The sequence below is a fragment of the Nocardia sp. NPDC050413 genome (assembly GCF_040655475.1).
GTDB classification, from domain to species: Bacteria; Actinomycetota; Actinomycetes; order Mycobacteriales; family Mycobacteriaceae; genus Nocardia; species Nocardia coubleae.
Window position 1 is genome coordinate 1 of sequence record NZ_JBFAJZ010000004.1, and the last position, 113,851, is coordinate 113,851.

A 113,851-nucleotide genomic window follows, 5' to 3' on the forward strand; every position below is an offset into this window, starting at 1 on the left:
CGACGATCAGGTGCCGTTGCGTAGGCGACGAAGGAGCAAGCAACGGCGCCTGATCGTCGGGACTTGCGGGGCCGCCGACTCGAGCGCGCCAGCGCTCCAACCAACACTGAACAAAATTTCATGTTGGCCGCGACCGTGTGTGATCCTGTCCGGCGCGCAGAGCACATCGGCTACGTTGTCGATGCTTCACCCGAGGCTCTGCGCGTTGTACAGGAGTTGAGTCAATGGCGACGACCATCGAATATCTGCGGACCGAACCGGACTTGCCTCCGGTCGGTGTCGTCGATCGCACGCCGATCACGCCCGCGAAGAAGGCTGTGTTCGCGGGGATCGGCGTGCTCGGCGCCGGCGCGTGGACCTATCTCGCGATAGCGCGCGGAGAATCCGTGAACGCGGTGTGGATCGTGATCGCGGCGGTGTGTACCTACGTCATCGCGTACCGGTTCTATGCCCGGTTCATCGAATGGAAGGTGACCAAGCCGCGCGACGACGTGGCCACCCCGGCCGAGATCTACGACAACGGCAAAGACTTCATGCCGATGGACCGGCGGGTGCTCTACGGTCACCACTTCGCCGCCATCGCCGGTGCCGGTCCGCTCGTCGGTCCGGTTCTCGCAGCTCAGATGGGTTATCTGCCGGGCACCATCTGGATCGTCGTCGGTGTGGTGTTCGCCGGTGCGGTGCAGGACTACCTGGTGCTGTGGGCCTCGACGCGCAGGCGTGGTCGCAGCCTGGGCCAGATGGCGCGCGACGAGCTCGGCGCCGTCGGTGGTGTCGCGGCGATCGTCGCGATCCTGGCCATCATGACGATCCTGCTCGCGGTGCTGGCGCTGGTCGTGGTGAACGCCCTCGGCGAGAGCCCGTGGGGCGTGTTCTCGATCGCGATGACCATCCCGATCGCGCTGTTCATGGGTGTGTACCTGCGGTACCTGCGTCCGGGCCAGGTCGGCGAGGTGTCCGCGATCGGCATCGTGCTGCTGCTGGCCGCCATCGTCGGCGGTGGCTGGGTGTCGGAAACCGAGTGGGGCGCGGACTGGTTCACCCTGTCGCGTACCACCATCGCCTGGTGTCTGATCGCCTACGGCTTCTTCGCCTCGGTGCTGCCGGTCTGGTTGCTGCTGGCGCCGCGCGACTACCTGTCGACGTTCATGAAGGTCGGCACGATCGTGCTGCTCGCCGCGGGCATTCTCATCACCATGCCGGTGCTGAAGGCGCCCGCGGTGTCGGAATTCGCTTCCAGCGGAACGGGCCCGGCGTTCGCGGGCAGTCTGTTCCCGTTCCTGTTCATCACCATCGCCTGTGGTGCGCTGTCGGGTTTCCACGCGTTGGTGTCCTCGGGGACCACGCCGAAGCTGCTCGCCAAGGAATCCAATGCCCGCATGATCGGGTACGGCGGCATGCTGATGGAGTCGTTCGTCGCGGTGATGGCCATCATCACGGCTTCGATCATCGACCAGCACCTGTACTTCGGCATGAACGCGCCCGGTTCGCTCACCGGTGGCACGCCGGAGACGGCTGCCGCCTACACCAACAAGCTCGGTCTCGACGGTCCGCCCGCGACTCCGGAGCTGTTCGCCGACGCGGCATCGGATGTCGGTGAGCAGACGATCATCTCGCGCACCGGCGGCGCCCCGACGCTGGCGGTCGGCATCTCCGAGGTCTTCCACAAGTTCCTCGGCGGCGAATCGATGAAGGCGTTCTGGTACCACTTCGCGATCATGTTCGAGGCGCTGTTCATCCTCACCACCATCGACGCCGGCACTCGCGTCGCGCGGTTCCTGGTGTCGGACGCGCTCGGCAACTTCGGCGGCGGTTTCAAGAAGTTCCGTGATCCGTCGTGGCGGGTCGGCGCCTGGGTGTGTTCGCTGCTCGTGGTCGCGGGCTGGGGTGGCGTGCTGCTGATGGGTGTCAACGATCCGTTCGGCGGCATCAACGCGCTCTACCCGCTGTTCGGTATCGCCAACCAGCTGCTGGCCGCGATCGCGCTGACGGTGGTGCTCACCATCCTCGTCAAACGCGGGCAGTGGAAGTGGGCGTGGATCCCCGGTATTCCGCTGGTGTGGGACCTCATCGTCACGATGACCGCCTCCTGGCAGAAGATCTTCTCCGCCGATCCCAAGCTCGGTTACTGGAAGCAGCACAGCCTGTGCCAGGCCGCCAAGGACGCGGGCAAGGGCTGTCTGACGGCCAAGACGCCGGAGCAGGTGGAGATCGCGATCCGCAACACCTTCATCCAGGGCACGTTGTCGATCGTGTTCGCGGTGCTCGTGCTCATCGTGACCGTCGTCGGTGCGCTGGTGTGCCTGCGCGCGATCCGCACCGGTGAGGTGACCAGCTCCGAGTCCGAGGAGCAGCCGTCGAAGATCTTCTCCCCCAGCGGTTTCGTGTCGACGAAGGCGGAGAAGGACGTGCAGAAGGAGTGGGACGTGCTCATCGCCGAGGGCAAGGTGACCGCGCCCGGATCGGTGCACGTGTCGTGAGTTCGGCCGGGGATGCGGGCGGGCGGTCCATCGGATCGGCCGCCCGCGCCCTCGCGCTCCGGGTCTGGACGGGCGCGCGCTCGGTGGCCCGGTGGTACAGCGCGATCAACGGCGGCCAGGACTACCAGCGGTATGTCGCCCATCTGCGCCGCAACCACCCGGACCGTCCGGTCCCGTCCGAACGCGACTACTGGCGTGAACGCTATGCCGAAGCCGAGCGGAACCCCACCAACCGCTGCTGCTGAATAGGTGGCCGATTTCCGCTAGCACTGGGCCGGGCGCGCTGTCATTGTGGACAACGTGACCATCACGGCTTTGGACTTCGAGCGCTGCTACCGAGCGGTGTCGACCCGCGACTCCCGTTTCGACGGGCAGTTCTTCACCGCGGTCCGCACCACCGGCATCTACTGCCGTCCCTCGTGCCCGGCGATCACGCCCAAGCGCACCAATGTGTCGTTCCTGCCCACCGCCGCCGCGGCCCAGCAGGCGGGGTACCGGGCGTGCAGGCGCTGTCTCCCCGATGCCGCGCCCGGTTCACCGCTGTGGAACGTGCGCGCCGACCTGGCCGCCCGCGCCATGCGGCTCATCGGCGACGGGGTGATCGAGCGGGGTGGTGTGCCCGAACTCGCCGCCACACTGGGCTATTCACAACGGCAACTGACCCGGGTGCTCACCACCGAGCTGGGCGCGGGACCGCTCGCGCTGGCCAGGGCGCACCGCGCGCACACCGCACGGCTGCTGATCCAGACCACCGAAATGCCCATGTCGGACATCGCGTTCGCGGCGGGCTTCGCCAGCATCCGCCAGTTCAACGACACCGTGCGCGAGGTGTTCGCGGTGAGCCCGACGACCATGCGCACCGAATCGCGCCGCTCGCCGCGCAATGACGTGGAAGCACCGGCCACGCCCGGGCTGCTCACCTTGCGGCTGCCGTATCGCGAACCGCTCGATACCGGGTGGTTGGCCTGGTTCCTGTCCGCGCACACGGTGCCGGGGATGGAGCTGTGGGAGAACGGGGTGTACACGCGCAGCCTGCGCACGCCGCACGGGCACGCGACCATCGGATTGTCGTTCCGACCGGGACATGTGCGGGCGGAGCTGGCCCTGCGAGACATGCGTGACCTGGCGCCGACCGTGGCCCGGGTGCGGCATCTGCTCGATCTGGATGCCGATCCGCTCGGTATCGATGAGACGTTGGGCATCGGCTCGGTCGGCCTCGGGTCGGGAATCGCCGGTTCCGACTTCCTACCGGGCGTCGGCGCGGCTGGTGCGCGTGCCGCTGGTGCAGGCTCTGCGCCTGGCGCCGACGCTGCGCGTGGGGGTGACGCCGGTCTGGACGTCGCACCAGGCGACGGTCACGACGTTCGCGCCGAGTCGGCTGGTGGTCGGGTCGGCGGCCACACAACCCTGTTCACTCCGGGTATCCGGGTGCCTGGTTGTCTCGACGGCCCGGAGCTGTTGTTGCGCACCATGATCGGGCAGCAGATCTCGGTGCGGGCAGCGGCCACCCACACCGCCAGGCTGGTCGAGGCACTCGGTGAGCGGATCGACGGGCCGGTCCCTCTCTTGTTCCCCACGCCGGCGGCCATCGCCGAACACGGCGCCGAGGTGTTGACCGGGCCCGCCCGCCGGATCGCCGCCATCGTGTCGGCGGCGCGGGCGATCGCCGACGGCGAACTGGTACTGCATTCGGGCCGCACCGCCGACGACCTGCGCCGCGACCTGCTCGCCCTCGACGGCGTCGGCCGGTGGACGGCCGACTACGTGATCATGCGCTCGCTCGCCGACCCCGACATCCTGCTCGATACCGACCTGGTCGTCCGCCAGGGCGCCGCCCTCGCGGACATCGACCTCACCGACACCGAACGCTGGGCGCCCTGGCGCTCCTACCTGTCCATGCACCTGTGGAAGACGGCGCTCGTGCAGCGCGGCGCCGTCCCACTGCCCACGTACTCCTGACGGAAAGAGACATCATGACCATCACGCACGCCGACTACGCCACGGTCGGCACCCCGATCGGACCGTTCACCTCCCTCGTCGACGCCGACGGCGCGGTCCTGGCTTCGGGCTGGACCGCCGACGCGACCGGGTTGGCCGGTCTCGTGCACGCGAGTCTGCGACCGGCCGAACTGCGGCAACGGGATTCGTTGGGCGAGGTCACGCGCGCGGTTCTCGACTATCACGCGGGCGATCTCGCGGTGATCGACGCGGTGCCGGTGCGTCAGCAGTCGGGTGAATTCCTCGCGCACGCATGGGAAATCCTGCGCAAGGTGCCCGCGGGTGAGCCGGTCACCTACACCGAGTTCGCGGGGCTGGCCGGTCGGCCCGCGGCCACCCGGGCGGCGGCGAATGCCTGTGCGCGGAATGCGGCCGCGCTGTTCGTGCCGTGTCATCGGGTGCTGCGGATCGGCGGGGCGCTCGGTGGGTTCCGGTGGGGGCTCGAGGCCAAGCGGTGGTTGCTCACGCACGAAGCGTGACGGCGCGCCCGTGCTGCGGCTGGATGCATGTCGCCCAGTGCAAGTACTCCGGCCCTTGTACGGCAATACACCAGTCCAGTATTCGACAATTGGCACTTCCATGAGGGTCCAGTAGCGCGCACCATGGTGCGCATGCTTACTCGCCGCCTGGTCGCCCTGTATGTGGGTCTGTGGTTGTACGGGACGTCCATGGCGGTGATGATCCGCGCCGGGCTCGGGCTCGATCCGTGGGACGTCTTCCATCAGGGCGTCGCCGAGCACGTGCCGTTGAGTTTCGGGATGGTGACCGCGCTGACCGGCGTGGTCGTCCTGCTCGCCTGGATCCCGCTGCGGCAGCGGCCGGGGCTCGGCACCATCAGCAATGTGGTGGTGATCGGGGTGGCGGTCGATGTCGGCCTGTGGATCATCCCGGCCGCGGAACAGCTGTGGTTGCGCGTGCTCGCCATGGTTGTCGCCGTGGTGGTGAATGCCGCCGCGACGGTTCTCTACATCGGCGCCGGAATGGGTCCAGGACCGCGCGATGGACTGATGACTGGCCTGGTCGCCCGGACCGGCTGGTCGGTGTGGACGATCCGCACCGGCATCGAAACATCGGTCCTCGTCACCGGCTGGCTGCTCGGCGGCAGCGTGGGGATCGGCACCGTCGTGTACGCCTTCGGCATCGGACCACTGATCCAGCTGATGATCCCCTACCTCGACGGTCGGCTGCCCGGTTTCGAACCGACGCCCGCGAAGGAGGTGGCTGCGGTCGGGTAGGTCAGGCGACGGTGGTTTTCAGGTGAGAGCCGTTACGGCCGCGTAGGACGTGGAGGCGGGTGGGGATGCGTTGGCGCATTTCGTCGACGTGGCTGACCACGCCGACTACGCGGCCGCCCGCGCGCAGTTCGTCGAGGACGCCCATGACTGCGTCGAGAGTGTCGGCGTCGAGGCTGCCGAAACCCTCGTCGATGAACAGGGTGTCGAGGGTGACGCCGCCTGCTTCGGCGGCGACCACGTCGGCCAGGCCGAGTGCCAAAGCCAGTGAGGCCATGAAGGTTTCGCCGCCGGAGAGGGTTTTCGCCGAACGGATGGAGCCGGTGTAGTCGTCGCGAACGTCGAGTCCGAGTCCGCCGCGCCTGCCGCGCGGTCCGGCCTTGTCCGAGTGGACGAATTCGTAACGGCCACCCGACATCCGGCGCAATCGCACCGAACCCGCCACCGCCACTTCTTCGAGCCGCGCGGCAAGCACGTAGGACCGCAACGACATTCGCCGATTGTTCTCACCGCGCCCGGCCACCACCTCGGCCAACCCGGCAAGCTCGTCGAATTCCCGCTGCTTGGGCGCGATCCGCTCCATCTCACCCCAGAGCTGGGTACTCAGCTGTTCGAGCTGGGCGACACGCTCGGTCGCCGCCGACTGCGCGGCGACCGCCGAAGTGAGCGCATTCTGCGCCAGCGCGAACCGCTGCTCCCATTCGACCGGATCACCCGGAACCCGCTCGGCCACAGCCTGAATCCCCGGCTCGGCCAACACTGCCTCGGCGTGCGCCCGCGCCCGGTCGGCGGCGGTGAGTTCGGCCTCGATCTCCGCCTGCTGCCGGGCTGTCCGAGCAGCCGCTCCGACGACCTGTGCACAGGCGGTGAGCAAGGCGATGTCGTCACGCGGCGCGACCGGCTCGTCGGCCGGCTCTTCGTCGTCCTCCTCGTCGAGGAGGTCGAACAGCGTCGGCGTCACCGTGGCAGCCACGTTTCGGGACGAGCGAGCCGGGGATTCCGGTGTGTCGGTCGAGTGATATGCGGCCGGTTCCTCGGGCGTCGGCGACCCATCTCGCGGGAGGAATCCGGCTGCCGCCGCGAGGTTTTCGACGCGAGTGGCGATGCGGGTGACGGCTGTGCGGGCGGCGGATTCCGCGGTCCGGGCGTCGCGCAGGGCCGTGGCTGCGGTGATGAGGGATTCGAGGCGGGCGGCGCGGGCGTCGACGGAGGTGTCGGCGCCCGCCGCGGTGCGCAGGCGGGCGGTGAGTTCGTCGAGGCGGGTGCGGGTGGTGGCGATATTGGCGGTGACGGTGCCGAGGCGGGCGTCGAGGTCGCGGGACTGCTCGTGCAGGGCCGACTCTTCGCCGCGCAGGGTTTCGAGGCGCGCGGTCAGGGCGGTCGCTTGGTTCGCGGTGTCGGTGGCGTCTTCGAAGCGATGCGTGGCGGTGCGGACAGCGTCGGCGAGGGTGACGGGATCGGCGGCGCCACCGCGCGCGGTGAGCGCTTCGATCTCGCGTTCCAGGGTGGTGATGCGCTGGGCGACTCGGTCGCGTGCGGCCTCGGCGGCCTGCTCGGCGGACACTGCGGCGTCTTCGGCGTCCTTGGACACGGCGTCGTCGGTCGGCTGGGCCGGTTCGGGGTGCTCGGCGGAACCGCAGACCGTGCACGGCGCGCCATCGACCAACGCGCCCGCGAGCTCGGCAGCCATCCCCGCCAGGCGTCGTGAACGCAGGTCGAGCACCTGCTCCCGCGCATCGAGGTGGGCTCGCCGTGCCTCGTCGAGCTCGGCCTGCGCCCGGTCCAGAGCCGGTCGCTTGGTGGTCAATTCGACGGCAGCGGCCGCCGAGTCCTGCCATTTCGACAGGTCGTTGCGCAACCCCGGCAGCGCGGCGGCGGCATCGGTCGCCTCCCGCAACTGCTCCTGGGCCGAGGCGATCATCGCGGGCAGTTCCTCGCGCCGGCGCGCCAGCTCCCCGGCCCGCCGCGTCAACCGTTCGGCTTCCGCCTCGTGCGCCGTGAGATCCCCCGCCAGCTGCCTTGCGGTCACCGCCTCGGCCCGGACCTCCCCGAGAACGCCGATCAGCGCGTTCCACCGACTGACAGCCCCGTCGAGATCTCCCGCGACATCCCGCACCGGACCAGCCGCGACGCCCCCTGATGACGCGTCGCGCACGCCACCGCCGTTCGCACCATGCACGCCACGGCCGTTCGCACCGCTGCGGTGGTCGGTCTCTCCATCGGTATCAGTCGAGCGACCGGAAGCCGTACCCGCATCCCCCGCCGCGTCCGCTCGCGGGTTCTGTCGGGCCTCATCGGGCTCGTCGGTGATCACGGTCAGCAGGTCGAGACCGGGTAGGTCGGCAGCGGCTTCGGCGCGGAGCTGGGTAGCCAGTTCGGTCGCGGCGGCGCGCGTGGCGGTTTCGGCGCGGCGCAGGTCGCGGACGATGGTGCGAGCTTCATCGATAGCCTGGACGACCGGTTCGGCGCGACGAGCCTGGTCTAGTTCGCGTTCCAGGGCCGCGCGGTGGGGGGCGGCAGCGGTGTAGGCCTCGAGTTCGGACCTGGCCGCCCGCATCCGGGCATGGAGTTCGGTGATGCGGCGCTGCTCGTCGGCTTCGGCGCGGGCGGCGTCGGACTCCTTCTGGCGCAGTTCGGTATTCGCGAGGGCCTCGGCCAGTTCGCGGCGGGCCGTGGAGAGCAGATCCTGCGACCAGCTCACCGCGTCGGGCAGCCCGACCGATTCCGCGCCGCCGTACCCGGCCGCCATTCCCACCTTCGTGATGAGCCGGTCGATGCCCTGCCGCAGCACCCCGAGTTCGGCTTCGGCGGTGCGTCTGCGGTCGGCCAGCCACCGCTCGGCCGTGCCGAAACGCTGTGTGTCGAAGAGCTTTTCGAGCAGCTTCTCGCGATCCTCGTTCTCCGCCCGCAGGAACCGGGCGAAATCGCCCTGCGGGAGCAGCACCACCTGGAAGAACTGGTCGGCGCTCATGCCGAGCAGCCGCAGCACCTCGTCGCCGATATCGGTGATGCGCGAGAGGTTCTCGCCGCTGCCGTCGAGCCAGGTGAGTGTGGCCTTGGGCTGGGAGACCCGAGTGCCGGAACCATCGCGCTTTGGTCGTTCGAACTCGGGCACCCGCGTCAGTCGCAGCTTGCGACCGCCGAGGGTCGCCTCGAGGCTCACCTGTGGTGGGGTGAGCCGGTCGGCGTGGTCGGAGTGCAGGCGTTTGCTCTCACCGCGCGCACCTGGCACCTTGCCGTAGAGCGCGAAGGCGATGGCGTCGAGAACCGTGGTCTTGCCCGCGCCGGTGTGCCCGTGCAGCAGGAACAGCCCGTCGGCGCCGAGCTCGTCGAAGTCGACGACCGTGGTGTCGGCGAAGGGGCCGAACGCGGTCATCTCCAGCCGGTGCAGTCTCACGCGGCGTCCCCGGTCACGCCGAGAGCTCCGCCGCCAGTGGTTCCGGGCTCGGCGCATCGGGCTCGCTCACCGCGGCGGCCAGAGCTCGTTCCACCCATGCCAATTCCCCCTCGGTCGGTTCCCCACGCACATCGGACAGGAAACTCGCGGCCACCTCGGTGTCGCGGCGGCCGTGCACTCGCTCGCGATACCGCAACTCCGGATTACCCTCCGGCCGAACCCATTCCACGTGCACGGCATGCGGAAAGCGTTCCCGCAGCTTGCGCATGGGATCGACCGGCCGCGCGGTGTCGGTGAGCGTGGCCGACACATAATGCTCCACCGCGCCGAGATGCTCGTCGGCGGTGAGCAGTTCCTCGAGGGTGCCGGTGAGCCTACTCAGCCCCCGCACCAGCGGCAGATCGTGACGGCGCACCTCGGCCAGCCCGGTCTCGTCCAGGTCGACGATCCACACCGCCTTGCGATGCGAGCTCTCGCCGAACGAATACGGCAGCGGAGAACCGCTGTAGCGCACCGACTCCGACAGTGTCTGCGGCGAATGCAGGTGCCCCAGCGCCACGTAGTCGATGCCGTCGAAGGCCGCCATCGACACCGTCTCCACCCCACCGACCGAGATCGACCGCTCCGACCCGGTGGCCGCCCCGCCGACGACGAACGCGTGCGCGAGCACCACCGACCGAGCCCCCGGCCGCCCCCTCAGATCGGCATTGATCCGCGTCATCACCGCCTGCAGGATCTCCTCGTGCGAGCGCGCCTGCGGCACACCGAGTTCGGCACGGGTGATCTCCGGCTCGAGGTACGGAATCCCGTAGAACACCACCTCACCGTGGCTGTCGGCGAGACGGACGGGTTTGTCGACGTCGGCGACCCGCGTGCACAGATGCAGCCCACCGGCGGCCGCGAAGCTCGCGCCCGCACCGAGCCGGGCAGGCGAATCATGGTTGCCGGAGGTGGCGATGATGGTCGCCCCCGCGGCGCGGATGGCCTCGAAACCGCGATTGCACACCGCGATCGCGTCGGCCCCGGGAATGGAGCGGTCGTAGATGTCGCCGGGAACCACCACCACGTCGACGGATTCGGCGGCGACCAGGTCGGCGACGGCCGTGAGTGCGCGCGCCTGATCCGACAGCAGGTCGACACCGTGGAAGGTGCGCCCGATGTGCCAATCGGAGGTGTGCAGGATCCGCATGCCGCGAACCGTAGGCCAGTGCACCGACAGAATTCAATCGACGCACTACAGCCGTGTCATTTCGCCGACACGGTTGCCCGGGGATTGCGAACTTGTCGGTGCCCTCGGGCAGTATCGCCGCCATGACCGCTTCGATGCTCGTCGCGCTCGTCCTGGTTTTCGCCGCAGGCCTCGGTCTCGGCTGGTTGGGCCATGCGGCCCGCGGCGGGCAACGCGCCGCGGTCGCCGAAGCCCGGCTCGCCGCCGCCGAGGACAACCAGCGGTTGCTCCAACAGTCCTTGCGTGCGGCGAACGAGGATGCCGCACGCAGGCATTCGGCCGCCGTCGGCGCGCTGGTCGACCCGCTGCGCGACGCGGTCGGCGCGCTCGAACAGCAGATCCGGCAGGTGGAGCACCATCGCATCGACGCCTATTCGGGTCTGCGCGAACAGGTCGCGGGGATGCAGCGCACCTCGCATCGACTCTCCGATCAGACCGGGCAACTCGTCGCCGCGCTGCGCGCACCACAGGTACGTGGACGCTGGGGTGAGATCCAGCTCGAACGGGTCGTGGAACTGGCGGGCATGACAAGGCACTGCGATTTCGACACCCAGGTCACCCGGGCGGGTGGCGACGACCGGGGCGCGGTGCGACCCGACCTGGTCGTGCGGCTGGCGGGCGGTAGACACATCGTCGTCGACGCGAAAGTTCCCTTCACCGCCTACCTGGACGCGGCGACCAGCGAGGATCCGGGCGAGCGCACCCGATTACTGACCAGGCACGCCAAGCAACTGCGCGCCCACGTCGACCAGCTGGCCGACAAGGCGTACTGGGCGGCCTTCGACCCGGCGCCGGAGTTCGTTGTGCTGTTCGTCCCCGGTGACCCGTTCCTCGACGCCGCCCTGACCACCGACGCCGAGCTGCTCGAGTACGCGTTCGGCCGGAACGTGATCCTCGCGACGCCCACCACGCTCATCGCCCTGCTGCGCACGGTCGCGTTCAGCTGGCGTCAGGAAGCCCTCTCGCGCGATATGGCAACGGTGCAGCAATTGGGCAAGGAGCTCTACACCCGCATCGGCAAGGTCGCCGAACACCTCGACACCCTCGGCCTGAATCTCGGTAAGGCCGTAGCGGCTTTCAACGCCGCCGTCGGTTCGGTGGAGTCGCGGGTGCTGGTCACCGCGCGCCGGATGCACGATCTCGGCATCGCCGATCAGGAGCTCCCGGCAATCCGGCTCGCCGAGACCCGGCCCCGGGTGGTGGCCTTCGCCGACGCCGAGGATCGCCGCTGAGTTCTCCGTGCCGCGACCGCAACACGGTCGTCATGCGGTTAGTGTCATAGGGTGGCTGCTTCCCAACGTGCGCGACCCCGGGTGCCCGCGCCGCAACGTTCGATCATGCCCTCGGTGCCCGGCATCGCCGCGTGGGCGGCGATCGCGCTCGCCGTCGGCGCGACGACGCTCGGCTTCCTGATCGACGCCCTGGGCGACGAAGACTTCCCGACCACCACGTTCTCGGTGTTCTATGTGCTCGGGTGTGTGCTCGCGGTCTGCGCGGTGCGGGCGCGTGGCCTGTTCGCCACCATGGTGATGCCGCCGCTGCTGCTGTTCGTCGCTGTTCCGGTGGCCTGTCAGCTGCTCGGCGGCCGGAGCACCACGTCCATCAAGGACGTGCTGATGAACCTGGTCATCCCGCTGGTCGAACGCTTCCCGACGATGGCGCTGGCCACCCTGCTCGTCGCCGTGATCGGTGGCGTCCGGATCGCCCTCGCCAAGCGCGCGCCCGCCACGGCGCGACCGGCGACGGAACGTCGAAGCGCCCGCAAGACCACGAGCCGTCGCCCCGAACCGGCGGCCCGGAACCTGGCCGAGGCCGCGCGCAAGCGGCCGCGGCGGACCGGCGTCCTCGACGACCCGGATACCGAGGTCGATCTGTCGAGCCCGGCGCGTCGCCCGGCCCGCGGCGCCGACCCGAAACGCGCGCCGACCGCCGCACGCACCCGCGAACCGCGTACGCCACGCGCGGCAGCCCCACGCGAACCCGAGCCGGCCCGCACGAGCCGCAGGCGCGGCGACGCACCGCCGCACCCGCAGCCGAATGTGCGCTACCGCGATCGCGCCGATTCCGCCCGCACCGAACGGCGCCGCCCCGACAGCCTCTGAACACACGAAAATCCCCGCCGCGATCATAAAAGCGGCGGGGATTTCTCGTTTGTCAGCGACGTGAGGGACGCAGCTCGCGCGGCAGGGAGAACACCAACGTCTCGTTGGCCGTAGTCACCGGCTGCACCTCACCGAAGCCGTGCTCGGCGAGCAGGTCGAGCACACCGGTCACGAGGATCTCCGGTACCGACGCACCCGAGGTGACGCCGACGGTCCGCACGCGGTCGAGCCAGGCCGGGTCGATCTCGCGGGCGTAATCGACCAGATGCGCGGCCCGCGCACCCGCCCCGAGCGCCACCTCCACCAACCGCACCGAGTTCGAGGAGTTGCGCGACCCGACGACGATCACCAGATCGCATTCCGGCGCCATAGCTTTCACCGCGGTCTGGCGGTTGGAGGTGGCGTAGCAGATGTCGTCGCTCGGCGGGTCCTGCAAGGTCGGGAACCGCTGACGCAGCCGCTCGACGGTCTCCATCGTCTCGTCGACCGACAGCGTGGTCTGCGACAGCCAGATCACCTTCGCCGGATCGCGCACCGTCACCCGGTCCACCGAGTCGGGGCCGTCGACGAGCTGCACGTGCTGCGGCGCCTCACCGGCGGTGCCCTCGACTTCCTCGTGCCCCTCGTGCCCGATCAGCAGGATGTCGTAGTCGTCGCGGGCGAAACGCTTGGCCTCCTGGTGCACCTTGGTGACCAGCGGGCAGGTGGCGTCGATGGTGCGCAGGTTGCGTTCGGCGGCGGTCTCGTGCACGGTCGGCGCGACACCGTGCGCGGAGAACACCACGAGCGCGCCCTCGGGCACCTCGTCGGTCTCGTCGACGAAGATCACCCCGCGCTCACGTAAGGTCTCGACCACGTGCCGGTTGTGCACGATCTCCTTGCGCACATAGATCGGCGCGCCGTGCTGTTCCAGGGCCTTCTCGACCGTCTCGACAGCACGATCGACGCCTGCGCAGTACCCGCGCGGCTCGGCCAGCAGCACGCGCTTGGCACCGGCATCCGCCGCGCTCGCCGAGCGCGTGATACCGACGTTCAAGGGGATTGCCGAGGTCATAGTGCACAGCTTACGTGCGTGGCCAGGGGCGGCCGAAGGGGCATAGATCACATCAGGGTGGTCGGGATCTTTGCATCACAGCCGCTTTGGGGCAGGCTGGGACCATGTTTCGACCTCCGTTTCTGGCTCGGGTCGCCGCCGGCGCCGCCGTATACGCCTTAGAAGAGACCCGGCGGCTGCCCGTCGCCGCGGTCCAATTCCCGATCACCGCCATCAGTCGCGTGCTGCAGACGACCATGCACGTGCAGCAGTTCGTCACCAGCCTCGCGCTCAAGGGCGACGCCGTGTTCGAGCGGTTCGGCTCGCCCGCGCAGGAGCAGCCGGAGTGGGCGACCTTCGACGAGGATCTCGCGCCCGCCGCCACGACCAACGGCCACGCCAGCAAGTTCGACCTGTTCGCCGAGGACGCTCCCCGGTCCCAGACCAACGGTCAGGCCGTGCCCGCGTCGCTGCTCGTGCTCGAGACCGAGAACGAGACCGTCGAACCCGCCGCCGAGGAAGCGCCCGAGGAGGTCGAGGCACCCGAGGTCGCCATCCGCTACGACTACCCCTCGATGACGCTGGCCCAGCTGCGCGCCCGCCTGCGCATGCTCAGCGTCGAGGAGCTCGAGCAGCTGCTGGCCTTCGAGCAGCAGACCCGCGCCCGCGCGCCCTTCGTCACCATGCTCACCAACCGCATCGCCACCGTGCAGGCCAAGTAGCGACACTCCACTGCCGAGGCGGCCGCGATCCCACGGGACGCGGCCGCCTTTTCGTTTGTCGGTGCCCTCCCGTAGAACTGACATATGACTCAGGACGGCACCGGCACCGCGGCCGCACCGGCGAATTCGGCGGAGCAGCCGTATCCCGTGCGTTCGGTGGCGATCAAGGTCGCCCAGTGGATCGAGCGTCTCGGCAGTATCTGGGTGGAGGGGCAGGTCACCCAGATCAATCTGCGCCCCGGTACGCGCACCGCTTTCCTCGTCCTGCGTGACGCCTCGGTCGACATGTCGCTGTCGATCACCTGCGACCCGGATCTGTTGCGCCGCCTGCCCGTTCCGCTCACCGAGGGCAGCCGGGTGGTGGTCTACGGCAAGCTGCAGTTCTTCACCGGGCGCGGCACGATCTCGCTGCGCGTCACCGAGATCCGCGCGGTCGGCATCGGCGAGCTGCTGGCCAGGATCGAACGGCTGAAGGCGCTGCTCACCGCGGAGGGCCTGTTCGATCCGCGGCTCAAGCGGCCGCTGCCGTTCCTGCCCGCCTCGGTCGGTCTCATCACCGGGCGGGCGAGCGCGGCCGAGCGCGATGTACTCAGTGTCGCTCAGAACCGTTGGCCCGCAGTACGTTTCGTCATCCGCAATACGGCGGTGCAGGGCCCGAGCGCGGTGCCGCAGATGCTCGAGGCGTTACGCGAGCTCGACGGCGAAGTGGACGTCATCGTGATCGCGCGTGGCGGCGGCAGCACCGAAGACCTGCTGCCCTTCTCCGACGAAGCCCTGTGCCGGGCTGTCGCGGCGGCGCGCACCCCGGTGGTGAGCGCGATCGGTCACGAACCCGACAACCCGCTGCTCGATCTGGTCGCCGACCTGCGCGCGGCCACCCCCACCGACGCCGCCAAACGCATCGTGCCCGACGCCGCCGCCGAACTGGCCGGGGTGCGCGAGATGCGGGCCCGGTCGGCGGCGGCGCTGCGCGGGTGGGTGCAGCGCGAGGCCCATGCCCTGCAGCAACTGCGCTCGCGTCCGGTGCTGGCAGACCCGCTGCGCGAGCTCGGTCACCGCCACGACGAAGTCGAACGATTACGCACCGCCGCGCGCCGCTGCATCGACCACGCGCTGCGCACCGAGGCGACCAGGACCACGCATCTGCGCGAGAAGCTCACCGCGGTCGGCCCGGCCGCCACCCTGGCCCGTGGCTACGCTGTCGTGCAGCGCGTGGCCGGTCCCGAACGCCACGTCGTCCGGGAGATCGACGACGCACCCGCGGGCAGTCAGCTGCGGATCCGCGTCGGCGACGGCGCGATCACCGCCGCCGCGCTCGGCACCACGCGCCTGACCCCGCAATCCACCGACGAGAAGAGGAAGTGACCGTGGCCGACGCCGGTTCCGACAACACCGACACCCTGGCCGAGATCGCGACCTTCGGCTACGAACGCGCCCGCGACGAACTCGTCAACGTGGTGAAGATGCTCGAACAGGGCGGCCTCGACCTCGACGACTCACTGGCCCTGTGGGAGCGCGGGGAAGCCTTGGCCAACCGCTGCGAACAGCATCTCGCAGGCGCCCGCAAGCGCGTGGAAGACGCTCTCTCGCGCGCTGACTTGGACGCCGACGGCTAGGTCAACCTGCCCCCGACCGGATCCGGCCTATTTCGCGAGCGGCTGGGCTGCGGTGACCGCCTGGGCCAGGGTGGTGAACGCGGCCTCGTTGCCCGCGCCGGTGATCAGGATACGGACGGAGCCCATATCGGCGATCCAGGCCGACTCCTCGGTGGGCTCTGTGTAGACGACCCACTTCTGCCCGGCGATGTCCTGGGTTCCGGTGGGATAGCGCGAACCGAGCACGTGCCGCGACAGCGCTTCCTCGGTGGCATTGCTCTGCGAATACCGCATGTAGGTGCCCTGCGGGGTGATGTAGCCGACCGTGCTCACCGGCCCACCACCGGCGATGCTGATGTTCTCGCGGCTGCCGGAGTTCGACACCCAACCCTCCGGCAAGGCCGGTTGACGGATCGGGAACGGCATCGATTTCGCGTCCGAGCGCAGCGCGGCGCCCGCGTCGAAGAACGGGATCTGCCCCTGGGTCGGGCCGTTGGTCGCCACCGTGCACTGGCTGGCCGCACCCGCCAGCACGACCGCGATCAGCACCAACGGAATCAGCGACCAGAACAGATCGCGGTAGTCGTTGAAGATGCGGTGCTTGGTCTGGGCCACGACTACCAGTATCCACTCGGCCCCTGACCTGGCCGCTCAGGGGTCGCGCCGGGAGGTCGTGCACGACCGTGCAGGTTCGTAATGCGACAATTGCCCCCGTATCACCAACGCCAAGGAGGCACTCCGCAATGACGGCATCTTCGCCCGCCCCCAGCCGCCGCGAGGCACCCGACCGGAACCTCGCCCTCGAGCTGGTACGTGTCACCGAGGCAGGAGCGATGGCCGCGGGCCGCTGGGTCGGCCGCGGAGACAAGGAAGGCGGCGACGGTGCGGCCGTCGACGCCATGCGTCAGCTGGTCAGCTCGGTGTCCATGAAGGGCATCGTCGTGATCGGCGAGGGCGAGAAGGACGAAGCGCCGATGCTGTACAACGGCGAAGCGGTCGGTGACGGCACCGGCCCCGACGTCGACTTCGCGGTCGACCCGATCGACGGAACCACCCTGATGTCGAAGGGCTCGCCCGGCGCCATCTCGGTGCTCGCGGTCGCCGAGCGCGGCGCCATGTTCGACCCGTCGGCCGTGTTCTACATGCACAAGATCGCCGTCGGCCCCGACGCCGCCGGCTCGATCGACATCACCGCCCCGATCGGCGAGAACATCCGCCGCGTGGCCAAGGCCAAGCAGTCCTCGGTGTCCGACCTGACCGTGTGCATCCTGGACCGCCCCCGCCACGCCGACATCATCCAGCAGACCCGCGAGGCGGGCGCACGCATCCGGCTGATCTCCGACGGTGACGTCGCCGGTGCCATCGCCGCGGCGCGTCCCGAGTCCGGCGTCGACATCCTGGTCGGCATCGGCGGCACCCCCGAGGGCATCATCGCCGCCGCCGCGCTGCGCTGTCTCGGCGGCGAGCTGCAGGGCATGCTCGCCCCCAAGGACGACGAGGAACGCCAGAAGGCGATCGACGCGGGCCACGACCTGGATCGCGTGCTCTCGACCACCGACCTGGTCTCCGGCGAGAACGTCTTCTTCTGCGCCACCGGCGTCACCGACGGTGACCTGCTGCGCGGTGTCCGCTACTTCGGTGGCGGCGCGTCGACCCAGTCGATCGTGATGCGCTCGAAGTCGGGCACCGTCCGCATGATCGACGCCTACCACCGCCTCACCAAACTGCGCGAATACTCCTCGGTCGACTTCGACGGCGACGACAGCGCCAACCCCCCGCTGCCGTGATGCGGAAAGAGCCCCGGAATTCCCCGGGGCTCTTTCTATTCCTGCCGACAGTGTGGGATTTTGCGCGGGTGTGGGAGCCCCATTCCCGGGGTTCTCGTCCTAGTGTCGAGGTATGGCTGACGACGACGCGCAGTACCGCATCGAGCACGACACCATGGGAGAGGTTCGCGTCCCCGTCGACGCCCTGTGGCGGGCGCAGACGCAGCGGGCGGTGGAGAACTTCCCGATCAGTGGGCGCGGGCTCGAGCGGGCACAGATTCGGGCGCTCGGGCTGCTGAAAGCCGCGTGCGCCCAGGTGAACAAGGATCTCGGGCTGCTGGATCCGGTGAAGGCCGAGGCGATCATCGCGGCGGCGAACGAGATCGCCGACGGCCGTCACGACGACCAGTTCCCGATCGATGTGTTCCAGACCGGTTCGGGTACCAGTTCGAACATGAACGCCAACGAGGTGATCGCGTCGATCGCGGCCCGCAACGGCGTCACCGTGCACCCCAACGACGACGTGAACATGTCGCAGTCGTCCAACGACACCTTCCCCACCGCCACCCATCTGGCCGCCACCGAGGCCGTGATCGCGGAACTCGTTCCCGCACTGGAACATCTGCGTCTCGCGCTGCTCGACAAATCGCAGCAGTGGCACACCGTGGTGAAGTCCGGCCGCACCCACCTGATGGACGCGGTACCGGTGACGCTCGGCCAGGAATTCGGCGGTTACACCCGTCAGATCCAGGCCGGTATCGAACGCATCATGGCAACCCTTCCGCGACTGGGTGAGCTGCCCATCGGCGGCACCGCGGTCGGCACCGGCCTCAACGCGCCCGCAGGCTTCGGCGCGAAGGTCGTCGCGGAACTGGTGCGCGCCACCGAGATCGACGCCCTGCGCGAGGCGCGCGATCACTTCGAGGCCCAGGCCGCCCGCGACGGACTCGTCGAGGCCTCGGGTGCGTTGCGCACCATCGCGGTGAGTCTCACCAAGATCGCCAACGACATCCGCTGGATGGGCTCGGGTCCGCTCACCGGCCTCGGCGAACTGCAGCTCCCCGACCTGCAGCCGGGCAGTTCGATCATGCCGGGCAAGGTGAATCCCGTGCTGCCCGAAGCGGTTACGCAGGTGGCGGTGCAGGTGGTCGGCAACGACGCGGCGATCGCCTTCGGTGGCGCGAGCGGTGCGTTCGAGCTCAATGTCTACATCCCGGTGATGGCGCGCAATCTGCTCGAGTCGATTCGCTTGCTGGCCAATGTCTCCCGGCTGTTCGCCGACAAGTGCGTGGCAGGCCTGGTCGCCAACGAGGAGCATCTGCGCACGCTCGCCGAATCGTCGCCGTCGATCGTCACGCCGCTGAACTCCGCCATCGGCTACGAGGAGGCGGCCGCGGTCGCCAAACAGGCGCTGCGGGAGAAGAAGACGATCCGCCAGACCGTGATCGACCGTGGCCTCACCCCGGACAAGCTCAGCGTCGAGGAACTCGACCAGAAGCTCGACGTGCTCGCCATGACCAACGTCGACCGGAAGGCCTGAGACAGCACGACGGCCGCCACCTTGGAAGGTGGCGGCCGTCGAGTGAACAGATCAGGCCAGGTGCGCCAATTCTGCGCGGGCCTTCTCACCTTCTTCGCCGAGGTCGGTGCGGGTGAAGATGTTCCAGCGCTGCAGCAGCGGCTTGAACACCAGCTCGCCTTCCTTGGCGGGGTCGTAGATGCCCGCTTCGGCCAGCGCTTCGTCGCTGGAGCCGCCGCCGGGCAGGTCGACCTGGGGCACCCGGAAGGCCGCCACCTGGTCGGCGATCGCGCGCACACCCTGATCGGGGACCAGATCCAGCGCGGCGGAGACCAGCTCGGCGAAGAACTCGGCCTGCAGCTCGTCGTCGACGGCCAGCTTCTCGGCCATCGCGGTGACGATCGGGTTCTCACCGAGGGCGGCGGTGTTGCGGTGCCGGATGGCGGCCGCGGCCTCTTCGAAGGCGCAGGTGGCGAGCACGTCGATGAGGTGCAGCGGCGGCCGGTTGAAGCCGGCGGTCATGTGCGCCATCCGCGCCCGCTCCAGCGCTACGGGGTCGACCGCGCGGGTGAGCATCAGGTAGTTGCGGAGCATGATCTCGTGGCGGTTCTCCTCCGCCGTCCACCGGCCGACCCAGCGCCACCACGGCCCGGTGCGCAGGTACTTGCCCAGCTCCCGGTGGTAGGAGGGCAGGTTGTCGGCGACGAGCACGCTCACCGTGAGCGCCAGCTTGGCGGTCTCACTGAGATCGGACTGGTCCGGCGCCCAGTCGGTGCCGCCGAGGAAGGCGAAGTTGCGCCCGTCCGACCACGGCACGAGGTCGTGCGGTTGCCAACCCTCGGCCGCTTCGATGTGCCGGTTCAGGTTCGTTTCCACCACATCGGCGAGCGCGTCCAGCAGTTCGCGGTCGGTCAAAGTTTTCTGCACGCAGCCAACCTAGTACTTCGCCGTCGGGCGCGGGGACCTAAGGGGTGAACCGGCCCCCGCGCCGCGGCGCGATTACTTCGGGGTGACGGTGGTCTGGCCGCCGACCCAGGTGATGGTTCCGCCGGTGAAGTCGCTCTGCTTGCCGCCGGGGATGTCCTTCTCGTCGCTGGTCGGGTAGCCGAGGGTGCCGTTGGCGCCGCCGTTCTCCTCCCAGGCCTCACGGATCTCGCCCCACACGATGTGGGCGCCGGTCTCGGGGCTCCAGTAGACGGTTCCGCCCTCGAAGTCCTGGTACTGGCCGCCGTTGGGGCCCGATTCCTGCGCTTCTTCCGGTGCGCCGAGCGGGCTGGCGGCGCCGCCCGCCGCGACGTACTTCTTGTAGACCTCGCCGGAGACGGTGATGTCGCCGTTGGGGCCGGAGATGGTGGTCGACTCACCCGCGGCGGTCGCGGTGGAGGTGGCGCTTCCGGTGCCCTCCCCGGCCCCGGTGGTGGCCGTCGCCGAGCCGTCGGTGTGATCGGCGTGGTCGGTGGTGGTCTCCGAACCGGCCCCGCCGGGCAGGGTGGTGATCACGCTGGAGACGGCCGAATCGACCTTGTCCTTGTCGTCGTCGCCGCAACCCGCGGCGAGCAGCAGTCCGGTCGCGGCGACCAAGGCGGCGCCTCCGGCGGCGGTACGTCGAGCGAAGTGGTTCATATCCATCCTCTCGCGAGTGGCCCCCCGGGGGCACCGCCCCGGACATGGAGCCTGGCCGACATCCGCAACGGCCCGGCAGAACAGTGTTCGCCGAGCCGTTGCTGGAAAGGTGTCGCCGCGGATAATACCCACAGTTCGCCGATATCAAACGGATTCGGGCCGGTGACGCGGCCCGATTGCCCGATTACGCGTTGGGACCGTACTCCTCGAGCATTTCGGTGACGAGCGCCGCGATCGGCGACCGTTCACTGCGGGTCAACGTGATGTGCGCGAAAAGCGGGTGCCCCTTGAGCTTTTCGATCACCGCGGCCACACCGTCGTGCCTGCCGACGCGCAGATTGTCACGCTGGGCGACATCGTGGGTGAGCACCACCCGCGATCCGGTCCCGAGCCGGCTCAACACGGTGAGCAGCACATTGCGTTCCAGCGACTGCGCCTCGTCGACGATCACGAACGAATCGTGCAGCGACCGGCCACGGATGTGGGTCAGCGGCAGCACTTCGAGCATGTCGCGGCTGAGCACCTCGTCCATCACCTCGCGGCTGGCCAGCCCGTCGAGCGTGTCGAAAACCGCCTGGGCCCAGGGGCCCATCTTCTCGCTCTCCGAACCGGGCAGGTAGCCGAGTTCCTGCCCGCCCACCGCGTACAGCGGACGGAACACCACCACCTTGCGCTGGGTGCGCCGCTCGAGCACCGCCTCGAGCCCGGCGGTCAGCGCGAGCGCCGACTTACCCGTGCCCGCACGGCCACCCATCGACACGATGCCGATGCTCTCGTCGAGCAGCAGGTCCAGGGCGATGCGCTGTTCGGCCGAGCGACCGTGCAACCCGAAGGCCTCGCGTTCGCGCACCAGCTGCACCCGCTTGTCGGCGGTGACCCGTCCGAGCGCGCTGGAGCTGCTGCCGAGCAACCGGATTCCGGTGTGGCAAGGCAGTTCCCGTGCTTCGTCGAGGTCGATCACCGACTCGCTGTAGAGCTGGTCGATCTGGGAGCCCGCGACATCGAGTTCCACCATGCCGCTCCACCCGGAGGTGACCACGTCCTGGGCGTGGTATTCGTCGGCCGCCAAGCCGACCGCGCTGGCCTTCACCCGCAACGGGATGTCCTTGGAGACCAGCACCACGTCCTCCCCCTCGGCGGAGAAGTTCAGCGCGCAGGCCAGGATGCGGGAATCGTTGGTCTCGGAGCGGAATCCGGCGGGCAGCACCGAGGCATCGGTGTGGTTGAGCTCCACCTGCAGGGTGCCGCCATCGGTGCCGATGGGCAGCGGCTGATCGAGCCTGCCGTGCTGCATGCGCAGGTCGTCGAGCATGCGCAGAGCTTCCCTGGCGAACCAGCCGAGCTCGTGGTGGTGCCGTTTGGCCTCCAGCTCGCTGATCACGACCAGCGGCAGGACCACCCGATGTTCCCCGAAGCGGGTCACCGCCCAGGGGTCGGACAGCAGGACAGAGGTGTCTACGACGAAAGTCTTCAGACCGGAACGCGCGGGGCGAGCCCCTTTCTTCGAGGCCGAGGCCGTGTGCATCGCGTGAGCGGAAACGGAGCGTGCAGCAGTCACGGTGGGCTCCTTATGTGTTCGCACGGCACCCGCACGAACGATCTCGCTGGACCGGTCCGTCCTTGTAGGTGGTTTGTCAACCACCACGAGGGCCGGGTGCCGGCCCCCTCGTACTGAGTAGCTCAGTCACGGTCAGGACCTCCCGTACGAATCACACCGACGCGATCCGCATCTTCGACGCTACCGCCGAACCCGCTACGGCGCTGCCGGTCCGGCCCACGTGTCCGTGAATTCGAGGTTAACCAGCATGGTCGCCGCCGTTCGGCGCGTCGAGCGCTACAGTCGTTGCATGGCCGATGACCAGGATCTGGAAAAGCTGTCGTCGAAGGAACTGCACGATCGCGCGGTGAAAACGGCCGTGCGGCGCGGCGATGTGAAGTTCCTGTGGGACCTGCTCAAGGCGATTCCCGCGGCCCAGGCCGAGGCGGGCGATCTGGGTGAGAGCGAGGCCGACATCAAGTACGTGCTGCCGATGCTCGACGACTACATCCATGCCGGCGACGGCAAGATCGCCGAAGTCCTCCGCCCCACCTACCTGGACTATCTACGCAAACACCAGTAGGTCAGCGGCGGGTGAGCGCCTTGGCCATCCCGACGATCGTGCCGCGCAGCACATTGCCCTTGCTGAAGTGGTCGTCCCACAACACGATCCGGCCCGCACGGATCTCGAAGGTGCCGGTGACCCAGAACCCGATGCGCACCGGCCCGAATCGCAGATAATCGGTGCGGTCGGTGAGCACGATGTCGCCGTCGGCGGCGATGTGGTGCATCTCGGCCCAGAACCCGAGCGAGGGCCGGTCCAGCCCGCGCAACACCTGGGCGACCCGCTTCTTGCCCCGGATCGTCGGCAGCGAGGTGTTCTTCCAGACGATCTCCGGATCGAGGAGTTCCAGTGCCTCGTCGACCGCATCGATCTCGAGCGCGGCGAAGAATTCGCGCACCACGGTGACGGCGGGTTCGGGGAGTTCCTCGGTCATGGTGTGAGCCTAGGACTTCGGCGGCTCGTGGACCAGAGCGGCGCGGCGATCGATCAGGGCGGCGATGCCGTCGAGGATCCGGTCGATGCCGAAATCGAGGGCGTTGTCGCGGCCGTCGGCGGCCGCTTCCTCGGCGAAGGCGGCGCGGACCCGCGGGTAGCGCTCGGCGGCAGCGGTCATCATCTGGGTGAACTGGTCGGTGAAGTGGTCCGCCCGCTCGTCTGCCGGAACCTGCTGGGCAAGGCCGCGAGCGTGGCTGTTGAGCAGGACGATGGTGTCGAGCTTCTCCGGGCCGCTGAGCCCGGTGTTCGCCAGTGCGGTCAGCGCCGATTCGGTCCAGGCCATTTCGTTCGGGCCGAAGGGGCGAAGGCCACGGGCGAGGTCGATGGTCCAGGGGTGGGCGCGGTAGCTGTCATGGATGGCGTTGGCCCAGCTTCTCAGCGCTGCTCGCCAATCCTGCTGCACAGCTGAGACTTTCGGCGGTTCGCCGATGGCTTCGTCGAGCATGAGCGCCGTCAGTTGCTCCTTGCCGGGGATGTACCGGTAGAGCGACATCTTGGTGAAGCCGAGGCGCTGCGCCAGGCGCTGCATCGAGAGCGCGGGGAGCCCTTCGGCGTCGGCCAGCGCGATCGCCTCGCCGACGATCCGGTCGAGGGTGAGCGCGGGTTTGGGCCCCCTGTTCGGACGCTGGGCGGTGCCCCACAGCAGCTCGACGGTGGTCGGTGACGGCATCGGCCCTCCTTTCACGCTCAGAATACCGGCGATTTGCGTCCGCCGGAAACAGATCTTGACGAAGAAACCGTGTCCTCCGTACGCTATTTTGTGTCCGCCGGAAACTGATTACGACGGACACTGATCCCGAGGAGGCTTCATGCCCAATCAGACCGTCCTCATCTCCGGCGCGAGCATCGCCGGGCCCGCCCTCGCCTACTGGCTGAATCGGTACGGCTTCGACGTCACCGTTGTGGAGCGCGCCGCCGCGTTGCGGCCCGGTGGTCAGGCCGTCGACTTCAAGGACGGCGTCCATCTGGAGGTGCTGAAGCGGATGGACATCCTCGACGCGGTGCGTGCGCGCCGCACCGGCACCACCGACCTGGTCTTCGTCGACGCCGACGACCGTGAATTGGCGGTCTTGTCAGGCGATTTCACCGGAGGCGCACTCGAGATCCTGCGCGGCGACCTGGCCGCTGTCCTGTACGAACAGACCGGGGACACAGTGGAATACGTCTTCGGCGATACCGTCACCGCGCTGCGTGAGACCGAGTCCGGCGTGCATGTCGAGTTCGAGAGCGCTGCTGCTCGCACGTTCGATCTCGTGGTCGGCGCGGACGGAATCCATTCGCGGGTACGGCGTTTGGCCTTCGGCCCGGAATCGGACTTCGTCACCCACCTCGGCTACTACTACTGCGTGGCAGGGGCGAGTCGCTGGGCCGACACGTCGGCGCCGCGCGAGCGGGCCGAGGGATACGCCCACAACGTGCCCGGGAAACTGGCCGTCGACGGTGGCGCGAAAGCGCAGCAGATGTACATGTTCGCCTCCCCTGAACTCGACTACTCGCGCACCGACACATCGGCCCAACGTCGCATCGTCCGTGCGGCTTTCGCCGATGTGGGCTGGCATGTCCCACGCATGCTGGCCGAACTCGACGAGCTGGACGAGGTCTACCTCGACTCGATCAGCCAGGTCCGGATGAACGGCACCTACACCCGTGGCCGTGTCGCCCTGCTCGGTGACGCCGCCTACGGCAATACCCTGGCCGGCTTCGGCACCGGCCTCGCACTCGTCGGCGCTTACGTCCTCGCCGGTGAACTCGCCTCGACCGCAGGTGATCACGAGGCCGCGTACCGTGCCTACAACCGGATCATGAAGCGCTACGCCAAAATCGCGGGGAACTCCAACACCGGCCCATTTCTGACTCCGAAAACCGCGGTAGGAATCAAGGCCCGCAACTGGTTCCTCGGCTCCCGCTTGTTCGGCTTGATGCTGAAGTACGGCGACAAGGCGGCCAACGACGTAGACCTCGTCGACTACTCCCGATCGGCCCGGAACAGGGCTTGACCTGGAGTGCACTCCAGGTCATAGGCTCGGCGCATGAGCATTCGTCTCGGTTACCAGATGCCCAATTTCAGCAACACCGACTCGATCCGCGAGCTGTTCCCCACGGTCGTCGCGCAAGCGAGGGAAGCGGAGGCGGCCGGCTTCGACGCCGCCTTCGTGATGGACCACTTCTATCAGCTGCCGTTGATCGGCCCGCCCGACGCGCCGATGCTCGAGGCGTACTCCGCGCTCTCCGCACTGGCAACGGCTACCGAACGAATCCAATTGTCCGCCTTGGTAACCGGCAACACCTACCGTAACCCGGCGCTGCTCGCCAAGACGGTGACCACCCTCGACGTGGTCAGCGGTGGACGCGCGGTGCTCGGCATCGGGGCAGGCTGGTTCGAGCTCGAACACCAGCAGTACGGCTTCGAATTCGGCACGTTCACCGAACGTTTCGAGCGCCTCGACGAGGCGTTGCAGATCATCACGCCCATGCTGCGCGGACAGCGACCCACCTTCGACGGCAAGTGGTACCGCACCGAGAACGCGATCAACGAGCCGCGCCTGCGCGACGACCTGCCGATCCTGCTCGGCGGCGGCGGTGAGAAGAAGACCTTCGCCATGGCAGCGCGTTTCGGCGACCACCTCAACATCATCTGCAACGCCTCGGAGTTGCCGCGCAAGGTGGCCGCGTTGCGACAGCGCTGCGCGGAGGTCGATCGCGACCCCGCCACCCTCGAGACCAGTTTCCTCGCGTTCGTCATCGCCGACGAGGACGGCGACCGGGCCCGCAAGATCCAGGCCGACATGATGTCGCAGGTCGGGATCGACGTGGCATCGATGAGCGAGGCGGAGCGCCGCGAGAGCGTCGTCGACCGCCAGTTCGTCGGCACACCGGACGATGTCGCCGAGCAGATCAAGGACCGGGTGCTCGATCAGGGCATCGACGGCGTCATCGTGAACATGGTCGCCAACGGCCACGAGCCGGGCATGGTCGACGCGGTCGGTCGCGCCCTGCTTCCGCTGGTGAAATGAGCCGTCACCAGGCGGCGAACTCGCCTTCGCCACGCTGCCGGATCTGCTGACGACGACGGAAGAAGACCTCTTCGGCGCTCGACTCGGTCAAGGCGTTCGTGATGGTGCCGAGGCGGGTGTCGTAGCGGTTGGTGCGGATGTGACGGTCGATGCCCGCCTGCCATTCCGGTGGCAGGCGCGACCAGATTCCGGCCACCCGCGCCTGGGCCGCGGGCTCGGACTCGGCAAGCAGTTGCAGCAGGGCGGGCCAGTAGGTGGCGTCGGTGGCGTGGGCGGGCAGCGCCGCGATGGAGGCGGGGCTGAGCTCGGCCAGCGTGGCGGCGATTCGGCGGCGGGCCGGTTCGCTGAGCCGGGCAGACAGCGCGAACAGTCCACGCCACGGGTCGGCTTCGGTCCGGCCGTCGAGTGCGCGCACCAAGCGGGTCAGCACGCCGGGGTCGGCCAGTTGTGGATTGGTCGACAATGCCCACAGCGCAACGGGATTCAGGCGCCCGATCAGCGTGAGTAATGCGATCGAGGCGCTGCGATCGACCGCGGTCAGCAGGAAGCGGCCGACTTCGGGCGCGGCGCCGCGCCCGAAGAAGATGTCGCCCAGCTTGGCCGCGACCTCCGGCTCGACCTTGCAGAACAGCGCGAGCATCGCATGGTGCAGCGGGGGCGGACCGGCCAGCACCGTCTGGAGCATGCCGGGCACCCGGCCGCGTGGCCCCGCGAGCAGTTGCCGCACGATCCGGCTGAGCGTGTGCGCGGGGTAGGCGTAGGCGGCGGTGTAGACCAGGCCCGCGTCGTCGAGGACGGTCTCTTCCAGCGCCGCGATCAACGGTTCGTTCACCACGGACAGGAACCGGGCGGCGGTCACATAGTCACGCCGGCGCAGCAATTCGTTGATGATGAGGGTGATCGGCTCCGGCCTGCCGTACCGCATCAACTGCTCGAAGACGTTCGGATCCAGATACGGCGCCCCGTCGGCGGCGTACACGGCGTCGACCATGCACAGCGCCTGCGCGCACTTCTCCGGATAGTGGATGCCGACCGCACCGAGAAACCTGGCCGCGAGCACCGGCGGCACCACCCGCTCGAACAACGCCACCCCGAGACCGACCGGGAAAATCGGCACCACCGGGGTGACCCGGCGAAAGGTGTCCGCGTGCTCGGCGTGCAACGCGTACAGCATCTGCTGCTGGATCGCCGACAGGTGCGCCGCGCCGAGCCGTGTGAGTGGCGCCAGATGCTGCGGCGAAACCCCCAAAGTGCGTGCCAGCACCACCAACTGGGTCTGCGCCTCGAGTTCGGTCTCGATCATCGCTCACCGAAGATGATCCGCCGCGACGCCCCACGCAACGGCGCGGGCATCGCCGACAACGCGGCATCGATAGCCCGATGCAACGCCCGATGCTCGTTCTCCCGAGCCCCCCGAAACAGCCGCAACAACTCCCCGGCCTCGGCCTCCGTGAGCAACTCGAAGGCAGGCACCACCCCACCAACCTCGCGCGCCAACTCAGCTCGACAGTCCATACAACTCGACGATGCCCCATCCCCACCCCGATGTGTACCGTTCGGAACTTTTTCTGTGAGTGGTGACAACAGAACCGACAACCGGTTGTCCGATCAACCTTCCGCGGCAGGAAGGGCTATGGGGGCGACCGGGTATGGTGGTCCGCTGACCAACTCCAGCTATGCAAATTCGCTATGGAACCGACGGTGCTCTAGGCGCGTCCTAACCAGAGACAGATGATGAGGAGGGGATGATGACCGGGTTTCTCGAGGTCGATATCGACGTGCTCAGTAAGACGGTCCAATCGCTGCGCGGCGCCGAGCAGGTGTTGACAGACGTGACGAAAAGCATGGCCAAGGACAGCGGTACCGACCTGGGCACTGCGGCGCTCAACGATGCTGCCGACAGTTTCCAACGACGTTGGCAGTTCGGCATCGAAAGAATCAGTGAATCAGCTCGTATCACAGCCGATGGCGTAGCACAGTGCCTGACTGCCTACCAGGACCTCGACAAGCAGCTCGCGGCCCTACTCGACCTCTATGGCGTAGAAAGCGGTCCGCACACGGCCACCCCCGGGGAGGAGGGGAGGTGAGCCCCCAAAACCCCTATCCGAACCTAGGTTTCGACCCCGCGCCCGGATCGGCGTCCCAAGTGGCGGCGCTCGGCACCAAGGTGAAGACGGCCGCCGACGCGGTCACCGAAATGAGTATCCTCCTCTACCGATTGCGCAACAGCAACGACGATGTATGGAAGGGCGAGGCGGGCAACGCCTTTCGCGAGAACCTGGATACGACGCTCGTCCAAGACCTGACCTACGCCAAGAATTCTCTCGAGCGTGCCACCACGGTGATCCAAACCTGGCACGGCAACCTCGTCAGTTTCCAAGACACCGCTAAAGGACTCGAAACGGAAGCTGCCGCTGCCCGAGCCACTCACACTCGAGCAGTGACGGCGCTGCAACAAGCCAAGTCCAACCCTGACCTCGGTCTGGCAAATCAGAGTTTCACCGACGCGAGCGCCTTGGCTGCCGCGCAGGCTCGTCTCGATGCTGCGACCAGCAAAGTGACGGCTGCTACCACTGCGGTCAACAACGCGCAGAGCGCGATCGACGCGATCATCGCCCGCGCGAAGGATCTGCAAACCACTCACACCTCAGTCTCCGCGACAGCAGCCGGCGAGCTCGACGCGGCTGCAGCCAATTTCGCACCCAGTGAGCCCGACAAGGGCATCTGGGACTCGTTTGTGGACTGGCTGACCGAGAATCAGGAGGTCATTCACGACGCCCTGGCGGCGACTTCGGCAATCAGTGGGATGCTGGCCTTGGTCACGCCACCGCCGTTCAGCATCGCGTTGGGTGCAGTCGCACTGGTCAGCGGGCTCGGAGCGTTGGGGATGAACGCATTGGACCCCGAGGTCAGAGACGCCGTGGGCGACATCGCAGACGGCGATTTCAACAAGGAGGCGATAACAAAGCTCGGCACCACGGTAGGAGTAGACACACTGTCGATTCTTCCCGGCGTCGGCGGCGTCGTGAAGGGGTCGAAAGTGCTCTTCTCCGAAGCCGATACGGCCCTTTCGGTGGCGAATGTGGCAGCGGATTCGGCAGGCGCCTCCTCGAAGTTCAGCCAAGTCATGACCGCATTCGGCGAAGGTGCCCAAAGCCCAGGGTTGACATCGAAAGTGTTGGACTCGCTTGGCTCAGTGGGTTCCAGACTCCCCTCGAACATCGGCGTCGAGACGGCGGGCATCCTTCAGGACATCAGCCAAGCAAGCAGGCACGCGCCCAGTGTCGGAACGACGATCGGCGGAGTCGAGATGGTGTCGAGAGCTGGAAAAGCTGGTCTCGGCCTGACCACAGCAGGTGACTTGATAAGCAGGCTGTACGCCGATGAGTGATCAACCGATATCCATCGAGATCCCCGAGGGTTATACCGCCATACCACTGAGCGATGTAGTCGATAATGCCGAGGTTTTGCGCGATGTCGGCGGCAATGCGGCTCGGCCTCATTTCGGTGGGTTGCTGCCCACTATCGCCACGCTCCTGGAGTCGCTTGTTGCGAACGGCACCCGGTACTTCGGGTTCGGTGCCCATCTTCTCCCGGACGGTCTTCCCCTGTACTCGTGTCTGACCATCTCGGTAACGAACAGTCCTGGAGGCCCTCGTAATCCACGTCTCGTGCTCTCCGATCTGGTTCGAGCCAGAAGCGCAGAAAACAGCCTCGAGCAGGTGGCATTGGTCGAGACCGAATCGCATCCCGTCATGTTCAGCGAGAAGATCGGGCACGTGGTGCCGCTCCGAGCCGGGCAGGAACAGACAACCCCAGCCGTATACCAGCTACAGGCGGTGGTTCCGTCGGACGACGGTACGTCGCTGGTCGCGATCGAGCTCTCCTCGGCAGATGCCGAACGCGCGGTCGCTTGCAGGAAAATGATTGCCGATATGGCCCGGACAGTGGTCTTCCGGACACCGGAAGCGTTCTCCCTGAATTTGTGACAGAAATGCGGGCATCTACATTGACACCAATTCCTGGACCTGCCAGCAAGGTGCCGGCCACACGGGCCGCGCTGATCTCGGTCACCGCCCGTTGGTGGCTGCTGCTTCTTGTTGTCCTCGGCTGTATACCGCTCCTGTGGTGGATGATTCACGCAGGCGGACCCGACAGCGAGTTCGGTCGTGCAGTAGGTGGACTAGTCGTCTTCGGGGCGTTCTTCCTGGTCATCTGTGGTGGTCCGGTGGCGGCCACCGGAGTGTGGATTGCCCACCGCCGACTCCAGATGCTGCGCCTGCCGTGGGTCTGTTGGCCTGTCGAGTACGTGCGTACCGGCAACAGCGAACACCTGAGGTTGCTCGACCAGGACGGTCAGGTAGTACAGACCCATCTCCTGAACAGCTGGACGGCACTGCGCCGCCAGTACTTCGACGAAACGACTACACAGGTGTGGTTCGCCGGTGATCCATTGCGGCGCGGCGTCTTCTCACGTCCCGGCGGCGCCGATCTCAGCTATTGCTGGGCAGTTGCACCGCCGACCAGCCCACGTGCGGCTACCTCACAGGGCGATCTGGACGCACCCACCGCGCCACACCCTCCGATGCTGCGCCGAACTCTCGCTTACGTACTCGATGTCGTACTCCACCTGGCAGCGGCACTCGCACTCACCATACTGACCCACCATTCCTCGTGGAACAACGCCGATTCGAGCGAGCTCGACATTCACGTGGGTGCCGTGTTGCTGTTCTTCCTGCTGATCTCGTTCCTCGACCGCGTTGTCCTGCAAGCGGTAGTGCACACCACTGTCGGCAAAGCGCCGTTCGGGCTGGTCATCATCGATCGGGATACGGGACGGCCTCCCCGAATGCGGTGGCTACTCGCGTGTTGGTTGGTCGGGGGACTCATGCCGTTGCTGGTCGTCGGAAACAGTCCTGTGCCTGAGAAGCCCGCGCGGTATCTACTTCCCGCGGTCCGCCGAAAGGACATATAGGGCACCGCAGAGGCCGAGGACAGGACGCTCGGTCACGATTCTCCTCGATGGCGACATATCAACGTGTCGTTGGAAGGTGGGCGGCGAGAAGTGCGTCGAGCAGGGCTTCCAGGTCCGGCAAGGCGGTGTTCTTCTGCGCCGATACGCTGCGCATCGACGCGCTCGGCGAAATAGCCGCGCGCTTCGGCGAATTGGATCTTGCGCTATTGCCGATCAACGGGTTGCGGATACGACCGGCATTCAACACCCCACCGTGGGGATCCTGAATCCGGGAATCACATTGACGCTGTGACAGGAAAACGCCCTCGCAGACCCGGAGTCTGCGAGGGCGTTCGAGGTGTCCGTGGATCAGCCGAGGAGGCGCCAGTCTTCCAGGCCCTGGTAGAGGGGGACGCTCTGGGCGAGCTTCGAGACGCGACCACGCAGGGTCTCGGTGTCGGAGGTGCCGGCGAGGGCGGCGGCGATGATGTCGGCTACCTCGGTGAACTCGGTGTCGCCGAAGCCGCGGGTGGCCAGGGCGGCGGTGCCGATGCGCAGGCCGGAGGTGACCATCGGGGGGCGCGGGTCGAAGGGGACCGCGTTGCGGTTGACGGTGATGCCGACCTCGTGCAGGAGGTCTTCGGCCTGCTGGCCGTCGAGTTCGGAGTTGCGCAGGTCGACCAGGACCAGGTGCACGTCGGTGCCGCCGGTGAGGACCGAGACGCCCTTGTCCTTGACGTCGGCGCCGGTGAGGCGCTCGGCGAGGATGCGGGCACCGGACAGGGTGCGGACCTGGCGGTCCTTGAACTCATCGGTCGCGGCGATCTTGAAGGCGGCGGCCTTGGCGGCGATCACGTGCATGAGCGGGCCGCCCTGCTGACCGGGGAACACCGCGGAGTTGAGCTTCTTGGCGAATTCCTGCTTGGCCAGAATCAGGCCGGAGCGGGGGCCGCCGAGGGTCTTGTGCACGGTGGAGGACACCACGTCGGCGTACGGCACCGGCGAGGGGTGCAGACCGGCGGCGACCAGGCCGGCGAAGTGCGCCATGTCGACCCACAGGTAGGCGCCGACCTCGTCGGCGATCTCGCGGAACTTCGCGAAGTCCTGGTGACGCGGGTAGGCCGACCAGCCGGCCACGATCACCTTCGGCTTGGCGGCCTTGGCGATGTCGCGGACCTCGTCCATGTCGATGCGGTGGTCTTCCTTGGACACACCGTAGGAGTGGACGTCGTAGAGCTTGCCCGAGAAGTTCAGGCGCATGCCGTGGGTGAGGTGACCGCCGTGCGCGAGGTCGAGGCCGAGCAGGGTCTCGCCGGGGTTCATCAGCGCCATCAGCACCGCGGCGTTGGCCTGCGCGCCGGAATGCGGCTGCACGTTGGCGAACTCGGCGCCGAAGAGTTCCTTGGCACGGTCGCGAGCGAGGGTCTCCACCACGTCGACGGCCTCGCAGCCACCGTAGTAGCGGCGGCCCGGGTAGCCCTCGGCGTACTTGTTGGTGAGCACGGAACCCTGCGCCTGCAGGACCGCGCGCGGCACGAAGTTCTCCGAGGCGATCATCTCGAGGGTGTCGCGCTCGCGGGCGAGCTCGCCCGCCATCGCGGCGGCCAACTCGGGATCGAGCTCACCGAGAGACTGGGTATTCACCGAAGCGGTCGTCTGCGTCACGACCCTCAGTCTATGGGCCGGGTACGCACGCCCCGGCACGGGGATAGCGCAACGGCGCCGCGCCCGCCACCCGGGAGACGCGGCTCACACCGTCCTGACCAGGTTCGATAGCCGTCGAACAGGCTTTTCACCGGTAACGCGCGGCTCGCGGGTGACCGATGACACAGGTATGAACACGCTGCCCGTCACCCCGGCCGTCGCTCCGTCCAACCCGATCGAGGCGCTACTTCTGCACCTGGGCTACCTCATCTGCTCACTGATGAATCCCGGCGGTTGCGCCGTCATCCAGTAGGCGCCGGATCGCCCCCGGCGTGAGCGGCTCGTCGAGCAACCGGCCGAACCGTTCGATGCGGTCCTGCGCGTCGACGACACCGTCGAGCCAGCCGCCGAGCAGGCGGTAGCCCTCCACATAGGTGCTGATGTAGGCGCGCCACAGCGGTGAGGACAGGAACCGCAGCGACTGACGGGCCCGCTCCGGCGTCGCCAGACTCCAGCGCTGCAGGAACTGCGCCACCTCGTCGTGACTGCGGTGCTTGTCGTGCAGCAGCAGCGCCGCGTCCTGGCGCACGCTGAGCAGTTTCGCCGACGCGGCCGAGAACCGTTCGGCGCGTTCGCCGTCGAAACGCAGCCCCAGGTCGGCGTAGATCTCCTGCGCCCACACACCCCAGCCGGGCCCGACGATCGACTGCAGCGCGAGGTCGGCCAGGCCCTCGGCCATCAGGCACTGCGGTGTGTTGACCAGGAACAGCGTCTGCTCGTCCTCGCCCGCCGCGACCAGTCCGGCCTCCTTGCGGCAGTGCTCGGTGTGATGCCCGGGGTAGGACTCGTGGGCGATGAGCGCGGGCAGGTGCGCCATGTGCTGTTTGAGATCGGAGTTGATGGCCACCGTCGAGCGGTAGTTGCCCAGGTAGTAGTTGAAACCGGACCACGGTTTGTCGCCGACCACCTCGTAGGTGACGTGTTCGTGGTCGGGCAGCGGGTACCGCGCGCGGACCCGTTCGCGCAGGGCGCTGGAGAACGCTTCGACGCATTCGGGCAGCCGCTCGGGCGGGATCTCGTCACCGCGCCGGTAGGCGGCGACCCGCTCGGCCAGCGGTCCGTCGCCGCCGAGCACCTCGTCCATCAGCCGGTGCGCCTCGCGGTAGTCGTCGGGGTCGCCCGGAGTGATGTCGACGTCGAAGTACGCGCGCACCTCGTCGACGAAACCGATCTCCTCACCCGCGAACTTGCGCGCCGAACATTCCATCGCCACCAGGTGGGCGTCGAGGAACTCGGTGCGCTGGGGCGAGAGCCCGGCATCGGGCAGGGCGGCGCGCAGGTCGACGGCGCGCCGGACCAGGTCGGCGGGTACGGGCGCGGCGGCGTTGTCGATCTCGCGACGCAGCGCCGGATCGCCGGTGTAGGCGTCGACGAAGCCGGATTCGAGCCGATCGAAAGCCAGTCCGAGCCGCAGGTATTCGGTGACGAACGGATGAGACCCCATGCGCCCGACCTTACGTGGTGAATTCGAAAAGCGGGCCCTACCTCGCGGTTGTTACTAGTTACCGACGGGTAGCCAAACCCCCCGTTGCGCACGGACGACCGACACGGAGCACAATCGCCGCATGCGGTCAGAGTTATCCCGGATCTCACCGAACGGGCAGCCCAGCTGTGCGTGTTTGCCCGAACGGAGCGTCGGGTAAGTGGCACGGATGAGCGAGCCGAGCCCGTACGTGGAGTTCGACCGGAAGCAGTGGCGCACCCTGCGCAAGTCGACTCCCCTGGTCTTGACCGAGGAGGAATTGACCGGACTACGCGGCCTCGGCGAGCAGATCGACCTCGAGGAAGTCGCCGAGGTGTACCTGCCGCTCGCCCGCCTGATCCACCTCCAGGTCGCCGCACGTCAGCGACTGTTCGCCGCCACCGCCACGTTCCTCGGCGAGAAGCACCCCGACAAGCAGGTGCCGTTCGTGATCGGGGTCGCCGGCAGCGTGGCGGTCGGCAAGTCGACCACCGCGCGCGTGCTGCAGGCGCTGCTGTCGCGTTGGGATCACCACCCGCGTGTCGACCTGGTGACCACCGACGGATTCCTCTATCCCACAGCCGAACTCACCCGCCGCGGCATCATGCACCGCAAGGGTTTCCCGGAGAGCTACGACCGGCGCAAACTGCTGCGCTTCGTCACCGAGGTGAAATCGGGCGCCGAAGAGGTGTGCGCGCCGGTGTACTCGCACATCTCCTACGACATCGTGCCCGACGAGAAGCACTGCGTGCGCCAGCCCGACATCCTCATCGTCGAGGGCCTCAACGTGCTGCAGACCGGCCCGCGCCTGATGGTGTCGGACCTGTTCGACTTCTCCATCTACGTCGACGCGCGCATCGAGGACATCGAGAACTGGTACGTGCAGCGCTTTCTGGCCCTGCGCAAGACCGGCTTCGCCGACCCGAACGCCCACTTCCACCACTACGCCGGCTTCAGCGACGAGCAGGCCACCGCGGCCGCGCGCGACATCTGGAACTCCACCAACCGGCCCAACCTGGTCGACAACATCCTGCCGACCCGCCCGCGCGCGACCCTGGTGTTGCGCAAGGACTCCGACCACACCATCAACCGGCTGCGCCTGCGCAAGCTCTAGATCGGCGACCCCAGCGACACCACTTCGGTCGCCAATTCCGAACGCGCACCGCCCTTTTCGACGACGAGCACGCCCTGCGGGGTGTCCCGCGCCGCGAGCGGCTCACCGCCGACCACCTGGATGACGGTCTGCTCGGAGCGGGCGAGCATGTCGATCACCGGTTGCTCGGCGACCGGCGCCCAGCCCTGGGCGGCCGAACGCAAGCGATCGACCGTGCTGGTGGCCCCGGCCACGTCGGCCCACTTGCGCACCGCGACGCTGATGACGTTGTCGCCGCCCCAGCGCGGGTTGTAGACCGTCGAGCACTCGCCGGGGACCGAGGGCAGGTCCGAGACGGCGTTGCTTCGCACGTCGATGGTCGCGACGAAACCGATGCCGCAGGAGGAACTGCGCGCGGTGGTGCCCGCGAGCACGAAGGTGTGCCCGTCGGGTCCGGCGGCGGCCGAGAGCTCGGAGTCGATGCCGGGCACCCGTCCCAGCGGCAGGATGGCATCCGAGCCGATCGCGTAGAGGTGGTTCTTCTCCCACCACAGCCCGCGCGACTCCGACCGTGCCAGCAGCACGTACTCGTCGGTGGCCGCGACCAGGCGGGCGCCGTCCCAGTTGCCACCCGAGAGCGGGCTAGGCGAATCCGGGAGCACGATGTCGCGTTCGGGCTCGGCGGGGGTGGTGCCCGCGAGGTCCTGGCTCATGATCTGGCCGGGCTCGCGCCACCAGCCGACCACCGCGTCACGCAGAGCGACCGCGTCGGTGCAGTCGCATTCGGTGCGCGTCACGGAACCGTTGTCCACGCTCAGCGCGACGAGCGTCTTGGACGCCGTCTCCACCGCGAACGCGAACGCACCGTCGCGGGTGAAGTTCACCGGTGCCGCCGAATAACCGAAATTGCCCGACGCACGCAGTGTTTCGGCGCCGCGAACGACAACCAGCTCACCTTCGGTTCGATACGCGAACACCCCGGAACGATCCGGCTGCTGGTTCGGGGTGATCACCGGCGCGGGCGTGCCCTCGACCCCACACCCGGCTACCAGACCGACCGCACCGAGCGCCGCGATCCACGCACCTGCACGCGCAACTCCCACCGCTGTCCCCTACCTGTGTCGACGGGTCCGTTCCGGGCAGCAGCCTAGCCCGCGCACCACCGGAACCGGGGCGACTCGTCACAACTTCCAGGCCGCGTCCAACCTGGTCGCCACATCGATATTGCGCACCGCGGCGATCTCGGGCTTGCGTATCTCCTCGGACATGTACCGGGCCACGAACCGGCGGATCTCGTGATCGACACTGGCGAGCACCCGCAGCAATTGCCCGCGCTTGGTGGAACTGGCCACGTTCACCCGCACATCACCCGGACGGGGCTCGGCGATGTCGATGACCACCCGCAGCGGGTCGGCCGTGCGTGCCGTCAGATGCAGGTGCACGGTGCCGTCCACCCGGAACCGCGACCGGTCGACCGCGAGATCGACCACCAGATCCACATGCAACGGGATCGTCAGCTCGAAGGAGATGAAGGCGTCGACGAAACGCAGAATGCGCGGCCGGCCGAGCTCCACCTGCGCGGTGACCTTCGCCAACCGGCCCGGCCCCACCCCGATCGGGCCGAAATCGAAAGCGGCACCGGTGAGCTCACCGAACGCGTCCGCGATGCGCTGCTCGGACACGGCGTACTCGAGGAAACGCCTGCCGAACTCCTCATAGCTGATGTAAGACGCCTCATCAGGTTCCACGAACGCGACAGTACGCGAGGACTACGACTCACACCCCGAAGCGACGGTGCCGCGCCGCGTAATCCCGCAGCGCGCGAAGAAAATCGACCCGCCGGAACTCCGGCCAGTACGCCTCGGTGAACCAGATCTCCGAATACGCGCTCTGCCACAACAGGAAACCCGAAAGCCGCTGCTCCCCAGAGGTTCTGATCACCAGATCCGGGTCGGGCTGACCCGAGGTGTACAGATGCTGGCCGATCGCGTCGACCGTGATCGACTGCACCAGATCCTCACCCGACTCCCCCGCCGCGATCTCCTGACGCACCAGCGAGCGCACCGCGTCGGTGATCTCCTGCCGACCCCCGTACCCCACAGCCACATTCACGTGCACACCGTCGCGCCCGCTCGTGCGCTCGGCCGCCACCCGCAGGCGCTTGGCGATCAACTCGGGGAAACCGGCGAGCGAACCGACGATCCGCACACTCCAATTCTGCTCCGGCGCCGACAACTCCTCGACCACATCGGTGATCACCTCGAACAGCGTCTCGAGCTCCTCGGGATCGCGGCGCAGGTTCTCCGTCGACAGCAGGTAGACGGTCACCATCTCGATGCCCTCGGCGGCACACCAGCCGACCAGCTCGGCGATCTTCAGCGCACCGACGCGATGACCGTGGCTGACATCGGTGAACCCGTTCTCACGCGCCCAGCGTCGATTCCCGTCGCACATCACCGCCACGTGGCGGGGGTGCTGCTTGTCGGCCAGCTGCTTGGACAGCCTGGCTTCATAGACGCGGTACGGCAACCCTCGCACCCGACCGAAAAACTCCACGCCCGCACCCTACGCTCACCCGCCTCCCCGCAACTTTTGGCCAGACCAAGGTGCGGGGTGAGGTGGGTACGCGGCAAGCTTTGTGCAGTGGGCGGGTCAGCTCGTTCCCGGCGAGTTACCCATGTTCTTGCGAGATCAGGGGGCGGCTTTCTCGGGATCTTTGAGGTAGGCGCGTAGGAAGGTGTCGGTCGCGGCTTCGGCGACGGTGCGTAGTTCAGTGGTCGGGATCTTGCGTGCGCCCATGTGTGAGCGTGCCTCGAGGGGGCCGGTGAGCAGGGCCAGGTACTGCTCGGCGGCCGTGTCCGGGTCGCAGGCACGCAATCGGCCTGCCAGCGTCAGGCGGGCCAGTCGGTCGGCCAGTGCTTCGCGCAATCGGACCGAGGTGCGCTGCTGCACTTGGAGGGCCAAGTCGGCGAAGTCCTCGGCTTGCGCGTAGGCCAGGCGGTGCAGGGATCGGCCGCGCTCACTCGCGCACACCTGCAGCAGCCGGTATGCCGAGTCGAGGAACGCCTGTCGCGGATCGTCGCCGATGTCGCGCAGGGTGTCCACGGCCGCAAGGGTTTCCGCGCTCACCACATCGGCGGCCGTCAGCAGCGCTTCCCGGAACAGGGTGCCCTTGTCGGTGAGGTGGTTGTACACGGTCGGTTTCGCGACACCGGCCTCGTCGGCGATCTCCTGTACGCAGGTCTGGGCGTACCCGCGCCGCGCGAAGACCGCGAACGCGGCCGCCAGAATCTGCTGCCGCTTGTCGATGCGACCACGCGCCGGTGCTGCCACTCGTCGAGCCTACCGCCACCGATTGACTCACCGGTTCAGTCTTGCGGCCTAACTGATAAGTACTTTAAATTGAACCCATCAGTTCAATTCAGGAGGGTTCATGCTTGTCCACATGCTTCGATTCCGGTTCCGCGACGAGACCACCGAGGAGCAACGCGCCGAAGTGCTCGCCACCATGCGCCGCACCGCTGCCGTCGATTCGGTGAGCTTCGCGACCGTCGGCCGGAACCTCGGCAATCCCGCCGAAGGCCTCACCCATGGCTATTGCGTCGGCATCGCGGACCTCGAGGCCTTGGAGCGCTACATGCACGACCCGGTCCACCTCGCCGGTGATCCACTCATCGCGCCGCACTTCGCCGAACTCGTCATCGGCCCCGACCTGTCCGACGACATGAACCCCGACCTCGGCGCCGAGATCATGGCCATGCACGAGCGCAAGGCTGCGATGTACCCGGAGTGGGCCGAACTGATGGCGACCATTCCCGAGGTCCGCTTCGCCTGATCACGCCCTTCCGCGGACCGCCTCCGATGGGGCAGGCGGGTGGATTCTGTTTGTGTGGTTGTCGGCACCTTCGGCGGTGGTGGGCGGGGGTCTCGCGTACCGTTGAGGCGTAACTTACGGTTCCGTAGGTTTGACTGGGAGGTGGTCGTGGAGGCGGTCGGTAGCGATTCGGGTGTGCCTGTCGCGCTGGTGAAGCCGCGGTTTCGCGGGTGGATTCATACGTGGGCGTTCGGTGTGGCCGTGGTCGCGGTGGCGGCGCTCGCGGTGGCCGGGTTCGCACGCTCGGCCACGGCCGGGTGGGCGACCGTGGTCTACGGGGTCGCGGTGTGCGGGCTGTTCGGCGTGAGCGCGGTGTACCACCGGGTGACCTGGGCGAGCGTGCGGACCCGGGTGCGGATGAAGCGGCTGGACCACTCGATGATCTTCGTGTTCATCGCGGGCAGTTACACCCCGTTCGCGGTGCTCGGCCTTCCCGACAGCACCGGGCGGACCTTGCTGATCGTGGTGTGGGTGGGAGCGCTCGCGGGAGTCGCTCTCAAGGTGCTGTGGCCGACCGCGCCCAGGTGGGTCGGCGTGCCGTTGTATCTGCTGCTCGGCTGGGCCGTGGTGCCGGTCGCGCCGACGCTCCTGCACAACGTGGGGGTGCTGCCGCTGGTACTGCTCGCCATCGGCGGGGTGATCTACAGCGTGGGGGCCGTGCTGTACGCGACGAAGTGGCCCAACCCGTGGCCGGACTTCGGGCACCACGAGTTCTTCCACGCGGCGACCGTCGTCGCGGCGCTGTGCCACTACATCGCGATCTGGCTCGTCGTGCTCGGCTGAGCGGCGTGCGTGCGCGGTGTCCTCGGCCGCGCCTTCTATGCTGGACAGTTGTGTCGATCATTCGCGCGGCTCGCCCCGCCCCGGCCCCGTCACGGGGTGCGGTAGACGGGTGTGCGCGGTGAACCGGCTGGTCCGCTGGCTGCTGCGGTCGCACTGGGGGCTCGCCCTCGTGGTCATCACCGCCAACTTCGTCGGCGTCGGCGCCATCTTTCTCATCTCCTGGGCCGGTGGCGTGTTCAGCCGGGTCGGCGACGACTGGCACGACGCGGCCTGGCTCATCGCCATCTACCCCGCCTTCGGGTTCACCCTCGGCATCGGACTCGCGATCTACGACCGCCGAAAACACCTGCGCTGGCTCGACGAAGGACGCAAACCGACACCGGACGAAGCTCGCCAGCTGATCCGGCTACCAGCCGCGATCACCGTGCGCGCCGTGCTGATCTGGCTACCCGGCATCATCCTCACCGTGTGGCTGGTCGACCGGTTCACCGACTACCACAACACCATCGTGATCGGGGCGGGGTTCATTCTCGGTGCCCTCGAATCGGCGGGCGTGATCTACCTGATCCTGGACCGGCTGATCCGCCCGACCGTACCCATCGTCGCCGCCGTCCTCGGACCGACCGTGCATCCGAGTGCCACGGTGCTGGTGCGCGTGCTGGTCACCTGGGCTGTGTCCGGTGCGCTGCCGGGGCTCATCGTCATCGTGGTGCTCAGCGACCGCACCACGCCCGCGAGCGACCGGGTGCGCGCGGCCTGGATGTTCTCGATCGTCGCCCTCGCCGTCGGGATGCTGGCCACCGCGTTGCTCGCGCGCTCGGTCGCGACCCCGATGCGGGCCATGTACCGGGCGCTGGACCGGATCACCCGCGGGGAACTCGATGTGCGGGTGCCCGTCGGCAGCGCGAGTGAGATCGGGCGGCTCGAACACTCCGTCAACGAACTGGCCACCACCCTGCGCGAACAGGCGCACATGGAGGACATGTTCGGTAAACACGTCGGCTCGACGGTCGCCGAGCGCGCGTTGGCAGGCAGCGCCGACCTCACCGGTGATGTGCGCACGGTGTCGGCGCTGTTCATCGACGTCACCGGTTCGGTGCGTTTGTCGGCCGAGATGGAGCCGGTGGAGTTCGTGCACAAGCTCAACCGGTTGCTGGCCACCGTGGTCGCGGCCACCGAGGACAACGGCGGCCTGGTCAACAAATTCCAGGGCGACGCCGCCCTGTGCATCTTCGGCGCGCCATCGGCGCTGCGTGACAACGCCACCCCGGCCCTGCGTGCCGCCCGCCGCATCCGCGACGAAGTGGTGGCCACCGGGGAACTCGACATCGGTATCGGCGTGGCACGGGGCAAGGTGTTCGCGGGCGACGTCGGCTCCGATACCCGCCTCGAGTTCACCGTCATCGGCGACGCCGTCAACGAGGCGGCCCGGCTCACCACCGTCGCCAAGGAGGTGACGCGGCGGGTGCTGGTCAGCGATGACGTGGTGCAGGCGTCCGCCCCCGCTGAACGCGCTAAATGGAAGCGGCACAAGGATCTTCGCCTGCGCGGCATCCCCGGACGCACCCGGACCTGGACCGATATCCCACCGAACCACTGATCGGCGGCACCTGCCGACCCGGCCGCTCCGACTCGAATCCGCGTGCCCCACAGGTGCGCCCGGCGTAGGTCTCGCCGGCCCGCCGACAAGACCAGGCCGCCCCGACCGAGGCCCTGTCAGGTGCGCAGGGCCAGAGTCAGGTCCGCGGGGTCGGTGACGGGGAGGTCGCAGATCGAGCCGCGGCAGACGTAGGCGGCGGGATGACCGTCGACGAGGGGGCGGTCGGTGAGCAGTGGGGCGGCGTCCGGGGGTGCGGCGAGCACGATCGAGCCGCCCGGCGCGGCCGTGCGCGCGGCGGCGAGCAGTTCCATTGTGGCCGAGGTCTTTTCGGTTGCGGCGATGGCCACCTGGAACGGACCTCGGACGGCGGCCTCGGCGACGGCGAGCCAATGGCCGGCGGTGCGTGGTGCGCGGTCGAGCAGGAGTGCGCCGCGGGCGAGGGTGTGGTCGGCCAGTTCGCGGTAGTGGACGGCGCGGTCGGGGTCGGCGACGGCCGAGGCGGTGAGCAGTGCCTCGGCGAGGGCTGAGGTGCCCGAGGGGGTGGCGCCGTCGATGGGGTCGCGGGGGCGGGTCACCAGGGTTTCGGCGTCGTCGGCGGTGTCGAACCAGCTGCCGGGGCGGTCGGGGTCGGCGAAATGCTCGATCGCCGAGTCGAGGATCACCTGGGCGGCGGCGAGCCAATCGGGTTCGCCGGTGGCCTGGTACAGGGCGAGCAGGCCGGTGGTGAGCCAGGCGTAGTCCTCGAGCACAGCGGGTGGGGCTCCGGCGACACCGTCGAGGGAGGCGCGGCGCAGGCGTCCGTCGACGAGGTGCACGTCGAGCAGGAAACGCGCGCACCGCACGGCCGCCGCCACCCAGGACGGTTCCTCCAGTGCCGCACCGGCTTCCGCGAGCGCGGTGATGGCCATCCCGTTCCAGGCGGTGACGACTTTGTCGTCGCGCGCCGGTTGTGGACGCGCGGTGCGGACCTCGAAGAGCTTGGTGCGCAACCGATCGAAGCGGGCCGACTGTTCGGCGTCTACCGGGTCGCTGTGGCGGGTGAGCACCGAGGTGCCCTGTTCGAAGTTGCCCGCCGTGGTGACTCCGAATGCGTCGGCGGCCCACATGCCGTCGAGTGGGCCGAGTTCGCCGACCAGCTCGGCGGGCGTCCACACATAGGTGGCGCCTTCCACACCCGGACCGCCCGGCTCGAGCTGGGTGTCGGCGTCGAGAGCGGAGGCGAATCCGCCCTCGGCGGTACCGAGATCGGCGAGCAGGAATTCGACCGTCTCGCGGGAAACCCTGTGCGGCAACGATTCCAAGGGGGTCGCCGGTGCGCGTCTGGCCAGGTGGGCGTAGGCGCGCAACAGCAGGGCGTTGTCGTAGAGCATCTTCTCGAAGTGCGGCACAAGCCAATTCGCGTCGACCGCGTATCTGGCGAACCCGCCGCGCAACTGGTCGTAGATACCGCCGCGCGCCATCGCCTCGGCCGCGCGCTCCACCAGGTCGAACACGGCCTGGTCGCCGGTGCGCTCCCAGTGCCGCAGCAGACCCTCGAGCATCGCCGACGGCGGAAACTTCGGTGCCCCACCGAATCCGCCGTGTGCGCGGTCCTCGTCGGCGGCGACAGCGAGGACCGCTTTGTCGAGAAGTTCGGTGGTGAGGGCGATCTCGCCGTCCGGCAGGCCGGTCGCCTGCGCACGCAGAGCCTCGGTGACCTGGTCGGCAGCCTTGTCCACCTCGTCGCGGCGGTTGCGCCACGTCTCGGTGATGGCTGTGAGCAACTGGGTGAACGAGGGCATCCCGCCGCGTGGTTGCTTGGGGTAGTAGGTGCCGCAGTAGAACGGCGCACCGTCGGGGGTGAGGAAGCAGGTCATCGGCCACCCGCCCTGCCCGGTCATGGCGACGGTCGCGGTCATGTACACCGCGTCCAGGTCGGGGCGTTCCTCCCGGTCGACCTTCACGCACACGAAGTCGGCGTTCATCTGCTCGGCCGTCGTCGCGTCCTCGAACGACTCGTGCGCCATCACATGGCACCAGTGACACGACGCGTACCCGACCGAGAGCAGGATCGGCACATCCCGCGCGGCCGCCTCGGCCAGTGCATCGGCATCCCACTCCCGCCAATGCACCGGGTTGTCGGCGTGCTGACGCAGATACGGCGAAGTCGCGCTACCCAACCGGTTCACGCTGCCAGCGTGCCACACACGCGGAGACAGTGCCGACAACCATCAGCGGCGGGTTTCCACCGCGCGAACCGTCATGGTGGCGACGGCGACCAGCACGGCGGCCACCGCGACGAAAACGATCTGCGGCCGGTCCGTCATCGCGTCTCCGGCCAGCAAGTATCCCGCGATATTGATCAGCCAATGCCCGATCGAGGCGACCAGCACACGCTGACCGAAACTCCCTGTGCCCAGATAGCCGAGCACCATCGCGAACGCCATGGTCGCCACGAAGAAGCACCCCGCGACCACCGGCCCGGCCGTGAAGGCCTGGACATGCCACAACGCCCACACCGCCCCCAACCTGGCCATCCGCGATTCGAGCATCGGCTGCATCACCCCGCGCCAGCCGATCTCCTCCCCACCAGCCCCCAGCAACTGCACCACGAGAAACACGACGAAGGGCACGCTACCGACAGCCGCTGCCCCCACGGTGGCCGTCCCCGACACAACCGCCGCCACCATCAGCATCGACCAGTACCCGACACACACCGCGACCATCGCCGCGACATTCCCCGCCACCCGCCGGCCGGAAACCGCAGCCGGGAGCACCGCAGCGACGGTCTTCCGGAACACCAGCCAGGTGGCCAACGCACCGGCCGACGGGGCGAACTGAACCAGCGACAGCACGGCCGGATCTATCCCCGAAAGCGGTTGCACCGCAAGGAAGAACACCGATGCGGCAAGGGTGGTCGCAACGTAAACACCGATCGCACCCCAAACCTTCACCCCACCTGCCGTTCGCTTCATGTCGGCATTGCTCGGGGAGGTGTCGGCGATACGCACGTGACCACCTTGACTGTCCCCACCCAGCCACACATCACACCGCAGTCCGATTCAGTTGTTGTACCGCAGCGCTATTGACAAGTTCCTGCTCCGCCCCAGCACCTCAGAGCGCGACGACCTCGAGCATGCTCTCCAGCCCCTTGAAATCGGAGGCGTTGCGTGTGTAGAGCGGAAGCGAGTTCGCCGACGCGATCGCCGCGATGAGCAGGTCCATCCGCCGGGGACGTGGGTCCCGGTTCGCGGCGATGGTGAGCGCGACCAAAGTTCCGTACCGAGTCGCCGCGGCTTCGTCGAACGGCAACGGGTCGAATTCGACGATCGCGGCGCCGAGGTGCTCCGAGCGCTCGGCCCGGCTCACCGGATCCTCGGCCATCGCGACGCCTTGATTGAGCTCAGCCAGCGTAATGGCGGTGATCTCCGGAGTCTCCGGCAGATTGTTCGGATCGAGCGATCCGAGGTCGAGGTAGGCGCACGTATCGAGAACCCCCGCCGGATGCCTGACGCTCACCGGCCGCTCCAGGGGTCGTCGTCGCCGATCCTGTCCTCGGTGCCGAAGAATTCGTCGGCTTCCCGACGCATCGCGGCATAGTCCACCCGGGGCAGACCACGATGCCGTGCGACCAGTTCTTCCGCGCTGCGGCGCCGACGCCGGCTGACCGGCCGCACCTCGGCGATCTCGACACCGTTTCGGGTGACCACGATGGTCTCGCCCGCCTCCACGGCATCCATGATCGCCGCGGAATTGTTCCGCAGCTCGCGCTGACTGATCTGCCTCATAGGTCAAGTGTAGCCCTGCGTGCTACAGGGGGCTACGGTGTAGAGGCGGTCACGGCCGGCTCGGTAGCGAGCGGTGCTGAGCCTCGAGGCTGCCGAGCAATGCGGACAGCTCGTCGACGACGGGCTCATCCTTCGGATAACGGGGGATCGACGACCGCAACACCGTCACCGCGAGATCCGGTCGTGCGGCAGCCAGATGTTGCTGAGCCAGGAACAGGGCCGCCATACCCGCTGTGGAGTAGTAGCCGGTGGCCTGCAGCGTGTCCTGCGCACGCACCGTATGTTCCAGCGCCGCAGCGGTTTTCCCACGCGCGAACAGCACGTGCGCGATAGCGAGATCCAGACGTGCGGCATGGTCGGAGTCGGTCGCCTCGATCGCCCGCGCCTGCTCCAGCGCCGTCTCCGCCGCGTCTACCGCACCAGCGCGCACGTGGGCTATCACCTCCTTCATCCGAAGGGTTCGCAGCACGCGCGGTGTCTGGGGTGCCTGCGCGCTCAGGTCAGCCGCCGCATGGAAGTCGGTGGCCGCTGCGGCCGGACGGTTGAGCCGCAGGAGGAGGTCGCCCGCCTGGCTGTGCGCGTACAGGGCGGTGTGGTGTCGATCGGCAGCCAGCGCCTCGTCGACGAGGGTGTGATATTCGCTGACGGCGCGATCGAGGCGGCCGAGTTCGCGCAACGAATCAGCCAGGACGCTACGGCCGGTGACCATCGTGACGGCATCACCTAGCGCACCGTTTCGGCGGGCACGATCCGCCCACGCACAGGCGTATTCGCTGTGCCGAAGGGCTTGTTCCCAGTCGCTCAGCGCGGCGCACACTTCGGCAAGCTTCACCCAGTGGGCCCGTTTCGAGGTGTTGAGAATATCGATCGCGTCATATTCGTGTGCGGCAAAGGACAATTCGACGAGGGCCTCCTCGTTGCGCCCAGCACTGTGCAACGTCTCACCGCGCAGCCACCGCAATGCCGCGATCACCAGGCGTCCCGTGTGCGGCGGCAACGCGCTCTGGCATCGGTCGAGACTGTCGAGCAAGGCGGGCCAGTCCTTGGTTTTCCCGAAGAGTGTGCCCAGCTGATTCAGCACCTGCCTGGCCCGGAAATCAGCACCGCCCGCGGCCAGCGCGCAGACCGCGGCGGTGTAGTCGACGGCGATCAGCTTCGCGTCATCACCGCGCCCTTGCCGCATCCACCCGTATTGATAGCGAGCCTCCCCGAGCAGTCGTGGGTCGCCGATCATCTCCGCGCGGCGAACGACTTCCTCGATCAGCGGATAACCGTTGCCATCGCGCTCGAGGGCATACTGGAGAGCGGCCAACGTCACCTCCGCGTGGCCGACCGATTCCGGGTCCGCTTCGGCGCGAAGCCTTTCCAACGGTGCCGACAGCTCCTCCAATGCCTCGGCCCAACGCTTCTCGAACCGCAACCAACCCGCCGCCGCAACCAGGCACAGGTCCCCGCGCACAGGTTCGCCCGCTGCCGCGAAAGCCGCTGCTGCTTCGCGCAGCCGGGGGAGCGTGGTGTCATCATCGGCGCGGCGAGCCTTCAGTTCGAGTACTCCCGCGGCAACTGCCGGGTCTGTCGGCTCCCCGACCAATCCGAGATACTGACCCGCCGCGATGCCGAGTCCTCGGTCGAGCAGCCAGCGCGCGGCGTGTACCGCGACGTCGGGTGGGCACCCGATCGGTGAGACACGGTGCATGACCAGTCGTGCGCCGGGCCGCAACGGCAGGAACTCGAGCAACGGATCGGCGGACAATCTGCGTGTGACCTGCTCGGTCTGCCAGGTCGTGCCGTTGCGCGCGTCGAACGTCGCGGCCAGCGCCAGGGCCTCTGCCCGCAACTCGTTGTGCCGTTCGGACAGCGTCTTCGTCGGATGCTTGCCCGAGCAACCACGGCACGGCACCGCCTCGGGACCGCGGCCGAGCCGGACCAGACGTCCGAGGGCGGCAGCGCAGCTCGTAGCGAATTCCATGCGGCCGTACGGGCGGCTCAACGTCGTGAAGTGGCACATGCGTCGCCGGTATCGCTCGAATGCTTCGGCTTCGTTCCCCGTCAGCGCCAGGAATTCGATGACCTTGCTCGGATACTCGTAACGCCACGGGCCACCGTCGTCGAACCCGCGATCCATCCGCTGGAATACCTCTGCCACCCGCTCCGGGGGAAGTCTGGTCGCCCAGAACGGCAGCATGTGTGCTTCGATCGGCGCGGTCGACTCGGCGAAGGTCAACCGGCCGTCGAGCACCGGCTCGGCGAGTGCGAGGGCGCGGTCGACGGAGGCACGATCCCCGCGATGAACCAGGCGCTCGATCTCGTTCTCGAAGTCCCACATATAGTTCGGTCGCGGCCCACCGGCCAGGTGCCATTGCCGATAGGCGACCTCCTCCGCAGCCCAATCGCCGCGCACATACGCCAACCAGCGCTCGGCCGTGTGCAATCCGGCGAGGCTGTGCCCGTGCGCGGCGAACCGGCGGCGCATATCGGCGTGCAGCCCGGTGATCTGTTCGACGCTGATCTCGGGATACTCCGCCATGGTCGTCACCGTGCGCACATACCACGAGCGCAGTGAGAACTCCTCGTGCGGACCGAAATCCTCCGGGCGGCTGTCGAACTCGGCCAGACACCGCGCGAACAGCGGAAAGCCCTTCTCCCACTGGCCCGAGACGCAGTGCCGATCCGCCAGATCACGTCGTGCGCGGAAGGCCAGCCGGTGGTAACCACCCGCTTCGGCGTGCGCGATGATCTCCGCCAATTCATCCAAGGCTGCTTCGTGCCAACCGGAATCCAGTGTGCGATAGCGGGTTTGGAGCTCGGCTTCGCTGTAGCTCATCGGATCGCGTCCTGACCGCGCATCGCCCACTGCAGCAGGCCGCTGAACGAGCGGTTCATCAGCGCGCTCTCGGTGGCACCGAGCGGATGTCTACCCTGCAGCAAGGCCTGTGCGAACAACGACTCGATCGCCAGGCCGATCAGGTGCGGGTCCGTCAGGTCGAGCATGGTGACCACGATCGGATTGCGCAGGTTCAGAACCAGTTGGTGTGTACCCTCGGGCTGGTCGGCCGGTTCGACGGCCGCCAACACGTCGGCCCACAGGCCATCGGTGCGCGCCTTGGTCTCGCTGCGCTCTCGCGACCGGTAGACATCCCGGTCGGCGAGGAACAGCGCGGGTAGCTGCGCCGGATCGAAGGATTTGGCGACCGGAACGCAGTCCAGCGATGCCAGGGTTTGCCGCGCGTGGCCGAGGATGTACGCCACGCGCGGATCGTCCTCGGGTGCCGCGTCGAATCGGGTGGCGAGTTCGGTGGGATCGAGTCCACGGACGACGAGGGCGGGGTCGAGGGTGGTCAGGCGGTTCATGATCGCCACGTCGTAGGTGTAGCCGCCGTTGATCAAGCCGATGCCCTGGGCGGCGGCGACAGCTGCCAGTTCGCGGAACTCGTCGGCGGTTGTGGTGTAGCGCACGACGGGGCTGCGGCGACAGAACTCCGCGAGTGTCATCGGCCCCCAGCCGGTTTCCATCGGCCACCAGTCGAAGACCAGTCGCAGCATCGCGTCATCATGGAGGGCAAGCGCTTTCACACCGAGATGGTGGACAGCGAGGAACGCGTGCAGCGTCGACGGATCGGTCACCGACATCGTGACGAGCCAGTCGCGGATACGGCTGCCGAGCGCGCGGCGGGTGGCGACGAGCAGATCGTCGGAGTACAGGGATTCACGGCTCGCGGTCGGGCGGAGTTCGGTGGTGTCGACCACGCACCGTGCGAAGAAGGCCCACTCCGGCAGCAGGTCGGTCACCTCGTCGCCCAGCAGCATCCGGCGCAGGTATACCCGATGTCCGCCGCGCACAGCGGGGTTGGCGGGCACCGGCAGGATGAACGCGACGCCGGTCAGCCCGGCCTCGGCCACCGAGAGGTCGAGGCAGTCCAGCGGCCGGAAGCCGAAGGTCTGTTCGGCGTACGCGTACAGCGCCGCCGTTCGCTCGGCGGCCGTCCGGTACGGCACCTGCCACGGGAGCGTCCCCACCGCCACCGGCGTACCGGCGACAGACACCGGAACTGGTAGCAGCCCACCGAATTTCCGTGCGAGCTCCAGCACCGTTGCGTACTCGAACCACCGGCTGTGGTCGGGCCGCGGTGACAGCACCACGGTGGTACCGGGTTCCGGGCGTTCGACCGCCGCGCGGGTGACGGAGTACTGGCCCGAGGACCGGCCGAGCCATTCGAGCGTCGGTCCACCGCGTGCCGACCTGGTCAGCACCCGCACGTGATCGGAGACCAGGAAGCACGACAGCAGTCCGATACCGAACTGGCCGAGGAACTCCTGACGAGTGAACCCGAGCTCGTCGCGCTTGGAGCTGTTGCCGATGGTGGCGAGGAAGGTATGCACCTCGTCTTCGGTCAGGCCGATGCCGTTGTCGTGGATCCGTAAGGTGCCGTCACCGGTGTGCTCGATCGTCTCGATGCCGATCCGGCCCGACCACTGCGGGTGGAGCCCCTGACGAGCCGCGATCGCGTCGACACCGTTCTGCAGCACCTCCCGCAGAAACACCTGCGGACTCGAATAGAGGTGATGGCTGAGCAGATCGACGATGCCACGCAGATCTACCTGGAATGTCCGTTCCACTGTGAATGCCCCCCGGCAGGTCGTTGATTCTGACCCGATCATTCTGCCGCTCGGCTGCCGCGCCGCCTACTCGGCCGCCGCCGAAGCCCGGCGCGACCGACGGACAGTGGTTGGGCCGATCCCTGCACCACCACCGAAACGGCTGTTGGGTGGGGCATGGGTGGGGCATTATTGGGGGCGAAGGCCCTGATAGCGACCGGACAGGAACCCCCATGGCATCGCAGCTGACGCTCTCGGCGCAGCGGGCTGCGCTGGAGCGGGAGTGGGCGCAGTGGGTGCCTGCGGGGGAATCGGCGCTCGGGCGGAGTTCCGGGGTGCGGGCCGAGGTGGCGCAGTCGTGGTTGCGGTCGTTGCGGACGGTTGATCCGGGGCGCGATTGCGCGCCCGAGAGCGAGACCGATATCGGGCCGAAGTGGGCCGAGTCGCCGCTGCGTGGGCCGGTGAGCGAGTTGAAGGACCAGTTGCACAGCGTGGCCGACGACGCGGGGTACGTGGCGGCGGTGACCGATGCTTCGGGGACGATTCTGTGGACCTACGGCGGGCCGGTCATGCGGCGGCGGGCCGAGCAGGTGAATTTCGCGCCGGGTGGGCGGTGGGACGAGGCGCACATGGGGACGAACGCGCTGTCGCTGGCGTTGCGCACCGATCAACCGCACACCGTGTTCTCGGCCGAACATCTCGTCGCCGCCCTGCACGGCTGGGTCTGCTATTGCGCGCCGATCCGCGCGGCCGACGGCACCCTGCTCGGCGTGCTCGACCTGTCGACCACCTGGAAACGCTCCCACCCGCTGGCCATGGCCACGGTGCGCACCATGACCAGTGCCATCGAAGCCAAACTGCACGCGGCCACACCCGCACCGGCGGGCATGCGGCTGACCTGCCTCGGCGCGGGCCGGTTGATGCGCGACGGCACTCCGATCCGGTTGCGCCCACGTCAGCTGGAGATCCTCACTCTGCTCGCGCTCAGCGACGACGGCTACAGCCACGAACGCCTGCACTACGCCGTCTACGGTGACCGCGCGGTCGGCGCGAGCACCCTGAAATCGGAGATGTCGTACCTGCGCCGCGCCACCGGCGGCGACATCACCAACCGCGTCTACCGCTTCACCACCCCCCTGTCCTGCGACGCGCTCGACGTCCTGCGCGCCCTGGAATCCGGCGACCTCGACACCGCCGTCCGGCTGTATCACGGTCCGCTGCTTCCGGATTCGGAAACACCCGGCATCACCGAATGGCGCGACTATCTCGCCGTCGCCATGCGCAACGCGGTCCTGGCCAGCCCCGACCCCCACCACGCCGTCACCTACGGCGAAGCCGCCCCCGACGACATCGCCGTCCACGAACACGCCCTCACCCTGCTCCCCCTCCGCGACCCTCGCCGGGCCGTGGCCACCGCCCGCCTACACAGCGCGCAGAGGGTATAGGCCGCCGCAGCGCAAGAGCCGTTTTCCGGGCCGTGATCACCGGCATCGGGCGCCACGAGATCCGCTCTCAACGTTTCATCAACCCTCGGGGTGGATAGTGATGGGCGTCACGCATTACCGGAACCAGCGAGGAGTTTCCGCACATGATCTACGCCAAGCCGGGCGCCGAGGGCAGCATCGTCAGCTACGCCCCCAGGTATGACAACTTCATCGACGGCAAGTGGGTTCCGCCGGTCGAAGGCCGGTACTTCGAGAACACCTCGCCGGTGGACGGTCAGCCGTTCTGCGAGATCGCCCGTTCCACCGCCGCCGACATCGAGCTGGCCCTCGATGCCGCGCACCGTGCCGCCGACGCGTGGGGTGCCGCCTCCGCCGCCGAGCGCGCCAATATCCTCAACAAGATCGCCGACCGCATCGAGTCGAATCTCGAGGCCCTCGCTGTCGCCGAGACCTGGGACAACGGCAAACCGGTTCGCGAAACCCTCGCCGCCGACCTGCCGTTGGCGGTGGACCACTTCCGCTACTTCGCCGGTGCGCTGCGCGCGCAGGAGGGTGGGATCAGCGAGGTCGACGGCGACACCATCGCCTACCACTTCCACGAGCCGCTCGGCGTTGTCGCCCAGATCATTCCGTGGAACTTCCCGATCCTGATGGCCACCTGGAAGCTGGCGCCCGCGCTGGCCGCCGGTAACGCGGTGGTGCTCAAGCCCGCCGAGCAGACACCGGCCTCGATCATGAAGGTCGTGGAGCTGATCGCGGATCTGCTGCCGCCGGGAGTTCTCAACGTGGTCAACGGTTTCGGGGTGGAGGCGGGCAAGCCGCTCGCGTCCAGCCCGCGCGTGGCCAAGGTCGCCTTCACCGGTGAGACCACCACCGGCCGGCTCATCATGCAGTACGCCAGCGAGAACATCATCCCGGTCACCCTGGAGCTGGGCGGCAAGAGTCCCAACATCTTCCTGCCCGATGTGATGGCCGCCGACGACGACTACCTCGACAAGGCCGTCGAGGGTTTCGTGATGTTCGCGCTGAACCAGGGCGAGGTGTGCACCTGTCCGTCGCGCGCGCTGATCGCGTCGTCGATCTACGACGAGTTCATGGAACGCTGCGTGCAGCGCACCAAGGCGATCGTCAGCGGCAACCCGCTCGACGAGGCGACCATGATCGGCGCGCAGGCCAGCAACGACCAGTTCGAGAAGATCCTGTCCTACATCGACATCGGCAAGAAGGAAGGCGCCGAGGTACTCACCGGCGGCGCGGTCCGCGCTGTCGACGGCCTGGACGGCGGCTTCTACATCGAGCCGACGATCTTCAAGGGCAGCAACGACATGCGCGTGTTCCAGGAGGAGATCTTCGGCCCGGTCGTCGCGGTGACCACCTTCGACTCCACCGACGAGGCACTCAAGATCGCCAACGACACCCTCTACGGCCTCGGCGCGGGCGTGTGGACACGGGACATGAACACCGCCTACCGCCTCGGCCGCGGCATCAAGGCGGGCCGGGTGTGGACGAACTGCTACCACGCCTACCCGGCGCACGCGGCGTTCGGCGGCTACAAGAAGTCCGGCATCGGCCGCGAGAACCACAAGATGATGCTCGAGCACTACCAGCAGACCAAGAACCTGCTGGTCAGCTACTCGCCGCAGAAGCTCGGCTTCTTCTGATGGTGCGCCGCTGATGGTCCGACGAGTAGACCTCACCGACAAGGCGGCGACGCTGCTCCGGGACCTGACCGGGCTGCACGGCCCGGTCATGTTCCACCAGTCCGGCGGCTGCTGCGACGGCAGCTCCCCCATGTGCTACCCACGCGGTGAATTCCGCGTGGGCCGCTCGGACGTGCTGCTGGGATATCTGCCCGGCGACATCCCGTTCTGGATGAGTGCGGACCAGTTCGAATACTGGAAACACACCCATCTCACCGTCGACGTGGTGCCGGGCCGGGGCAGCGGTTTCTCGCTGGAAGCCCCCGAGGGCGTGCGGTTCCTGATCCGTTCACGCCTGCTCACCGACGAGGAGGTGGCCGAGCTGGATTCCCAGCCGCCGCCACCCACCGGTGACACCGTTTCACCGTGATGTGAAACACCAACTATCACACTGTTTCCGCAGGTCGGCGGCGCTTGATACGCGCCGCTGATCTGTGGGATCCACGGCCGTAACAGTCGTCAACCATTCTTCAACCCTCGACGATCACCGTTGCCGTCGCTACGCGCTTGTTTGTTGATGAGGAGCTTTACCTGTGAGTACCGACGCCGTTCCCGCGCCCACCGCCGACCCACCCGCCGACGGTCACCTCGCCAAACGCACCGCCCAACCACCCGCCGACGACTATCTCGCCAAACGCACTCTCCGGTCCGGCACCGCCGGCTGGGTGCTGCTGGCCGGTCTCGGCGTGAGCTACGTGATCTCCGGCGACTATTCCGGCTGGAATTTCGGCCTGGCCGAAGGCGGATTCGGTGGCCTGCTGATCGCCTCGGTGATCATCGCGGGCATGTATCTGGCCATGGTCCTCGGCATGGCCGAACTGTCCTCGGCGCTGCCCGCCGCGGGCGGTGGCTACACCTTCGCCCGGCGCGCTCTCGGGCCGTGGGGTGGGTTCGCCACGGGCACAGCGGTTCTCATCGAGTACGCGATCGCGCCCGCCGCCATCGCCACCTTCATCGGCGCCTATGTGGAATCGCTGAACCTGTTCGGGATCACCGACGGCTGGTGGGTGTACCTGGCGGTGTACGCGCTGTTCATCGGCATCCATCTCGGTGGCGCCGGTGAGGCGCTCAAGGCGATGTTCGTGATCACCGCGATCGCGCTGGTCGGCCTGGTCGTGTTCGCGATCGCGGCGGTCGGCCGGTTCGACGCCGCGAACCTGACGAACATCGCGCCCGACGCGGCGGCCACCGGCTCCTCGGCGTTCCTCCCGTTCGGCTATCTGGGCATCTGGGCGGCGATCCCGTTCGCCATCTGGTTCTTCCTCGCCGTCGAAGGCGTGCCGCTGGCCGCCGAGGAGGCACGCGAACCGGAGAAGAACGTGCCGAAGGGCATCATCGTGGCGATGCTGATGCTGATGGTGACCGGCGCGGTGGTGCTGTTCCTGGTGACCGGTGCGCTCGGCGCCCAGGACGCCTCCGCCTCGGGCAACCCGCTGGTCGAGGCGCTCGGCGACAGCCCGGCGGCCAAGGTCGTCAACTACATCGGCCTGGCCGGACTCGTTGCCAGCTTCTTCTCCATCGTCTACGCGTACTCGCGCCAGACCTTCGCGCTCTCCCGCGCCGGGTACCTGCCGACCAGCCTGTCGGTGACCAACTCCCGTAAGGCGCCGGTGCTCGCGCTGGTCGTGCCCGGCATCATCGGCTTCGCCCTCTCGCTCACCGGTGAGGGAGCGATGCTGCTCAACATGGCCGTGTTCGGCGCGGCCGTGAGCTACGTGCTGATGATGGTGAGCCACATCGTGCTTCGCGTCCGTGAACCGAACATGCCCCGCCCCTACCGGACCCCCGGCGGCATCGCCACCACCTCGTTCGCGCTGGTGATCGCGGCCGCCTCGGTGGCGGCGACCTTCCTGGTCGACCCGAAGGCCGCGCTGTTCACCCTCGGCGTGTTCTGCGCCTTCATGGCGTACTTCGGGCTCTACAGTCGCCACCACCTGGTCGCCAAGTCGCCCGACGAGGAATTCGCCGCGCTGGCGAAAGCCGAAGAGGAACTCGAGTGATCCGCTGACCGTTGTCCCCCGCTCGGCCGTGTCTGCCGAGCGTCACCCACGCACTCGCGAGAGGAGGACGGCGCCGACCGGCGCCGCACTTCGATGACGAAGTACCGCAGCACCATCGACGTCACCACCTACACCTTCGACGGACTGGTCGACCTGCTGGCCAAGGCCACGCCGCTGCGCAGCGGTGACCAGCTCGCCGGCTGTGCGGCCGACACGGACGCCGAGCGCGCGGCCGCGCAGTGGGCGCTGGCGGACGTGCCGCTGCGGACCTTCCTCACCGAGGTGGTCGTGCCCTACGAGTCCGACGAGGTCACCCGGCTGATCATCGACAGCCACGATCGCGCGGCCTTCGCGCCGATCGCGCATCTCACCGTCGGTGGGCTGCGTGACTGGCTGCTCGCCGTCGCCGCGACCGACGACGCGGCGGCGACCCTGACCGCCGTCTCGCCCGGTCTCACCCCGGAAATGGTTGCCGCGGTCAGCAAGATCATGCGCAACCAGGACCTGATCGCGGTGGCCAGGGCCGCCACGGTGACGTCGGCGTTCCGCACGACCATCGGCCTGCCCGGCCGGTTGAGCACCCGCCTGCAACCCAATCACCCCACCGACGACCCGCGCGGGATCGCCGCCGCCACCCTCGACGGCCTGCTGCTCGGCTGCGGTGACGCGGTGATCGGCATCAACCCGGCCACCGATTCACCGCAGGCCACCGCCGACCTGCTGCACCTGCTCGACGAGGTGCGCCTGCGATTCGACATCCCCACCCAGTCGTGCGTGCTCTCCCACGTGACGACGACCATCGGCCTGATCGAGGCCGGTGCGCCGGTGGACCTGGTCTTCCAGTCGATCGCGGGCACCGAGGGCGCCAATTCCGGGTTCGGCGTGAACATCTCGCTGCTGCGCGAGGGGAACGAGGCGGGTCGATCGCTGCGGCGCGGCACGGTCGGCGACAACGTGATGTACCTGGAGACCGGGCAGGGTTCGGCACTGAGCGCGAATGCTCATCTGGGCATGGGGAATCGGCCGGTCGACCAGCAGACGCTGGAAGCGCGCGCCTACGCCGTGGCCCGCGATCTCGAGCCGCTGCTGGTCAACACGGTGGTCGGCTTCATCGGGCCGGAGTATCTCTACGACGGAAAGCAGATCATCCGCGCCGGGCTCGAGGACCACTTCTGCGGAAAGCTGCTCGGCCTGCCGATGGGCGTCGATGTCTGCTACACCAACCACGCCGAAGCCGACGCCGACGACATGGACACCCTGCTCACCCTGCTCGGCGCGGCGGGCTGCGCCTTCGTCATCGCGGTGCCCGGTGCCGACGACGTGATGCTCGGCTACCAGAGTCTGAGCTTCCACGACGCCCTCTATGCCCGCAAGGTCCTTGACCTTCGCCCCGCACCGGAATTCGAGGCGTGGTTGTCGGGTCTCGGCATGCTCGACGCGAAAGGCAGACTGCGACAAGTGGAACCGCTGACCTCTCCTCTGCGCGCACTGGCGGGCACTCGATGAGCGGCTCGAACTCGCCGCGCGAAGCCGAGATCGTGCGGGATACGGCGGCCGTGCCGGAGACGAGCAATGGTTCCGAAACCGATGTTTCCCAAGACTTCTGGGCTCAGTTGCGCAGCACCACCCAGTCCAGGATCGGACTCGGCCGCACCGGCAACGCCCTGCCGACCAGCGAGGTGCTCGCCCTGCGCGCCGCCCACGCCGCCGCCCGGGACGCCGTGCACGAACCGCTTGCTCTCGACGAATTCGTCAGCCGCATAGCGGAAGTCGGGCTCGGCAAGCCGGTGACGGTGACGAGCAAGGCCGCCTCCCGCTCGGAGTACCTGCGTCGTCCCGATCTCGGCAGGCTCCCCGCCGACCTGTCACCGATCACCCACGGCGACTTCGATATCGGCATCGTCCTGGCCGACGGCCTGTCTCCCCGCGCACTCACCGACCACGGCGCGGGCCTGCTGTCCGCGCTGGCAGGCGAACTCGGCGGCTACACCATCGCCCCACCTGTGATCGCCACCCAGGCCCGGGTGGCGCTGGGCGACCACATCGCCGAGGCCATGGGCGTGCGGACCCTGCTGGTGATCATCGGCGAACGCCCCGGCCTGTCGGTCGCCGACAGCCTGGGCATCTATCTCACACACGCACCGCGCCCCGGCCGCACCGACGCCGAACGCAACTGCGTCTCCAATATCCACCCACCCGACGGCCTCATTTACACCGATGCCGCCCGGGTGGTGGCGGGGCTGGTCGCGGGCGCACGCGCGCTCGGTCGATCGGGTGTCGACCTCAAAGACACCTCCCGTGCCGACACGCTCGGCACCACCGATATCCCGGCTGTCGCCACGACGGATCAATAAAGGACCAACCTGATGAAGAAGATCTCCGCCCTCGCGGCGGTGGCGATGACCGCTGCCCTCATGAGCTCGGTCGCCTGCGGTTCCGAGAACACCGACGCCGCGCCGGCGACCTGTTCGACCCTCGACCCGGCCGAGAACTGGTACGGCGACAACAAGGAGCGCATCGCGCGGTTCGTCAGCGAGAACGGCCGATGTGGTGCCGCGGCATCCGGACCGGCACCGCTGGCGCTGTTCGACTGGGACAACACGGTGGTCAAGAACGACGTCGGTGTCGCGACGTTCTACTGGATGTTGGCCAACGACAAGGTCTTACAACCTGTCGGCCGCGACTGGGCCACCGTCGGCGCGCACCTCACCCCGGCGGCCACCGCCGCGCTCGCGGCGGCCTGCGGCGATGCCGCGCCCGACACGCCACTGCGCACCTCGACCGACGCGGCCTGCGCCGACGAACTGATCTCGGTCGCCGACAACGCCGAGACCACCACGGGCAAGGCTGCTTTCGCGAACTACGACCACCGCCTCATCTCACCCGGCTACGCCCTCGTCGTGCAACTGATGCGCGGTTACACCGAGGCACAGATCATCGAGTTCGCGCGCAGCGCCCGGCAGCAGAACCTGGCCGCCGCCGAGGGCACCGAACAGGTGGTCGGCACCACGGAGGTCGACGGCTACGTGCGGTACTACTCCCAGATCAAGGACCTGATCGAGGTGTTGCGGGACAACGGCTTCGACGTGCGTATCGTGTCCGCGTCGGCCGAACCGGTGGTGCGGGTATGGGCCGAGGAGCTCGGCATCACCGGCGACAAGGTGATGGGCGTCCCGCTGCTGGCCGACAAGGGGGTCTACACCGGGCACCTTCCCGGCTGTGGGGACAAGGGCATCGATCAGGTGATCACCTACATCGACGGCAAGCGGTGCCGGATCAACGAGCAGGTGTTCGGCGTCCGGGGCGCGGCTGCCTTCCGGCAACTACCCGCCGACCGACGCGCGGCCTTCGCCGCCGGTGACTCCGACACCGATGTGGTCTTCGTCGGTGACGCGACCGGGCTGCGGCTCGTCATCAACCGCAACAAGACCGAACTGATGTGCAACGCCTACGGAGCCGACGACGGGAAATGGGTCGTGAATCCGATGTTCATCGCGCCGAAGTCGCGCAAGTCCGAACCGTATCCGTGCGCATCGGCCGGATTCACCGCCTCCGACGGCACGGGCCAGCCGCTTCGCCGACCGGACGGGACCGTCGTCCCGGACCAACAGGACCGCGTGTTCAGGTGATCGCCTCGTGGCCCCTCAGGGGGCCACAAGTCGTTCATCTGTCCGCTTCGTTCGCTTCACCATGCCTGCCTAACGTCTCGGACCCATCGCATACGTGCGACGTCCTGTCCTACACACCAGCGTTATGACACCAGAAGGCCCGGTATGGACCGTCGAAAGTTTCTGAGCTCCGCAGCCGCTGTCGGTGGCGCGGCCGCCGCGTTCTCCTTGCTTCCCCCGAGCATCATGCGCGCCTTGGCCGCACCCGCTCCGACCGGCGGCTTGGAGGTGGTGCAGCACGTGGTGATCCTCATGCAGGAGAACCGTTCCTTCGATCACTACTTCGGCTCGGCGAAAGGCGTGCGCGGGTTCGCCGACCCGAACGCGATCCGGTTGCGGGTCAACGGGAAGTCGGTGTTCCACCAGCCGGACGGTTCCGGTGGCTTCGTGCTGCCCTATAAGACCGACAGCCACAAACTGGCTGGTACACCGCACTATTGGAACGACGGACATCAGGCGTGGAACAAGGGCAAATGGGACAACTGGGTGCCGGCCAAAGGCGCCCACACCATGTGCCATTACAACCGCAACGACATCCCCTTCTACTACCAGCTGGCCGACGCCTTCACGGTGTGCGACGCCTACCACAGCTCGGTGATCGGCTCGACGTCCCCGAACCGCAGTTATCACATCAGCGGAATGATCGGCAACGAGCCGGACGGAACACGAGCGATCGGCAACGCCGCGTACTCCGAGGACACCCATGCCGGTTACACCTGGAAGACCTATCCGGAACGATTACAGGCGGCGGGTGTCTCCTGGCGCGTCTTCCAGGAGTGGGACAACTTCCAGAACAACAACGTCGAATTCTTCGCGACATTCAAAGCCGTGGCACGCAAAGTCGTCGGACCGCTCGGCTTCCAGAGCATGAATTCGTTCTACGGGAAGATTCGCGGCGCCGCCAGCGCGGAGCGGACCAGCTTGCTCGCCGCGATGCGGGCGGAAGCGGCCAAGCTCACCCCGGCTGACCGCGCGCTGTTCGACCGTGGCCTCGACCGGGTGGACGCCGGACAGGTCGCGGCCAGTTTCCGTACCGCGGTCGACGCGGGCACGCTGCCGAAGGTCTCCTGGATCCTGGCACCGACCAGCCAGTGCGAGCACCCGGCCTCGGACGGCCCGAGCACCGGCTCGGAACTGGTGTGGCAGGTACTCGACGCCCTCGCCGCCAACGAATCCGTCTGGAACAAGACGGTATTCCTGCTCAACTACGACGAGAACGACGGTTACTTCGACCACGTCCCGCCGCCGATTCCGCCCGCCTCGGAAGCGAGCGAGTTCGTCAACGGCGTGCCGATAGGCCTCGGCGCGCGGGTACCGATGACCGTCGTCTCGCCGTGGAGCCGGGGTGGCAACGTGTGCTCGCAACTGTTCGACCACACCTCGGTCCTGCAGTTCCTAGAGCGGGTCACCGGCGTCGCGGAGTCGAATATCAGCAACTGGCGCCGATCGGTCTGCGGTGACCTCACCGCCACGCTCGACACCACCACCTCGAACGCCTACCCGGCCTTCACACGGCCGACGCCGACGGCGGGCAGTGGGCCGACGAAACCCGCACCGCCGGAGCCGCAATCGCTACCGGCCCAGGAATCCGGCACCAAAACCGCACGACCGCTGCCCTATCAGCCCGGCGCGGACGCCACCCAGCACAAAGACATCGGAAAAGTCCGATTCACGATGCGCAACGGCGGCACGAAAACGACCCACTACGCGGTGTTCGTCAACGCCGAGCGCACCGACGGGCCATGGCATTTCGATGTCGCACCGGGACAGTCGGTCACCGACGACTTCGACGTGATCACCTACGGCGCCGGACGCTACGACCTCACCTGCTACGGCCCCAACGGTTTCGCTCGCCGCGCCGCGGGCAATCTCGGCGGGCCCGCCGCCACCGTCGACGTCACCTCTCAGGTAGCGGCCGACGAGGACGGAGTCCTCTGGCTGACGTTCAGCAACAAGGGCACCACCGCGGTCACTTTCACCGTGAAAGCCAACCGCTACCGCCCCGACGGTCCGTGGACGTACAAGGTCGACCCGGGCGCGCAGACTCGCGACATCTTCCATGCCGGTTGGTACGGGAAACGCTGGTACGACCTCACCGCCACGGTGAGCAGCGATCCCGCGTTCGTCCGCGAATTCCGGGGTCACATCGAAACCGGGAAACCCGGCGTCACCGGGTGACGGGCACCGTCGCACCCGCCTGCCCGGGCGGGTGCGACGCTCCTCACCGACGGTTCGCTGTGAGCCGGGGCCGATCGCTCAATAGAGTGAAACCATGATCCGCACCGCCGCCCTCGCCCATGTTCGCGACCGCAGGCTGATCCAGACGCGCCCGGAAGGCAAGGATGTCTTCTACATGGCGGGCGGCAAGATCGATCCCGGCGAGACCCCTTTACAAGCTCTGCATCGCGAGATCGAGGAGGAGCTGGGCGTGGGTCTGGACGGGGTCTCCGAGCTCGGCATCTTCGAGGCCGAGGCGTTCGGCCACGGCCGCAACACCCCGCTGCACATGACGTGTTTCCTCGCCGACCTCACCGGCGAACCGCAGGCCACCGGGGAAATCGCCGAATTCCGGTACTTCACGGTCAGCGAATACGCGGGCATGACCCAGGTGGCGCCCGGGTCGATGATGGTGTTCCGCCGACTGCACGAACTCGACCTCATCGACTGGTGATCGCGGCGGCAACGATTGCGTCTCGGGCGAAACGAACCCGCCACCTGCGGCGATCCCTTAGCTGTGACGATGACCCAGCCGACGGCTTCCGACATGACACCGTCCGAGCGCCGGGCTGCTCTGCGGCAGCTGATCATCGCGTTCGGCTTGATCAACAAGACCATCGAGCTCAGCGCCAGCGGCGCGCCACGGCAGATCGCCGAACATGCCGAGGCCGCTCGCGATCTGATCGGTGAACTGGTGGCCGATCTGGCCCGCTAGGTCGCCGCCGGTTTCGGCGGTTCGGTGCCCTCGCCGGTGTCCGGGATCGCCCCCGGGTCGGTGCCTTCGTCGGCCTTCTGGTCCGGTTCGGGATGTTCGGGTTCGAACGTCTCCGGCAGGCCCTTGAGGTGTTTGTTCATCGAACGAACCAGCAGGACGGTGCCGGCCAGCAGGATCAACACGATCAGCAGGCCGAGCGGGGAAGCCTTGCCGAACTCCGGGCCGGTCGGGGTGCCGGGGTCTTGTGCGAGGAGAGCCAGAATCACCGGTCGGCGTCCTCGATGCCGGCGAACAGGTCGGTCTCCGGGATGGCGGTGGATACTCTGGTCTTGGCCAATTCGAACTCCTCGGTCGGCCACAGCCGCTGCTGCATCTCCAACGGGATCGCGAAGAACGCGCCGTTGGGATCGATCTGGGTCGCGTGCGCGCGCAGGGCGTCGTCACGCTGGGGGAAGTATTTCGAGCACTCGATCTGCGTGGTGACCCGGGCCATGATGTCGCCGCGCGCCGCCGCGTACTGACGCATCCGGTCCAGCCATTCCTGCAGCGGGAACGGCTTGCCCTCACGCTCGAACTCGGCGGCGAAGGTTTCCAGGCGCTTCTGGCTGAAGCCGTGGTCGTAGTACAGCTTCAGCGGGGTCCACGGTTCGCCCGCGTCGGGGAACGCCTCCGGGTCGCCCGCCGCGTCGAACGCGGCGACCGACACCTCGTGGCAGCGGATGTGGTCGGGGTGCGGGTAGCCGCCGGTCTCGTCGTAGGTGGTGATCACGTGCGGTTTGAACTCGCGCACCACCTTCACCAACGCCTCGGTGGCCTCCTCGAGCGGGACCAGCGCGAAGCAACCCTCGGGCAGCGGCGGCAGCGGGTCGCCCTCGGGCAGACCGGAGTCGACGAAACCGAGCCACTGCTGGCGCACGCCGAGCGCATGGGCGGCCGCGGCCATCTCCTCGCGCCGGATCTCCTCGATCCGGTCGAGAACACCCGGGGTGTCCATGGCCGGGTTCAGGATGCTGCCGCGTTCGCCACCGGTCAGGGTGACGACAAGGACGTCGACGCCCTCGGCCGCGTACCTGGCCGTGGTCGCGGCGCCCTTGCTCGATTCGTCGTCGGGGTGGGCGTGCACCGCCATGAGGCGAAGGCCACTCACGTCTCGTTCACCATCGCTCTCGCTCGCGGGTGTCAGAACTACAGTCCCTATAGTTCCATCCGACCCCACTTTTGTTCCGACCACCCCCGGGAGCGAGACCGATGACCGAGCCCGCACCGCACTCCGCCGCGAGCTCGGCCGCCTCAGCAGCGCGACACGCCGAACGGTATGGCACAAAACCACCGGTGCGTCGCCCCTGGGTGCTCGCTTTGCTCGGTGTCGGCGTGGTGGTCGCCGGCTTCGTGGTCGCCTATCTCGGTTTCCAGAAATACGGTCCGAAGGCGATCGAGACCGAGCAGCTCGGTTACGTGGTCGTAGACGACTCCACGTTGGAGATGCGGGTGAAGGTGACCCGCGACGAGCCGCGCAACGCCGTGGTGTGCTTCGTGCGGGCGATGGACCGTGACGGCGCCGAAGTGGGCAGGCGCGAGATTCTCGTGCCCGGCTCGGAGGCGACCAGCGTGCAGGTGAGCACCACGGTCAAGGCATCCAGCCGCCCCTCGGCGGGCGACATCTACGGCTGCACCGAGGACGTGCCCAGCTATCTGCGGCTGCGCTGACACCGCTCGATCGGCCCTGACCTGCATCTTTGTGAGACATGCTAAAATAGCTGGATACACGGTTCCGGGGCTCGGAGCCGTGTTTGCTGCATTGGCGGCCAGCGATGCTGTTTCCGGGTTACGGGTTCACCCCCAGGATCGCTCCAGCCGTCGGGCTGGTGCATGCCCTCCTACCGGGGGCGTGGCGCCGGTTTCAGGGAATCCCGGTGCGCCGGGAACAACTACTAGGGAGTGATCGAGATGACCGAGAATGTGACCTGGCTTACCCAGGAGTCGCACGACAGGCTCAAGAGTGAGCTGGACTCGCTCATTGCCAATCGTCCGGTCATTGCCGCCGAGATCAACGAGCGTCGCGAAGAAGGCGACCTCAAGGAGAACGGTGGCTACCACGCCGCGCGTGAGGAGCAGGGTCAGCAGGAGGCGCGCATCCGCCAGCTGCAGGAGCTGCTCAACAACGCCAAGGTCGGCGTGGCACCCACCAAGTCCGGTGTGGCACTGCCCGGTTCGGTCGTCACCGTCTACTACGACGGCGACGAGAGCGACACCGAGACCTTCCTGATCGCCACCCGCGAAGAAGGCCTCGGCGCCACCGATCTCGAGACCTACTCGCCGAACTCCCCGCTCGGCGGCGCGCTGATCGACGCCAAGGTGGGCGAGACCCGCGAATACACGCTGCCCAACGGCAACACCATGAAGGTGACCCTGGTCAGCGCGGAGCCCTACCACGGCTGAACACGGCCGCCTCGAGCCCCGTGAAATAGAACCCGAACGCAAGCGGCCGCACCCGGATACCGGATGCGGCCGCTTCGTCATTTTCTGGTTCCCCGCTCAGCTCAACGCTTGTTCGATGTCGGCGAGCAGGTCGCTGATGTCCTCGATACCCACCGAGAGCCGGACCAGGTCCGCGGGCACCTCCAGGGCCGAGCCCTCGGTGCTGGCGTGGGTCATGGCGCCCGGGTGCTCGATGAGCGATTCGATGCCGCCCAGCGATTCGGCGAGGGTGAAGATCGTGGTGCGCGAGCAGAACTTGAGTGCCGCCTCCCGGCCACCGGCCAGGCGAACCGAGATCATGCCGCCGCTGCGGCGCATCTGCTTCTGCGCGACCTCGTAGCCGGGATGCGTCGGCATGCCCGGGTAGATCACCTTCGAGATGGCCGGATGGTTCGACAGGAACTCCGCGATCACCTCGGCGTTGTCGCAGTGCTTCTCCATCCGCACGGCGAGGGTCTTGATGCCGCGCAGGGTGAGGAAGGCGTCGAACGGGCCGGGCACCGCGCCCGCGCCGTTCTGCAGGAAGGCGAACGCCTTGTCGAGTTCCTGGTCGTTGGTGATGAGCGCGCCGCCGACGACGTCGGAGTGACCGCCGAGGTACTTGGTGGTCGAGTGCACGACGATGTCGGCGCCGAGCAGCAGCGGCTGCTGCAGGTACGGGGTGGCGAAGGTGTTGTCGACGACGAGCTTGGCGCCCGCCGCGTGCGCGATGTCGGCGAGGGCGGGGATGTCACCGATGCTCAGCAGCGGGTTGGTCGGCGTCTCGATCCACACCAGTTTGGTGTTGGGTCGGATGGCCGCGCGGACCTCGTCGAGGTTGGCGATGTGGGCGGGCGAGTGCTCGATGCCCCACTGGCTGAACACCTTGTCGATGAGCCGGAAGGTGCCGCCGTAGGCGTCGTCGGGGATGACGATGTGGTCGCCGGGGCGCAGCACCGCGCGCAGCGCACAGTCGGTCGCGGCCATACCCGAGGCGAAGGCGCGACCGTAGCTGCCCGATTCGAGGGCGGCGAGGTTGGCTTCCAGTGCCGTGCGGGTCGGATTGCCGGTGCGCGCGTACTCGTATCCACCGCGCATGCCGCCGACGCCGTCCTGGGCGAAGGTGGAGCTCGCGTAGATGGGGACGTTCACCGCACCGGTCTGAGGATCGGGTTCATATCCGGCGTGCACGGCCCTGGTCGAGAATCCCAGCTCACTCATGGACTCAGACTAGATGCCCGGATCCGGCCGTTCGCGCACGGGTATCACGCCTGCACGAAGTGCCCGATTCGGTGACGGCGCCACGGTTAAGCTGACGCCATGGTGACCGTGGAAGAGTTGTTCGCGATCGATGCGTTGCTGTCCCCGGAGGAGCGTGAGATCCGGGATACCGTCGCCCGATTCGGCGAGAAGCGCCTTCGCCCGCACATCGCGGAGTGGTTCGAGGCAGGCACCTTCCCAGCCCGCGAGATCGCACCCGAACTCGGCAAGCTCGGGCTGCTCGGCATGCACCTCGAGGGGTACGGCTGCGCCGGCGCGTCGGCCACCGCCTACGGCCTGGCCTGTCAGGAACTCGAGGCGGTGGACTCCGGTGTGCGCAGCATGGTGTCGGTGCAGGGCTCGCTCGCCATGACGGCCATCCACTTCTTCGGGTCCGAGGAGCAGAAGCAGCAGTACCTGCCCGCCATGGCCGCCGGTGAGCTGATCGGTTGCTTCGGGCTCACCGAACCCGACTACGGCTCCAACCCCGGCGGCATGCGCACCCGCGCGCGCCGCGACGGTGACGACTGGGTGCTCAACGGGTCGAAGATGTGGATCACCAACGGCTCGGTCGCCGATATCGCCGTGGTGTGGGCCTATGCCGAGGAACCCGGCGACGACAAACCACGGGTGCGTGGGTTCCTCGTCCCGGCGGGTACCCCTGGATTCACCGCCCGGGAGATCCACCGGAAATTGTCGCTGCGCGCATCCCTCACCGCCGCACTGGATTTCGATGACGTGCGCCTGCCCGCCGACGCGGTACTTCCCGAGTCACGCGGGTTGAGTTCGCCGCTGGCGTGCTTGAGCGAGGCGCGCTTCGGCATCGTCTTCGGTGCGCTGGGCGCCGCCCGCGACTGCCTCGCCGCCGCCGTCGACTACGCCCGCACCCGCGAGGTGTTCGACAAGCCGCTCGCCGGCTACCAGCTCACCCAGGCCAAGCTGGCCGATATGGCGCTCGAGCTCGGCAAGGGACAGCTGTTGGCCCTGCACCTCGGCCGGTTGAAGGACCGCCACGAGATCACGAGCGAACAGATCAGCGCGGGCAAGCTCAACAGCACGCGCGAGGCGATCCGCATCGCCCGCGAATGCCGCACGATTCTCGGCGCCAACGGGATCACCCTCGACTACCCGGTGCTGCGGCACGCGAACAACCTGGAGTCGGTGCTGACCTACGAGGGCACGGCCGAGGTGCATCAACTGGTGCTCGGCAAGGCGCTCACCGACGCGAACGCTTTCCGCTAGGCCGGTCGATTTCGACGCCGGATCAGTCAGTCGAGTCGGCGGGCGCGGGGCGGATCATTCCGCCGGCGAAGACGAGGGTGAGCGTGAGGGCGACCACGGTGAGCACAGTGAGAGCGACCGGGAGGGTGAGGCCGAGGGGGACTCCGAGGGCGGTGAGCGCGGCGACTCCGCCGCTACCCCAGATGAAAGCCGCGACGAATCGGCCGAGCACCCGCGCGTAAGGCCGGTGCCGCAGCAACCCCGTGACCCCGGAGCGCGCCGTGTAACCCGCGCCCGCGGCGACGACAGGATTCGCCCACAGCAGCTGAACCGCCGAATCGGTGACGTGCACCGTAGATCCTTTCGCTCGCCGAGCTGGTTTGCCGAAAGTTCTCCCGAATCGGTTATACCTGCCCAGAATCCATCGGGGCGGCACTTCACGCAAGTCTGTGCATAGGATCGTAAAGTTGCGCCGCGTTCGCCGGTCCATGACGGGTTCGCTACCATCTGGTGGTGTTTTCGCTCGGCCCCGCACTGCTCGAAATTTCGGCACGGCGACATCTGCGACAGTTGAACATCGAATACGGCGCCCCCGCGGCCGCCGCCGCCGCGCAGCACCCCGGGGTGCTGGCGCAGCTGGACCAGCACGCCGCCGCCGTCCGCGACATTCTCGAGTACGGAGTCGAGGAGTCGGCGCGGCTTCCGCTCGCCATCCTGCTGGCCGGATACGTGCGCGGCCTGCTCGATCAGGTCGTCGCCGAGCGGGCCGGGGTCTTCGCCGGCGTGGCACCGCAGACTTGGCACGACGCCGACTGGCTGCAGTATCGGCTGGCCGCCGTCTGCCACCACGCCTGCGCCTGAAACCGGAATCGGCGCTCCGCCACCGAAGCGGTGACGGAACGCCGGCGCCGGTTGGTTCCTACCTCGCGGTTTCCCCGCCCCAGCCGGGCCGCTGGCCCGTCTGCGGGTAGCCACCGGCCTGCGGGCTGCCACCCGCACCGGGAGTCGCCCATTCCTGCTGGGTCTGCTGGGTGTGCGAACCCGGCACCCGCTGACCCTCGCGCGTCACGTCCTCACGACCGCGCTGGTAGGCCTGCGCCTCACCCTTGAGCGCGGGCATCTCCGATTCGATGTTGCCGAGCCAGTTGCTCCAGCGCTGCTCCATGGGACGAACCAGGCCACCGCCCACGCCGACGACGAGGATGCCGCCGATCGTGGCGAGCACGGCGATCAGGATCGGGGTGGTCACCGTGGTGGCGACACCGATCTGGTTCAGGGCGGCGATGATGCCGATCGCCCAGATGAACACCGAGGCGATCTTGCCGAGCAGCGAACCGTAGGACAGCCCGCCGAGCGCGTTGGTGACCAGTTCGCCGACCGCGTGCGCGACCGCACCCGCGATCACCACGATCACGATCGCCACCGCCGCCTTCGGCAGCCAAGCCACGATGCCGGTGAGCAGGTCACTGACCGGGTTGGGGCCGAACACACCGAAACCGATCTGCAGCGCGATCAGCAGGATCGCGTAGTAGGCCAGTTTGGCCAGCAGATCCGAGGCGTCGTACTTGCTCTTGGCCATCATCTTCTTGATCTGGCCGCGCTCGACCAGCCGGTCGAAACCGACCCGCTCGAGCACCGCGTTCACCACCTTCGCCACTACTTTCGCGATGATCCAGCCGATCAGCAGGATGGCGATGAAGGCAACCAATTTCGGCACGAATTGCGCTACCGAACTCCAAGCGTCATTGAAGCCTTGCTGGAAGTCGATCGCGACGACGGAGTTGTCCACAGCACTTCCTTTCGCTCTTCCCGCCCGATTTGCCGAGAGTGTCATCGGAGGCTTACCCCCATGAATCGGTCCGAACCAGCCGGTTGCGAGAAAGTTGCCTACTTTCTCGCACGTGGGATGAGCCACACGATCCGGCTCTTGCGCGCGGAGCGATCGCGGCCCAGTCTGTAAGTAAGTGGTTACTTACTGCAGGAGGTGCCGGTGACGCCGTCGACGCGCGAGCGGATCATGACCGAGGCGCTGCGGCTGTTCGGTGAGCAGGGGTTCGCCAAGACCTCGGTGGCTCAGATCGAGCGAGCCGCGGGGTTGTCCAGCGGAGCCGGCGGGCTGTACCGGCACTTCCGGTCCAAGGACGAACTGCTGGTCGAGGCGGTGTCGTCGCGACTGTCCGAACGCGGCGCGTTGGAGCTGTTCCTGGCGCCGGACTTCTCGATCACCGCCGCGCTCGCCCCCGCCGGATCACTGGTCGACAAGCTGACGGCGCTGTGCCGGATCGGCCTGGACCGGATCGACCACGATCGCGATGTGAACCGGATTCTGATGCGCGACAACTCGGTTCCCGCCGACATGCTCGAGGTCTTCCGACAGCAGGAGTACGCCGTTGTCATGCCGGTGCTCACCCGGGGACTTGCCGAGCTGGCCGGAACCCCTGGGCGCGAACAGGACTGGGAGGCCACCGCCGCCGTGCTCGTCGGTGCTATCGCGCACTTCTGGCTGATCCGCGACATCTTCGACGGCGACCATCCGGCGAATGTCGAGGCCGAAAGCTATCTGAGAGCAACCGCGGAAATGATCGCCGCCCGACTCGAATGGGCGGGCAACGAGGAGGAACAACCATGAACACACCTGTCACGGTGATCGGAGGCGGCCTGGCCGGACTCACAGCGGCCATCGCGGTCGCCGAAACCGGTGCGGCCGTGCGTCTTCACGACGCACACAGCACGCTCGGCGGTCGGGGCCGCGCCACCGAGCCACCACATGTGGTGCACGAGGGCGCGCATGTGTTCTACGCCGACGGACCGCACTACACCTGGCTGAAGAAGCGCGGCTTCGTCGACGGACTCGGCTGGCCCTCCCCCCTCGACGCGGCGAAGGTCGCGTTCCGGTGCGAGGGCACGCTGCGCCGGATGCCGCCGATCGCCATGCTCCGCGCACAAGCCCGAACTCGCCTGACAGCCCCGGTGGACATCGATTTCCACACCTGGGCGACGGAGCGCTGGGGCCAGCGGACCGCGACCCGGATGGCCAACGCGATCAGTGTGGTCACCTATGACGCGGAGACCGGTCGGCTCTCGGCCGCGTTCGTCTGGGACCTCTTCCAGCGTGTCCTCGGGGCGAAGGTTCCGGCGGTGCGCTGGGTGCGCGGCGGGTGGCAACGCACGGTGGATCGTATGGTCACGCGGGCAACAGAACTCGGCGTCGCGATCGAAACCGGTTCGCGCCTGGACAGCGTGCCGACCGACGGCCCGGTGATCGTGGCGACCGACCTGGATTCGGCGCGCCGTCTGCTCGGCGACGAAATATCGCGCGGCACATCCGGGTTCGCGGCTCTCCTCGACATCGCCGTCACCAAGGACCGCCGCGACCGCAGCCTGGTGTTCGACCTGGACGAAGGCGGCTTTCACGAGTCCTACACCATGCAGGACGACTCCATCGCTCCCGCGGGCGAATCCCTCTACCAGCTCCAGATGCCCGTCCGCCCGGGCGAATCCCGCGATGCCGCCCACCACCGCCTCGAAGTCTTCGCCGACGCCGCCATCCCGGACTGGCGCTCCCGCAAGACCTTCCACCGCAAAGCCACCGCGAAGAACCGCACCGGGGCCCTCCACCTCCCGGGCACCACCTGGCGCGACCGTCCGGCCGTCGATCGGGGCAACGGGGTGTACCTGGCCGGTGACATGGTCGCCGCGCCCGGCATGCGCGGAGAGATTTCCATCAATAGCGCGTTGATCGCCGCCGAGTCGGCGGTGGCCGCCCTGCGCACACGAACGGTCAGCGGGGCGTGAAATTCGGTTGCGACCGAATGGACCGAGTTCTAGCGTGATCCGCATGTCGTGCTCAGTATTCATCCGCATCCGCCACGCCCGGGCTCTGGCCCGCTAGCGGACGCGGATCTGCACTCTCGCGTCCACCGGCGCGCCCAGGGCCCATCGAGACTCTTCCGACTCGATGACCCGAAGGGGCAACTGCCGTGGCGCAGGACCATTCACACAAGAACTATTCACACACCCAGCGCAAGATCGCCGCGCGTGGGAGCCACCGTACGTCGCGTGACTCGAACAGAAGGACGCTGTCACAGAACTTCCTGGTGGATCCCCGTGCGGTCGAACTTCTGATGACCGTCGCCGATCCAGCCGGTACCGTGCTCGAACCCGGTGCGGGCGAGGGCGTGCTCACCCGGGCACTCGCCCGGCGTGGGGCCGAGGTCACCGCCTACGAAATCGATCCACTGCTCGCGGCCAAGCTCTCGGCCCAGACCAGAGGTGAGCTCGGAATCCAGGTGATCCGAGGCGATTTCACCAAGGCCAAGGCCCCGCGCACCGAGTTCGCGGTGGTCGGCAACATCCCGTTTTCGGCCACCGCACGGATCGTGGACTGGTGCCTGAGCGCACCAGCCCTCACCTCGGCGACCCTGCTCACCCAACGCGAGTACGCCCGCAAACACACCGGCGACTACGGAAGGTGGAGCCTGACAACCGCCCTGACCTGGCCATGGTTCGACTGGCAACTACGCGGCCACATCCACCGCACGAGTTTCCGCCCGATCCCGGCAGTCGACGCCGCCATCCTGCGACTCGACCGCCGCCCGACACCCCTTGTCCCCCACCGCGACTCCTACACCGAACTGGTACGCACCGCATACTCCGGTATCGGTGGCTCGGTCGGTACCGCACTGCAATCGCGCTACCAGGGAGTGGACACGGCTCTGCACAGCGCAGGCATCGCCCACGACACGGTGGTCGCCTATGTCCACCCGGAGCAGTGGGTGAACCTACACTCCGCGTTGGCTTGACCGATATCCCGCAGGGCTGTCCACGGCGACCGCCCTGCGGGACTTCATCGTCACTCTGATCGCGCCGCCGTTTCGCTGCATGCTCACCCCAGACGATCTTGCGCAGCACGACGCCGGGCATGCTCGGCGTCCACTCCCATCGGCTCAGCCCATCGCCGCCACACGCCCCGCCTCGGTCAACGAACCGTGCTCGCCCTGCAGTCGCTGCGCCGGCTCGATCAACCGATCCCGCTGCGCCCGCATCAACCGACCATCCGCGTCCCGAGCGGGTCACGCGACCGATCGGTGGCGGTCTGCCACGCGACGAATTCGTACCATCATCGTCGAGGAGGGGACAACCTTGCCGCTCATGTAGGTGGACAGTCGTGAGCCGGAAGTTCCCACGCTGGCGGCGAATTCGGTGCTGGTCAACCCAGAATCGGCGACCGCCCGACGCACTTCGTCGGCAACTTCTCTTCGCTCGTCGGCCTCGGCGCGCTCGCGTGCCCGCTCGAGTAGGCCCTCCATCAACTCGGCGACCCCATAGGGACGACTGTGCGAAAGGACCTCTTCCAACCGACGCGCGATCCGCCCCCACGGATCGCGCCGCAACTCCGCACCGATCCGCCGCCAATCACGAAGGTCGCCACGCTCCAACGCGGTCTGCACCGCTTCGGTCGGCCATTCCGAAACCGGCGCGTCCGGAGAGATATTCAGATTACGAAACTGGACCATCATCCCCGCCTCCCGCGAGAGCTATCGCCACTTCCCGACACCGATCCCGCACTCGATTCCAATCGTGCCATTTGTGATCGAGATTGCGATACGCCGCCAACTGCTGAGTGACCGACGGGTCTGCGGGGCGCGGATCAGCGAGCTGACGCGCTATCTGAGAGGAGACGGGCAGTCCATCGATCCGCTGGTCGGCGTAGTAGTCATCGATGTGCGCAAGCACCGTAACCGCCTCGGCGATCCCCATCGCATCTGTCATCGCGGCCACATCGAGATAGTCGCGGGCCTGGTTGCGCCGCACAATAAGGAAGGCCTTGATACGCAGCGTTTCCGCAGCCGTCGGTACACACAACTGGCGCCCCGAGGGGAGTTCGATCGTCGCCGTTTCCAGCGGCCGAGCACGGATCAACTGCCGCACCCCAGCCTCGATATCGCCCAGTCTGCCAAGGATCAACTTCCCCGGCCGCACCCGGTTGGTAACCCACTCCCCCTCGGATTCGATGGCCTCGAGCACCATGTCGAAACGGTCTCGCAAGTCGCGCAGAACGTGGTCGTGGTCATAGGAGTCACGATGCCCCGCATAGAGCGCCGCCGCTGAGCCTCCGACCAGCACCGCATCCGGCACCAATGCCTGCAGCTTGGCGGCCGACTCCAGCACGGCACCAAGCTCATCACTAACGTCGTTCGGGTCGCCGGCCATGATGTCCACGTTATCACTTCTGATAATCAATCAGAAGAACTTACCCGGCGGGCGGTGGGGTTTCCCATTGCACCGGCAGCATGAACTGGTGGACGTAGCCGCAGTGCACACACACGACCCCCGTCGCCCTTTTGTTGAGCCAGTCCCCGCCCATGAACGTCATCCCCGGCGTGTTCATGCTGACCTGACGATGCTGGAAGCGATCCCCGCGACACACCACGCATTGCAGGACTATTCGGCCTGCCACCATCACCCGAGCACCCTGCGGTGGGTTCACATCAACGCCCGCTGATGCTCGCTCGAGAGCCGATGTGCCCGATCGACCCAGCCCGCGAAACGTGTTGTGAGCTCGTCACGAGTACCGGGACGGAGAGCGACACGGCCCCCTCGGGTTTCAATGTAGCGTCCGTCGCCGGTGACATCGAGCCACGGGGGGAAACTTCCCATTGCTGGTGTACTCACCACTTGCCAGTGTCCAGCCGAGAAGTAGTGTCAACCAAAAAACGAGCTGCAGCTTCCAATTGTGCGTCTGTGACCATCTGGGGCCCGTACACAGTTTGAAGACTCGTATTCCGAATCTCGAACTGGGCATTCCAACCACCAACTCGCGCAGCCAGTTTCACGCCAGAGGCTTCTGATGACTCCGTTCTACTATCAGCTATCAATACGGTATGACCGACATCGATTGATCGATTGAATTCACTGAGACCTTCCGTTGGATCGGGTGAGGGATCGGCCCGAGATTGCCAGTAGCCGATCAGATCCACGTCACGCCGGATAGGACAATGACCGCCGATCTCCATCGTTCCATCCCGATTGTCGAGTGGGTAAACGCGGGCAGCTGCAATGCCGAGTTCTACGGCAAAAAATTGCAACACCGCATCACACAACTGGCCGTGCGTAATTGAACTAGGCGTGAACGGAAAAGCTGCGGTCGACGTTGCCGTTTCCTCCTTCATAGCTTCTCGGCTATCAGTACCACACCCCCCAATTAGCAACGCCACAGCCAAAACAGCGAACCCTGCAACCTTCATGAGCTCGCCACAACTACTGTGGTACCAGGATCCCAGTCAGATTTGTCCCCATCACTCGTGGTGGCATCACCGATTACATCACGCAACCCACCAGTATAGGCCGCAGATACTGCTGGCGGCCATTTATTATAGTGAAGGCCGTCAATAATGGAATAACTCTGACCAATCATGTTATTCTCGGAGATTCTCGACGCCGCGCTTGTAGCCATGGCGGAAACTACACCCAAAATTAGTGTCTTGAGGTTCTCGATCGAAACTGCCAGATTGCTGGTTGCATCGATATAGTCCCCTAGAGCAAAAGGGTTGACGACGACTTTTACCGTCGATGACAGGAGTCCTCCCACGAGCCCAGTCACCTCGGTTATCATTTCTCTGGACTTGAGCGCAAGCTCAGAATACAACGCCAATTCGGCCATAGCCAGATTGCCGATGCTTACCGCAATTTGCTCGCATGCGAGCGGCAATGACTCAAGTGCAAGTTTTTGCCTCTCACGGACTCCAACATAGGCCGCTGCAGCGTCGCCCGCCCAATTCTTACTCAAGTCTGTATTATCGAAATCCGCCCGAGCCGCTTGTATCAGGCCTTTAAAATTTCGCCATTCATCCGAAATCGTGAGGAGCTGGACCGGAATCTCAAGGTCTGGGTCGGTAATTTCTAGCTTGTTCCATGCCTCGCGGATCGCAGAATTGATGCTGTCCCGATCTTCGTAGAGGTCATCGATAGCACGTTCACTGGTGAATACTGTAAATACGCCAGGCCCCAGATAACCAGCACGTATTGATGCAGCCAATATGCCACAGAATTCATCGACTTTATCTGGCAGGTTGCCGATTTCATCGATGTTTTTTCTGATCGTTACAATCTCATTGTTTAACTGATTGATCAAATCGGTCATGCCCCGCCCTCCACTTGCCCTTGGAGTCGGCGCACCTCGGCCGCAAATGTTTCGTCGGTATCAGCGTACTGGTTAAGAGCGTGTTCGAGCACATCAGCAATCTCATTGAATACTGCCGCCCCTTCATTGGCCCGGTCCCGAAAATAAGCCGGCGCAGGCTTATACTTACTCAGGGTCTCGTCGAAAGTCCCCACAGCCGACGAAACCCCCGGTTGAACCGGTATATTCACAGCGGAATTTATCTCAAGCTTGTTCACCATCGCGCTCGCAGCCTGAAAATCCTGTGCGCCTGCACGCCACATCTTGATTGCATGCACCATTGCCTGAGCGGAATGTCTCAGTTGATCACTCATTATTCCCCACCCACTCATCCAAGAGCCGCACCCGGTGGCGGTCCACGTGATACTTCAAGTCCTCAACTGAATATCTCGAATAGTCGCCGCGAGGCTTGAACTGCGGACGCTCCGACCGCAGGTGGTCGACACACCATAGAACCTCGTCCACTATTCGATCGGCATGAACGCTGGCCGCCCACCGCGCTTCGACTTCAATTGATCGCAGATAACGCCTGTCACCGGTTATCACTACCGGCTGTCCACCGTAATCCATGACATGCCCGTGCACTTCGTGTCGGCTGCCACTGTTGACTGCGCTCGATACGGTACTGAATTCTTGCCACGTTTCAGTTTCCAGCAAGACCATAAGCATGATCCGGACTGTCGGTACGGCGTTGATAGAAAAATCAGCCGGAGAGGGGCGGCGTTTCCCAGAATACGCCGTTTCGAATTCGACTGACACCGCTTTTCGATACGCAAGCATAAGCTCATCCCCAACTTCGGTCGGGGCCACATACCGACCCCAACCTGGGCGCAAGTCGATGCTGGTCGGCAAAAGGCCACGATCGAGTTCCATGATGGCGAATCTTGATCCGACTTGATGGCTAGAGGATGCAGCATTGCTGAAATCATCCTGAGCCGACCATATTGATTCTGCGCCAAAGGAGCCTGTGGCGCGCAAGTCCGACGGGGGTACTGACTGGTTCAAGCCCACGGTGTTGGGCAAGGCTGCAGAGGTAACGTGCGACCCGTTGGAGGTCGGCTTTCGTATGATCGGTTCTTCATCCCAAAACTCATCTGGGTCGTCGTAGTGGTTGAACCAACCTTGTGCTGCCATCACTTCGCCCCGAAATGTGAACCGAAAGCCGCTCGTAGCCGTGCCTGATCCATCTGTTCTTGAATCCCCCTGCCGCTCCGCTGACTCCCAGGCAGTCTCGCCGGACCTGCTAGCGATGTCAACTCCGGAGACCCCATTAGATCACTCGGGCCGAGACCGGTTCGAACCCGCGTTCTGCGACAATGGCGTCACCGGACCGGATTATCGTCCACCCAACCACCACTACGGAACCCCAGCTCATCGCCGCTATTAGAGCGGCCTTCGCGTTGGTCTGACCTCAGATCGAGCCGGTGCTGAGGAAGCCGAGCAGGTCGTGGCGGGTGATGACGCCGACGGGCTTGCCGTCTTCGACGACCATCAGGGCGTCGGTGTCGGACAGGGCCTTGGTGGCGGTGGACAGCGGCTCACCCGAGCCGATCAGGGGGAAGGACGGGCTCATGTGCTGGGCCACCGAATCGGTGAGCTGGGCGCGGCCCTCGAAGACGGCCGAGAGCAGGTCGCGTTCGGTGACGCTGCCCGCCACCTCGCCCGCCATCACCGGCGGTTCCGCGCCGACGACCGGCATCTGCGAGACACCGTATTCGCGCAGGATCTCGATGGCGTCGCGCAGGGTCTCCGACGGGTGGGTGTGCACCAGGTCGGGCAGCTCGCCCGACTTGCCGCGCAGCACGTCACCGACCAGCGGTTCCGGGCCCGACTCGAGTGGAGTGGTGAGGAAGCCGTAGGAGCTCATCCACTTGTCGTTGAAGATCTTCGACAGGTAGCCGCGGCCACCGTCGGGCAGCAGCACCACGACGACCGCGTCGGGGTCGCGCCGGGCCACCTCGATCGCGGCGACGACGGCCATGCCGCACGAGCCGCCGACGAGCAGGCCCTCTTCCCGGGCCAGGCGACGGGTCATCTCGAAGGAGTCGGCGTCGGAGACGGCGATGATCTCGTCGGGCACGGCCGGGTCGTAGGCGGTGGGCCAGAAGTCCTCACCGACGCCCTCGACGAGGTAGGGGCGGCCGGTGCCGCCGGAGTACACCGAGCCCTCGGGGTCGGCGCCGATGATCTTCACCTTCCCGCCCGAGATCTCCTTGAGGTAGCGGCCGGTGCCGGTGATGGTGCCGCCGGTGCCCACACCCGCGACGAAGTGGGTGACCTTGCCTTCGGTATCGGCCCAGATCTCGGGGCCGGTGGTCTCGTAGTGGCTTTCCGGGCCGCCCGGGTTGGAGTACTGGTTGGGCTTCCAGGCGCCGTCGATCTCGCGGACCAGACGATCGGAGACGTTGTAGTAGCTGTCGGGGTGCTCCGGCGGCACGGCGGTCGGGCAGACCACGACCTCGGCGCCGTAGGCACGCAGCACGTTGCGCTTGTCCTCGCTCACCTTGTCGGGGCAGACGAACACGCACTTGTACCCGCGCTGCTGGGCGACCAGGGCCAGGCCCACACCGGTGTTGCCCGAGGTGGGCTCGACGATCGTGCCGCCCGGCTTCAGCAGGCCCTCTTCCTCGGCGGCATCGATCATCTTGACCGCGATGCGGTCCTTGGAGCTGCCGCCCGGGTTGAGGTATTCGATCTTCGCGGCGACCAGGCCCGCGTTCGGGCCGACCACCGAGTTCAGCCGAACCAGTGGGGTGTTGCCGATGAGGTCGACGACATGATCCGCGATGCGCATGAGCTCCATAGTTGCAGAACCTCGCGCGCAGGTCGCGACCTGGTCCGACAGTGTGTGCCAGCACACCGGTCCATCAACCGGCGGCGCGACGCCCCGACAGGCCGACAGCGGTGACGACTGCCCCGGCGAGAACCAACCCCACGCACCACCACAGTGCGCCGCGATAGGCCGCGGTGACGGCGTCGGCGTCGGCGTAGGCGTGCCCGGAGAGCCCGACCAGCAGCGGCAACGCGGCGACGGCGAGCAACCCGGCCGTGCGCGAGACCGCGTTGTTGATGCCACTGGCGACCCCCGCCCGACCCGCCGGTGCGGCGGCGAGGACGGTGCCGGTCAGCGGGGCGACGAGCATCGAGAGGCCGAGGCCCATGGCCAGCATCCCGGGCAGGATGTCGGTCACGAAGCCGGGATCGCGCGGCACACCAGCCAACAGCGCCAGCCCACCGGCCAGGATCAATGCGCCGATCACCATCGGCCTGCGTGGCCCGAACCGGGTGGCGACGGCGCCGAAACGCGCCGCGAGCAGGAACATCAGCACACTGATCGGCACGCTCGCCGCCCCGGCCGCCAACGGCGACCAGCCGGCGCCGATCTGGAGGAACAGGGCGATGAACACCATCGATCCGGACAGCGCGGCGTAGACGAGCAGCGTCACCACGTTGATGAGGGTGAAGACGCGGTCGGCGAACATCTCGGGCGGCACCATCGGATACCGCGCCCGCCGTTCGACGACGACGAAGGCCACGGCAGCGACCACACCCGTCGCCGCGGCGCCGACCGTCGCGGGCGTGGCGCCGGTGTCGGGCCATTCGGTGAGCGCCCAGGTGACCCCGGCCAGCGCCACCGGCGCGAGCACGATGCCGGGCAGGTCGAAGTGCTTGCCGTCCGCGCGTTCGTCGCGGGATTCGGGCGCGCCGCGCAACAGCAGCAGGGTGAGCACGGCCAGCGGCAGATTGATCGCGAACGCCCACCGCCACGACAGCCCCACCAGCCACCCACCGAGCACCGGACCACCCGCGGTGGCGACGCCGAGCATGCCGGTCCAGGCGCCGATGGCCCGCATCCGGTCTTCACGAACGAACGACGACTCGACCAGCGCCAGGCTGCCGGGTGTCAGCAGGGCAGCGGCGACACCCTGCAACAGCCGTGCCGCGATCAAGGTTTCGATCGTCGGCGCGAGCGCGCACAGCGCGGAGGTGACGGCGAACGCGGCGACACCCCAGGCGAACATCCGTTTGCGGCCGAACCGGTCGCCGAGCGCGCCACCGACGAGGATCAGCGAGGCGAGTGCGAGGGTGTAGCCGTTGATCACCCATTGCAGGGCGGCCAGGTCGGCGTGCAGTTCGGAGCCGATCCGGGGAAGCGCGACGTTGACGATGGTGCCGTCTAGGAAACCCATCCCCGAGCCGAGCACCGTCGCGGCGAGCAGCCGTCGCCCGGCCGGTTGGCCGAGTCGCAACAGCTCGGGCGCCTTACCCACTCCCGCACCATAGTCCAGCGCCGCGCGGTCAACGCGTCGGCGAGCGGTTCCGACGCGCAACAACTGATCTCGTCAGGACATGGGTAACTCACCGGGAACCGGCTAACTCACCCCTCTCACAAAAGCTTGCCGCGCCCCGAACTCGCCCCGCACCTGAGTCTGGCCAAAAGACGCGGGGAGGCGGATGAGCCGTAGAATTTTCGGATGTGAGCGCACCTCGAATCAGCTGGCGCACGGCCGCGGTCACCGGCGCCACGACCGTCCTCGCCGGGTCGGGCGCGGGCACCGTCTCCTGGGCGACCTACCGGTTGCTGATGACCCAGGCAGGCGCCGCACGCGCGGTGATCGGCCGCGACACCTCCAAGCCCCCAGAGGCCGACGGCGTGTACGCCCCCGGTGCGAACCTGCCCGAGCCGTGGCGCAAGAACGTCCCGTTCGACCTGCACCTGATGATCTTCGGCGACTCCACCGCCGCCGGTCTCGGCTGCCTCGGCGCCGCCGACGTGCCGGGTGTGCGCCTGGCCCGCGGCCTGGCCGAGGCCACCGGCATGCGGATCCGGTTGAGTACCAAGGCGATCTCCGGCGCCACCTCCAAGGGCCTGGCCGGGCAGGTCGACGCGATGTTCATCGCGGGCCCGCCGCCGGATGCCGCGGTGATCCTGGTCGGTGCCAACGACATCACCAAGAAGCATTCGATCCGTGCCTCGGCCCGCAGGCTCGCGCAGGCGGTATCGCGGTTGCGCGAGGCCGACGCGCTGGTCGTCGTCGGCACGTGTCCCAATCTCGGCACCGTCACCGCCATCCCGCAGCCGTTGCGCACGGTGGTGGCGAACTGGAGTGTGCGGCTCGGCAAGGCGCAGACGGTGGCGACCACGCTGGCCGGGGGAATCGCGGTGCCGATGGGCTCGCCGCTGGTCGCCTCGGAGTTCCGGGCGGCTCCCGAGATCCTCTTCGCGACCGACGGTTTCCATCCCTCCGCAGCCGGTTACGAACTCGCGGCCGCCCAGTTGTTGCCGGTGCTCGTCTCCGCGGTGCGTGGCCGCCCTGGTCTTCCTGTCGCGCAGAGCGAGACGTACATTCACGAATGAGCGGTATGTACAACAGCCGTTCGCGCCAGCCTTCCGAAAAGGAGTCCTCATGCCCGAGGCCGTCATCGTTTCCATCGCCCGCTCCCCGATCGGCCGTGCCGTCAAGGGGTCCCTGGCCGGGATGCGCCCGGACGACCTGACCGCGCAGATGGTCCAGGCCGCGCTGGCCAAGGTCCCTGCCCTCGACCCCACCCAGGTCGACGACATCATCCTCGGCACCGGCTCCCCCGCCGGTGAGGGTGGCTTCAACCAGGGACGCATCGTCGCGGTGAAGCTGGGCCTCGACGTGGTCCCCGGCACCACCGTGCACCGCTACTGCGCCTCGTCGCTGCAGACCACCCGGATGGCCTTCCACGCCATCAAGGCGGGCGAGGGCGACGTGTTCATCTCCGCCGGTGTGGAGACTGTTTCCCGCTACGCCAAGGGTTCGGCCGACAGCTCGCCCGACACCAAGAACCCCGAGTTCGCCGAGGCCGAGGCCCGCACCGCCAAGACCGCCGAGGGCGGCGCGGGCGCGTGGCACGACCCGCGCGAGGACGGCCTGCTGCCCGACGCCTACATCGCGATGGGTCAGACCGCCGAGAACGTCGCCTCGCTCACCGGCATCAGCCGCGAGGACCAGGACCACTGGGGCGTGCGCTCGCAGAACCGGGCCGAGGAAGCCATCAAGAACGGCTTCTTCGAGCGGGAGATCACCCCGGTGACCCTGCCCGACGGCACCGTCGTCAGCAAGGACGACGGCCCGCGCGCCGGCGTCACCTACGAGGCCGTCAGCCAGCTCAAGCCGGTATTCCGCCCCGACGGCACCGTCACCGCGGGCAACTGCTGTCCGCTCAACGACGGCGCCGCGGCGCTGGTGATCATGAGCGACACCAAGGCCAAGGAGCTCGGCCTCACCCCGCTGGCGCGCATCGTGTCCACCGGTGTCTCGGGCCTGTCCCCGGAGATCATGGGCCTCGGCCCGATCGAGGCCGTCAAGAAGGCGCTCGCCCTGGCGGGCAAGTCGGTCGCCGACATCGACCTGTTCGAGATCAACGAGGCCTTCGCCGTGCAGGTGCTCGGCTCGGCGCGTGAGCTGAAGATCGACGAGGACAAGCTCAACGTCTCCGGCGGCGCCATCGCCCTCGGCCACCCGTTCGGCATGACCGGTGCCCGCATCACCGCCACCCTGCTGAACAACCTGCAGACCTACGACAAGCAGTTCGGCGTGGAAACGATGTGCGTCGGCGGCGGCCAGGGCATGGCCATGGTCATCGAACGCCTCAGCTGATCCCCTCCACGAGGCGGCGGCCCGGAGCACCAGCCCCGGGCCGTCGCCGATTCAGGACCATTGACGACCCCACCGTGCTAATATGCTTTTATGCGCACAACGGTTGACCTTTCTCCCGGCCTCATGCAGGCCGCGAAGCTGGCAGCTGCCGCACGTGGAATCAGCCTCAAGGAGCTGTTCACCAAGGCACTCGCGCGCGAGGTGGGTGCGTCCGCCTCGCCACAAGTCGGCCGGGTCGTGTTCCCGCTGGTCGGGGCTGCAGATGACAGTCGCCCACCGCGTGAGATCACCAACGCCGACATAGCCGATATTTTCGCCGCTGAGGATGCCGACCGGTACGGGCGATGACGCTCGTCGATGTCGGCCTGTGGCTGGCAGCCGTCTATGGCAGGCATGTCCATCACGGCGCAGCGGTGAAGTGGTTCGAAGGCCAGAGCGGCGGCTTGGTCTTGTGCCGGGTGACCCAGACGGGTCTCCTTCGGTTGCTGTCCAACCCGGCGGTGATGGATACCGAGGTGCTGTCGCGTAGCGAAGCCTGGCGAGTCCTCGATCAGTTGGCTGCCGACGAACGAGTGCAGTGGGCAGACGAACCGGCCGCTCTGGAACCAGTGTTTCGCGCGTTGTCGGCACGCAACGACCACAGTCACAAACTTTGGACCGATGACTACCTGGCCGCCTTCGCGCAAGCGAGCAACGCTTCAGTAGCGACCCTCGACCGCAAGTTCGCCGCTCGCTATCCCTCGGTCGATGTCGTTACCGTTTTCGCGTAGATGGAGATGTGACAAGCGCTGCGGCCCCACACCTATGGTGTGGGGCCGCAGCAATAGTTTCCAACTGTCTCAGTCCCGCTGGAAGTAGCTCAGCAGGCGGAGGATCTCGACGTAGAGCCAGACCAGGGTGACGGTCAGGCCGAGGGCGACGCCCCAGGCGGCCTTCTCGGGGGCCTGGGCGCGGATCAGCTGGTCGGCGGAGTCGAAGTCCAGCAGGAAGCTGAACGCGGCGATGGCGATGCAGACCAGGCTGAACACGATGGCCAGCGGGCCGCCGTCGCGCAGGCCGAAGCCGCCGTCGGTGAAGAAGCTGGCGATCAGGTTGCCGAGCATCAGGACCAGCACACCGACCATGGCGCCGAGCAGCATGCGGGTGAATCGCGGGGTGACCCGGATCGCGCCGGTCTTGTAGACCACGAGCATGCCGAAGAACACGCCGAACGTGCCGAGCACCGCCTGGCCGATCAGGGCGCTACCGCCCACACCACCGAAGGTGACATCGGTGAACATCAGCGACAGCGCGCCGAGGAACAGACCCTCGAACGCCGCGTACGACAGTACGAGCGCGGGGTTGTCCATCTTGTTGCCGAAGCTGGCGATCATGACCAGCACGAAGCCGATCAGGCCGCCGCCGATGACGAACAGCGGCGCCAGCGACGGGTTCGCCGACGACAGCGCGAAGGAGATGATCGCCGAGACGGTGAGCACCGCGAGGGTGATGCCGGTCTTGGTGACCACGTCGTCGATGGTCATGGCACGGGTGGCGGGCGCCTGCTGGTACTGCTGCCCGTACTGCTGACCGTATTCGCCGTACTGGTTGCCCAGCTGGCCTGCGCCGGTCACGCCCGAACCGAAGTTCGCGTAACCGCCGACTCCCTCTTGGCGAGGTAAGTTCTTGAACACCGGATTCGATGAGGTACGCACCGTGCGCCTTTCCTGGAGTGATGAAACGTCGTACAGCTCCAACTGCCCTGTTCAACGTGTCGCGAACGAACAAAGTTCCCGGCGGCGCGATCATTGACCGCATCACCGTCCGTTCGGACAAATCGGACTCTACCCCGTCGGAGCGCCCCTATCGTTGTACGTCGCGCAGGCCACGGACAGACCGCGTCACCGTGAATTTCTGGTTCCGGTCGATCACGTCGGTCCGCCCGACCATCCGTTCCACCACACCCCGATAGTTCAGGTGCGAGTTGTACACCGTCCACAGCTCGCCGCCGGGGCGGAGCACCCGGCCGGTCTCGGCGAACATCTTGATGGCCGAACCGGTGTGCACGGCCGCGCCCACATGGAACGGCGGATTGCACAGCACCAGGTCGGCGCTGTTGTCGGCGGCCGAGGACATCGCGTCGTCGCGCACCACCGTCACCCGGTCGTCGACACCGTTGGCGGCGGCGGTCGCGCGGGCCGAAGCGACAGCGGCACAGGACTGATCGGTGCCGACCACCCGGATCCGCGGACGCGATTTGGCCAGAGCCACCGCGAGAATGCCGGTGCCGCAACCGAGGTCGATGGCCTCGCGGGCGTCGGGCTTCATCCGGTCCAGATGTTCGAGCAGGAACCGGGTGCCGATGTCGAGGCGTGGGCCGGAGAACGCGGCACCGTAGGCGACCACGTCACCATCGATCTCGATGATGTTCTCGCGCACCGGGAATCGGGGTTCGCCGACGGGTAGCGGTTCGCTGACGACGAGCACCCGCGACTTCTGCCTGCCCCGACCCGCCCGCACCTGGCGGAACGTTTCGGCGAACACCTCGTTCATGGTCGGGGTGAGGTATTTGTCGCGGCCACCGGCGTAGACGACCACGTCGTCGGCGGCGTAGCGGGCGATGGCCTCGGCGATCTCGGCGAGCCCGGCAAGCATTTTCGGCAACCGCATCACGACCACGCGGGCGCCGGTGAGCAGGTCCGCGTCGAGCCCGTGCACGGTGAAGCGGTCGGCGAGACCGAGGTTCTTGGCGTTGCCCGCCAGGGCGAGTTCGCCGGTGAGCAGGTCCTGGTGCACCCGGATGCCGGTGTGTCCGTGCCGCACCGCGACCCCGAGGGTCAGCGCGCCGTAGGCGTCGCCGATCACCGCCACCTCGCCGCTGCCCGCGCCCGCGAGCGCGTCGGCGGCGGTATCGAGAATCAACCGATCCGCGGCGTCGACGGCATAGAGGTTCGGCGCCTCCACGTCCGGATACCGGCGCAGCCGGGTGAATACGTCCTCGACACTGTCCACGCGACAAGTGTGCTAGATCGTTGCCCCATCGTCACATCCGCCCCTGCCGCACATCGGAACCGGCGCCCACATATGCGCACCGAGCATGGAAAAGACTGACGGCGAACGGGATACAGCGATGCGCGCCGACCGCGCTGATCCTGCGGTGCACGCGCCCAGCAAACTCACAGCCTGGACACGCGCCCGGCTGATTCCCGCAACCCTCCAGTTCACCTGAGTACCATCGGTCACATGCGCAACGCCCCCGTGTTCGTGCTGATCGCCGCCGCGGCTCTTGTCCTGCCGAGCTGCGGTTCCGACGACGCGCCCGCCGCGACGCCCCCGACGACGACAACGAGCACCGCGAGCACCTTCGCCGACGCCACCGGTCCGCGCGACAACGCCGCGAAGTCGGGCGAGGCGAGCGACGGCGCCGCCCTCACCGTCACCGATGTCCGCCTCGGCCACCACCCCGGCTACGACCGGGTCGTCTACACCCTCGGCGGCACCGGCACCCCCGGCTGGCAGGTGGCCTACACCGACAACGCCGTGCAGGACGCCAGCGGCAAGGCCGTGAACGTGGCGGGCAGCTCGATCCTGGAGGTGCGCATCCTCGGGTCCGCCTACCCGTTCGACTCCCCCGTTCCCCCGTTCGCCGGGCCCGATCCGGTCACCGATCCCAGTACGCCGCGCATCACCGGCGTCTACAAGTCGGTGGTCTACGAAGGCGTCACCCAGTCGTTCATCGGGCTCGACGCCGACCGTCCCGGGTTCACCGTGAGCACCCTCGCCGACCCACCACGCCTCGTCGTCGACATCGCGAACGACTAGTTCTACCCCTACCACGTGCGGGTATTGCGGAGAGCCCCTGAGCACTGGTTAGACTCGTCGCCGTGACCGTCCAGCTGTCGTACGCGCGCCTCGTGAGGGCTTTCGCCGTCGTGCTGCTGCTGGCCGGAATCGTCGCCATGCACTCGGCGGTATTCGTCACCTCCGCACACGACACCTCCGCTCACGCGCACGGAAACGCCGCCCACACAGCCGTCGGTCCGGCTGTCGAAGCGGTCCCGGCGCAGAACGACTCGACGAAGGACCACGGCTGCGGCAGCGGCGGATGCACCGAACACGCGGCCGTCCACGGTTGCGTGTTCATCCTCGTCGCCTTGGCCATCGTGCTCGGCTGGATGCTGCTGACCAGGCTCACCGAGGACGCCGACGCCATCCGCCGGGCCGGCAGAACTTGGCGCGGCAGACGCGAACGACCACCTCCCTGGACCGTCCTTTCCCTTTCCCAACTGGCGATTCTGCGGATCTGACAGGTCGGCCCACGCGGCCCCTGTCCGACACCCCACACCCGAATTCCCAGGAGGATCACCCATGTCCATCACCCGTACCGTTCTCACCCTCGCCACTGTCGCCGTGGTCGCCGCCGGGTGCGGCGACGACTCGACCACGCACACCACCGACCACTCCTCGACCAGCGCGAGCACGACGAGCGCCACGGCCCGCACCGACTTCGACGATGCTGACGTGACCTTCCTGCAGATGATGTATCCGCATCACGCGCAGGCGGTCGAGATGTCGAAGATGGTGCCGAGCCGGACGCAGAACCAGCAGCTCATCGCGCTGGCCGCGCAGATCGAGCAGGCGCAGGCACCGGAGATGCGCCAGATCACCGATCTGCTGACCAGCTTCGGCAAGCCCGCACCGAGCGCCGAGGGCCACGGCGGCCACGGCATGCCCGGGATGATGACCGAGGAACAGATGAGCGCGCTGGAAGCGGCGAACGGCGCCGAGTTCGACCGGCAGTGGCTGCAGATGATGATCGAGCACCACCAGGGCGCGGTCGCCATGGCCCAGACCGAGCTGGCAGAGGGAACCAACCCGGAGGCGAAGCAGCTCGCCACCAAGATCGTCGCCGATCAGGAGGGTGAGATCGCGACCATGCGCGGCATGCTCGGACAGAACTGACCCGGGGTGGCGCCGCGCCGGACCGGCGTGGCGCCACCTGATCGTCCCGAAGCCAGTACGGTCGATGTGTTCGGCCACCGCGACGGTGGCCGACGCTCCGGCGAGGGAGGAGAGACAGATGCTGGTACGGGAACGAATGGGGCTCGGCACCGCGCTGGTTGTCGTAGCGGGTGCGCTCACGCTGGCCGCCTGCACCAATCAGGTACCCGGTACCGCCGAGGCCAACCTCACCGATCTCGCCTCCTACACCTCCGAAGTCGCGGCCTCCTCGACCGCGAAGGTGAAGGCGGCCAACGACTCGGCCTGCGACGGGCTGCGCGCGGCCAACAAGAGCTCGGTCGCCTCGTTCAACGCCTATATCGAGGCGAGCAACAACCGGGCCCCCGACACCGACACCAAGGCCAACGAAGCGGTTCCGGTGCTGCGCAACAACGCCAAGGACCTCGATCGCAAGGTCACCACCGATGTCATCGCCGAGCTGGCCGACCCGCTGCGCACCTACCGCGACAAGACCAACCTGCTCGCCGACACCCTCGAGCGCCGTGCGCCCACCGACGAACTCAACGGTGTGATCGATCAGTTCAACGCGTCCAAGGACGCGGCGATCGAGGTCTGCAAGCCCTACGGCCGCTAGCCACGTAACAGGAACATCACCGTTCGCGATTGCCCCTCCGAGACCAGCCATCGGAGGATTGCGTGCGTGGGTTCCTGAAATACAGTGCGGCGATTGCGGTTACCGCATTGTCGCTGACTTCGGCGGCACTGCTGCCCGTCGCGGCGGCCGACCCACCGGCCGCGCGACACTGCGAGGTCAGCTCCGGACGCACACCGCAGGCGGCGTCTCCCGCCGAGGTCGCCCTCGACCCCGATCGGGTCGCCGAGGCCATGCGCCTGGCCGTCGACCCCACCCGCTTCAACATTCAGCTCTACCGCAACAACTGCCTGGTGGCGGCGGGCCCACGCAACGCCGAATCCGGTGGGGTGCCGTGGAATCTGTGGAGCGGGACCAAGAGCGTCGTCGCGCTGATCGCGGGTGCGGCGGTCGACGAGGGCCGCCTCGACGTCGACGCGCCGATCGGCCGCTACCTGCCCGAGGGGCTCGGCGACGAAGGGCACCGCGCGATCACCGTGCGCAACCTGCTCACCGAGTCCTCCGGGATGGAGGTGGCCATCGCCGCCGAGGGCGCGACGGGGCTGGCCCAGCTGGACCCGAACGTCGTCGCCCAGGCGCTCGCGATGCCGATCGAACGCCCGCAGGGCACCCAGTTCCGCTACAGCCAGCGCGCGGTCGATCTGCTCGTCTACGTCATCGCGCAGGCCGTCGGCGAGGATTTCCAGGACTTCGCCCAGCGAAAGCTGTTCGACCCGTTGGGCATCGAACGCGCCGACTACTACTGGGCCCGCGATCGCGCCGGAAACACCTACGGCCACGCGCATCTGCTGCTCCCGCCGGACGACTTCGCGAAACTCGGTCTGCTCGTGGGCAATCGGGGCCGATGGAACGAGCAGCAGGTGATCTCGGACGCCTACCTGCGCGAGGCGTTGTCGCCGTCGCGGGCCATGCCCTGTTATGGCTTCCTGTTCGTCGTCAACGGCGCGCCCTGCCGCCTCGAATTCCCCGGCCTGCCCGATGATGCCGTGAAGATGTCGGGAATGCTGCGCAACGACAGCTATATCGTGCCGAGCCTCGGACTCGTACTGAACTGGACCGGCGTCGCCACCCCCGGAATCTCGACGACCTACACCCATGACGTGATGCGCAAGCTGGTCTCGTCGTTCCGCGACGTCGCGGTGCCGGATCCGGGACCGTATCGGGAGAAGCCGGACGTGAGCGTCACCGATCCGATGATCGCCCGGCCCGACCCGGTGTTCGGCACCTTCGGCCTCGGCCCCTACGCCTATCCGGGCTGCGGTTTCGTCGAATGCCTCGGCGAGACACCGAAAGCCCCGTTCGCCGACACCCCGCCGGGGTGCGTGGTGCTCGGCTGCATCGGCCCCGACCCGCGCACCCCCGGCATCCGCTGACGGCTGGCGTATCCTCGACAACGACCGGACAGGACCAGTAGGGACCGGTTCGTCGAGAGGAGCCAGCCCCATGCCAGCACCGCTGCGAGACAGCGCAGTGCCCAAGCATGAACAGTTGCGCGCGATCCTGCTGCAGAAGTGCACGCGCGAACTCCAGCCCGGCGATCTGCTCACCAGCGAGCGAAACCTGATGCAGGACTACGGCGTCAGCCGGATCACCGTGCGCGAGGCGGTCGGTCAGCTGGTGAACGAAGGCTATCTGGTCCGGGTGCGCGGCAAGGGCACGTTCGTCGCCCACCGACCGGTGCAGTCGCGGTTGCATCTGGCCTCCTTCACCGAGGAGATGCGCGCCCTCGGCCATCAGCCGAGCACCCTGGTGCTGGTCGCCGAGGAGGCCACCGCGCCCGAGCCGACGGCCCGCGCCCTACGGCTGCCGCAGGGTGCGCGCGCCTACCACGTGCGCCGCTTGCGCCTGGCCGACGACGACGCGGTGAGCGTCGACGACGCGTGGTTCAACCCCGAACTCGTCCCCGACCTCATCGCCCACGACCTCACCGGTTCGCTGTATCGCCTCGCCGCCGACCGCTACGGCAGGCCGATCGAACGCGCCGAGCAGACCGTCGACGCCCAAGCCGCCGATACCGGGATCGCCGCACTGCTCGGCGTCCGCAAGGGCGCACCCGTTCTGCATTTCGACCGGGTGTCGTTCAGCACCGACATGCCGATCGAGCACACCCACAGCTGGTACCGCTCCGATCGATACCGCGTGCAGATGGAAGTCGGAAGAAGCTCCTGAAACACTCGTATTTCAGATACCGTATGGGCGCTATCACAGTGAAGTGCTCGGAGGTATCACCGTGTCCCTGTCCCCCACCCTCACCCGCGCGGGCGTTCTGACCGCGCTCGCCGCCACCGCCTTGCTCACCGCGGGCGGCACCGCCAACGCCGTCGGCAGCGCCGATTGGGATCTGCTCCCGTCCGGCTCGGTGGTGATCGGCCCGCCGACCGGCAGCGCGGGCTCGGTCGACATCGGCCTGCCGACCGGTTCGGTCGACGCCGACTTCGGCTCGAGCGCACCCACCCCGCCCCCGCCCTCGGGCTCGGCCGTAATGCCGGGCTCCGCAGGCTGATTCGCGTGGCGCGTCATCTCGGAAAGGTGACGCGCCGCACTCGGAACGGCACCGATCGCGCCGCGAATCCGTTCCGGCGCAACCGAAGCTGTTTCCTCTTCACCGAACCGGGCATACGCCCCACGAGACGCGCCACCCGGTGCGTCCGATCGTTACCCGAACAGGTGAGCTTCACATGATTCTTCTCGGTGCAATTCTTCTCATCGCCGGCCTCGTCTTCGGCATCCCGATTCTCAACACCGTTGGTGTGATCGTGCTCGTCATCGGCCTCGCGCTACTCATCGCGGGCAGCATCGGGCGTCCGGTCGCCGGTCGCAGGCACTACTACTGAGCTGGGCCTGCCATCGGAAAGGACACATCATGACGAATACGCCGCGCATCGTTTCGATCGTTGTGCTGGTCTGGTTACTGATCGGTGTCCTTGCCGCAGGTCAACGCGGCTACTACACCGAGCGCGACCAGAACTGCGCTTCGTTGGGCACCATCGTGGTCACGATGATCGCGGGCCCGCTCAACTACATGGGCGTCAACCCGAAGGTCGACGACTGCGAACTCCCGCAACCCAGCTAGCCCGAATCCGCGCGCGAGCTACCGTGCTCGCGCGCGGATCAAGGCTGCCAATCGCTCCAGCGATTCCTGATTGCGCGCGGCGAAGGCCACATCCTGGGCGAGCCCGGGGATCAAGCTGGCCGGACCGCGCGCGGCACGTTCGGTCATCCGGATCGTCGTGCGCCCCGGCTCGGCCTCGGCGAGGGTGATCCGGATCCAGGCCGACCCGATCGACCACAGTCGCGCCTCCAATTCCAGCCGGTGCGGCGGCTCGACCGTGCGCACCTCGGTGGTGTCGCCGATCAGGACCGGCCACAGACCGAAGCGGTAGTGGATACGGCTGCCGACGGCGGGCCATTCGGGGTCGACTTCGCGGATGTGCGAGGCACCGACCACCCAGCTGGCGTAGAGCCAGCCGTCGGACAGCGTCGCGAACGCGACCTCGCACGCCACCGGCACGGTCACCTGGGCAGTCAGCACCAGACCAGCGTAATTCCCGTCCGCCCGGTCGGCGCGGCGACGCGGGCCACGGCCCGCGGCACGCCGAAGCAAGACAGATGCGGGAAAATTGCTGTACATCGTTTCGACGTGGGATCGTTCCTCTATGTCCACGCAACACACCCGGCTCGGCGACCAGCCAGGGCCCGCCGATCCGGCGCTCGAACGCACCCTGTTCGGGCATCCGATCGGGTTGACGAATCTGTTCGGCGTCGAGCTGTGGGAGCGTTTCTCCTTCTACGGCATGCTGACGATCCTCGGCTACTACCTGTACTACACCGCCGCGGACGGCGGACTCGGGATCGCGCAGAGCACGGCGCTCGGCATCGTCGGCGCCTACGGCGGATTGGTATACCTCTCCACGGTCCTCGGCGGGTGGATTGCCGACCGGGTGCTGGGCATGGAACGCACCGTGTTCTACGGCGGTGTCGTGGTGATGGCGGGCCATCTCGCGCTGGCCGTGTTGCCCGGATTAGCCGGTGTCGGTGTGGGTTTGGTGCTCGTGGCACTCGGCAGCGGCGCGTTGAAGGCCAACGCCTCCTCGCTGCTCGGCACCCTCTACGCGCCCTCGGACGCGCGCGTGGACGGCGGCTTCACCCTCTTCTATCTCGGCATCAATATCGGTGCCTTCACCGGTCCGCTGCTCACGGGTCTGCTGCAGCGCGAATGGGGATTCCACGTCGGCTTCGGTGCGGCCGCGGTCGGCATGGCGCTCGGGCTGACCCAGTACGTGATCTTCCGGCGCAACCTCGGCACGCATGGGCGTGAGGTCCCCAACCCGGTGACCCGCGCCGAACTGCGGCCGGTGCTGACCGGCGTGGCCGTTGCCGCCGTGGCAGCGGGCGTGGCGATCTGGGCCGGGTGGATCACCCTCGACAATCTCTCCGATATCACCACCGGCGTCATCGTTGTCGCGTCCATCGCGTATTTCACGGTGATGCTGACCAGTGCCAAGGTAGAGCCGGTCGAACGCACCCGGGTGGTGGCGTTCATCCCGCTGTTCCTGGCCAACGCGGTGTTCTGGTCGCTGTTCCAGCAGATGTTCACCATGCTCGCGGTGTACTCCGACGAGCGTGTCGACTGGCGCATCTTCGGCTGGGAGGCACCGGCCAGCTGGATCGGCTCGGTGGAACCGGTGTGGATCATCGCGCTCTCGCCGCTGTTCGCGCTGCTGTGGACCAAGCTCGGCAACCGGGCGCCGACCACGCCGATCAAGTTCGCGCTCGGTGTCATCGGCATGGGTATCGCGTTCTGGTTGTTCGCGCTGCTGTCGGGCTTCGAGGGCAGAACCGTTCCGGTGCTCGCCGTGTTCGCCATCCTCGGCGGTTTCGCGGTCTCGGAACTGCTGCTGTCGCCGATCGGCCTCGCGGTGACAACACACCTCGCGCCCGCCGCATTCCGCTCTCAGATGATGGCGCTGTACTTCTTCTCGGTCGGCATCGGCACGTCGATGGCGGGCACGCTGGCCCGCTATTACAGCCCTGACAGCGAAGGCATGTACTTCGGCATCAGCGGTGCGGCCGCCATCGCGGCCGGACTCGTCGTCGTGGCCTGCGCGCCGTGGATCAAACGGCACATGCAGGGTGTGCACTGACCCGCCGGGGTAACTCTTCTCACAACGTTCGCATGCAGAAGGAGAACAACGTGCCGACACCGGCAGAGACACCGAGCCGATGGGGCGGCATGTTCCGCACCAAGTCGGTCGAGCAGTCGATCCTCGACACCGATGAACCCGACTCCAAACTCCGCAAAGACCTCACGGCCTGGGATCTCACGATCTTCGGTGTCGCCGTCGTCGTCGGCGCGGGCATCTTCACCCTCACCGCGCGCACCGCGGGCAATGTCGCCGGACCGTCGGTGTCGCTGGCGTTCGTGTTCGCCGCCATCGCCTGCGGTCTCACCGCGGTCTGTTACGCCGAGTTCGCCTCGACCGTTCCGGTGGCGGGCAGCGCCTACACCTACTCCTATGCCACCTTCGGTGAGCTGGTCGCCTGGATCATCGGCTGGGATCTGATCCTGGAATTCGCGCTCGCCGCGTCGGTGGTGGCCAAGGGTTGGTCGCAATACCTCGGCACTGTCTTCGGATTCGAGTCGGCCACGGTGAAATTGGGCTCGATCACCTTCGACTGGGGCGCGGTGACGCTGCTGATCGTGCTCGGCGTGCTGCTCGCGGTGGGCACCAAGGTGTCCTCGCGGGTGTCGGCGATCGCGGTGGCCATCAAGCTCGGTGTGATCGCCCTGGTGCTCGTCCTCGGCATCACCTACTTCAAGGCCTCGAACCTGAGCCCCTACATCCCGCCGTCGCAGCCCGCCGACGACGGCGCGAGCGGCCTGCACCAGTCGCTGTTCTCGTTCGTCACCGGCGCCGGTGACAGCAGCTTCGGCTGGTACGGCCTGCTCGCCGCGGCCAGCCTGGTGTTCTTCGCGTTCATCGGTTTCGACGTCGTCGCCACCGCCGCCGAGGAGACCAAGAACCCGCAGAAGGCGGTGCCGCGCGGCATCCTCGGTTCGCTACTCATCGTCACCGTGCTCTACGTGGCCGTCACCCTCGTGCTCACCGGCATGGTGCCCTACACCGAGCTCGCCGGCGAGAACGCCACGCTGGCAACGGCATTCGCCATCCACGGCGTCGACTGGGCCAAGACCGTCATCTCCATCGGCGCCCTGGCCGGCCTCACCACCGTGGTGATGGTGCTGTTCCTCGGCCAGACCCGCGTGCTGTTCGCCATGGCCCGCGACGGCCTGCTGCCCCGCTGGCTGGCCCACACCGGCAAGCGCGGCACCCCCGTGCGCCTGACCGTCATCGTCGGCATCGTCTGCTGCGTGCTCGCCGGTTTCGTCGAATTCGGCACGCTCGAGGAAATGGTCAACATCGGCACCCTGTTCGCCTTCGTGCTGGTGTCGGTCGGCGTCCTCATCCTGCGCCGCACCCGCCCCGACCTGCCCCGCGGCTTCCGCGTCCCGCTCGTACCCCTCATCCCGATCCTGGCCGTCGCGGCCTGCCTGTGGCTGATGGTGAACCTGTCGGTGGAAACCTGGCTTCGCTTCCTGGTCTGGATGCTGCTCGGCTTCGTGATCTACTTCGCCTACAGCCGTCACCACTCCCTGCTCGGCAAGAAGGAGGCGTTGGCCAAAGACTGACCAGCGACGATAGCTCCCCGGCCCGGATCGGCGCGCTCCCCCGCGACACGCCGATCCGACCGGGTCTACCGCCAAAATTCCGGTACACCCGTACGAGTCGCTAGGCTGTCGGCGGACGCCCCTATAGCCCAATTGGCAGAGGCAGCGGACTTAAAATCCGTCGAGTCTGGGTTCGAGTCCCAGTGGGGGCACTGAAATGCCAGGTCAAGCCCGGTCTACGGGCTAGAACCGGCAAAAACTGCGGGCTGTAACCAAAAATACGCCAAGATTTCCGCGCCGAACGATGTCATCGCTACTCGCTTCTCCTCCACCGTTGTCCGGTTGGCTCCAAGGACAGGCAATGCGGCGGCGAGCAGGCTAGCCAAGGTTGTCACCGAGGGAGGCGTTCCGTGTTCGTTCGGCGTCTTGGCTCTTTACCTGATCCGGCGTTAGTTGCGGTCGGCTCGGCGGGATCGGAGCTACGGTTCGGCGGCGGCTGACTGCCTAGCCTTCCGACTCGCACTTCCCTGTGCAGCACGTTCCCGCAACAACGCCGCTCGCTTACTCAGCTGGTTCGAGGTGGCAACCAGCGCTGCACCTTGCTCCTCCGTCAACGGCTCGAACTCCTCCCGCGCTGATTTGAGGATCCATTGATCACCGCTGGCCCGGGTGGGATCGAGGATGAATACCGCATGCGCAAACTTGTTGCGTTCGTTGCGGACTAGGACCGCTTCGTCGAGGAGTGCCGAAACCTCGGACGCCAGGGCAGCATCCATCTCAGGCAAAGCCGCCCGACAAAGCCGCAACGCCGCTCCAGGAGCACCGTCGACGTCAGACCAGTTCTCTGTCCACGGCTTCCCGTGCTTCCATGCCCAGCCGATCATGCCGATCTGAACTTCGAGCATTGAGCACGCGCTCATCACTCGTCCGAGCCATAGGTAATGATCGGGAGGGGGCGTGGGGATCAACATGATTGGCTCTTCTCATCCGACGGTGCAACCAACCATGCCCACTGCCGTGTGAGAGGGCAATCGGATTACGCAGAGCACCTGGGTGGAACGCACCTGTCGATCGGAGGCAGGATCGGCCGATGGTTGACGGTAGGGCTCGACGGAACCACTCAGCCAGTGCGCCGGTCGTCAAACTCACCGCTGCCTTAAATTGGCTTGGGCCGAGTTAAGACTCGGCCAGGCCCAGCTCATGGCGTGAACAAGTACGCCGACAGCGACCACGAGCCGGATTCCCTGCGGTGATCTCAGTCTGCTGTCCGAGCCCGAACTTCATGTCAGTACGTCGTGACATGCTTGCCGCCAGCCCTTTTCGCAACGGCGCACCGAATGCGCCAGATACGGACAGGAAAAGCCACCGCCATGGTCCATGGCGCGCGGGGGTACCCGTCCCCTCTGACACCGACTCTGACCGCTCGCCTGCCAAACCCTTTCAGTTCCAGGCAGTGTCGAGTTAGCGCCACCCTCGGCGGTTCATTTGTTCGAAGTAGGCATCGTCGGCAGCCTGGACTTCACGACGATGTTGCGCAGGGAATCCTGCTTCGAGCTGGTCTTCTTCCTGATGTCGACCAGAGCTGCGTCGATGTCGTGTTTGTGGGTCACGGAAGGTCCCTGAACTCCGCCGCCAAGCTGCACGGCTTCGCCGAGCTTGCCCGCGACCAGAACCAGTTCCAGCACCCCGCGGCGAGCCATGACGGTGAATTGTCAACTGGCACTTGTTGCACGCTCGCAAAAGGCGAGCGTGCAACGGCCAGTGGCCACCTACCCGAGCGGCACCGGTGCACTTGCCTGCGCTGCGCTTGCCTGGTCAGCGGCGGCATCCCGCCCACCGAGGGTTTGCCCTTTCCGCTTCGGGCCGGAGTCGAGACTGTGCTCGTCGCCGTCTGAACCGCTTCGACGATTCCTACGAGTCGCGTGGTCTAGCATGACGCGATCATGGCAAGCACAGATTCCCCGTCGGTGCGCCCGTCGCTCGACGCCAGCGCCTTCGACACGTTTCGGCCACGCAACGAGGTCCCTGCCGCTGCGCGAGCACTCCTCGATGACAACATGTTTCGCTACTCCCGGCGACTCTTCATCGCCATAAACGCTGACCAGTTCTTCGGACTCGACAGAACACAGGAACACGCCGACCTGGCCGACGCGCCCTTCGCATCCGACATCTATCACCCTTGGACTGTCCGGCACTTCCTGACCTACCTGAGGAAGATCGAAGGCTCCGTTGCGCTACCCGAGGTCAGTCGCGTGCTGGGGGCGATGGAGCGAGCCGGGCTGCTTGTGTCAGAGGGTCATCTAGCCGGCGACTCGCTAGGCGGGCAGGTCTATTTCGCAGCCAAAGGAGCCCCATCCCAGCGGCGGCAGGGGTCCATCATGTGGCTAGCTGAGGCTTTTGGGGCTGAACTCATCACTTCGAGTTACAATCCGGTTACCGTCCAAATCGTCGGGACTTCAACTACGCCCGGTGGCGCAGATCAACTGTGGGGCACCGGGCTTACACTTGACGAGACCCACGTCGTCACAAACAGACACGTCATCGAGCGCATGGACCGTGACATCTCGGTGGTGTGGCATGGAGTGTCCGGCGAGGAGTCCCGCGTCGCTCACGTTCGCGGTATGCACCCAACTTTGGACGTTGCAGTTCTCGAAGTAATACCGGTCCCAGACCGAGGCGGACTGGATTACCTCCCGGGTATGGTATTCCGAGACCCCGCATGGTCCGATGAAACCTACGTCTTCGGCTATCCACGGGTCCCGATGACCGCCGAGATGGCGATCACCGTGCAGCGGGGGGAAGTCGTCAACCCGCATACGCCGTCGATGCCCGGTCGTACCCCGATCTTCCTGTTCTCAGCCATTGCCCGGCCGGGGAATAGCGGCGGTCCTATCGTCGCCTCAGACGGCCGAGTGATTGGCCTCGTCGTAGAGGACTCGGCGGACACAACCTCGTCTGAGGGTGCGCCGAACGCAGCGCCGTTCTTCCGCGGTCTCCCATCCTCGGAAGTCCTGCGCGCGTTGGACGATCTCGGGTTCGGGAAGCTAGCCAAGTTTGAAACCTGGCAATGACTGTCTCAATCCGATGTGCGGGCTCGCCGTCGCATTTACGCCTGACAGACGCAAGATCGCGTTCCTGCTACTCCAACTCGCCAGGTTCGGGACGTCGGATCACCCGGAGGCGGTTGATACCGCCCTGATTAACGCAGTCTCGAGCGAGTTCATTGATGCGCCAGAGGAAGTCGTCCCCGCCCCCCAGTGCGCTAACAGTGGCATCGACCGGAGAGTAACGGTGCAGCTGAGAATATTCGTCACGCATTCTGCCTAGGAAGTCGTCAGCGAAGATCGTCAGGGGTTGTTCGCCCGTCCACTCGATCCCGATACGGAGGTCGTACTCGTCGTGGCCGGTCATCGCGGCAGCGACGCGGATGAGCGCCATGAGATCGGCAACACCGCATTCAATCGCGGCTGAATCGACTTGATGTCCCTCGTTGTGGCCACCGCCCTCCTCCTTCTTTAGCCCGCCGACAGTCGCAGCCACGGTGACCGTTCCTTCGTGATGGACGGCGACCCCCGCCTCGCTCCCCGAACCCTGTCTGCTGAAAGGATCACACGGGGCAACCCATCGACGGAGGCCAGGGCGCAGATCGTGACGGTTCACGCTGTCAATTGGGTGGATTCCTCTGTTGACCGTGTAGTGCATCGCCACGTCCCAGGCAAAGCCGAGAAGCTTCCGCGCTTGAGCACGGGCCAGGCGCTCCTTGAACTTGGGAACACGCGGACGACCAACCGCGATCAGCCACGCGCGTTCCTCACTATCGCGCCCGCGCGCTGCTTCCACGTATAGCTTGTCGAGTGCTTCGGCAGCATGCCGTCGCTCATCGAACCGCGCTCGATACCTCGCCTCGATCTGACGTTCTTTCATCCAGACCGTGTCCGAATTGTTGCGAATCGGCGCGCCGAAGTATTCGTTTCGGTAGATCAGATGTGGGCCGTCGACGCTGGCCGGGATCTCGACCGCAACAGCACGCTGGTCGACGGAACCGAATCGGTGCACGACCAGGCCGAACACCGGCGGAGCAATGGCAGTCATCGCAGCGCTTCGAAGACTCCGCTCGTACACCTCGTCGAACTCACCGACATCGACGCGCTCGACTGCGCACTTCTGCGACTCACGTACACCGTAGACAATCAGCCCGCCCCCAGTGTTAGCCATCGCGGCAATATCCTTGGGGAAGTCCGTCTGCGGCAGCCCCTTCGCAGCTGGCAAGGCCGACTTCCAGTCCAGATCGTCTGTCTCCGCAACCCCGATAGCCACTGCTTCATCGAGCAGCTTGTCTGTCAGCGGACCCGGAGCAGCACCTAGAATCCGGTGCAGCGCAGTGAAGCTCATATGTAGAGCGTAGGAGAACACGCGGAACTTGCAGGCGGAATTCCGCACCTGCCTCTTTACGCGGGCACAGCGCCGTCGGGCACCAACTCGGCGACAGCAGGGCATGACCGCATGGATGCGGAGGCATGCGCGGACGTGCGCGTCGATCCGTCGCCATTACTCGGCGTGTTCCCGCGTCTCCTCGATCACCGCGTCCACGCAGCGCTGCAGCACGATCATATCGAGCGTGAAAACCTCATCGAGATCGACTTCCGCTGGGTTATCGATCGTCGTGTACAGCATGATGCCAGCCCAAAACCGCTTGATGGCCTTCAAGATCTCCACTGCCTCGACAAACAGATCGGAATCGAGCCGCTCGTCCGGATCGACGATGTACTTGATGAGTTCATGGGTGACCGCGTGCCGATGGACGTAGATATCGTTCAGCCGATCCGCCTGCGCCATGGTGATGGCTTCGGACTTGACCAGCCAGAGCAGCGAGGCCCGAAACTTGTTCTTCGGTGCCAGATCCAGCACTTTGCGGCGGTAGGCGTCCTCGTTGACGATGCTGCGACCGGATTCATCGCAGCCCGTACAGTAGAATTCCCGAACCTCGTCAAGCACAACCAGTTTCAGCTGCTCATGGATCATCTGAAGCAGGCTGGCGAACATCAAGGCGAAACGGATGCTCTCTGGCCGCAGCTTGGCTTCGAGTGCCCGCTTATATCCCTCCGGATCATCGGCTAATCGCACTGCATCAGTGTGCCGAAGCTGGCGGTGATCGGCATCAGAATTTCGGTGTGCCCCGCCACTGGAAGCCCTTGATCAGCTACGTGTTCGCGAACAGCACGTCTTCACCACATCCTCACGGATCCGACCCTGGATGCCGTGCAGCCGTTGCCAGTACGATCCTGGGCCTATGAGCTCCGAGCGGTCTGTGCCCGACAACGGCAGCGATGCAGCGATCGAATCCATGGCCGACGATCGCCTAGCGCGTGCTGTGTTCGCGAACCGGATCGCACAGCGCATCGCGAGAACAGGAACCGGACCCAGTATCGTGTTCGGCCTCGCCGGGCCATGGGGCAGCGGCAAGACCTCGATGCTGCGCATGATCGAGGAAGCGCTCAAGAACATCTCAGCCGAGACCGACGCTCGTCGCTGGACAGTTGCGCACTTCACCCCATGGGCAGCATCGGATATCGATTCCCTCATCATCGAGTTCTACACCGCAGTCGCGTCCGCCCTTCCAAGAGAAGCGACCAGGGCAAAGGAACTGCTGAAGGCGGCAGCACCCGCTGCAACCGCAGTCGGCAAGGCCCTGTTGGCCGCTGGCGTAAACAAGATCCTCCCTAACGGATATGAATCCGCAGTGCAGGCAGCCACTGACGCGGTGGGCGACAAGCTTGGCACGGTCGGCGTGCCTGACGACCCGTTCCAGGATAGATTCGACAAAATCTCCGAGGCCATCGAGAAGGCCGGCACGAGGGTGCTCGTCGTTGTGGACGACCTCGATCGCCTGCATACTGACGAGCTCTTGGCAGTCATGAAGGCGGTGCGACTGCTCGGGCGATTCCCGAACGTGCACTACCTGCTCTCCTACGACAAGACCACGGTGATCGACCTGCTCACCTCCTCAGACCTGGCACGCGACAACCGCGACCGCGCCCACCGATACCTCGAGAAGATCGTCCAATACCCGTTCCTGCTTCCCCGATCCAACGCATCCATATCGAGTCCGAACTGCACGACGGACTGCTGACAGTTGCAGCAAACCTCGGCCTCGACGCCGATTCACCCGCCACCAAGTATGCGGTGGAACAGTTGATCGAGGTCCTGCCAGACCCGAACGCGCTAACCCTGCGCAGCATCAAACAGCTCTGTTTGCAGACCGATGTGCTGTGCTCAATGCTCGGCCCCGACGAGATCGACCTGTTCGACGCGGCAGTCCTCACCTACATCCGCTTGAACTACCCCGACCTCTACGAGCGAATGCAGACGTGGCGATCTATGCTGCTCAGCCCCAGCGACCGAACCACAGGGACAGCCGAAGACTGGCTCGGCCGTGTCCGCGCTTCCATCGTCTCCGGAGCAAGCGGTGAGACCGTCGCCACGGTATACCGGATGCTGGTCGCCCTCTTCCCGCGCCTGCCTCACGCTACAGGCGCGATGTGGACGGACCGAGCTGCCGCCTGCCGGATCAGCGATCGGGACTACTTCGACCGATATTTCCAGTTCGCAATACCCGAAGACGACCTCAGCGACGCAGAAGTCCGCAGAGAGTTCTGGCAGCTCGTCCGCGATGGCGAACTCGGCCCGGACACTATCATCAGCAAACTCATCTCCACACGCACTCCTCGATGGCGCAAGCTGATGACAAAGATGCACAACAACCGCGATGTCATCAAACGATCCCCCTCAGCGACCAGTGCGTTGGCCGCCCACTGGGTCACACGACCGTTGATTGAAGTACATCCGGTGGACCTGTACCACGGCTGGGGCACAGTGATCTTCGCGATTCTGATCCATGCCGCAGCGAGTGCACCCACGAACCAGGACGCTGACCGGATCCTGAGCGACTACTGCAACGAGTTCGGGCTCGCGCGCACCGCGCCAGTACTGGTCCATGCCCGCCCCGTCGAAACGGCAGCAGGTGAGCGGCTGTCCGCCGCTCTACGCATTATCCGCGACCAGGTTGTGCAGGCATGTCTGAGTGACCTGCGTACGCCATCCGTGCGGCCTGAGTACCAGCTTCTCGCCTTCGCTCGAGTCATGGACGACGAAATGTGGGCGCAGCTACGCACAACTCTGCAAAACAGCGGGATCTCCCAACAGGACATCGCAGCGCGGTTCGTCAGCATTCAGCGCGAGATCGGCACGGGAACGCCGGTCCTCAATGACTTCCACGACGACATCTTCTCGAAGGTTGTACCTGACGATGAGCTGGATCTGAGCGGGTTTGACGACCCAGCAACAGTTGACCAGACTGATCTGTCGGTCAACGGCCGCCGAGCATTCGCCGCCTACAAGCTGCGACGCGCACGGCCGCCGCACACAGCACGGCGAAACGAACACGACCCGAACTAACGCGGCCAGACCCCATACGGCCCTCGGCGTCATGCTGGGGAAACTCGGAGTGCGTCTCACGGCCGCGTACAACCATCCACATCTCGCCGACATAGCAACGTTCGGCGGCTTAGTGGACGAGACGAATGCCGGCTGCCTCGCGATGCCGGCCGCTGAGCAAATCGTAGGGCAGACTCTTACCGTCGACTCTGGGGCGTAACCTGGGATTATGGCGCAAAAAGGGAGCCGACAGCTCGTCGAGGAATGCCCGCACTGCGGTCAGGCGCTCAGGCAGGAGTACTACAAGGTGCCCGCTGGCGGCGGATACGAACACGTGATGGGCTTGAAGTACTGCGTCACCCCGGAATGCCCCGGCCCTGGGGCTAAGTCTCCATAGGCCCCTGGAAGCCACCCGGGCCGCCGATGGCGGGCATTATCTCGACGTGTGTCCATTCTTCGCGGGATAGGACTTGATTACCCGCCCTGACGGCACTGGAGCTTGTGAAAAGGAGGGCCGCAGTGAGTACTTCTGAACGAGATTTGCCCATTCTGACTTTGAGGAACATGGAAACCGGCGAGATGTTCGGCTACCATATTGTTCCTGACGAGGCGGCTGATATCGCCCGAGGCCAGTACCCAGAGTCAGCTGACCTTAGCCAAAAGCTGATCGGTAAGACTACGGGCGCGATCGTCACATCCACGTTCAGAGGGCAATCCATCACCGTGGAAGTGATCGGCCACGGGGCGCGGGTCATCGGCGTGGAGGATGCGTGAAGAGTTGCGGCACCGCGAGGCTTGGTCTGCTGCGGGGCTAGCCTTCCCTCCCTAAGTTCTTCTGGAGAACCGTCGATGAGTCCGGTGCCTGTTCCGCCGAGGCGATGTAGTGCCGCTCTGTGACCGCTTCCCGGGACTGTCCCAGTTGCTTCGCGGCAGTCTTGGCATCGACCTCCTCGGCGATCACGGTGGCGACTGTTCTCCTGAATGTGTACTGAGTAACGTCCTTGTATGCGGTGCCGCGCGCGAACGGAGAGACTCGTGTAGCCGCTGCCGTGCATCAGGGTCACATCGCCAGGTTCCAGCGCCGTGGTGATCTCGTTGTCGGCAGCGGCATTGAGCAGGTAGTCCACCACGTCATCTTCGGCCGGGTGGCCGCGCCAGGACAGGGCGAACCCGGAGCCGGTAACCAGCGGCCAGAGCTGGAAGGTCAAGGCGTCACCCAGTGGCCCTGGCGTCATACACAACACATTGAGAACCTTGCCGAGGGCTTCATAAGAACGCGGATCGGGCAGGCGGACCTGGGACGCGATATCTGTGTTGGGCATCCCCGGATCTTCCTCTCTGAAGGACCGAGACAGTCGCGCCGCGCCGGAGCGCACTTTGATTTTCCGAGCTCCGAATAGCTCGCGAACTCACGCCGAACCCAAACCGTGAATACAATCTGACCAGCGCTTCTGGCTTCAGGTGACGGCCGTTGCGTACCAGCACGGGGATAGCGGCACGAGATCGACTTGCATATTTCAATGTAGAGGCGGTGCGGTATCAGCAACGATGTGAGGTCGGGCGGTGAATTCGAGGCCTTCTCACTCGAACAGGTGTGCCAGCTCACTGGCGCGCCGTCGCAAGACTGGCTGTCTCGCCGGATCAGTAGCGGTGAATTGTCCGTCGTCCTCGCGGGACGTTCGTGGCGGATGACCCACAGCGATATGTGCGGCGTGGTCGACTACATGCGGGCCGCTGCCGAACGTCACCTCGCCGAACGCGCTGCCGCAAACCCGGACCCCGCTCCGACCCAGCGGTCTAACAAAGCAGGTCTGTCCGCGCGGAGCGCAGCACGGATGCGGCGACGCGCATCTGAGATTTCCCGCGACCGTTAACGCCGAGACAGTCGCGGGAGAAGCGGGCCCGGCCGACAGGGCCGCCGAGCGGTTCCCCTCCCGCTCGAAATCGGACGGGCCACGCGCCCGAATCTAAGCTCCAACCAAGCGAGAAGCCCGCTTCTACCACCAGCTGGCCTGGGCAAATCCTCAAGTCGCCTGCGTTCCCTTCTACTTACGCGGTAACGATCGGATTCCGCAACGTTCGATGGTGGCGGTTGCGGGTTGGGGGCTCTACGGTGGTGGTCGTTAGGTCGATCCTCTTGCGTGGCTGCGTATTTGGGCGCGTTTGGGGCCAATTCGGGAGGTAGGGTTGCGACGGACAAGCCGGTGAGTTTGACGGAAGCGATCGCGTCGGTGCGGTCGGAGTTGGAGGAGGCGCGGCGCGGGGGCGAAGGCCGGGAGGTGCAGTTCCGGGTGGGTGAGGTGCATTTGGATTTCCAGGTCGAAGTAGCCCGGGAAACCGGTGCCGAGGCCGGTCTGAAGGTGTGGGTAGTGTCGGCCGGTGCGAAAGCGAAGATCGCGGACAGGCATACGCATTCGGTGAAGGTGACGTTGGTACCGCAGATCAATTCCGGCGGGGAGTGGGTGGACATGCGGATCGGTGACGAGGTCCCCGACCGGCCGACGTTGCCTGAGTGGGATCAGTAAAACTCGTCGCCGCTGGGTGAGTATGGGCATGCCGAGGAGGGTGATCGTGTCGGTTGATCTGGCGCGCGTGGCACAGGTATTCGCTCCCAGTGGGATAGGTTCGCGGGCCGGGTCGGGCTATGTGGTGGGTGAGCGACTGGTGTTGACCGCCGCGCACGTGTGCGTTGACGCCGGAATCAGGGGCACGGTCGAGGTACGTGTGCCCGGATCCGGGTGGCGCTCGGCGGCCGTGGTGTGGTTGGACCTGGAACTCGATGCCGCCCTGGTGCGAGTGGCTCCGACCGAGCGGTGGCCGGTACCGGTTTCGGTGTTGCGATGGGGTCGGCTTGAGGGGTGGGAGCCGGTGACGGTGACTGCGGTCGGGTTCCCGTGGGCGCAGCGACGGCCGGACACGATCCGTGACACCGAGCAGGTGGTGGGGTTCGTGGCCCCGGGCACTGGTGTGCAGTCACAGACCCTGCACGTGAACGTGCAATCCGCGCCACCTTCGCCGCGCTCCACGACTGGCGGGGCGCAGGTGTCGCCGTGGTCGGGGATGTCGGGTGCGGGACTGGTGGCCGGTTCGCACCTAATCGGTGTTGTTGTGGCCGACCCTGCGAAGTACGGCACCGACCGGCTCGTCGCCGTCCCGATCACTCGCATCCTCGCCGAAACAGCATTCACCGACGCTCTCGGTAGCCGACCGATACCAGCACAGGTCGGGCAACAATGGCGGCTCCCCCTGTCTTCGGGCGGGACGGTGGTGTTGAAGCCGCCGTACAAACCGTTACCACCACGGTTCAACACCAGAACCGGGCTGAGTGTGTTGACCATTCCCGAGCATGGGATCGTCCCGTTCTCCGGGCGTGAGGATGTGCTCGCGGAGCTGCTTGACTGGTGCACCACCGGTGATGCCGGGTTGGGGGTGCGGACGCTCACTGGCGGCGGCGGATCCGGTAAAACACGGTTGGCGGCACAGTTGTGCGCCCTGCTCCCCAGCACCGATCTCGATGCCGGGTTCGTTGAGCTCGACACTCGGGCAGAGATGGTCGGAGGGGAGCTCGACCGGCCTGTGGTGCTGGTGGTCGACGACGCGGACCTGAACGGCAGCCTGATCGCCGATCTGGTCTCGGCGCTGGCGTACGCCGGTGTCAGGGTGCGGATATTGCTGCTGGCGCGGTCGAGAGACCCGTGGTGGTCGATGCTGCGGACCGCGACCGAGTCCCTGATCGACGGGTTCGACGACGGTGAGGTGCCATTGGCCGCGGTCCCACTTGCAGTTGTGACGCGTTATGACCATTACCGGGCCGCGTGTGACGCGTTCGCCGCCGCTCTGGCCGGTGTTCTCGACACAGCCACCCCGGTTGCGCCCCCGGACCTGACAGCCACGGTGTTCGGGGACCCGCTGATGGTGCACTTCGCGGCACTACTCGCGGTCTGCGGGGAACCCGTCGAACCCCTCCCGGGCCGCACCCGACCGACGCGCACCCAGGTATTGCGTGCGATGCTAAGCCGGGAAGCTCGCCGCTGGATCCGGCAAGCCAACCTCGACGCCCGCGGTGCCGGCGACCCCGAAGTGCTGTTACGGCACTGTGTGGTCACAGCCACGATCAGCGCGCCGGACTGCGAGCGGGTCGCCGTCGAGACGTTGACTGCTGTCCCCGCACTCACCGACCCAAGTGAGACCCGCCTGCGGCACGGCCTGGCCCAATGGTTACAGATCCTGCACGAAGGATCCGCGTACTGGAATCCGCTGCGCCCGGACCCGTTGGCGGATCAACTGTTGGCCGACCTGGACATCCTCCCGGATATCACCACGACTCTCGCTGAACGCGCACTCCGATCCGGTGATATCGCCACGCTCGAGCGACTGCTGACCGAGTTGACCCGCGCGGCGGCCGCCAGCGGCGACAACGCCACCCGCGCGCTCGACGAACTACTACGTGACAAGCTCGAACAACTGCTCGACGCCGCGGTCGCTGATCCGGACGGCCATCTGCCGCAACGACTCACCACAGCTATGTGGCAGTCCCCCATCCCCGCCATAGCCGCCGACATATACCGTCGGCTGCCCGAGTACTCACTGGCCCTGGCAGACCTCTCACACGCCCTCACCCACCAAGCCGTCACCCACTACCGCGCACACGCCACCGCCGACCCCGACGTCTTCCGGCCCGACCTGGCCACGTCATTGAACACACTGTCAAACCGGCTGGCGAATCTCGGGCCGAATCTCGGGCACGGCAAGGAGGCTCTAGCCGCGATCCGGGAAGCGGTCACTATCTACCGGGACCTGGCCGCCGCCAGACCCGACGTGTTCCGGCCCGACCTGGCCACGTCATTGAACACACTGTCAAACCGGCTGGCGAATCTCGGACAACGTGAAGAGGCTTTGGCCGCGGCCCAGGAAGCGGTCACTATCTACCGGGACCTGGCCGCCGCCAGACCCGACGTGTTCCGGCCCGACCTGGCCACGTCATTGAACACACTGTCAAACCGGCTGGCGAATCTCGGACAACGTGAAGAGGCTTTGGCCGCGGCCCAGGAAGCGGTCACCATCTACCGGGACCTAGCCGCCGCCAGACCCGACGTCTTCCGCCCCGACCTAGCCGAGTCGTTGTTCATCTATGCATGGATCGTGAACAACCTTGCGCAGAATTTGCCCGATGCACTCGCGGCCGCGCGGGAAAGTGTCGCGCTCTACCGAGACCTGTACAGCCAGTACCCATCCAGGTACAACGATCAGGCGGTTGACGCGGGCGATTTGCTCGCCACCGTTCTCGACGCGCTGGGACAACACGACGAGGCGGCCGAATGGCGTTCCCCCGAAAAAATCGTGGACATGGCCAGCGCTTTTCGGGAGTGGGCTCGGCCAAGTCCCTGGGCGTGGTGTAAGTGGCTCGGTCGCCGCTGATCTGGCTTCGGGCAAGGGGGTGAGTGCTGCTGGGGTGGTTCCTCCCGCTCGTCGTTTGTGCCGGTGGCGGTGCGGATCGGGCAAGGACGTCGAGGCCGAAGCTGCGCACCTACTTCGCAACCGATTCCCCGCCGTCCGCGGGGACCAAAGCCATCCAGTGCCCGAAAGCTAGTTGGCCGCCCATAGGTCGCCGATGCCGTCGAGCATGCTCTTGAGGCGGGTGGGCAGCTCATCAAGGTCCTCGCCGACGGCGTGCTTTGACGCCGTGTTCGTGTCAGTCGGACGACAGCTCGACGGCCGCGGTAGGACGCGAACTGCCTGACCGGCGCGCATCGCTCGAACGGCACGTTCCAGCACTCGGCCAGAATTGCCCGCGAAACCTCACCCGAATGGGCGCTGTACTCCATCAAGAAGGCGTCCGCGCCTGTGGCGTGACGGCCTTCTCGTGTCGCTGTCGAGCCCAAACCCCACTCCTACCAACCGAAGTCGAGCCCGTACAGGTGGCTCAACTGTAGTGGCAAGGATCGCTGGATGGCTCAGATTGAGTGGCAATGGCCCAACTTCGCTGACAACGGACATTGGTGCTGGCGATTTCTGGATTCTGACCTGGGAACTATCGGTGAATATCGACATCATTCTCCGGCAGCGGCTTTGGCTAGGTTAGCTACTTCCCCGCCATCGAGAAGAAGTACGGACGCTCAATCGCGGAGTTGATCGACCTCGCCCGCGCTTCGCTGCTGACCGAATACACGGAACTCGTCGCCTGGCTGCAGACCGAGCACGGCCTAGTCCACGGCCACGCCAAGGCACTGGTCGCGCACGCGCTGGCCGACGGCGCGAGTTGAGCCCGAGGTAACGTGTTTCCGACGCGACGAACCCGCGCCGGTGCCATCGAAGAGGGGATCGGCGGACCGCTCTGGGGAACGTCGCATATCCTCTCAGCCCAAGGCAAAATCCGCCTCGACTACCAGTCGACCGGAGTAGATCCCAGGTCGCCCGCGTTCCCTTGTTCGATGTGCCCCGCCGAGGAGTCGAACCTGCGCCTCCAGCGCAACCTCATCTTCGACATGATGCTCACCCAGGCCCAGACCGGCGCCGCCGCATCTCACGCAAGACCAGCACGAGCATCCAGTCCGCTGCTGATATCCAGAAATTCTCAACTAAGGAAGCTGCCGTACAACGCTGTTCGCGGCTCTCCTACCGATTGCGGCCATTCGGATTAGTCGTACAGTTGCCGCTCGGGCACCTATTGCGGGCGGCTCGGACGGCAAAACTGCGCTCTGCTCACCCGAAGCGGTAGCTGAGCCCTCTGAACCGGCGCGTCGACTCGCTTCCGCGAGAACTGGCCCGTAAACATCGTTCATGCATACGCACTGCCTGCGGACGGCACTCTACGGCAACGGCCTGACCGCGCCGGAGACCGACAAACGCATCAATCTTCTCGAGACACTCGAGCGCGAGGGACGCTGCCCCCGATGCGGAGGCAAACAGTCGGAATGGCCGGATACGTCGCATGCCATCTCCGATATGTGTCTGAAGATATGCAATACATGCGGCCAGGAGGAAGCTATCGCGCAGTTCACCGGTCGTGGGAACATCCCGCCGATCGCGGGGTGGCCAACACTGCAGGACTCGATGTAGTGGCGTTATCTCTGGTTGCTCTGCTCTCCGGAGGGCAGAGCAACTTCAATCCGCAGATCTAGAGATAGTCCTGGGACGGGACAGACCTGGCGACAAAACTCGCGTGCGATCTGTTCGCTTCTTACCTACTTCGCTCTCCGGGAGGCAGTACCTGCGGCAGCCAACTCGGATCAGCTCCCACGCCGAGAAATTTCGCGATCAACGGTCTCAGATCGTCGGTTGAGTCATAGTGGAAACGAAGCTGCAAAATGTTCCCCCTGTCGGTACGGCTGCCGACAGCGGCCAGTTCGATCCAGCAGGAGACCGACGGTTGGCCTTCTTCCGTGCAGCGACACTCGACCTTTCGAACAGCTAGCGGCAGACCCCGCGTCGGGTCTGTCAGGGAGCCGATGAAACTGTCGTGGTAAGAGCCGGTCACCGACGACGATGTGAGTTCCATTTTCACCATCGGACCGGACGTCCACCCAGAGAACATATAGGCACTAGTGCCGAAATGTAGGAGCCCGATCCGTCGCAGCAGACCTGAACAAAGCCATTCGAGGTGGCCCTGAGCTCTGATCCTGCGGTCGATACAAGACCTCTCAGCGTCTGCCAGATCATCGTCATGCCAGGTCAGCCGCTGGTTCGCACCATCGAAGTCTTCCTCGACGGCCTCGATGGCATCCCGCCACGAAACACCTGAAGCAGCGCGAAACACCACACTGGAGGACGTCCCGGACAGCGTCACTTCGAGATCGGATCTCGTGCGGTGACACACGCGCAACCCTGGAATCCCTGTGACGAATCCGCCCTCGGCGTCAGCCACCGGCGCCAAGCACTGCAGCACCGTCTGGGCTGCATCCCATGGCTCGCTGAATCCGATCACTTTTCTGTCGAGGAAGACCATCAACGTCCCCTCTGCAGTAGGCCTTGCCCGCGGGATCGCGAAAGGATGCGCCGCCCACAGCGAGCCAAACGACATGGCTGTGAACAGCCATGATTCCAGGCGGGCTTGAGCCCCTTCCGCGGCGGGGATCGGTGCCTCTTGATTGATATTCATCGTCTGCTTCGCGTATTGCATGGACTCACCGGTGTAGCGGCGGTAGGTACCGAGCTCGGTGAACCTGGTCAGCGAGCAGGCCTGAACATCCGCTCGGCTGGTTGGGTGCGGCGAAGGCTCGAGTTCGTCATCGTAGAGCGTGCTGCGTCGCAGATTGAGACGAACACTGCCAGAGATGGTGTCGCGTAGGGTATAGCTGTATACGCCTGCTGAGCAATGGTCGCAATAGCATTCGTGATCGATCATCTCGAAAGGCAACCCGAACCTTCTGTCGAGCAGCTTTTCGATCACTTGACCGTGGGTCAGGTGTCCAGCCCATTCGACCTGGATGAGCGAATCGTTCTCACGGACGTCTCGCCAGAGGTCGACGAATCTCATGAGCGGATTCCCTTTGAACATCTGCGGACGTCGCAGTAGTCCGCTCATCATCGCGTCGGAAAGATCAGATGATTCGGTCCGCAAACGCCGAATCTCTGCGAGTTCGCCAGCTTCGGCCGCGTGCAGGTCTTTGTTGTGACACAACATACTTCGGTGCACTGGCTGCGGATCTCCGTCGATCTGGGAGTCGAGTGCGCAACGCCATGTCGCGGCATCGATACCACGTAAGAGTACGGCAGCTCGGGAGTCGACCTGGGTAAGGAGAGCTCCAGCCCCGGTGAACTCGACTCTCAGTCCAGGGATGCCGTGCAGAACCGAGTTGCCTTCTATCCGTGGCACTACTCGAAGTAAGAACGATCCGAGTCCTGTCCCCATCTGGAGTTGCAGGCCCCTCCCTTTCGGGGATGCGGCCGCGATTCCAAATGGCTGGCTCGCAGCTGTGTCAGGATCTTGTGGCGTAGACCCGTAGCCGACAGCCCAGAGAAGCGCAGCTTCCAGTCTCGCCTGCTCGAGCGAAGCAGCGGGTATGGCGGGTACGGCGCGCCGAGCGACAAGCGACCGCATATCGGTCAGAGCCTGACAGTATTTCTCGCCGGTGTACCGCTCAATACGGATCTTCGCGAGATGTCTCAAATTACCTGTCACAACAGCTCCCTCAGCACGTACCCGGACTCGCGCTCAGGATCAGGCGACAGATCGCACTCGACGCTGGAAGATGGCAGGAAGGCAACAGCCGTTTTCGCCGTGAACGGCCCCATGTCCGGGATGGAGCCGGCGAGGCGCCTGTGCGCCAGCGCCAAGTCTGCGATAGGAACACCGGGAGCGTCAACAACCAACACACCCACCGCGCGAGAATTTTCGTCACTCGCCCCTCAGCATTGTGTGCATCCGGGCCGTCACCAGGTGTGTCGGTGCGTCGTCCATGCTCATGAACTTCGCCGTACTGCCGCTGCCCCAGCGGGATTCGAGAATACGCACAGGTGGACCGTAGGTTGTCGCACCGCACACGCCCAGATATGCGCGCGGTGGTGCCCGCCGACGCAACGGCCCCCGGGACCGACGGTTACGACTGCGGTGAACCGCATTGCGGCGATGAGCTGAGGCAGATTGCTCTAGTCCCGACTGAAGCTCCGCACGCGCACGCGGTGCCGTGCTGCGAACAGCCAGACCACCATGGCGGCAACCAATTTGACCCACACCAAAGTTACACCAAAGATTCACAGTGATTGGCCATGATTGTCCGAGACCGGACGTGCATCACTTGTTGACATTGCCGCAGGTAGATCGATATGCGTGATCCACCGGGATCGACTGTGAACACCGTTTTACCCCGAACCAACACCCGTCGAGTCTGGGTTCGAGTCCCAGTGGGGGCACTTCGGTGCTGTTGGGTGGTGCCTTGACATGCTCGCTTATGATCAGCTCGCCTGTCCAGTCCGCAGTGAGCCCGTAGAGCTCGCACGCCCTCGTCCATCGCGCCCTACCGATGAGACAGGAGACTCGCGGTCGGCGCCGAGCGCTGCGTGTAGGAGTCGGTGAAATCAGGTTGCTCGTGCCGGTCGGTGCGGGAATACTCCGCCCGTGGCGACTTTCGCAGAATTCGACCGGCGCAATTATCGGACCGTCGATGCCGTCACAGGATACGACGGGTGGGCAGCCACCTACGAGCGAACCGTGATGGACGAGATGGATCTCGCGCTGCTGGAACGGCTGCGCCGTCCGGAGTGGGGACGGGTGCGGCGGGCAGCCGATCTCGGCTGTGGGACCGGACGGACCGGAAGCTGGCTGCGTGGGCGGAAGATCACGCACATCGACGGGGTCGACGCGAGCGCGGGGATGCTGGAGCGCGCCGAGGTCCGAGGCGCGCACACGTCGCTGCGGCGGCGCGACGTGCGCGACACCGGATTGCCCGACGACACCTACGACCTGGTGATCGCATCGCTGATCGACGAGCACCTGCCCGAGCTGGCACCGTTCTACGCTGAGGCGGGGCGGCTTGCCGCGCCGGACGCCCACTGCGTGGTGGTCAGTTATCACCCGCAGTTCATGATGGTGACCGGCATGCCGACCCACTACACCAGCGGGTCCGGGGAACCGGTGGCGATCAGCACCCACCTGCATCTGATCAGCGAGCACGTCACCGCGGCGACCGCAGCGGGCTGGACGCTGACCGCGATGGTCGAGGCGTTGGTGGACGACCGCTGGCTGGAGCGCAAACCGAAGTGGGCCGACCTGCGCGGCCACCCGTTCACCATGGCGACGGTCTGGTCCCGGCCGTGACCGCGTCATCGTGGAACAGGTTGTCCAGCAACGCCGTTCCGATGTTGCGGCGCCGAGCGGGGACGGCGACGGCTGCGCCGTGTCAGGTTCAACCGCCGATGATGTGCGCGGGCAGGAACATCGCGCCGAGTTGGGTGGCGATGGCGTAGGTGTGTTCGACGAGGCGCTGTTCTGCGGGTCCCGCGACTCGGTATCCGCCGACCATCGAACTCGAGTGAGGACGGGTGGTGCGGATCACGCTGGGTTTCGGTGGTTGTGCGGCGTAGCTTCAGCCGAAAGCGAATCACGGGCACGAAGGGGTGTTGACGATGCGGGTGATCGGGCGGATTCGGGGGTATGCCACGGTGGTTCGGCGGGCTCGTCGGCATCGGGGGGACCTGGTGGGGTGGCTGGGGCGGCGACCGCAGATCGGAGTGGCGACCGCGGGGTACGAGACGGCGTTGTTGTTCAGCAACAAGCTCGACCCTCGGCTCAAAGAGCTCGCCGAGCTGAAGACGGCGGGGCTGGTGGCCTGTCAGTTCTGTCTCGATATCGGGTCGGCGCTGGCGCATACGAGTGGGTTGAGCGAGCGGCAGATCACCGATCTGCCTCGCTATCGCACGAGTGACGCCTACAGCGAGCTGGAGAAATTGGTGATCGCGTTCGCCGAGGCGATGACGGTGACGCCCGCGGTGGACATCGACGAATTACGGGCCGGCCTGCTCACCCATCTGACGAAAGCGCAACTGACCGAACTCGCCGCGACTATCGCCTGGGAGAACCAGCGGGCCCGCCTCAATCAAGGGCTCGGGGTGCAGCCGACCGGGATGGCAGACGGCCTGGCATGCGCGATGCCGGAGCGTCCCCACACTCCGTGATCGCAGCGCTTTCCCTAAGTTCCGGCCGCCCTGGTCCAGCTGGCTACGACGAATCCTCGGTTGTGGGACGCGGAATCGGTTAGCACGTGACCCTCGAGTTCTCGGCCTGCGGCCGCGCCGGCGAGAACTTGCCACGCTGCTCGCCCGGTTGCCTTCAGCGTCTGCGATTCCACGGGGTCCAGTTGGCTGAGGGCGGTGGTATCCACCTGGGCGAAGGCCCTTGTGAGGGGGTCGTTGTAGTCGGCTGCCCGGATTGCCGTGTGAGTGGTCGGCTGTTCGAGCGGCGCGGCTTCCCCGACTACGAGCATTGCCACGTTGGCCTCTTGTGCGGCCAGGTCCTTCCCTGATATCGCGCACTCTTCCGCCGAGGCGTCGAACGAAATCGATTGGTAGTCAACTCGTCTGCTGAACATTCCGGTCGGGCCGTGCGCGGTGAGGAGCCACACGCCGACCGACAAGGACAGCGGGAGTGGGAGCGACGACAAGTCGTCCCGGCACCAAGCGATATCCCAGTCCCAGGCGATGCCGTAACGCCGAAGGCTACCGAATGTCTTGGTCGACTCGTATGCGGTTGTCGTGTCATCACATCCGACGATCACCAACAGGTCGGGCAGAGTCGGATCGGAGTGGAACTCCTCGGATGTGCTCACTGCCCAACCGTCGGATTCCGCGCCGAATTTGGGAACCCTGAGTCGGCGGATCGATTCGATACACGCCGCACGTAACCCATCCAGTTCAGCGGCTGCAGCGCCTCCCACTGCGGGTATGAGCGCGGGCGGGTGCGGGCAGACAGCGGCCGATATCAGCGGCACGGGCACTCCTGACGATCTTGGTTACCACCACTGTGGCACGGCACCGAGCCCGCGCTCGTGTCTGCGCCGACACCAGGTCGGCGGAGACACTTCCGC

Annotated in this window: 111 protein-coding genes, 1 tRNA gene and 2 pseudogenes; 66 read left to right on the forward strand and 48 right to left on the reverse strand. The window is 66.6% G+C overall.

Annotation, left to right across the window (positions count from 1 at the left end; translation table 11 throughout):
• Positions 1-224 precede the first annotated feature (224 nt).
• The 5 genes from AB0I19_RS12305 to AB0I19_RS12325 all read left to right on the forward strand — a co-directional run bounded on the left by AB0I19_RS12305 (position 225) and on the right by AB0I19_RS12325 (position 5,713).
• On the forward strand, positions 225-2,480 hold the full coding sequence (locus AB0I19_RS12305) for a carbon starvation CstA family protein (RefSeq protein ID WP_357147756.1): 2,256 nt from the start codon (positions 225-227) through the stop codon (positions 2,478-2,480).
• Positions 2,477-2,725 (forward strand): YbdD/YjiX family protein, encoded by a 249-nt coding sequence (locus AB0I19_RS12310; RefSeq protein ID WP_357147759.1) that lies wholly within the window; start codon positions 2,477-2,479, stop codon positions 2,723-2,725. Before AB0I19_RS12305 ends, AB0I19_RS12310 begins: the two co-directional genes overlap by 4 nt.
• Positions 2,726-2,771: 46 nt before the next feature.
• Complete coding sequence (locus AB0I19_RS12315; protein WP_357147762.1) at positions 2,772-4,439, forward strand: Ada metal-binding domain-containing protein; 1,668 nt, start codon at positions 2,772-2,774, stop codon at positions 4,437-4,439.
• A 14-nt stretch (positions 4,440-4,453) separates the two neighbouring features.
• Positions 4,454-4,957 carry a methylated-DNA--[protein]-cysteine S-methyltransferase gene (locus AB0I19_RS12320; RefSeq protein ID WP_357147764.1) on the forward strand — a complete coding sequence of 168 codons (504 nt, stop codon included), beginning with the start codon at positions 4,454-4,456 and terminating at the stop codon, positions 4,955-4,957.
• 132 nt (positions 4,958-5,089) lie between these two features.
• On the forward strand, positions 5,090-5,713 hold the full coding sequence (locus AB0I19_RS12325; protein ID WP_357147767.1) for a hypothetical protein: 624 nt from the start codon (positions 5,090-5,092) through the stop codon (positions 5,711-5,713).
• A gap of 1 nt (position 5,714) precedes the next feature.
• On the opposite strand, the gene AB0I19_RS12330 is transcribed toward AB0I19_RS12325, so the two are convergent.
• Positions 5,715-9,107, reverse strand: a complete 3,393-nt coding sequence (locus AB0I19_RS12330; protein ID WP_357147769.1) for an SMC family ATPase — start codon at positions 9,105-9,107, stop codon at positions 5,715-5,717.
• A 13-nt stretch (positions 9,108-9,120) separates the two neighbouring features.
• Complete coding sequence (locus tag AB0I19_RS12335) at positions 9,121-10,296, reverse strand: exonuclease SbcCD subunit D (protein ID WP_357147772.1); 1,176 nt, start codon at positions 10,294-10,296, stop codon at positions 9,121-9,123.
• Positions 10,297-10,418: 122 nt separating this feature from the next.
• On the opposite strand from AB0I19_RS12335, the gene AB0I19_RS12340 reads away from it, so the two are divergent.
• Together AB0I19_RS12340 and AB0I19_RS12345 are read left to right on the forward strand one after the other, a co-directional pair.
• Positions 10,419-11,567 (forward strand): DNA recombination protein RmuC, encoded by a 1,149-nt coding sequence (locus tag AB0I19_RS12340; protein WP_067485693.1) that lies wholly within the window; start codon positions 10,419-10,421, stop codon positions 11,565-11,567.
• Positions 11,568-11,618: 51 nt separating this feature from the next.
• Positions 11,619-12,437, forward strand: a complete 819-nt coding sequence (locus AB0I19_RS12345; protein WP_357147775.1) for a DUF6542 domain-containing protein — start codon at positions 11,619-11,621, stop codon at positions 12,435-12,437.
• Positions 12,438-12,489: 52 nt separating this feature from the next.
• Here AB0I19_RS12345 and AB0I19_RS12350 read toward each other — a convergent pair whose 3' ends face one another.
• A complete protein-coding gene (locus AB0I19_RS12350; RefSeq protein WP_357147777.1) occupies positions 12,490-13,491 on the reverse strand; it encodes a 4-hydroxy-3-methylbut-2-enyl diphosphate reductase in 1,002 nt (333 codons plus the stop codon).
• Positions 13,492-13,595: 104 nt separating this feature from the next.
• On the opposite strand from AB0I19_RS12350, the gene AB0I19_RS12355 reads away from it, so the two are divergent.
• From AB0I19_RS12355 to AB0I19_RS12365, 3 genes are all read left to right on the forward strand, one after another.
• Positions 13,596-14,192, forward strand: a complete 597-nt coding sequence (locus tag AB0I19_RS12355; protein ID WP_357147780.1) for a lipid droplet-associated protein — start codon at positions 13,596-13,598, stop codon at positions 14,190-14,192.
• An 84-nt stretch (positions 14,193-14,276) separates the two neighbouring features.
• Entirely contained in the window at positions 14,277-15,557 is a 1,281-nt protein-coding gene (gene xseA, locus AB0I19_RS12360) for an exodeoxyribonuclease VII large subunit (RefSeq protein WP_357147782.1), read from the forward strand.
• 2 nt (positions 15,558-15,559) lie between these two features.
• Positions 15,560-15,808: an exodeoxyribonuclease VII small subunit gene (locus AB0I19_RS12365; protein WP_181696585.1), complete on the forward strand. Its 249-nt coding sequence runs from the start codon at positions 15,560-15,562 to the stop codon at positions 15,806-15,808.
• A 27-nt stretch (positions 15,809-15,835) separates the two neighbouring features.
• On the opposite strand, the gene AB0I19_RS12370 is transcribed toward AB0I19_RS12365, so the two are convergent.
• Complete coding sequence (locus tag AB0I19_RS12370; protein WP_357147784.1) at positions 15,836-16,402, reverse strand: DUF4245 domain-containing protein; 567 nt, start codon at positions 16,400-16,402, stop codon at positions 15,836-15,838.
• Between the two features lie 128 nt (positions 16,403-16,530).
• Between AB0I19_RS12370 and glpX the strand changes: the two genes are divergently transcribed.
• Together glpX and AB0I19_RS12380 are read left to right on the forward strand one after the other, a co-directional pair.
• Positions 16,531-17,574 (forward strand): class II fructose-bisphosphatase, encoded by a 1,044-nt coding sequence (gene glpX, locus AB0I19_RS12375; RefSeq protein WP_357147787.1) that lies wholly within the window; start codon positions 16,531-16,533, stop codon positions 17,572-17,574.
• A gap of 112 nt (positions 17,575-17,686) precedes the next feature.
• Positions 17,687-19,093 (forward strand): class II fumarate hydratase, encoded by a 1,407-nt coding sequence (locus AB0I19_RS12380; RefSeq protein WP_357147790.1) that lies wholly within the window; start codon positions 17,687-17,689, stop codon positions 19,091-19,093.
• 51 nt (positions 19,094-19,144) lie between these two features.
• Here AB0I19_RS12380 and AB0I19_RS12385 read toward each other — a convergent pair whose 3' ends face one another.
• The 3 genes from AB0I19_RS12385 to AB0I19_RS12395 all read right to left on the reverse strand — a co-directional run bounded on the left by AB0I19_RS12385 (position 19,145) and on the right by AB0I19_RS12395 (position 22,220).
• Positions 19,145-19,999, reverse strand: a complete 855-nt coding sequence (locus AB0I19_RS12385; protein ID WP_357147793.1) for an acyl-ACP desaturase — start codon at positions 19,997-19,999, stop codon at positions 19,145-19,147.
• Between the two features lie 72 nt (positions 20,000-20,071).
• Positions 20,072-20,695: an esterase gene (locus tag AB0I19_RS12390; RefSeq protein ID WP_357147795.1), complete on the reverse strand. Its 624-nt coding sequence runs from the start codon at positions 20,693-20,695 to the stop codon at positions 20,072-20,074.
• A 184-nt stretch (positions 20,696-20,879) separates the two neighbouring features.
• Complete coding sequence (locus AB0I19_RS12395; protein WP_210740412.1) at positions 20,880-22,220, reverse strand: PhoH family protein; 1,341 nt, start codon at positions 22,218-22,220, stop codon at positions 20,880-20,882.
• A gap of 322 nt (positions 22,221-22,542) precedes the next feature.
• On the opposite strand from AB0I19_RS12395, the gene AB0I19_RS12400 reads away from it, so the two are divergent.
• A complete protein-coding gene (locus AB0I19_RS12400) occupies positions 22,543-22,815 on the forward strand; it encodes a hypothetical protein (protein ID WP_067485986.1) in 273 nt (90 codons plus the stop codon).
• A 1-nt stretch (position 22,816) separates the two neighbouring features.
• Here the strand turns inward: AB0I19_RS12400 and AB0I19_RS12405 are convergent, their stop codons facing one another.
• Both AB0I19_RS12405 and AB0I19_RS12410 read right to left on the reverse strand, forming a co-directional pair.
• On the reverse strand, positions 22,817-23,230 hold the full coding sequence (locus AB0I19_RS12405; RefSeq protein ID WP_357147798.1) for a limonene-1,2-epoxide hydrolase family protein: 414 nt from the start codon (positions 23,228-23,230) through the stop codon (positions 22,817-22,819).
• 9 nt (positions 23,231-23,239) lie between these two features.
• Positions 23,240-23,962: a TetR/AcrR family transcriptional regulator gene (locus AB0I19_RS12410; RefSeq protein WP_357147801.1), complete on the reverse strand. Its 723-nt coding sequence runs from the start codon at positions 23,960-23,962 to the stop codon at positions 23,240-23,242.
• 139 nt (positions 23,963-24,101) lie between these two features.
• Between AB0I19_RS12410 and AB0I19_RS12415 the strand changes: the two genes are divergently transcribed.
• Both AB0I19_RS12415 and AB0I19_RS12420 read left to right on the forward strand, forming a co-directional pair.
• Positions 24,102-25,289, forward strand: a complete 1,188-nt coding sequence (locus AB0I19_RS12415) for an FAD-dependent monooxygenase (protein WP_357147804.1) — start codon at positions 24,102-24,104, stop codon at positions 25,287-25,289.
• A 33-nt stretch (positions 25,290-25,322) separates the two neighbouring features.
• Positions 25,323-26,306 (forward strand): LLM class F420-dependent oxidoreductase, encoded by a 984-nt coding sequence (locus tag AB0I19_RS12420; RefSeq protein WP_357147806.1) that lies wholly within the window; start codon positions 25,323-25,325, stop codon positions 26,304-26,306.
• A 4-nt stretch (positions 26,307-26,310) separates the two neighbouring features.
• Here the strand turns inward: AB0I19_RS12420 and AB0I19_RS12425 are convergent, their stop codons facing one another.
• On the reverse strand, positions 26,311-27,609 hold the full coding sequence (locus AB0I19_RS12425) for a hypothetical protein (RefSeq protein WP_357147808.1): 1,299 nt from the start codon (positions 27,607-27,609) through the stop codon (positions 26,311-26,313).
• The gene (locus tag AB0I19_RS12430; RefSeq protein WP_067485666.1) at positions 27,606-27,821 is read right to left on the reverse strand and encodes a hypothetical protein; all 216 of its coding nucleotides are present in this window, start codon (positions 27,819-27,821) and stop codon (positions 27,606-27,608) included. The genes AB0I19_RS12425 and AB0I19_RS12430 overlap by 4 nt, the downstream gene beginning before the upstream one ends.
• A 233-nt stretch (positions 27,822-28,054) precedes the next feature.
• Between AB0I19_RS12430 and AB0I19_RS12435 the strand changes: the two genes are divergently transcribed.
• The 4 genes from AB0I19_RS12435 to AB0I19_RS12450 are packed head-to-tail and all read left to right on the forward strand — an operon-like array spanning position 28,055 to position 31,281.
• Complete coding sequence (locus tag AB0I19_RS12435; protein WP_357147810.1) at positions 28,055-28,393, forward strand: hypothetical protein; 339 nt, start codon at positions 28,055-28,057, stop codon at positions 28,391-28,393.
• Complete coding sequence (locus tag AB0I19_RS12440) at positions 28,390-29,697, forward strand: hypothetical protein (protein WP_357147813.1); 1,308 nt, start codon at positions 28,390-28,392, stop codon at positions 29,695-29,697. The genes AB0I19_RS12435 and AB0I19_RS12440 overlap by 4 nt, the downstream gene beginning before the upstream one ends.
• A complete protein-coding gene (locus AB0I19_RS12445) occupies positions 29,690-30,295 on the forward strand; it encodes a hypothetical protein (protein WP_357147816.1) in 606 nt (201 codons plus the stop codon). Before AB0I19_RS12440 ends, AB0I19_RS12445 begins: the two co-directional genes overlap by 8 nt.
• 50 nt (positions 30,296-30,345) lie before the next feature.
• On the forward strand, positions 30,346-31,281 hold the full coding sequence (locus tag AB0I19_RS12450; protein ID WP_357147818.1) for an RDD family protein: 936 nt from the start codon (positions 30,346-30,348) through the stop codon (positions 31,279-31,281).
• A gap of 58 nt (positions 31,282-31,339) precedes the next feature.
• On the opposite strand, the gene AB0I19_RS12455 is transcribed toward AB0I19_RS12450, so the two are convergent.
• Together AB0I19_RS12455 and glyA are read right to left on the reverse strand one after the other, a co-directional pair.
• The gene (locus AB0I19_RS12455; protein ID WP_357147820.1) at positions 31,340-31,528 is read right to left on the reverse strand and encodes a hypothetical protein; all 189 of its coding nucleotides are present in this window, start codon (positions 31,526-31,528) and stop codon (positions 31,340-31,342) included.
• 101 nt (positions 31,529-31,629) lie between these two features.
• Positions 31,630-32,925 (reverse strand): serine hydroxymethyltransferase, encoded by a 1,296-nt coding sequence (gene glyA, locus AB0I19_RS12460; RefSeq protein WP_357147822.1) that lies wholly within the window; start codon positions 32,923-32,925, stop codon positions 31,630-31,632.
• Between the two features lie 169 nt (positions 32,926-33,094).
• Here glyA and AB0I19_RS12465 point away from each other — a divergent pair, with 169 nt between their 5' ends.
• On the forward strand, positions 33,095-33,217 hold the full coding sequence (locus AB0I19_RS12465; RefSeq protein ID WP_357147825.1) for a hypothetical protein: 123 nt from the start codon (positions 33,095-33,097) through the stop codon (positions 33,215-33,217).
• Here AB0I19_RS12465 and AB0I19_RS12470 read toward each other — a convergent pair.
• Entirely contained in the window at positions 33,179-34,408 is a 1,230-nt protein-coding gene (locus AB0I19_RS12470) for a DUF885 domain-containing protein (protein WP_357147828.1), read from the reverse strand. The two genes, AB0I19_RS12465 and AB0I19_RS12470, sit on opposite strands and share 39 nt — an antisense overlap.
• A gap of 199 nt (positions 34,409-34,607) precedes the next feature.
• On the opposite strand from AB0I19_RS12470, the gene coaA reads away from it, so the two are divergent.
• The gene (gene coaA / locus AB0I19_RS12475) at positions 34,608-35,540 is read left to right on the forward strand and encodes a type I pantothenate kinase (RefSeq protein WP_067485654.1); all 933 of its coding nucleotides are present in this window, start codon (positions 34,608-34,610) and stop codon (positions 35,538-35,540) included.
• Here coaA and AB0I19_RS12480 read toward each other — a convergent pair.
• From AB0I19_RS12480 to AB0I19_RS12495, 4 genes are all read right to left on the reverse strand, one after another.
• On the reverse strand, positions 35,537-36,622 hold the full coding sequence (locus AB0I19_RS12480; RefSeq protein ID WP_357147831.1) for a hypothetical protein: 1,086 nt from the start codon (positions 36,620-36,622) through the stop codon (positions 35,537-35,539). The genes coaA and AB0I19_RS12480 overlap by 4 nt on opposite strands.
• 78 nt (positions 36,623-36,700) lie before the next feature.
• Positions 36,701-37,267, reverse strand: a complete 567-nt coding sequence (locus AB0I19_RS12485; RefSeq protein ID WP_357147834.1) for a hypothetical protein — start codon at positions 37,265-37,267, stop codon at positions 36,701-36,703.
• Between the two features lie 28 nt (positions 37,268-37,295).
• On the reverse strand, positions 37,296-38,075 hold the full coding sequence (locus AB0I19_RS12490) for an isoprenyl transferase (protein WP_067485647.1): 780 nt from the start codon (positions 38,073-38,075) through the stop codon (positions 37,296-37,298).
• 135 nt (positions 38,076-38,210) lie between these two features.
• Positions 38,211-38,852 (reverse strand): TetR/AcrR family transcriptional regulator, encoded by a 642-nt coding sequence (locus AB0I19_RS12495; RefSeq protein WP_357147836.1) that lies wholly within the window; start codon positions 38,850-38,852, stop codon positions 38,211-38,213.
• A gap of 100 nt (positions 38,853-38,952) precedes the next feature.
• Between AB0I19_RS12495 and AB0I19_RS12500 the strand changes: the two genes are divergently transcribed.
• From AB0I19_RS12500 to AB0I19_RS12510, 3 genes are all read left to right on the forward strand, one after another.
• Complete coding sequence (locus AB0I19_RS12500; RefSeq protein WP_357147839.1) at positions 38,953-39,354, forward strand: Dabb family protein; 402 nt, start codon at positions 38,953-38,955, stop codon at positions 39,352-39,354.
• 147 nt (positions 39,355-39,501) lie between these two features.
• Positions 39,502-40,176, forward strand: coding sequence for a hemolysin III family protein (locus tag AB0I19_RS12505; RefSeq protein ID WP_357147841.1), 675 nt, complete (start codon positions 39,502-39,504; stop codon positions 40,174-40,176).
• Between the two features lie 118 nt (positions 40,177-40,294).
• Entirely contained in the window at positions 40,295-41,776 is a 1,482-nt protein-coding gene (locus AB0I19_RS12510; RefSeq protein ID WP_357147844.1) for an adenylate/guanylate cyclase domain-containing protein, read from the forward strand.
• A gap of 116 nt (positions 41,777-41,892) precedes the next feature.
• Here AB0I19_RS12510 and AB0I19_RS12515 read toward each other — a convergent pair whose 3' ends face one another.
• From AB0I19_RS12515 to AB0I19_RS12540, 6 genes are all read right to left on the reverse strand, one after another.
• On the reverse strand, positions 41,893-43,944 hold the full coding sequence (locus AB0I19_RS12515; protein ID WP_357147846.1) for a thioredoxin domain-containing protein: 2,052 nt from the start codon (positions 43,942-43,944) through the stop codon (positions 41,893-41,895).
• Positions 43,945-43,986: 42 nt separating this feature from the next.
• The gene (locus AB0I19_RS12520; RefSeq protein ID WP_357147849.1) at positions 43,987-44,766 is read right to left on the reverse strand and encodes a type II CAAX endopeptidase family protein; all 780 of its coding nucleotides are present in this window, start codon (positions 44,764-44,766) and stop codon (positions 43,987-43,989) included.
• Positions 44,767-44,869: 103 nt separating this feature from the next.
• The gene (locus AB0I19_RS12525; RefSeq protein WP_357147851.1) at positions 44,870-45,274 is read right to left on the reverse strand and encodes a type II toxin-antitoxin system VapC family toxin; all 405 of its coding nucleotides are present in this window, start codon (positions 45,272-45,274) and stop codon (positions 44,870-44,872) included.
• Entirely contained in the window at positions 45,271-45,543 is a 273-nt protein-coding gene (locus AB0I19_RS12530; RefSeq protein ID WP_357147854.1) for a type II toxin-antitoxin system prevent-host-death family antitoxin, read from the reverse strand. The genes AB0I19_RS12525 and AB0I19_RS12530 overlap by 4 nt, the downstream gene beginning before the upstream one ends.
• A gap of 49 nt (positions 45,544-45,592) precedes the next feature.
• Positions 45,593-48,367 carry a hypothetical protein gene (locus tag AB0I19_RS12535; RefSeq protein WP_357147856.1) on the reverse strand — a complete coding sequence of 925 codons (2,775 nt, stop codon included), beginning with the start codon at positions 48,365-48,367 and terminating at the stop codon, positions 45,593-45,595.
• Complete coding sequence (locus AB0I19_RS12540) at positions 48,364-50,160, reverse strand: HSP90 family protein (RefSeq protein ID WP_181696609.1); 1,797 nt, start codon at positions 50,158-50,160, stop codon at positions 48,364-48,366. Before AB0I19_RS12540 ends, AB0I19_RS12535 begins: the two co-directional genes overlap by 4 nt.
• 212 nt (positions 50,161-50,372) lie before the next feature.
• Between AB0I19_RS12540 and AB0I19_RS12545 the strand changes: the two genes are divergently transcribed.
• From AB0I19_RS12545 to AB0I19_RS12590, 10 genes and pseudogenes are all read left to right on the forward strand, one after another.
• On the forward strand, positions 50,373-51,584 hold the full coding sequence (locus AB0I19_RS12545; RefSeq protein ID WP_181696610.1) for a transcriptional regulator: 1,212 nt from the start codon (positions 50,373-50,375) through the stop codon (positions 51,582-51,584).
• A 143-nt stretch (positions 51,585-51,727) separates the two neighbouring features.
• A complete protein-coding gene (adh, locus tag AB0I19_RS12550; protein WP_067485636.1) occupies positions 51,728-53,245 on the forward strand; it encodes an aldehyde dehydrogenase in 1,518 nt (505 codons plus the stop codon).
• Positions 53,246-53,258: 13 nt separating this feature from the next.
• On the forward strand, positions 53,259-53,654 hold the full coding sequence (locus AB0I19_RS12555; RefSeq protein WP_067637832.1) for a DUF779 domain-containing protein: 396 nt from the start codon (positions 53,259-53,261) through the stop codon (positions 53,652-53,654).
• 250 nt (positions 53,655-53,904) lie between these two features.
• Positions 53,905-55,284: pseudogene (gene eat / locus AB0I19_RS12560) on the forward strand (ethanolamine permease); the annotation flags it as partial.
• 93 nt (positions 55,285-55,377) lie between these two features.
• Positions 55,378-56,790 (forward strand): ethanolamine ammonia-lyase subunit EutB, encoded by a 1,413-nt coding sequence (locus AB0I19_RS12565; protein ID WP_357147860.1) that lies wholly within the window; start codon positions 55,378-55,380, stop codon positions 56,788-56,790.
• The gene (gene eutC / locus AB0I19_RS12570; protein WP_357147863.1) at positions 56,787-57,638 is read left to right on the forward strand and encodes an ethanolamine ammonia-lyase subunit EutC; all 852 of its coding nucleotides are present in this window, start codon (positions 56,787-56,789) and stop codon (positions 57,636-57,638) included. The genes AB0I19_RS12565 and eutC overlap by 4 nt, the downstream gene beginning before the upstream one ends.
• Before the next feature lie 12 nt (positions 57,639-57,650).
• On the forward strand, positions 57,651-58,913 hold the full coding sequence (locus AB0I19_RS12575) for a haloacid dehalogenase-like hydrolase (RefSeq protein WP_357147866.1): 1,263 nt from the start codon (positions 57,651-57,653) through the stop codon (positions 58,911-58,913).
• A gap of 144 nt (positions 58,914-59,057) precedes the next feature.
• Positions 59,058-61,130 carry a phosphocholine-specific phospholipase C gene (locus AB0I19_RS12580; protein WP_357147869.1) on the forward strand — a complete coding sequence of 691 codons (2,073 nt, stop codon included), beginning with the start codon at positions 59,058-59,060 and terminating at the stop codon, positions 61,128-61,130.
• Between the two features lie 94 nt (positions 61,131-61,224).
• On the forward strand, positions 61,225-61,623 hold the full coding sequence (locus tag AB0I19_RS12585) for an NUDIX domain-containing protein (protein WP_067485630.1): 399 nt from the start codon (positions 61,225-61,227) through the stop codon (positions 61,621-61,623).
• 69 nt (positions 61,624-61,692) lie between these two features.
• Positions 61,693-61,884, forward strand: a complete 192-nt coding sequence (locus AB0I19_RS12590; protein WP_067485629.1) for a hypothetical protein — start codon at positions 61,693-61,695, stop codon at positions 61,882-61,884.
• Here the strand turns inward: AB0I19_RS12590 and AB0I19_RS12595 are convergent.
• Entirely contained in the window at positions 61,881-62,150 is a 270-nt protein-coding gene (locus AB0I19_RS12595; RefSeq protein ID WP_357147872.1) for a hypothetical protein, read from the reverse strand. The two genes, AB0I19_RS12590 and AB0I19_RS12595, sit on opposite strands and share 4 nt — an antisense overlap.
• Positions 62,147-63,013 (reverse strand): mycothiol conjugate amidase Mca, encoded by an 867-nt coding sequence (gene mca, locus AB0I19_RS12600; RefSeq protein ID WP_133733926.1) that lies wholly within the window; start codon positions 63,011-63,013, stop codon positions 62,147-62,149. The genes AB0I19_RS12595 and mca overlap by 4 nt, the downstream gene beginning before the upstream one ends.
• A gap of 119 nt (positions 63,014-63,132) precedes the next feature.
• Between mca and AB0I19_RS12605 the strand changes: the two genes are divergently transcribed.
• Both AB0I19_RS12605 and greA read left to right on the forward strand, forming a co-directional pair.
• Positions 63,133-63,591: a DUF4307 domain-containing protein gene (locus AB0I19_RS12605; RefSeq protein WP_067637835.1), complete on the forward strand. Its 459-nt coding sequence runs from the start codon at positions 63,133-63,135 to the stop codon at positions 63,589-63,591.
• A 240-nt stretch (positions 63,592-63,831) separates the two neighbouring features.
• On the forward strand, positions 63,832-64,323 hold the full coding sequence (greA, locus tag AB0I19_RS12610; protein WP_067485978.1) for a transcription elongation factor GreA: 492 nt from the start codon (positions 63,832-63,834) through the stop codon (positions 64,321-64,323).
• A gap of 96 nt (positions 64,324-64,419) precedes the next feature.
• On the opposite strand, the gene AB0I19_RS12615 is transcribed toward greA, so the two are convergent.
• The gene (locus AB0I19_RS12615) at positions 64,420-65,562 is read right to left on the reverse strand and encodes a cystathionine gamma-synthase (protein ID WP_181696617.1); all 1,143 of its coding nucleotides are present in this window, start codon (positions 65,560-65,562) and stop codon (positions 64,420-64,422) included.
• 99 nt (positions 65,563-65,661) lie between these two features.
• Here AB0I19_RS12615 and AB0I19_RS12620 point away from each other — a divergent pair, with 99 nt between their 5' ends.
• Entirely contained in the window at positions 65,662-66,843 is a 1,182-nt protein-coding gene (locus AB0I19_RS12620; RefSeq protein WP_067485621.1) for an acyl-CoA dehydrogenase family protein, read from the forward strand.
• 22 nt (positions 66,844-66,865) lie between these two features.
• On the opposite strand, the gene AB0I19_RS12625 is transcribed toward AB0I19_RS12620, so the two are convergent.
• A complete protein-coding gene (locus tag AB0I19_RS12625) occupies positions 66,866-67,174 on the reverse strand; it encodes a hypothetical protein (RefSeq protein ID WP_357147877.1) in 309 nt (102 codons plus the stop codon).
• A 161-nt stretch (positions 67,175-67,335) separates the two neighbouring features.
• Here AB0I19_RS12625 and AB0I19_RS12630 point away from each other — a divergent pair, with 161 nt between their 5' ends.
• Positions 67,336-67,683, forward strand: a complete 348-nt coding sequence (locus AB0I19_RS12630; RefSeq protein ID WP_357147880.1) for a DUF6401 family natural product biosynthesis protein — start codon at positions 67,336-67,338, stop codon at positions 67,681-67,683.
• A gap of 58 nt (positions 67,684-67,741) precedes the next feature.
• Here AB0I19_RS12630 and AB0I19_RS12635 read toward each other — a convergent pair whose 3' ends face one another.
• Positions 67,742-68,611 carry a hypothetical protein gene (locus AB0I19_RS12635; protein WP_357147883.1) on the reverse strand — a complete coding sequence of 290 codons (870 nt, stop codon included), beginning with the start codon at positions 68,609-68,611 and terminating at the stop codon, positions 67,742-67,744.
• A 201-nt stretch (positions 68,612-68,812) separates the two neighbouring features.
• Here AB0I19_RS12635 and AB0I19_RS12640 point away from each other — a divergent pair, with 201 nt between their 5' ends.
• From AB0I19_RS12640 to erm, 3 genes are all read left to right on the forward strand, one after another.
• On the forward strand, positions 68,813-69,451 hold the full coding sequence (locus AB0I19_RS12640) for a helix-turn-helix domain-containing protein (protein WP_357147886.1): 639 nt from the start codon (positions 68,813-68,815) through the stop codon (positions 69,449-69,451).
• Positions 69,448-70,617: an NAD(P)-binding protein gene (locus AB0I19_RS12645; protein WP_357147889.1), complete on the forward strand. Its 1,170-nt coding sequence runs from the start codon at positions 69,448-69,450 to the stop codon at positions 70,615-70,617. The genes AB0I19_RS12640 and AB0I19_RS12645 overlap by 4 nt, the downstream gene beginning before the upstream one ends.
• 185 nt (positions 70,618-70,802) lie before the next feature.
• Positions 70,803-71,624, forward strand: a complete 822-nt coding sequence (gene erm, locus AB0I19_RS12650; RefSeq protein WP_357147892.1) for a 23S ribosomal RNA methyltransferase Erm — start codon at positions 70,803-70,805, stop codon at positions 71,622-71,624.
• A gap of 270 nt (positions 71,625-71,894) precedes the next feature.
• On the opposite strand, the gene AB0I19_RS12655 is transcribed toward erm, so the two are convergent.
• The 9 genes from AB0I19_RS12655 to AB0I19_RS12695 all read right to left on the reverse strand — a co-directional run bounded on the left by AB0I19_RS12655 (position 71,895) and on the right by AB0I19_RS12695 (position 79,275).
• Positions 71,895-72,341 carry an XRE family transcriptional regulator gene (locus AB0I19_RS12655; protein WP_357147895.1) on the reverse strand — a complete coding sequence of 149 codons (447 nt, stop codon included), beginning with the start codon at positions 72,339-72,341 and terminating at the stop codon, positions 71,895-71,897.
• The gene (locus tag AB0I19_RS12660; protein WP_357147897.1) at positions 72,322-73,035 is read right to left on the reverse strand and encodes a hypothetical protein; all 714 of its coding nucleotides are present in this window, start codon (positions 73,033-73,035) and stop codon (positions 72,322-72,324) included. Before AB0I19_RS12660 ends, AB0I19_RS12655 begins: the two co-directional genes overlap by 20 nt.
• Before the next feature lie 40 nt (positions 73,036-73,075).
• A complete protein-coding gene (locus AB0I19_RS12665) occupies positions 73,076-73,213 on the reverse strand; it encodes a hypothetical protein (protein ID WP_357147900.1) in 138 nt (45 codons plus the stop codon).
• Positions 73,214-73,493: 280 nt separating this feature from the next.
• A complete protein-coding gene (locus AB0I19_RS12670; RefSeq protein WP_357147903.1) occupies positions 73,494-73,994 on the reverse strand; it encodes a hypothetical protein in 501 nt (166 codons plus the stop codon).
• 71 nt (positions 73,995-74,065) lie between these two features.
• Complete coding sequence (locus AB0I19_RS12675) at positions 74,066-74,965, reverse strand: hypothetical protein (RefSeq protein WP_357147906.1); 900 nt, start codon at positions 74,963-74,965, stop codon at positions 74,066-74,068.
• Positions 74,962-75,318 carry a hypothetical protein gene (locus AB0I19_RS12680; RefSeq protein WP_357147908.1) on the reverse strand — a complete coding sequence of 119 codons (357 nt, stop codon included), beginning with the start codon at positions 75,316-75,318 and terminating at the stop codon, positions 74,962-74,964. The genes AB0I19_RS12675 and AB0I19_RS12680 overlap by 4 nt, the downstream gene beginning before the upstream one ends.
• Complete coding sequence (locus AB0I19_RS12685; RefSeq protein ID WP_357147911.1) at positions 75,311-76,138, reverse strand: hypothetical protein; 828 nt, start codon at positions 76,136-76,138, stop codon at positions 75,311-75,313. The genes AB0I19_RS12680 and AB0I19_RS12685 overlap by 8 nt, the downstream gene beginning before the upstream one ends.
• Before the next feature lie 277 nt (positions 76,139-76,415).
• On the reverse strand, positions 76,416-77,798 hold the full coding sequence (locus AB0I19_RS12690; RefSeq protein ID WP_357147914.1) for a cystathionine beta-synthase: 1,383 nt from the start codon (positions 77,796-77,798) through the stop codon (positions 76,416-76,418).
• 73 nt (positions 77,799-77,871) lie between these two features.
• Positions 77,872-79,275: an MFS transporter gene (locus tag AB0I19_RS12695; protein ID WP_357147917.1), complete on the reverse strand. Its 1,404-nt coding sequence runs from the start codon at positions 79,273-79,275 to the stop codon at positions 77,872-77,874.
• 206 nt (positions 79,276-79,481) lie between these two features.
• Between AB0I19_RS12695 and AB0I19_RS12700 the strand changes: the two genes are divergently transcribed.
• The 4 genes from AB0I19_RS12700 to AB0I19_RS12715 all read left to right on the forward strand — a co-directional run bounded on the left by AB0I19_RS12700 (position 79,482) and on the right by AB0I19_RS12715 (position 82,403).
• Entirely contained in the window at positions 79,482-80,363 is an 882-nt protein-coding gene (locus AB0I19_RS12700; RefSeq protein ID WP_067637858.1) for an SGNH/GDSL hydrolase family protein, read from the forward strand.
• A 49-nt stretch (positions 80,364-80,412) separates the two neighbouring features.
• Positions 80,413-81,633 carry an acetyl-CoA C-acetyltransferase gene (locus AB0I19_RS12705; protein WP_067485604.1) on the forward strand — a complete coding sequence of 407 codons (1,221 nt, stop codon included), beginning with the start codon at positions 80,413-80,415 and terminating at the stop codon, positions 81,631-81,633.
• Between the two features lie 90 nt (positions 81,634-81,723).
• Complete coding sequence (locus AB0I19_RS12710) at positions 81,724-81,981, forward strand: hypothetical protein (RefSeq protein WP_357147920.1); 258 nt, start codon at positions 81,724-81,726, stop codon at positions 81,979-81,981.
• Positions 81,978-82,403, forward strand: coding sequence for a TA system VapC family ribonuclease toxin (locus tag AB0I19_RS12715; protein ID WP_357147923.1), 426 nt, complete (start codon positions 81,978-81,980; stop codon positions 82,401-82,403). Before AB0I19_RS12710 ends, AB0I19_RS12715 begins: the two co-directional genes overlap by 4 nt.
• Before the next feature lie 69 nt (positions 82,404-82,472).
• Here the strand turns inward: AB0I19_RS12715 and AB0I19_RS12720 are convergent, their stop codons facing one another.
• The gene (locus AB0I19_RS12720) at positions 82,473-83,327 is read right to left on the reverse strand and encodes a Bax inhibitor-1/YccA family protein (protein ID WP_181696633.1); all 855 of its coding nucleotides are present in this window, start codon (positions 83,325-83,327) and stop codon (positions 82,473-82,475) included.
• Between the two features lie 148 nt (positions 83,328-83,475).
• Positions 83,476-84,624, reverse strand: coding sequence for a methyltransferase (locus AB0I19_RS12725; protein ID WP_357147925.1), 1,149 nt, complete (start codon positions 84,622-84,624; stop codon positions 83,476-83,478).
• Between the two features lie 231 nt (positions 84,625-84,855).
• Here AB0I19_RS12725 and AB0I19_RS12730 point away from each other — a divergent pair, with 231 nt between their 5' ends.
• The 9 genes from AB0I19_RS12730 (at position 84,856) to AB0I19_RS12770 (ending at position 90,299) form a co-directional block, all read left to right on the forward strand.
• On the forward strand, positions 84,856-85,434 hold the full coding sequence (locus tag AB0I19_RS12730) for a hypothetical protein (RefSeq protein WP_357147928.1): 579 nt from the start codon (positions 84,856-84,858) through the stop codon (positions 85,432-85,434).
• Between the two features lie 62 nt (positions 85,435-85,496).
• Positions 85,497-85,919: a DUF6153 family protein gene (locus AB0I19_RS12735; RefSeq protein WP_357147931.1), complete on the forward strand. Its 423-nt coding sequence runs from the start codon at positions 85,497-85,499 to the stop codon at positions 85,917-85,919.
• Positions 85,920-85,980: 61 nt separating this feature from the next.
• Positions 85,981-86,574, forward strand: a complete 594-nt coding sequence (locus AB0I19_RS12740) for a DUF305 domain-containing protein (RefSeq protein WP_357147934.1) — start codon at positions 85,981-85,983, stop codon at positions 86,572-86,574.
• A gap of 118 nt (positions 86,575-86,692) precedes the next feature.
• Positions 86,693-87,208, forward strand: a complete 516-nt coding sequence (locus tag AB0I19_RS12745; protein ID WP_357147937.1) for a hypothetical protein — start codon at positions 86,693-86,695, stop codon at positions 87,206-87,208.
• Positions 87,209-87,315: 107 nt separating this feature from the next.
• Positions 87,316-88,599: a serine hydrolase gene (locus AB0I19_RS12750; RefSeq protein ID WP_357147940.1), complete on the forward strand. Its 1,284-nt coding sequence runs from the start codon at positions 87,316-87,318 to the stop codon at positions 88,597-88,599.
• A 70-nt stretch (positions 88,600-88,669) separates the two neighbouring features.
• Positions 88,670-89,395 (forward strand): GntR family transcriptional regulator, encoded by a 726-nt coding sequence (locus AB0I19_RS12755; protein WP_357147943.1) that lies wholly within the window; start codon positions 88,670-88,672, stop codon positions 89,393-89,395.
• Positions 89,396-89,456: 61 nt separating this feature from the next.
• Complete coding sequence (locus tag AB0I19_RS12760) at positions 89,457-89,729, forward strand: hypothetical protein (protein ID WP_133733844.1); 273 nt, start codon at positions 89,457-89,459, stop codon at positions 89,727-89,729.
• Between the two features lie 175 nt (positions 89,730-89,904).
• Positions 89,905-90,060 carry a DUF6131 family protein gene (locus AB0I19_RS12765; protein ID WP_166655728.1) on the forward strand — a complete coding sequence of 52 codons (156 nt, stop codon included), beginning with the start codon at positions 89,905-89,907 and terminating at the stop codon, positions 90,058-90,060.
• Between the two features lie 29 nt (positions 90,061-90,089).
• A complete protein-coding gene (locus tag AB0I19_RS12770) occupies positions 90,090-90,299 on the forward strand; it encodes a hypothetical protein (RefSeq protein WP_357147947.1) in 210 nt (69 codons plus the stop codon).
• Positions 90,300-90,317: 18 nt separating this feature from the next.
• On the opposite strand, the gene AB0I19_RS12775 is transcribed toward AB0I19_RS12770, so the two are convergent.
• Positions 90,318-90,758, reverse strand: coding sequence for an SRPBCC family protein (locus AB0I19_RS12775; protein ID WP_181696640.1), 441 nt, complete (start codon positions 90,756-90,758; stop codon positions 90,318-90,320).
• A 124-nt stretch (positions 90,759-90,882) separates the two neighbouring features.
• Between AB0I19_RS12775 and AB0I19_RS12780 the strand changes: the two genes are divergently transcribed.
• The 3 genes from AB0I19_RS12780 to AB0I19_RS12790 all read left to right on the forward strand — a co-directional run bounded on the left by AB0I19_RS12780 (position 90,883) and on the right by AB0I19_RS12790 (position 94,108).
• The gene (locus tag AB0I19_RS12780; protein WP_357147950.1) at positions 90,883-92,370 is read left to right on the forward strand and encodes an oligopeptide:H+ symporter; all 1,488 of its coding nucleotides are present in this window, start codon (positions 90,883-90,885) and stop codon (positions 92,368-92,370) included.
• 89 nt (positions 92,371-92,459) lie between these two features.
• Positions 92,460-93,917, forward strand: coding sequence for an amino acid permease (locus AB0I19_RS12785; protein ID WP_357148589.1), 1,458 nt, complete (start codon positions 92,460-92,462; stop codon positions 93,915-93,917).
• Positions 93,918-94,034: 117 nt separating this feature from the next.
• A tRNA-Leu gene (locus AB0I19_RS12790) sits at positions 94,035-94,108 on the forward strand.
• 267 nt (positions 94,109-94,375) lie between these two features.
• Here AB0I19_RS12790 and AB0I19_RS12795 read toward each other — a convergent pair.
• Positions 94,376-94,867, reverse strand: coding sequence for a hypothetical protein (locus tag AB0I19_RS12795; protein ID WP_357147953.1), 492 nt, complete (start codon positions 94,865-94,867; stop codon positions 94,376-94,378).
• Positions 94,868-95,377: 510 nt separating this feature from the next.
• A complete protein-coding gene (locus tag AB0I19_RS12800; RefSeq protein WP_357147956.1) occupies positions 95,378-95,596 on the reverse strand; it encodes a hypothetical protein in 219 nt (72 codons plus the stop codon).
• Between the two features lie 243 nt (positions 95,597-95,839).
• Between AB0I19_RS12800 and AB0I19_RS12805 the strand changes: the two genes are divergently transcribed.
• Complete coding sequence (locus AB0I19_RS12805; RefSeq protein ID WP_357147959.1) at positions 95,840-96,967, forward strand: serine protease; 1,128 nt, start codon at positions 95,840-95,842, stop codon at positions 96,965-96,967.
• Positions 96,968-97,034: 67 nt separating this feature from the next.
• Here the strand turns inward: AB0I19_RS12805 and AB0I19_RS12810 are convergent, their stop codons facing one another.
• Complete coding sequence (locus tag AB0I19_RS12810) at positions 97,035-98,288, reverse strand: ATP-binding protein (protein ID WP_357147962.1); 1,254 nt, start codon at positions 98,286-98,288, stop codon at positions 97,035-97,037.
• A gap of 156 nt (positions 98,289-98,444) precedes the next feature.
• Positions 98,445-99,020: a hypothetical protein gene (locus AB0I19_RS12815; protein ID WP_357147965.1), complete on the reverse strand. Its 576-nt coding sequence runs from the start codon at positions 99,018-99,020 to the stop codon at positions 98,445-98,447.
• Between the two features lie 166 nt (positions 99,021-99,186).
• On the opposite strand from AB0I19_RS12815, the gene AB0I19_RS12820 reads away from it, so the two are divergent.
• The 3 genes from AB0I19_RS12820 (at position 99,187) to AB0I19_RS12830 (ending at position 102,104) form a co-directional block, all read left to right on the forward strand.
• On the forward strand, positions 99,187-100,026 hold the full coding sequence (locus AB0I19_RS12820; protein WP_357147968.1) for a P-loop NTPase fold protein: 840 nt from the start codon (positions 99,187-99,189) through the stop codon (positions 100,024-100,026).
• Positions 100,027-100,079: 53 nt separating this feature from the next.
• Entirely contained in the window at positions 100,080-101,351 is a 1,272-nt protein-coding gene (locus AB0I19_RS12825; RefSeq protein WP_357147971.1) for a hypothetical protein, read from the forward strand.
• Between the two features lie 498 nt (positions 101,352-101,849).
• Positions 101,850-102,104: a GreA/GreB family elongation factor gene (locus AB0I19_RS12830; RefSeq protein ID WP_357147974.1), complete on the forward strand. Its 255-nt coding sequence runs from the start codon at positions 101,850-101,852 to the stop codon at positions 102,102-102,104.
• 37 nt (positions 102,105-102,141) lie between these two features.
• Here AB0I19_RS12830 and AB0I19_RS12835 read toward each other — a convergent pair whose 3' ends face one another.
• Positions 102,142-102,291: a hypothetical protein gene (locus tag AB0I19_RS12835; protein ID WP_357147977.1), complete on the reverse strand. Its 150-nt coding sequence runs from the start codon at positions 102,289-102,291 to the stop codon at positions 102,142-102,144.
• A 1,243-nt stretch (positions 102,292-103,534) separates the two neighbouring features.
• Here AB0I19_RS12835 and AB0I19_RS12840 point away from each other — a divergent pair.
• From AB0I19_RS12840 to AB0I19_RS12850, 3 genes and pseudogenes are all read left to right on the forward strand, one after another.
• Positions 103,535-103,855 (forward strand): trypco2 family protein, encoded by a 321-nt coding sequence (locus tag AB0I19_RS12840; RefSeq protein WP_357147979.1) that lies wholly within the window; start codon positions 103,535-103,537, stop codon positions 103,853-103,855.
• Positions 103,856-103,901: 46 nt separating this feature from the next.
• On the forward strand, positions 103,902-106,748 hold the full coding sequence (locus tag AB0I19_RS12845) for a serine protease (RefSeq protein ID WP_357147982.1): 2,847 nt from the start codon (positions 103,902-103,904) through the stop codon (positions 106,746-106,748).
• A gap of 662 nt (positions 106,749-107,410) precedes the next feature.
• Positions 107,411-107,593 (forward strand): annotated as a pseudogene (locus tag AB0I19_RS12850) (DUF4287 domain-containing protein); the annotation flags it as partial.
• A gap of 917 nt (positions 107,594-108,510) precedes the next feature.
• Here the strand turns inward: AB0I19_RS12850 and AB0I19_RS12855 are convergent.
• Positions 108,511-109,806 (reverse strand): hypothetical protein, encoded by a 1,296-nt coding sequence (locus AB0I19_RS12855; RefSeq protein WP_357147985.1) that lies wholly within the window; start codon positions 109,804-109,806, stop codon positions 108,511-108,513.
• A 1,581-nt stretch (positions 109,807-111,387) separates the two neighbouring features.
• Between AB0I19_RS12855 and AB0I19_RS12860 the strand changes: the two genes are divergently transcribed.
• Complete coding sequence (locus tag AB0I19_RS12860) at positions 111,388-112,086, forward strand: class I SAM-dependent methyltransferase (protein WP_067485584.1); 699 nt, start codon at positions 111,388-111,390, stop codon at positions 112,084-112,086.
• A 308-nt stretch (positions 112,087-112,394) separates the two neighbouring features.
• A complete protein-coding gene (locus AB0I19_RS12865) occupies positions 112,395-112,943 on the forward strand; it encodes a carboxymuconolactone decarboxylase family protein (protein ID WP_067485958.1) in 549 nt (182 codons plus the stop codon).
• 14 nt (positions 112,944-112,957) lie between these two features.
• Here the strand turns inward: AB0I19_RS12865 and AB0I19_RS12870 are convergent, their stop codons facing one another.
• A complete protein-coding gene (locus AB0I19_RS12870) occupies positions 112,958-113,593 on the reverse strand; it encodes a hypothetical protein (protein WP_357147989.1) in 636 nt (211 codons plus the stop codon).
• Positions 113,594-113,851: the final 258 nt, after the last annotated feature.

What these genes read in the sequence shown, in the direction of transcription:
- AB0I19_RS12305 (WP_357147756.1), top strand. Translation starts at nt 225, where the DNA reads ATGGCGACGACCATCGAATATCTGCGGACCGAACCGGACTTGCCTCCG.
- AB0I19_RS12320 (WP_357147764.1), top strand. Translation starts at nt 4,454, where the DNA reads ATGACCATCACGCACGCCGACTACGCCACGGTCGGCACCCCGATCGGA.
- AB0I19_RS12325 (WP_357147767.1), top strand. Translation starts at nt 5,090, where the DNA reads ATGCTTACTCGCCGCCTGGTCGCCCTGTATGTGGGTCTGTGGTTGTAC.
- AB0I19_RS12335 (WP_357147772.1), bottom strand. Translation starts at nt 10,296, where the DNA reads ATGCGGATCCTGCACACCTCCGATTGGCACATCGGGCGCACCTTCCAC.
- AB0I19_RS12340 (WP_067485693.1), top strand. Translation starts at nt 10,419, where the DNA reads ATGACCGCTTCGATGCTCGTCGCGCTCGTCCTGGTTTTCGCCGCAGGC.
- AB0I19_RS12350 (WP_357147777.1), bottom strand. Translation starts at nt 13,491, where the DNA reads ATGACCTCGGCAATCCCCTTGAACGTCGGTATCACGCGCTCGGCGAGC.
- AB0I19_RS12355 (WP_357147780.1), top strand. Translation starts at nt 13,596, where the DNA reads ATGTTTCGACCTCCGTTTCTGGCTCGGGTCGCCGCCGGCGCCGCCGTA.
- xseA (WP_357147782.1), top strand. Translation starts at nt 14,277, where the DNA reads ATGACTCAGGACGGCACCGGCACCGCGGCCGCACCGGCGAATTCGGCG.
- glpX (WP_357147787.1), top strand. Translation starts at nt 16,531, where the DNA reads ATGACGGCATCTTCGCCCGCCCCCAGCCGCCGCGAGGCACCCGACCGG.
- AB0I19_RS12380 (WP_357147790.1), top strand. Translation starts at nt 17,687, where the DNA reads ATGGCTGACGACGACGCGCAGTACCGCATCGAGCACGACACCATGGGA.
- AB0I19_RS12390 (WP_357147795.1), bottom strand. Translation starts at nt 20,695, where the DNA reads ATGAACCACTTCGCTCGACGTACCGCCGCCGGAGGCGCCGCCTTGGTC.
- AB0I19_RS12395 (WP_210740412.1), bottom strand. Translation starts at nt 22,220, where the DNA reads ATGCACACGGCCTCGGCCTCGAAGAAAGGGGCTCGCCCCGCGCGTTCC.
- AB0I19_RS12400 (WP_067485986.1), top strand. Translation starts at nt 22,543, where the DNA reads ATGGCCGATGACCAGGATCTGGAAAAGCTGTCGTCGAAGGAACTGCAC.
- AB0I19_RS12405 (WP_357147798.1), bottom strand. Translation starts at nt 23,230, where the DNA reads ATGACCGAGGAACTCCCCGAACCCGCCGTCACCGTGGTGCGCGAATTC.
- AB0I19_RS12410 (WP_357147801.1), bottom strand. Translation starts at nt 23,962, where the DNA reads ATGCCGTCACCGACCACCGTCGAGCTGCTGTGGGGCACCGCCCAGCGT.
- AB0I19_RS12415 (WP_357147804.1), top strand. Translation starts at nt 24,102, where the DNA reads ATGCCCAATCAGACCGTCCTCATCTCCGGCGCGAGCATCGCCGGGCCC.
- AB0I19_RS12420 (WP_357147806.1), top strand. Translation starts at nt 25,323, where the DNA reads ATGAGCATTCGTCTCGGTTACCAGATGCCCAATTTCAGCAACACCGAC.
- AB0I19_RS12425 (WP_357147808.1), bottom strand. Translation starts at nt 27,609, where the DNA reads ATGATCGAGACCGAACTCGAGGCGCAGACCCAGTTGGTGGTGCTGGCA.
- AB0I19_RS12430 (WP_067485666.1), bottom strand. Translation starts at nt 27,821, where the DNA reads ATGGACTGTCGAGCTGAGTTGGCGCGCGAGGTTGGTGGGGTGGTGCCT.
- AB0I19_RS12435 (WP_357147810.1), top strand. Translation starts at nt 28,055, where the DNA reads ATGACCGGGTTTCTCGAGGTCGATATCGACGTGCTCAGTAAGACGGTC.
- AB0I19_RS12445 (WP_357147816.1), top strand. Translation starts at nt 29,690, where the DNA reads ATGAGTGATCAACCGATATCCATCGAGATCCCCGAGGGTTATACCGCC.
- AB0I19_RS12465 (WP_357147825.1), top strand. Translation starts at nt 33,095, where the DNA reads ATGAACACGCTGCCCGTCACCCCGGCCGTCGCTCCGTCCAACCCGATC.
- AB0I19_RS12470 (WP_357147828.1), bottom strand. Translation starts at nt 34,408, where the DNA reads ATGGGGTCTCATCCGTTCGTCACCGAATACCTGCGGCTCGGACTGGCT.
- AB0I19_RS12500 (WP_357147839.1), top strand. Translation starts at nt 38,953, where the DNA reads ATGCTTGTCCACATGCTTCGATTCCGGTTCCGCGACGAGACCACCGAG.
- AB0I19_RS12530 (WP_357147854.1), bottom strand. Translation starts at nt 45,543, where the DNA reads ATGAGGCAGATCAGTCAGCGCGAGCTGCGGAACAATTCCGCGGCGATC.
- AB0I19_RS12535 (WP_357147856.1), bottom strand. Translation starts at nt 48,367, where the DNA reads ATGAGCTACAGCGAAGCCGAGCTCCAAACCCGCTATCGCACACTGGAT.
- AB0I19_RS12545 (WP_181696610.1), top strand. Translation starts at nt 50,373, where the DNA reads ATGGCATCGCAGCTGACGCTCTCGGCGCAGCGGGCTGCGCTGGAGCGG.
- adh (WP_067485636.1), top strand. Translation starts at nt 51,728, where the DNA reads ATGATCTACGCCAAGCCGGGCGCCGAGGGCAGCATCGTCAGCTACGCC.
- AB0I19_RS12555 (WP_067637832.1), top strand. Translation starts at nt 53,259, where the DNA reads ATGGTCCGACGAGTAGACCTCACCGACAAGGCGGCGACGCTGCTCCGG.
- AB0I19_RS12565 (WP_357147860.1), top strand. Translation starts at nt 55,378, where the DNA reads ATGACGAAGTACCGCAGCACCATCGACGTCACCACCTACACCTTCGAC.
- eutC (WP_357147863.1), top strand. Translation starts at nt 56,787, where the DNA reads ATGAGCGGCTCGAACTCGCCGCGCGAAGCCGAGATCGTGCGGGATACG.
- AB0I19_RS12575 (WP_357147866.1), top strand. Translation starts at nt 57,651, where the DNA reads ATGAAGAAGATCTCCGCCCTCGCGGCGGTGGCGATGACCGCTGCCCTC.
- AB0I19_RS12580 (WP_357147869.1), top strand. Translation starts at nt 59,058, where the DNA reads ATGGACCGTCGAAAGTTTCTGAGCTCCGCAGCCGCTGTCGGTGGCGCG.
- AB0I19_RS12585 (WP_067485630.1), top strand. Translation starts at nt 61,225, where the DNA reads ATGATCCGCACCGCCGCCCTCGCCCATGTTCGCGACCGCAGGCTGATC.
- AB0I19_RS12590 (WP_067485629.1), top strand. Translation starts at nt 61,693, where the DNA reads ATGACCCAGCCGACGGCTTCCGACATGACACCGTCCGAGCGCCGGGCT.
- mca (WP_133733926.1), bottom strand. Translation starts at nt 63,013, where the DNA reads ATGGCGGTGCACGCCCACCCCGACGACGAATCGAGCAAGGGCGCCGCG.
- AB0I19_RS12605 (WP_067637835.1), top strand. Translation starts at nt 63,133, where the DNA reads ATGACCGAGCCCGCACCGCACTCCGCCGCGAGCTCGGCCGCCTCAGCA.
- greA (WP_067485978.1), top strand. Translation starts at nt 63,832, where the DNA reads ATGACCGAGAATGTGACCTGGCTTACCCAGGAGTCGCACGACAGGCTC.
- AB0I19_RS12615 (WP_181696617.1), bottom strand. Translation starts at nt 65,562, where the DNA reads ATGAGTGAGCTGGGATTCTCGACCAGGGCCGTGCACGCCGGATATGAA.
- AB0I19_RS12620 (WP_067485621.1), top strand. Translation starts at nt 65,662, where the DNA reads ATGGTGACCGTGGAAGAGTTGTTCGCGATCGATGCGTTGCTGTCCCCG.
- AB0I19_RS12645 (WP_357147889.1), top strand. Translation starts at nt 69,448, where the DNA reads ATGAACACACCTGTCACGGTGATCGGAGGCGGCCTGGCCGGACTCACA.
- AB0I19_RS12655 (WP_357147895.1), bottom strand. Translation starts at nt 72,341, where the DNA reads ATGATGGTCCAGTTTCGTAATCTGAATATCTCTCCGGACGCGCCGGTT.
- AB0I19_RS12660 (WP_357147897.1), bottom strand. Translation starts at nt 73,035, where the DNA reads ATGGCCGGCGACCCGAACGACGTTAGTGATGAGCTTGGTGCCGTGCTG.
- AB0I19_RS12665 (WP_357147900.1), bottom strand. Translation starts at nt 73,213, where the DNA reads ATGAACACGCCGGGGATGACGTTCATGGGCGGGGACTGGCTCAACAAA.
- AB0I19_RS12670 (WP_357147903.1), bottom strand. Translation starts at nt 73,994, where the DNA reads ATGAAGGAGGAAACGGCAACGTCGACCGCAGCTTTTCCGTTCACGCCT.
- AB0I19_RS12675 (WP_357147906.1), bottom strand. Translation starts at nt 74,965, where the DNA reads ATGACCGATTTGATCAATCAGTTAAACAATGAGATTGTAACGATCAGA.
- AB0I19_RS12680 (WP_357147908.1), bottom strand. Translation starts at nt 75,318, where the DNA reads ATGAGTGATCAACTGAGACATTCCGCTCAGGCAATGGTGCATGCAATC.
- AB0I19_RS12685 (WP_357147911.1), bottom strand. Translation starts at nt 76,138, where the DNA reads ATGGCAGCACAAGGTTGGTTCAACCACTACGACGACCCAGATGAGTTT.
- AB0I19_RS12690 (WP_357147914.1), bottom strand. Translation starts at nt 77,798, where the DNA reads ATGCGCATCGCGGATCATGTCGTCGACCTCATCGGCAACACCCCACTG.
- AB0I19_RS12705 (WP_067485604.1), top strand. Translation starts at nt 80,413, where the DNA reads ATGCCCGAGGCCGTCATCGTTTCCATCGCCCGCTCCCCGATCGGCCGT.
- AB0I19_RS12710 (WP_357147920.1), top strand. Translation starts at nt 81,724, where the DNA reads ATGCGCACAACGGTTGACCTTTCTCCCGGCCTCATGCAGGCCGCGAAG.
- AB0I19_RS12715 (WP_357147923.1), top strand. Translation starts at nt 81,978, where the DNA reads ATGACGCTCGTCGATGTCGGCCTGTGGCTGGCAGCCGTCTATGGCAGG.
- AB0I19_RS12730 (WP_357147928.1), top strand. Translation starts at nt 84,856, where the DNA reads ATGCGCAACGCCCCCGTGTTCGTGCTGATCGCCGCCGCGGCTCTTGTC.
- AB0I19_RS12740 (WP_357147934.1), top strand. Translation starts at nt 85,981, where the DNA reads ATGTCCATCACCCGTACCGTTCTCACCCTCGCCACTGTCGCCGTGGTC.
- AB0I19_RS12745 (WP_357147937.1), top strand. Translation starts at nt 86,693, where the DNA reads ATGCTGGTACGGGAACGAATGGGGCTCGGCACCGCGCTGGTTGTCGTA.
- AB0I19_RS12755 (WP_357147943.1), top strand. Translation starts at nt 88,670, where the DNA reads ATGCCAGCACCGCTGCGAGACAGCGCAGTGCCCAAGCATGAACAGTTG.
- AB0I19_RS12765 (WP_166655728.1), top strand. Translation starts at nt 89,905, where the DNA reads ATGATTCTTCTCGGTGCAATTCTTCTCATCGCCGGCCTCGTCTTCGGC.
- AB0I19_RS12770 (WP_357147947.1), top strand. Translation starts at nt 90,090, where the DNA reads ATGACGAATACGCCGCGCATCGTTTCGATCGTTGTGCTGGTCTGGTTA.
- AB0I19_RS12780 (WP_357147950.1), top strand. Translation starts at nt 90,883, where the DNA reads ATGTCCACGCAACACACCCGGCTCGGCGACCAGCCAGGGCCCGCCGAT.
- AB0I19_RS12785 (WP_357148589.1), top strand. Translation starts at nt 92,460, where the DNA reads ATGTTCCGCACCAAGTCGGTCGAGCAGTCGATCCTCGACACCGATGAA.
- AB0I19_RS12795 (WP_357147953.1), bottom strand. Translation starts at nt 94,867, where the DNA reads ATGTTGATCCCCACGCCCCCTCCCGATCATTACCTATGGCTCGGACGA.
- AB0I19_RS12800 (WP_357147956.1), bottom strand. Translation starts at nt 95,596, where the DNA reads ATGGCTCGCCGCGGGGTGCTGGAACTGGTTCTGGTCGCGGGCAAGCTC.
- AB0I19_RS12805 (WP_357147959.1), top strand. Translation starts at nt 95,840, where the DNA reads ATGGCAAGCACAGATTCCCCGTCGGTGCGCCCGTCGCTCGACGCCAGC.
- AB0I19_RS12810 (WP_357147962.1), bottom strand. Translation starts at nt 98,288, where the DNA reads ATGAGCTTCACTGCGCTGCACCGGATTCTAGGTGCTGCTCCGGGTCCG.
- AB0I19_RS12820 (WP_357147968.1), top strand. Translation starts at nt 99,187, where the DNA reads ATGAGCTCCGAGCGGTCTGTGCCCGACAACGGCAGCGATGCAGCGATC.
- AB0I19_RS12855 (WP_357147985.1), bottom strand. Translation starts at nt 109,806, where the DNA reads ATGAGATTCGTCGACCTCTGGCGAGACGTCCGTGAGAACGATTCGCTC.
- AB0I19_RS12865 (WP_067485958.1), top strand. Translation starts at nt 112,395, where the DNA reads ATGCGGGTGATCGGGCGGATTCGGGGGTATGCCACGGTGGTTCGGCGG.